We start from the raw sequence: 109,927 nt of genomic DNA on the forward strand, positions 1-109,927 counted from the left end.
CTTCATCGAGCTGCAGCAGGCCAACGGCACCGTCCGCCTCGGTAAGAGCGATACTCCGTACGCCCGCTTCCTCGGCTACGGCTCGCCCTTCGGTCCGTTTGACGCCTCGTACGGCTTCTACAACTCGGGCGAACTGTCCTACACCTACAATGGCGGCAACGGCTTCTCGGCTGTCGCAGCTCTCGTGGAAATCGCCGGCAACAACAAGTTCGACGTCGGCGTCGAAGGTGGCGTGAACTTCGCGCAGGGCTGGGGCAATGTCGGCGCCATCGCTGGCTACGACACGCTGGCTGAAGAGTGGGGCGCAAAGCTGGTTGCCAACGGCAACTTCGGCGCGTTCACCGTCGGCGGTCACCTGTTCTATTCGAGCGGCAATGGTGCTGTCTACAATCCGGCTATTGCCACCAGCCACCAGAACATCTACGCGATCAATAGCGGCATCTTCGGCCGTGTCCTGACCTCGTCGGAGTTCTCGGCCCTCGTTTACGCCAAGGCAAAGGTCACCGACACGCTGGCAATCGCCGGTGCGTTCCAGTGGTTCGACGCCGAGCACGGCGCTATCGGCGTGGATCACGCCTGGGAGCTGACCGGTGGTCTCGACTGGACCCCGGTTGCTGGCCTGCGCATCCGTCCGGAAGTGCAGTACGGCAAGATCGACACCGTGCTGGGCACGGACGATGCATGGCGCGCGACTGTCCGTTTCGACCGCAGCTTCTAATAAGCTGACGGCCTGAACGACGAAGAGCCCGGCAGGAAACTGCCGGGCTCTTTGCTTTTTGAGCTGCGATACTCAAGCGACTGATGATGAGGCCGCCTGCGACACACGCGCCTCATCGTGCGGCAATCAGCTCCTCGCTCGCGGTAGCGCTTTTTGGCCATGCCTCGATCGCCTGTCGATGCGACGTTGACCAGAACAGGCGAGGAGAATGCGCCGGATGGCAGGACGCGCCTATTCTAACAATGTCCTGAAACGCTCAGCGCTGACGACCGCCGGTCAGGTCGGCTGCTATGTCCATGCGGCCGGAAAGCCGCATCTTGTAGACCTGGTAGTTTTCCATCACGCGCTGCACATAGCCGCGCGTCTCGTGAAACGGGATGCGCTCGATCCAGTCTACGATGGTGTCGATGTCCTTGCCGCGCGGGTCGCCATAGCGCTCCACCCACTGCTGCGCGCGGCGCGGGCCGGCATTGTAGCCGGCAAAGGTCAGCACGTAGGAGCCCGAAAAGCGGGCGAGTTGCTCATCCAGATATTGCGCACCCAGCGTCGCATTGTAGCCGGCATCGGTGGTCAGTTTGCCCTGCGAGTAGCCGAGGCCGGCCTTCCGCGCCATCTCCCTAGCCGTACCCGGCAGAAGCTGTAGCAGCCCGAGCGCGCCCGCGCCCGACCTTGCAGACACGTTGAACTCGCTTTCCTGCCGCGCGATCGCGTAGGCGAGGGCCTTGCCCGCGCCGCTGATATTGGCGCTGGCCGGGATCGCGCCGACGGGGTGCGCAAGCGCTCCGACGTCGAGACCGCGCGCGGCCGCCCATTTGCCCACGCGCAGGGCGAGGAAATGATTGTTGTCCTGCCGCTCGGCCATATTGGCCAGCATCGCCAACTCGCCGGTACTGGTCAGTTCCTGCGCCAGCGCGCGATAGAGGCTGTCGGCACGCCGGGCATGGCCGGCCTGTTCCAGCTTGCGAATCGCCTGCACCGCCTGCCGGGCCTCGAATGCGCGGCGGTCGGCATCGCTGGGCGCGGGAAAGCTGGTGGGGATCGTCGTGCGGCCGAGCTTTGCCGCCGCCAACTGGCCGTAGAATGCGGTGCCGTAGCTTGCCGCGCGCTCGAAATGCGCACGCGCTTCGCCTGGCCCACCGGCTTCCGCCGTACGGCCGAGCCAATAGTGTGCGCGCGACAGCGAGATCGGCCCGTCGGCGATCTCGGCAATGCGGGCGAAGTGCTTCGCGCCGTTCTCGACGTCGCCCAGCCCGCGAAACGCGTACCAGCCGGCATGAAACTCGGCGTCCACCGCGTGAACGGGGCTTTCGGCAGCGTGTGCGGCGGCCAGCCTGTAGGCAGTGGCGGGGTCGCCGATGTCGAGCATCTCGCGTGACAGCACGCGCCTTTCGATCCACCAGGCGTCGGGGTCCACCAGCGAGGCGGCGTCGGGGTCCACCAGCGAGGCGGCGTCGGTGGGCGCCTTGAGCATGGTGGCAGCGGCCTGCCGGTATTTTTCGGTACGGCGCAGGTGCCGCGCCTGCGCGAAGGTGAACGCGGCGCTGCGCTGCGCGGCCGGCACGGCATCGAGCAGTTTGGCCGCGTTCTTCTCGTTGCGGGTCACGGCCGCAAAGGCCTTCGCCAACTCGCGTGCGTCCGCCAGCCCCGCAACCCGTTCGGCCGAGGCGATGCGGTCGGCGTAAAGCATGCGCTCCATGCGAAAGCGGTGGTCGGCCTTCGTCAGCGTGCCGCCGAACTCGCGAATGATGGCCTGTTCCTCGGACGCTTCCATCCTCTGCGTGCGCCAGAAGGGAGACAGAGCCGCGCGCGCCTCGGCGACATGGCCGAGCGCAAGGTTGGCGCGGGCAAGCAGGATCGCGCCCTGGACGGTTTCGGGCGCGTTGTCGCTGAATTTTTCGATGACATCGCGCGGGCCGGGATTTTCGCGCAGCAGCGCGCGCTCCGCGTTCGCCTGCAGTGTCGCCATGCCCGGCCAGCCGGTGAGCGCATCGGTGGCAGCGAAAATCTCGTTACTGGACACGTCCCCGCCGCCCGAAACGGCGATCGCCCATGTGAGGATCTGACGATCCAGAGAATTCTTCGACAGGCCGTCGCGCACGCGACGCGCCTCGCGCAGGTCACCGCCGGCAAGCGCATCGAGGCCGTTCTTCAGCTGCGCCACGCTGCCGGTGGCCATGAGGTCGGATGCCATGCGCGGAGCGGTGTAGGCGGAGACAGAACCTGTGGTGGTCAGCTTGTCGATGGCGGCTGCACCCGGCGTCGCGCCGGGACGGCTGAAGGGCAGGGGGCCGATCTCGGGCAAGGCGGTCTGCGCCTGTGCGGAGCCGGCTGCCAGTATCAGGGTGAGGCACGCCAGCGTCGTGTGGGTTCTGCCTGCCATCAAATTGCGATCCCTGTTGTGGACGGGTGGATGATTTTGAACGGGCATCCGACTAGTCTGGAGGGCACGGGTGAAAATGCGGTTAACGAATGGTTAGCGCACCCGCTGCCTATTCGAAGAGCCAGATTCGCGACCATCTTGCCGCCTGCAAGTGTCAAGACTATGGTGCGCCGCTCACATCCGCGCCGGAAGCCGGCGCGGGCCAATCAATCCACGTCGCCTGCAAGGCATCCGGGAGTCCACATCATGTTCAGAGGGTCAATGACCGCGCTCGTCACGCCGTTCACGCGGGATGGCGCGCTGGACAAAGACGCCTTCAGACGCCTTGTGGAATGGCAGATCGAGGAAGGCACGAACGGTCTGGTGCCCGTCGGCACGACAGGCGAGTCCCCGACGCTGTCGCATGCCGAGCACCGCGAGGTCGTCGAACTGTGCGTCGAGGTGGCGGCCGGGCGCGTGCCGGTGGTCGCCGGGGCGGGCTCCAACAACACGGCCGAAGCCGTAGAACTCGCGCGTCATGCCGAGAAGGTCGGCGCGGATGCGGTGCTGGTCGTCACGCCGTACTACAACAAGCCGACGCAGCGCGGCCTCTATGCTCATTTTTCCACAATCGCGCGGGCCATCTCGCTGCCTATCATCATCTACAACATTCCGCCGCGTTCGGTCATCGACATGACGCCGGAGACGATGGGCCGGCTGGCCGGCGAGTTTTCCAACATCGTCGGCGTGAAGGACGCGACCGGCAAGATCGAGCGCGTCTCGGAGCAGCGCATCACCTGCGGCAAGGATTTCATCCAGCTGTCCGGCGAGGACGCATCGGCGCTGGGCTTCAATGCCCATGGCGGCGTTGGCGCAATCTCGGTCACGTCGAACGTCGCTCCCAGGCTCTGCGCGACGTTTCAGGCCGCCACGCTGGCGGGCGACAGGGATGCGGCGCTTGAGTTGCAAGACAGGTTGATGCCGCTGCACAAGGCGCTCTTCATCGAGCCCGGCGTTTCAGGCACCAAATATGCGCTTTCGCGCCTGGGCCGGATCGAGAATCACGTCCGCTCTCCGCTCGTGACTGTCGAGAGTTCGACGGCCGAACGAATCGACGCGGCTCTCATCCACGCCGGACTGCTTAACTGAACAATTCGAAGCGGATAGGACGACGCCTTCAATCGCGAGGCGCGTTGTCCTATATGTGCGTACACCATGGCCAAGGATAGCAAGACAAATAACGGCAAGACCGTCGCCGAGAACCGCAAGGCGCGCTTCGCCTATGAGGTGGTGGACACCTATGAGGCGGGGCTGGTGCTGACCGGCACCGAGGTGAAGTCGCTGCGCGAAGGGCAGGCCAACATCCAGGAATCCTACGCTTCGGCCGAGGGTGGGGAAATCTGGCTGATAAATTCATACCTGCCGGAATATCTTCAGGGAAACCGCTTCAACCACGAGCCCCGCCGCAGGCGCAAGCTGCTTCTCAACAAGAAGGAGATGGCGAGGCTGGCGCAGGCGGTGGACCGCGAGGGCATGACCATGGTGCCTCTCAAGATCTACTTCAACGATCGCGGCCGCGCCAAGCTGTTGCTGGCCGTCGCGCGCGGCAAGAAGCTGCACGACAAGCGCGAGACGGAAAAACAGCGCGACTGGGCCCGCGAAAAGGGCCGGCTGCTCAAGGCGCACGGATAGGCGCGAGGGGGCGGCGGCTGGCCGTCTCGTCACTGTCTTCTTGTCGGGCAAGAAGACGTCGCGATATCTATGCTGGTCGGGTCCGGGCGCCACCGTATGGACGATTGACTCAATTCTGGCACGACCTCACTATCCCTTCGATCATCTGAGGGCCACTGCATGCTGTCGGATGCGATTGGGGCGATGCTGCCCGCAATTCTGGCCGTCGCGCTCACACCTATCCAACTGGTGGGTGTCGTGGTGGTGCTGGGCAGGCGTCACGCCAGCACAGGCGGCTGGGCCTTTCTGACCGGCTGGCTTGCTGGTTTGACCGCGGTGACGGTTGCCGCGATCCTGCTTGTTGACCAGCTTGGAGAAAGCGGCCGAACGCCGACGCCGTTCGTTCACTGGCTGCAAATCGCCTTGGGCCTCGTGCTGGTGTGGATGGCGGTCCGCCTCTACTGGAAGCATCCGGCGCATGAAACCGAGCCGCAGCCGCCGAAATGGCTTGCCGCCATCGGGGAGGCCAGCCATGCTCGGGCGCTGGCAGTGGGCGCGTCGATGGCGCTGGGTAACCCTAAAATTCTTGCGCTGGTCGTCGCCGCTATGACGTCGCTGGCCTATTTGAACCCGTCGGTGCTGCAGATCGCAGTGGTGTCGATCGTGTTTGTGCTGCTGGCTTCGGCCCCGATCATCGCCATTGTCGCGGCCCATGGGGTCGGCGGCGAAAAAGCAGATGCCCGCATCGAAAATCTGAAGGGATTCCTTTTGCGCAACAGCAACCTTATTATGGCGATAGTCTTCGCGATGCTCGGGGTGAGCATTCTCGGCAAGGGAATTGCAGGCATCCGATAGGCTAGGCGAAACGTCTTCCGCTGGCCCGAAAGGGTCTACCGTTCATGGTCCAGAAATTCGCGTATATCCGCGAAAACGCTGACGAACATTTCCTCCGTCAGTCGTCCGGTGTTGGTGTTGTAGCGCGAGCAGTGATAGCTGGAAAACAGCCTTACCGCGCCCGCGTCCTTCGCTGCGCCATGGCCGAACGGATATTCCGCCACGCGCTGGCCAAGCGCGCGAACCGTAGACTGATGTGCGATCGTGCCGAGCGCGAGGATGGCCCGCAGGTTGGGGAAGCGGTTGATCGTCGGCGTGAGGAAGTTGCGACAGGTGGCGATCTCCGCGCCGACCGGCTTGTTTTCGGGCGGCACGCAGCGCACCGCGTTGGTCAGCGCCGTCTCGATCAGTTGGACGCCGTCGTCCGGCCGCGCCTTGAACTCGCCGCTCGAAAAGCCGAAGCGCGAGAGCGTGGAATAGAGGAGGTCGCCTGCATAGTCGCCGGTGAACGGGCGGCCGGTTCGGTTGGCCCCGCGCAGGCCCGGCGCAAGCCCGACGATCAGGAACCGCACGCTCTCGTCGCCGTCACGGGAAGCGAAGGTCGGCACCGGTGCGTTGAACCATTGCGGCTCTTTCGAGCGCCAGAGCGCGATGAAGTCGTGGAGGCGAGGGCACAGCGCGCAGTCGCGCGACGGCTCCGAAAGGCCGGCCAAAGGCAGCGTCATCACAAATCGTCTTCGTCGTATTCCGGTTCGGGATCGACGCGCCGCGCAGGGCGCTCGCTCGGATCGCGCCCGATGTCGTTCCTCAACGACACGAGGTCGATGAAGTGGTCGGCCTGGCGGCGAAGGTCGTCGGAAATCATCGGCGGCTGAGAACTCATGGTCGAGACGATGGAGACCTTGCGGCCCTTGCGCTGCAAGGCTTCGACCAGGGTGCGGAAATCGCCGTCGCCCGAGAATATGACGTAGTGATCGACGACGTCGGCAAGCTCGAGAGCATCGACGGTGAGCTCGATATCCATGTTGCCCTTGATCTTGCGGCGGCCGGTCGAGTCGGTGAATTCCTTGGCCGGCTTGGTCACGACCTTGTAGCCGTTGTAGTCGAGCCAGTCGATAAGCGGACGGATGGACGAGTATTCCTGATCTTCCACCAGCGCCGTGTAGTAATAGGCGCGCAGGAGATAGCCGCGTTTCTGGAAGCTGGCCAGAAGTTTTCGATAGTCGATGTCGAAACCGAGGGAGCGGGAGGTTGCGTAGAGATTGGCTCCGTCGATGAAAAGCGCGATCTTTTCGCGTGGGTCGAACATTCTCAAATATCCCTGTTCGGCAATAAGCGGCGTCGAAAAAACTCTGCAGGCAGCTACGCGATGCGAAATCACCAATGCTGTCCGGCTGCAATAAATTGAGATAACGCTGCGTCGTATCCATTCCAAGGCCGGGCCGGATATTCTCTCGGGGTTTCGTTCACGATTTTGAGAACGATCGCTACTCGCGCATGTCCTGCTTGACCTTTCAGCGGCTGGAAGGTGCACGACATCATCCTTCACGGACCGAAGGAGGTTGCAATGATCCGTTTCCTTTCGCTTGTCGGCGCTGCCGGTCTTACCGCCGGCGTGGCGCTGTTTCCCGCGCAGGCCCAGATGGGCCATGGCGGCCATATGGGAGATGGAGGCGCATCCCACTCCTATATGCAGGCTATGAAGAGCATGCATGACGGCATGGCCGGCATGGAACTCACCGGCAAGCCGGGCGTCGATTTCGCGCTGATGATGATCCCCCACCATCAGAGCGCGATCGACATGGCGAAAGCCTATCTGGAAAGCGGCGAGGACGATGCGGAACTGACCAGGCTGTCCGAGGAGATCATCGCCGCACAGGAAGGTGAGATCGCCTTCCTCAAGGACTGGCTGGCGAAAAACAGGCAGTAGGGCGTTCCCATCGGCGTTTTGGCGGCATCATGCGCGCCCATGCGCATGATGCTTGTTTTTCGGCGCGGTTCGCGATAAGGACCAGCCAAACTCTCCGACAATTCCACCAATGAAAGGGGCAATGAATGGCCCGCGTTACCGTTGAGGATTGCATCGACAAGGTCGAGAACCGCTTCGAGCTGGTTCTGCTTGCCGGACACCGCGCCCGCCAGATCTCGCAGGGCGCGCAGATCACCGTCGACCGCGACAACGACAAGAACCCGGTGGTGGCGCTTCGCGAGATCGCCGACGAGACGCTTGCGCCCGGCGATCTGAAGGAAGACCTGATCCACTCGCTGCAGAAGCATGTAGAGGTCGATGAGCCGGAAGCTGTCGATGCACCCGAGCTTACCGATGCGTCCGCGCCTGCCGTTGCTGCCGAAGCCGAAGGCGACGACGACAACATCGCATTCGACCGGATGACGGAAGAAGACCTGCTCGCCGGCATCGAAGGCTTGGTCGCACCGGAAAAAAGCGACGATTTCTGATTGCTGGACCATCGGCAGCCACTTTATCGGCCGTCGAATCGTGTCTATCTAGAAACATGCGCCCGCGAGCCCGCGCGGCGCATGTCTTCGTTTGAGCGACAGGATTTCCGCCCATGATGCGTCAGTACGAGCTTGTCGAGCGCGTTCAGCGCTACAAGCCTGACGTCAACGAGGCGCTGCTCAACAAGGCCTACGTCTATGCCATGCAGAAGCATGGCCACCAGAAGCGGGCATCGGGCGATCCCTATTTCTCGCATCCGCTGGAAGTCGCCGCCATCCTCACCGACATGCGCATGGACGAGGCGACGATTGCGGTCGCGCTCCTCCACGACACGATAGAGGACACCAGCGCCACGAGGCAGGAGATCGATACGCTTTTCGGCCCCGACATGGGCAAGCTTGTCGAGGGGCTGACCAAGCTCAAGAAGCTCGATCTCGTCTCCAAGAAGGCCGAGCAGGCGGAAAACCTGCGCAAGCTGCTGCTGGCGATCTCCGACGACGTGCGCGTGCTGCTGGTCAAGCTGGCCGACCGCCTCCACAACATGCGAACCCTCGACCACATGCGCCCCGACAAGCGGCTGCGCATCGCCGAGGAGACGATGGACATCTATGCGCCGCTGGCCGGCCGCATGGGCATGCAGGACATGCGCGAGGAACTGGAGGAGCTTGCCTTCCGCTACATCAACCCCGAGGCGCACAAGGCCGTCACGGAGAGGCTGGCCGAGTTTTTCGAGCGCAACAAGGGGGTCGTCGGCGAGATCGAGCAGGCGCTTTCCGAGCTGTTCGTGGAACACGCGCTCTATGCGGAGGTGAAAAGCCGCCGCAAGAAGCCGTGGTCTGTCTTCCGCAAGATGGAAACCAAGGCCATCTCGTTCGAGCAGCTTTCCGACCTCATCGGGTTTCGCGTCATCCTTGCCAATCTCGAAGATTGCTATCGGGCGCTGGGCGCCATCCACGTCAAGTGGTCGATGGTGCCTGGCCGCTTCAAGGATTATATCTCGACGCCGAAGCAGAACGACTACCGGTCGATCCACACCACCATCGTCGGCCCGTCGCGCCAGCGCGTCGAACTGCAGATACGCACGCAGGCCATGGACGCTGTTGCCGAATACGGCGTCGCCGCCCATTCGATCTACAAGGACCATGGCAACAAGCCTAACGGCGCGGGCCATGCCATCTCCAAGGACACCAACGCCTATGCATGGCTGCGCCAGACCATCGAGGCGCTCGCGGAAGGCGACAACCCCGAAGAGTTCCTGGAAAACACCAAGCTGGAGCTGTTCCAGGACCAGGTCTTCGCCTTCACGCCCAAGGGCCGTCTGATCGCGCTGCCGCGCGGGGCTACCCCCATCGACTTCGCCTATGCGGTCCACACGGATGTCGGCGACACCTGCGTGGGCGCCAAGGTCAACGGCCGCATCATGCCGCTGATGACCGAGCTGAAGAACGGCGACGAGGTCGAGATCATCAGGTCGAAGGCGCAGGTGCCGCCTGCTGCCTGGGAATCCATCGTAGTGACCGGCAAGGCGCGCTCCGCGATCCGCCGTGCCACGCGCAACGCGATCCGCAAGCAGTATACCGGGCTAGGCACATGCATTCTCGAACGCGCCTTCGAGCGCGCCGGCAAGACGTTCTCGAAGGAGCAGATCAAGCCCGTGCTGCACCGGCTGGCGCGCAAGGAGGTTGAAGACGTGCTGGCGGCCGTGGGGCGTGGCGAGCTTTCGTCTCCCGACGTACTCAAGGCGGTGTTTCCCGAGCACAAGGAAGATCGCGTCGCCCAGTCGCCCAAGCCGCGCGAGGAGGGGTGGTTCAACCTGCGCAACGCGGCGGGCATGCTGTTCCAGATTCCCGGCATGTCGTCTTCGCGCAAGAGCCGCAAGACCGGGGACACGGGCAAGGGCGGCGCGGTGCCGATCCGCGGCGTGCGCGGCGACCTGCCGGTTTCGTTTGCGCCCGAGGGCGCGGTGCCGGGCGACCGCATCGTCGGCATCATGCAGCCGGGTTCGGGCATCACCATCTATCCGATCCAGTCGCCGTCGCTGACGGCCTTCGACGACCAGCCGGAGCGCTGGATCGACGTGCGCTGGGACATCGACGAAGACATGAAGGAGCGCTTTCCCGCCCGCGTCTCCGTCACCGCCATCAACGAGCCGGGGTCGCTTGCCTCGATCGCGCAGACGATCGCCGCCAACGACGCAAACATCCACACGCTTTCGATGGTGCAGACCGCGCCTGACTTCACCGAGATGGTCTTCGACCTGGAAGTGTGGGACCTCAAGCATCTGAACCGGCTGATCTCGCAGCTCAAGGATAACTCCAGCGTCAGCGACGCCAAGCGCGTCAACGGCTGAGAGGCAGGCTCATGATTATCGGGATCGGCAGCGACCTTATCGACATCAGGCGCATCGAAAAGACGCTGGAGAGGCACCCGGAACGCTTTGTCGCGCGCGTTTTCACCGAGATCGAGCAGCAGAAATCCGAGCGCCGCAAGGAGCGCGCGGCCTCCTACGCAAAGCGCTTCGCCGCCAAGGAGGCATGTTCCAAGGCGCTGGGCACCGGCTTTTCGCGGGGCGTGTTCTGGCGCGACATGGGCGTGGTCAACCTGCCAGGCGGCAAGCCGACCATGGAACTGACGGGCGGCGCGGCAAAAAGGCTGGCCGAAATGCTGCCCGCCGGACACGAGGCCTTCGTGCACGTCACCATTACCGACGACTTCCCGCTGGCGCAGGCCTTCGTCATCATCGAGGCGCGGCCTTTGGCCTGAGCGTCTATGCGTTGCCCGGTGCCGCTCAAGCGGCTATGAGGGGCCAACCGAACAGAGGACTACATGAGCGTGGCCGATAAATCGCAGAAGAAATCCGGCGGACTTGGCGAAACCGTCAGCGTCATCGTGCAGGCGCTGCTGCTTGCGCTGGTGATCCGGACCTTCCTGTTCCAGCCGTTCTCCATCCCGTCGGGTTCGATGCGGCCGACGCTGCTCGAAGGCGACTACCTGTTCGTCACCAAATGGGCCTACGGCTATTCGAAGCACTCGCTGCCGTTTTCGCCCAATGTGTTCGAAGGCCGCCTGTTCGGCAGCGCGCCGGAGCGCGGCGACGTCGCGGTGTTCAAGTTTCCGCCGAACCCCTCGCTCGACTACATCAAGCGCGTGATCGGCCTGCCGGGCGACACGGTGCAGATGCGCAACGGCCAGCTCTACATCAATGGCGAGCCCGTGCAGCGCGACAAGGTGGGCGAGATCGACAATCCCGACATCACCGAGATGAACCGCCCGGTGGAAGTGTGGCGCGAAACGCTGCCCAACGGCGTCTCCTACGACACGCTCGACCTCACGCCCGACGGCATCGGCGACAACACCCGTGAGTTCGTGGTGCCCGCCGGCCACTATTTCATGATGGGCGACAACCGCGACAACTCGACCGACAGCCGCTTCAACGTCGGCTTCGTGCCGGAGGACCATCTGGTCGGTCGCGCCAACATCATCTTCTTCTCCATCGCCGGCGGCGCGAGCCCGCTGGAGGTGTGGCGGTGGCCTAGCGAAATGCGGCCCTCGCGCATCTTCTCGATGGTCAGGTAGAAACGGTCATGGCGTGATGGCCGCGAAACCCAGGAACGGGCCGGAGTTGGTTGCCGCGATTGAGGCGATCACCGGGCACGCATTTGCCGATGTGGGCCTGCTGCGCCGCGCGTTGACCCATGCCAGCGCCAAGGGCGCGCAGGGCAGCGACTACCAGCGCCTCGAGTTCCTCGGCGACCGGGTGCTCGGGCTGGTTGTCGCTCAGATGGTGTTCGAGGCGCACCCGCGCGCACCGGAAGGCGAGCTTTCGCTGCGGCTGAACGCGCTGGTGAACGCCGAGACGCTGGCCGAGATCGCCGACGAGTTGGGCCTTTCCGACCTCATCCTCGCCGGCAGCGAACTGCGCACGCTCACCGGACGGAAGCGCGTCAACCTCCGTGCCGACGTGATGGAGGCCGTCATAGCGGCGGTCTATCTCGAAGGCGGGCTGGAAACGGCACGAAGCTTCATCCGCCGCCACTGGGACGGCCGCTCGAAAGCGCCGACGGCGGCGCGGCGCGACGCCAAGACGGAACTTCAGGAATGGGCACATCAGGTGGCGAAAGCCTCGCCGCTCTATGTGATCGACAAGCGCGAAGGACCGGATCATGATCCCATCTTCGAGGTTTCCGTGCGCATAGCAGGGCTGGCGCCGGCAACCGGCTGCGGCCGCTCCAAGCGCGAGGCCGAGCAGGCAGCGGCCGCGGCCATATTGGCGCGTGAAGGTGTATGGCACGAGGAAGCGGGCGCATGACCGAAGAAACCATGGACACACCGCAGACGCGTTCCGGCTTCGTCGCGCTGATCGGCGCTCCCAATGCGGGCAAATCCACTCTGGTGAACCAGCTTGTAGGCGCGAAGGTCTCCATCGTCACCCACAAGGTGCAGACGACGCGAGCCGTGGTGCGAGGCATCGCCACGCATGACAACGCGCAGATCGTGTTGGTGGACACCCCAGGCATCTTCAAGCCGCGCCGCAGGCTGGACGAGGCGATGGTGACCACCGCGTGGGGCGGAGCGAAGGACGCCGACATCGTCGTGGTGCTGATCGACGCCGAGCGCGGCATAAGGGGCGATGCCGAGGCGATCCTCGAAAACCTGGCGAATGTGCGCCAGCCGAAGCTATTGGTGCTCAACAAGGTGGACCGGGTGAAGCCGGAAAACCTGCTCAAGCTGACGCAGGACGCCAACGGCCGCGCCGAGTTCGAGCGCACCTTCATGATTTCAGCGTTGACCGGCTCCGGCTGCAAGGATTTGCTCGACTTCCTTGCGCAACGCCTGCCCGAAGGGCCTTGGTACTATCCCGAGGACCAGATTTCCGACCTGCCGATGCGCCAGCTGGCGGCGGAGGTGACGCGCGAAAAGCTCTATCTGCGCCTGCATCAGGAACTGCCTTACTCCTCTCACGTCGAAACCGAGAAGTGGGAGGAAAAGAAGGACGGTTCGGTCCGCATCGAACAGGTCATCTATGTCGAGCGCGACAGCCAGAAGAAGATCGTGCTCGGCCACAAGGGCGAGACGATCCGCGCGATAGGGCAGGCCGCCCGCAAGGAAATCGGCGAGATGCTGGAACAGCCGGTCCACCTTTTCCTGTTCGTCAAGGTGCGCGAAAACTGGGTCAACGATCCCGAACGCTACCGCGAGATGGGGCTGGAATTTCCGCGCTAGGTTTTCCGGGTTTCGAGCACTTTCTCGAACCAGAAATCGGCGTAGGGGTTATCGTTGTAGCGCTCAATTGCCTCGTAGCCGGCCTTGCCATAGAGCGCTTGTGCCTCGCCAAGACTGCGGTTGGTATCGAGGCGGATGCGCTGAACATTGCTGCCCGCTGCCAAAGTCTCCAGCGACTCGAGTAGCCGCCGGGCGATGCCGAGCCCGCGTGCATCAGGTGAGACCCACATACGCTTGATCTCGGCGGTCTCGGTGTCGAGCTTCTTCAGCATGCCGCAGCCGACCGCTAAGCCATCCAGCCGCGCGACGAGGAACATGCTTTCGTCGTCCGGCGTAGGCGTACCGGCATAGCCGCCATTGTCAGGGTCAAAGCCTTCTTCGAAACGCTCCGACAGTTCCCGGAAATATGCTTCCACGCAGACGCGAGCGTCTTGGCTGTCGGCGGACTCCGGTGCGATGGAGACCGAGGCGGCTGCCATCAGCGTTTCGACCTCCGCCATCGCGGAAACAAGCCGTTGCCTCTGCGCATCCGATAGTGGTTGCAGGAGGGAATAGGCAAATTCGTCCGACATCCGATCGTAGGCATGCCATTCCTCGAACCCTCGCGGGGTCAGTGTCAAACGCCGGCGGCGGCGGTCCTCCGGATCGTCCTCGATCGCGACGAGACCCTGTGAGGCAAGGGATTTCAGGAGCCGGCTCATATAGCCCGAATCGAGGCTCAGCCGGTCGCGCAGGGCGCTGAGGTCGGCGCCGTGCGGTCCGATTTCAAACAGCAGCCGCGCCTGCCCTAACGGCCGGCCGCGACCCAGATAGCTGCCGTCGAGCAGACCTGTGCGTAGGGTGACGCGGCGGTTGAAGCTGCGAACGCGTTGTGATTGATAGATATCCATTCTCTGACTTTAGTCAGAGAATTTGAGTTGGCAAGAGGATGCGCCATGGCGCTTGAATTCCGCCGCACCTTGGTGGAAGGCTCCGCTGCATGGAATGGCGCGACGAGGGAATCATTCTCGGTACGAGGAAGCACGGCGAAAGCAGCGCCATCCTCGAGGTGATGACGCGCGCCCACGGCCGGCACCTCGGAATGGTGCGCGGCGGCCGCTCGCGGCGGATGCAACCGCTGCTCCAGCCAGGCAACCGCGTCGATCTGATCTGGCGCGCACGGCTGGACGAGCATCTGGGGCTCTATCAGGTCGAGGGGCTGGAGTCGCACGCGGCAAGGCTCTTCGATAGCGCCTGCGCGGTCTATGGCCTCCAGACACTGGCTGCGCATCTGCGCCTGCTGCCCGAGCGCGACCCGCACGCAAACCTTTACGAGACGCTCAATCTGCTACTGGCCCATCTCGAAGATCCCGCTGCCGCGGGCGAACTCATCGTGCGCTTCGAGCTGCTGGTGCTGGACGAACTGGGTTTCGGCCTCGACCTCACACGATGCGCGGCGACCAACGCGCGCGAAGACCTCGTCTATGTGTCGCCCAAATCGGGCCGGGCTGTAAGCCGCGAGGCCGGCGCTCCGTGGGCGGACCGGATGCTCGCGTTACCGGCCTTCCTCAGGCGTGGCTCGGGCCTTCGCGCCGATCTCGCGTCGATGGAAGACGCCTTCCGGCTGACGGGGTTCTTCTTTGCGCGCCACGTCTACGAACCGCGCGGCATGGATGCGCCGGAGGCCCGCGCGGGCTTCCTTGCGGCGCTGCGCAAGCATCTATCATCCCAAGACAATGGAGAGCACGCCGCATGAGCGCAGTCGAACTATTCCCCGGCCACGTCGCAAGGCTTGGATTGGGGGCGATCCCGCACGCGGATATCGGCGAGTTTACCGGACTGGAACTGCTTCAGCGCGTCATCGACGGTGACTATCCGGCTCCCTCCATTGCCGCCCGGATGAACTTCGCGCTGGTCGAGATCGGCGAGGGCAGGGCGGTTTTCAAGGGGCTTGCCAGCGAGCGGCACCTGAACCCTCTGGGCGGTGTGCACGGTGGCTGGGCCGCCACCATCATGGACTCTGCGCTTGGCTGCTGCATCCACACGTTGCTGGGCAAGGGCGAAGCCTATTCGACCGCCGAGATGAAGATCAACTACACCCGGCCGATCACGCCGCAGACAGGCATCGTCGCCTGCGAGGGCAAGGTGGTTCACAAGGGGAGGACGCTGGCCGTCTCCGAAGCGCGTCTGACGGATGCCAACGGGAGGCTGCTGGCCTTCGGCACGGAAACCTGCTCGATCTTTCCCTTGGCAAACCTCGCGCCGCGCTGAGGGCAGCGCGAAGATCTTACTCCGCAGCTGCCAGCGTCGGCCGGTCCACCGGCTTTTCCTGGATCGGCCAGTGCACGATCGCGGCGAACAGGCCCAGCAGCACGCCCAGCCACCACACCGGATCGTAGGTGCCGAAAGCGTCGTAGAGATATCCGCCCAGCCAGACGCCGAGGAACGAGCCGATCTGGTGCGAGAAGAAGACGACCCCGCCCAGCATGCCCAGATGCCTGGTGCCGAACATGATCGCAACAAGCGAATTGGTAGGCGGCACCGTGGAGAGCCACAGCAGCCCCATGATGATCGAGAAGGTGATGACGGTCGCCGGTGTCTGCGGCAGCAGCAGGAAGGCCGTCACCAGCACCGAGCGGCCGAGATAAATCCACACCAGGAACATCGGCTTGGAATAGCGCTGGCCGATATAGCCCGCCGAAAGCGAGCCGATGATGTTGAAGAAGCCGATCAGCGCCAGCGCGATGACCGCGTAGCGGGCCTCAATCCCGATATCCGAGATGTAGGCAGGGAAATGCGCGGTGATGAAGGCGACCTGAAAGCCGCAGACGAAGAAGCCCGAAAACAGCAATATGTAGCTGCGGTGCGCCAGCGCCTCCCGCAGGGCCTCGCCCGCCGTCTGCTGGAACACGGCCTGCTGTGCCGACCCGCTCGACGAGTTGCCGCGCAGCGGGGCCGCAAGCACGGGAATGATGAGCATCATCACGCTCATCACGACCAACGTGTCATACCATCCATAGGCCGAGATCAGGCCCTGGCTCAGCGGTGCGAACAGGAACATGCCGGCCGAGCCGGCCGCCGTGCCGAGCCCGAAGACGAAGCTGCGCTGCTCGGGCGCGACGTTGCGAGCAAAGGCCGCAAGCACGATGCCGAACGAGCCGGAGGCAACGCCGAGGCCCACCAGCAGTCCGCCGCCGATATGCAGCATGGTGGCGGACGTCGCCATCGCCATCATCACGAGGCCGGCGGCATACATGACGCCCGACAGGGCAAGCACGCGCCACGTGCCGTACTTGTCGGCCAGCGCGCCGAAGATCGGTGTGCCGATGCCCCAGGCAAGGTTCTGTATCGCCATGGCAAGGCCGAAAGTCGTGCGGTCCCAGCCCTTTTCGGCCAGCATCGGCAGCTGGAAGAAACCCATCGCCGAACGCGGCCCGAAGGTGAGAGCCGCGATGAGGCAGCCGCATATGATGATGAGCCACGGCAGGCTCGGCGCACCGGACTTGGCGGAAACGGACTGGCTCATGCGAAGAATCCCCGGAAACTGGAGGGGCAAGCTAGTCCAAAACCGGATCGCGCGGAAATAAATAGAAACGATTATCGCTTCAATTCTGTTGAGGCTTGAACAATCGGCGGGCTTGCCGTGTCAGTTGAACGGGCTTTCGTGGCCCGGTGGCAGCGGCAACTGGCCCGGCTTGTCGCCGAAACCGCGCAGGATGTGCTGCTGCGGAACCGGTATCGGCTCCGGCGGCAGGATAACCGTCGACGAGCTGCCACCCACGGACGGGTAGACCAGCGGCGGCACGACTTGCACGCTGGGGCGTCCGACACGAAGCTGCGTAGAGGGCAGGGGCGGACGCGGCACCGCTATGGCTGCGCCAGCCTGCAAGCTGTCGGCGCGCAGGCCGGGGTTGGCGCTGCGCAGCGTCTCGACGCTGATGCCGCAGGCACGCGCGATGGACGAGAGCGTGTCGCCATAGGAAATCGTCACCCGCGCCGGACAGGCGGCGTGCGCCACTGTCAACGTGCCGGACCAAAGACCAAGGCCAAGCGCTGCGGCAACAAAGGCTCTGTTCATGGTCCGACCCTATCACACAACAACCTGCGTCCTAACTCTGCTCGCGCTCCGTCTGCTGCGGCAACGCGGTCCCTTGCGGGATATAGCGGACCTCGCTTTGGGGGTAGGGGATGGTGAGCCCCGCTGCTTCGATGGCCAGCTTGGTAGCCTTGGTCAGTTCCAGTTTGCTGCCCCACCAGTTCGACGTCGCGGTCCAGAAACGGACCTTGAGATTGACAGAGCTGTCGGCCAGCGAATCGACAAATACGGCTGGTGCCGGATCTGCCAGAACGCGCTCGTCGCTTGCAATGAGGTCGCGGATCGTCTTCTGCGCAAGGTCGATGTCGTCTTCATAGGCGATGCCGACGACGAACTCGACCATTCGCATCGTGTTGCGACTGAAATTCTTGACGGGTGTGTTCCAGAGCTGGCTGTTGGGCGACAGCACGTAGATGCCGTCATAGGTTTTCAGCTCGGTAGCAAACAGGCCGATCTCCTGGATGGTGCCTGCGACGTTGCCGGTGTCGATATACTCGCCGACGCGGAATGGGCGCAGCGCCAGAAGCATGATGCCGGCGGCGATGTTCTGCAGTGTGCCCTGCAGGGCGAGGCCGATTGCGAGGCCGACTGCACCCAGTGCCGCGATGATGCTGGCGGTCTGCACGCCGAACTGTGCCAGCACGGTGACGCCAACGAGTACTAGCAATGCGTAGCGCGCGACCTTGGAAAAGAACTTCCGCAGCGTCTCATCGAAGCCGCGGAACCGGCCCAGCCCCGCATAAATCGACCGCTCGACGACGTTGGACACGATATAGCCTGCGACAAGCAGGATGATCGCGCCGATGAATGAGAAGGAATAAGTGACGGCGAGCTGGCTGGCCTGCTGAATGGCGGCCTGTCCGGCGTCCACCATCTCGGCGGTTCTGATCTGAAGTTCGTCCATGCTTTCCTCTGTCCGCTCAGGTATCCCCTGAAAACAAATGGGCGAGGACGGAGGAGGTTGCCCCGTCTCGCGGCAAAGCGATGCCTGCTATCGACCGCGCAGGGTCTCGATGGCCGCGAAGCGCGCGGCAAAGGCATCCTGTACCGTCTTCGCGGCTCCGGGCTCCAGCGTCAACCCGTGGGCGGAAAAACCACGCGGCCGGCCGAAGAACCGCGCCGCTTCCGCTTCGGAAAAGCCGGCAAGACGTGTCGCCTCGAACCATGCGGCGATCTGATCGGCGCGCTTGATGGTCTTCTTCAGCTTTTCCGGCAGGTCGGCCGGCAGCGAGAAGCGCAGATGGATGGCGCGCTGCAGCCGCTTCTCCACCTCCTTGTAGCCTCCGCCCACCACGGATTTGAACGGTGATATCATGTCGCCTATGACGTATTCGGGTGCATCGTGGAGGAGCGCGGCGAGCCGCTCGTCTGGCTCGCAGGCCGGCACGAGGCGCAGGAAAATCTCCTCCACCAGCATCGAATGTTGCGCCACCGAAAAAGCGTGGTCGCCATGGGTCTGACCGTTCCAGCGCGCCACGCGCGCAAGGCCGTGCGCAATGTCGGTGATCTCGACATCCAGCGGCGAGGGATCGAGCAAGTCCAGCCTGCGGCCCGACAGCATGCGCTGCCAAGCACGCGGCGGCGCGGATGCCTTGTCGGCCATCACTCCTGCTCCGTGCCGGACTTGTCTTCAGGCAGCTTGTAGACTGCCCAGCCGGGTATGGAGAGCGTGACGGGAACGTCACCGGCGGTGATTTCCTGCCCGGCGTCCAGCGCATCCTTCACCCTATCGATGCGCACGATGGCGACGCCATCCAGCCCCACCGCGCTTCCGAGCGATCCGATCGCGCGGTCGTTCGCGCGGATGTCGGTGCCGGTGGCGGGAAGGTCTTGCGCACCCTTTACGATCATGACGCGGCGGCGCGCTGTGCCCCGATGCTGCATGCGCGAAACCACTTCCTGCCCGACATAGCAGCCCTTCTTGAACCCGACGCCGCCGGTTTCGTCGAGCAGCACATCGTGCGGGAAGGCGTCGGAGAGCGCGTAGTCGGACCCGCTTTCGGCAATGCCGTGGGCGATGCGCAGGTGCGTCCACGTGTCGGCCGGGAGGTGAGGTCCACTTGCCCCGTACCGCCGACAAACGCCGGCATCGGCAGGGAATCGGCGATCGGCGAGCCAGCCCGAATCGTTTTCGGCGGCAGGTGAATCGGATTGTGAAGAACCGGAATCATCGTCCCACGAAACGGAAACAAGCGCTTGATCTGGCGAGGAAATCTCGACCTTGGCGCGAAGCTTGTAGAGCATCAGCCTACGCCTGAAATCCTCCGCGACATCGGCGCGGCAGTCGAGCCGAAAGTCGGCATTCGCGTCTCGCGAGATCAGGAAGTCGAACAGGATCTTGCCTTGCGGCGTCAGCAGGGCGCCCGGCTTGACCTCGCCCGGTGCAAGCTGGTCGAGGTCAGTAGTCAGGAGATTCTGCAGGAAATGCTCGGCGTCAGCCCCGCTGATCTGGATGACGGTGCGGTCGGCAAGCTGAAGGGTCGGCATGGGAAATCGCGCTCTGGCTGGCTGAAGGTCAGCCATTAGGTAAGCCGCGTCGGCGAGCCGGGCAAGAGCGAACGAGGATGCGACGCCCTCAGTCGCCCGCCACAAAGAACAGCCAGCGCCCCTCGGGCGAGATGCCCGCGCGGTAGAAGATGTAGGCGCCGTAGTTCTTCATGTCCTCATAGTCGCCGGCGGTCACCAGCTTGAAGAGCTCGACCCTTTGCCTGCTGTCGAGCTGTTCGAGCGGAACCGCGAAGAAGTACGGCCAGACATACATCTCGCCCGTCTCGCCGTTCTCGTCGAGATGCACGAAACCCGCAGCCAGTACCTCGTAGAGGATCGCCAGTATCTCTTGGCCTTCGTCGTCGCCGGACAGCCCGCGCAGGAATTCGACAGGATCGCCGGAGATGCTGCCGAGCGAAAGCTGAGTGCCGTCGTCGCCTCCGCTGATGAGCGGGCGCAACTGCTCGATGTCGCCGGTGAGGCACGCTTCCATGATGAGCGCCCGCATGCGCCGCACCGGCTCGGGCAGCTGTTCGACGTCGTAGATGACCTCGGGCGCGGCGTCTTCGGTCGCGTCGGCTGGATCGGTCGCGGAAGACGGATCGCGGGGGATCACAACGGGATCGGGAAGCGGAACGGGTGTGCCGCCTGGGGACGGGGCCGCCTCCGTGCCTTCGACGGGGGGCAGGGTTTCGCGCTGGATTTCGCCGGAGCCGCCACTCTCTTCCTCGGAGATGGGCACATCCTCGCGCGGGATTTCGCTCAGCGCCAGCGCGGGCGAAGCCCACGGCGCGCTCATCAGGGCATAGAGCCCCGCCGCAGCGCCGAGCCGCACCGCATTGCTTTTCCGATATAGATCAAGGCAGGCCGTCATATGCCGTGGTCGCTCCCTCGCAGAGTGCCAGCTTCAGGCCCAATATAGTGCAAAACGCCGGGCCGCGAGTTGCGGCGCAGCAACGCTTCGAAAGAAACGGCTCAGTGGATGCGCAACTCGGGGTCGAATTCGCCGGCGACGAGGCGTTCGCGCATCCGCTCCAGCAGCGCCAGCGCACCAGTTTCACCGCTCGTGCGCATCAGTTCGCCCAGCGCGGTGGCGATGGCCGCGTCCGCCATGATGTCGGGCTCGATACCGGCAGCCCGGCCTTCGGCCCATGCGTCTTCATAGCTTTCGACGGCGGTAAGCCGCTTTTCCTCGCGAATCAGCACGTCGATGTCGCTGAGTCCTCGATCCATTCGATCCACCCGTGTCCGGCGCCTCAAAAGATGTGGGCGCGCAGGTTCCCTTTAATGTCCCGTTAAGGCTTCTAGCACAGGAAATGCGGCGCGCACTGCCCCAATTGTTTAAAAGTTAATGTAATCCTACGCAGGATTGAATCGAGGTTAATTGCCGAACCGCGAGGCCGTGTCACGGGTCAGCGCCTCGCCTTCGCGCATGTAGCGGTTGATCGCGGCGACCGCCGAGGCGGTGCACGTCGTATAGGTGCCCTCGAAGCTGCGGTACCCACGATTGAAGCTGGCGATGAAGCGGTCGCGGCGCGTGTCGTCGGGGTTCTCCGCTTCGAGCAACTGCATCATCCGCCCGCGCCAGTCCTGCCCGGTCTCGCCGCACAGATTTCGCAGATAGTGGAGGGAGCCGAGAATCTCGGCCAGCCGCACGAGTTGGCCCTCGAAAGGCGATTCCGCCGCACGCGCGGGCTGCGCCGTCAGAATGGCGGCGGCAAGAATAACGGGCGCGAAGCGGAAGGTTCGGTGCGACATGGCTGGATGTGTCGCGGAAGATCTTGTCGTCCGCAAGGCACTTTCTACTGTGCGGCCTGCGCAATTTTTCGTGCGATCTCGAGTACGGAGCCGGCAAGCGGCAGACGGTCCATTTCATCGACGCTGAGCCACGCCACCGCTGCGGCGTCGTCGCCGGGCCGGACTTCGCCGCCGGCGAAACCGGCCGAATGCACGCTGAGCACGAACTCGATCCGCTCGGGATGATCCTCAGAGACGATCTCGATATCGACGACATGCTCCACGTTCGAAAGCACGGCGCCGGTTTCCTCCATCACTTCCCGGCTTGCCGCCTCGAGCAACGTTTCGCCGTCTTCCACCCTGCCGCCGGGGAATGCGTAGAGCCCCATCGCTGGCGGCCGGCCGCGGCGCACCAGCAGGAAGCGTCCCTCATGGAAGATTGCGACCGAGACGGCGCTGACGGGATCCGGGAACATGCTGCTTGGCTTCTACTCGTCGGATAAAGTGGAGACGACGCTAAAACTGCGGGAAAGCCGCCGGTAAGGCTTGAACGAGGCAGACTGCACGTCCAGATTGCGCGGCCGGGGAAGTAAGCAGGGGGCTTATGTTGTTGTCAAACCAACTTTCACTGGCGTTGCGCCTTTCAACCGTATCGCTGGCGTTTGCCGCGCTGGCTTCGTGCGCCACACTCAACGAAGACGAGTGCCGCAGCGTGGACTGGACGCAGCTCGGGCAGCAGGATGGCGTTGCCGGGCATCCATCCAGCTATATAGACAATCATCGTAGCGCGTGCGCCGAGCACAAGCTGCCGGTGGACGAGCAGCAGTGGAGTGCAGGCTGGGAGCAGGGCATACGCCTGTTCTGCACCCCGCAGAACGGCCTGATCCATGGTCGCGAAGGGCGTTCCTACGCCAATTCGTGCCCGATGGAGGTGAAGACCGATTTCGAGGGCGCATACTCCGTCTCGAAGGCAGTGTACGATGCGCGCAATTCGCGCGACAGGCTGCAGCGCGAACTGGACTCGCTTCTGGATGCGCGCGACAAGGCCGAAAAGCCGGAGGACCGCCAGCGCATCTCGCGCGAGATCGACACCAAGCGGTCCGCAGTGCGGATGGCGGAGCGCCGGCTGTGGGACGCCGAGGGAGACTACGATATCTATGTTGCTTCGCAGGGCATGATGAGACGGTAGAAAATGTGCGGACGCTACGCCCTGACCCACAGTCCCGAGAGCGTGGAAAATGCTCTCGGGGCGGTCGTGGAGGCGTTTCCGCCCCGCTTCAACATTGCGCCCACCCAGCCGATCCTCGTCGTGACGAGCGGGCCGCGCCGCGACCCCGGTTCCAACCAGCCCGACCGTGCCGCGATGCTCGTCCGCTGGGGCTTCATCCCGGACTGGGCGAGGGATGCGGGCCAGTTTCCGCTGCTCATCAATGCCAGGTCGGAAACGGCGGCTACCAAGGCGTCGTTTCGCGCCGCGATGCGCCATCGCCGCGTGCTGATACCTGCTTCCGGCTTCTACGAATGGAAGCGCGCGGGTCGAAAGATTGCTCAGCCGTACTGGGTGCGGCCGCGTGACGGCGGTGTGGTCGCCTTCGGCGGACTGATGGAAACCCACTCCGAGCCGGGCGGAGCGGAAATCGACACCGCTGCGATCCTGACCTGCCCGGCCAACACGCAGATCGCGCATATCCATGATCGGATGCCAGTGGTGGTCCGCCCCGAGCATTTCCAGCGCTGGCTGGACTGCGTGAACAACGAGCCGCGCGACGTAGCCGACATCATGTACCCCGTCGATCCCGGCTTCTTCGATGTGATCCCCGTGTCGGAGAAGGTCAACAAGGTGGCCAACACCGGACCGGATATTCAGGAAACGGCCGAAGTGCCCGAGCCGGCTGGCAAGACCCCGCCAAAGGACCAACTGGATCTGTTCTAGTCCAGCGAGCCGAATTTCGCGCGCTGGCCCATTGCGGCCCGCAACGACGCAAGGCATAGCGCCGACATGGTCTCGCCGCTTGCGCCCGCTTTCTTCTCAGGGTTTTTTCTCGGCCTGTCGCTCATCATCGCGATCGGCGCACAGAACGCGTTTATCCTGCGGCAGGGGCTGCTGCGCCAGCACGTATTCATCCTGTGCCTGATATGCGCCCTTTCGGATGCTCTGCTGATCGCGGCGGGCGTCGCGGGGCTTGGAACGCTGATCGCGACCTCGCCGCGTCTCATCACGGTTGTGACCATCGGCGGCGCGCTGTTCCTGTTCACCTACGCTGCGATCGCGTTTCGCCGCGCCTGGCGACCCCAGGCGCTGCACGCGGCAAAGACGGGCGAAGGAAGCATGAAGGCGGCGGTGGCGGCGTGCCTGGCCTTCACCTTCCTCAACCCGCATGTCTATCTCGATACGGTCGTGCTTCTGGGATCGCTGTCGGCCCAGTTCGAGGGCCGCGCCCGGCTCGTCTACGGCCTTGGCGCGTGCATCGCTTCGTTCGTCTGGTTCTTCGGCCTCGGGTACGGGGCGAGGCTGTTGCAGCCGGTCTTTGCCAGACCGGCGGCGTGGCGCGTGCTCGATATCCTGATCGGGCTGGTTATGACCGCGATCGGGCTTGGCCTGCTACGCAGCCTTTGACTTCGGCTTTTCTTCCTCGTCGCGCTTCTGCGCGCAAACCAATGCAGCAAGCAGGGCAGCCGGGCCGATCTCGCCATAGTGGGCGGTGAGCGCGGCATACTGTGCGCGCTGCGCGCGTTCGCGTTCGGCTTCGAGGGCTGGATGAGCGGTGCGTTGCATCGTTTTACCTATGTCGCCCGGTGGGGCTCGCGTTGAACATCCCTCCGAGATGGTGTCCGAATGGGTCGAAAAGGTGTCTCAGCGCGGGCAATTCCGTGAGTTCCGCCAATGTCTTTGCAGACATGTTTAATAAAATCCTATCAGTTGGCGCGTGTTGCGTTTCGGCCACGCCGAGCTGCGTGCCCAAGCCCTTGACGCAGGCAGGGCGGAGCGCGATAAAGCAGCCGATGAAAACGCCTTTCGCCATTACCGGCATTTGCATTATCGGCTAGCGCTTCGCTGGTCCGGCCGTTTTCGCTCATCCGACAGATACGAGAAAACGCCCCGGCCAGCAGGCCAGGGGAGAGTTTATGTCTGAAACCGTCGGGCAGCTTCGGCTCTACAACACGCTCACGCGGACGAAGGAGGCGTTTGTCCCCATCGATCCCGACAACGTGCGCATGTATGTCTGCGGGCCGACGGTCTACGACTTCGCCCATATCGGCAACGCGCGGCCGGTCATCGTCTTCGACGTGCTCTACCGGCTGCTGCGGCACGTCTACGGTGACGATCACGTCACCTATGTGCGCAACATCACCGACGTGGACGACAAGATCAACGCACGCGCGCTGCGCGATTTCGGCGGTGAGATTGCTGACGGCCGTCTGTCGCTCAACGACGCGATCCGAAAGGTGACGGAAAAGACGGCCCATCAGTTCCACGCCGACGTGAAGGCGCTGGGCTGCCTGGAGCCGACATTCGAGCCGCGCGCGACCGAGCATATCGAGGGCATGGTCGCGATGGCGCAGGCGCTGATCGACAGGGGCAACGCCTATGTCGCACATGGCGCGGAAGGCCGCGAAGTGCTGTTCGACGTGTCCTCGATGCCCGATTACGGGCGCCTTTCCAATCGCCAACTGGAAGACCAGCAGGCGGGCGCGCGCGTCGAGGTGAAGGACCACAAGAAGAACCCCGGCGACTTCGTGCTGTGGAAGGAGAGCGCAGCCGACCAGCCAGGATGGCCGGCGCATTTCCACTTCGAAGGGCAGGGCTTCGACATCTTCGGCCGCCCCGGCTGGCACATCGAATGCTCGGTCATGAGCAGGCACCATCTGGGCGACGTGTTCGACATTCATGGCGGCGGGCTGGACCTCATCTTTCCGCACCACGAGAACGAACTGGCACAGTCGCGCTGCGCCCATGGCACCGAGGTGATGGCGAAGGTGTGGATGCACAACGGCTTCCTGCAAGTCGAAGGCCGCAAGATGTCGAAGTCCGAGGGCAACTTCGTCACGATCAGCGAGCTTCTGCACACCGAAAAGTTCGGCGGCCGCAAATGGCCGGGTGAGGTGCTGCGTCTGGCGATGCTGATGACGCACTACCGGGAGCCGATCGATTTCAGCGTACGCAAGCTGGAAGAGGCAGAAGCGCTGATCGCGAAGTGGCGCAGGAAGGCTGCCGGGCATAGCAAAGGCCCGCTGGACGCGGAGTTTGTGGAAGCTCTCAGCGACGATATCGACATGTCGCGCTATCTGCGCCTCTTGAACGCCCATGATCTCGACCCCAGCGCGCTGTTGGCGGCGGCGGAGATGATCGGCCTGAACGTCGCGGAGTTGAAGACGGAAGTCGACGTGGCGGAGTTCGTCTCCCGCCGTCTCACCTTCATCCGCGACAAGAACTGGGCGGAGGCCGACCGCATCCGTGATGAGCTTCTTGCGCAGGGTGTGCAGCTGAAGGACGGCAAGGACCCCGCCACGGGCGAACGCGTAACGACGTGGGAGGTGGTGCGGTGAGCCTCGACAACAAGCCCGTCTATACCGGCGGATGCCAGTGTGGCGCGGTGCGGTTCCGCATCGAGGGCGCGCTGGGCGACGCCTCTGTCTGCCACTGCCGCATGTGCCAGAAGGCGTTCGGAAATTTCTATGCGCCGCTGGTTTCGGCGCGTGGCGCGGCGCTCGACTGGACGCGCGGCGAGCCCAAGCGTTTCCGCTCCTCCAACCACGTTCTGCGCGGCTTCTGCGCCGAGTGCGGCACGCCGCTGACCTTCGAGGCGCCCGACGGCGTGGCGCTGGCCATCGGAGCGTTCGACACGCCGGAGGAGATCGCGCCGACGATCCAATGGGGCGTGGAGGCGAAGCTGCCTTATGTGGACGACGTGCCCTCGCTGCCGGGCGAGGCGACCGAGGCCGACACGGAATCGGCGCCCTACCTGCGCGAGCTCGAAAGCTTTCAGCATCCAGACCACGACACCGATACCTGGCCACCGGAGGACAGACGATGAGCGACAGCGTGAGAACAGGCGGCTGCCAGTGCGGAGCAGTGCGCTTCCGCGTACACGGAAAGCTGGGCCGGCCCTCCATCTGTCATTGCCGCATGTGCCAGAAACAGTTCGGTTCGTTCTTTTCAGCTTTGGTGACTGCGCCCGAAGACGGCGTGGAGTGGACCCGCGAAGAGCCGAGATATTTCCAGTCGTCGGTGAACATCGACCGGGGCTTTTGCCCACGCTGCGGCACGCCGCTGACCTACCGCCATCCCGGCGGGCTGGAGATCGCGATCGGCGCCTTTGACGACCGCTCCGATCTCGCCCCCAAGATCCAGGTGAATTGCGCGTCGCGGCTGCCCTGGGTGGAGACCATCTTCGAGGCGCGCGTCCATGAGGACGCGGGCTACTATTCGCGGCAGGAGGCGATCATATCCTTCCAGCATCCCGACCACGAGACCGAGGCATGGCCTGCGCAGGGGCTGCGCCTGTGAGCGGGTTGCGCACGCTCTACCCCGAGATCGAGCCGTACGAGACGGGCTTTCTCGACGTTGGAGATGGTCACACCGTCTACTGGGAGCGCGTCGGCACCAGAGGCGCGAAGCCAGCCGTTTTCCTGCATGGCGGGCCCGGCGGTGGCTTCTCGCCCGTCCATCGCCGGCTGTTCGACCCCGCGCTCTACGACGTGGTGCTTTTCGACCAGCGCGGCTGCGGCAAGTCCACCCCGCATGCGGAGCTCGAAGCGAACACGACATGGCACCTCGTTGCGGATATCGAGCGGCTGCGCGAGATGGTCGGGGCCGAGAAATGGCTGGTCTTCGGCGGCTCGTGGGGCTCTACACTGGCGCTCGCCTATGCGCAGACACACCCGCAACGGGTGAGCGAGCTGGTCGTGCGCGGCATCTACACGCTGACGAAGGCGGAACTCGACTGGTACTACCAGTTCGGCGTGTCCGAGATGTTTCCCGATAAATGGGAGCGCTTCATGGCGCCGATTCCGGAAGCCGAGCGCGGCGACATGATGGCCGCGTACCGCAAGCGGCTGGTCGGCGAAGACCGCAAGGCGCAGATCGAGGCGGCGGTGGCGTGGAGCACATGGGAAGGCCAGACGATCACGCTGCTCCCGGAGCCCGAGACGAGCGATAGGTTCGGGGAAGATCATTTCGCGCTCGCCTTCGCGCGTATCGAGAACCACTTCTTTACCCATGGCGGCTGGCTGGAGGAGGGGCAGTTGCTGCGCGACGCCCACAAGCTCGCGGGCATACCCGGCGTCATCGTCCACGGGCGCTACGACATGCCGTGCCCTGCCAAGTATGCCTGGCAGCTTCACAAGGCGTGGCCGGATGCGGAGTTCTTCCTGATCGAAGGCGCGGGTCACGCCTATTCGGAGCCCGGCATCCTCGACAGACTCATCTACGCGACCGACAAATTCGGGGGGAAGGGGTGAAAAAGGAACGCATCTACCTGTTCGACACCACCCTGCGCGACGGCCAGCAGACGCCGGGCGTGGATTTCTCGGTCGAGGACAAGATCGTCATCGCCAACATGCTGGATGCGTTCGGCATGGACTATGTCGAGGGTGGGTATCCCGGTGCCAACCCTACGGACACCGCCTTCTTCCAGCAGAAGCGTACGGTCCGGTCGAAATTCGTCGCTTTCGGTATGACCAAGCGCGCGGGCGTCTCGGCCTCCAACGATCCCGGCCTAGCGGCGCTGGTTCAATCGAAGGCCGATGCCATCTGCTTCGTGGCCAAGAGCTGGGACTATCATGTGCGCGTTGCACTTGGCTGCACCAACGAAGAGAACCTCGAGGCGATCTCTGCGTCCGTCGAGGCCGCGCGCGCTGCCGGCAAGGAGCCGATGGTCGATTGCGAACATTTCTTCGACGGCTTCAAGGCCAATCCAGGCTATGCGCTGGCCTGTGCGAAGACCGCCTATGGCGCAGGCGCGCGCTGGGTGGTGCTGTGCGACACCAACGGCGGCACGCAGCCGGCCGAGGTGCGCGAGATCGTCGGCAAGGTGATCGCGGCAGGCATTCCAGGTGATCATCTGGGCATCCACGCGCATGACGATACCGGGCAGGCGGTGGCCAATTCGCTGGCGGCGGTCGAGGCTGGCGTGCGGCAGGTGCAGGGCACGCTAAACGGCATCGGCGAGCGCTGCGGCAACGCCAATCTCGTCACCATCCTGCCGACGCTGATGCTCAAGCCTGCCTATGCCGACCGCTTCGAGACCGGCATCACGGAGGATGCTCTGGCCGGCATCTCGCGGCTAAGCCATGCCTTCGACGAACTCCTGAACCGCGCGCCAAACCAGCAGGCGCCGTATGTCGGCGGCTCGGCGTTCGCGACCAAAGCTGGCATCCACGCCTCCGCGCTGCTGAAGGACCCGCAGACATACGAGCATGTGACGCCCGACACGGTCGGCAACACGCGGCGCGTGATGGTGTCGGATCAGGGCGGCAAGTCGAACTTCATCGCCGAGCTCAATCGGCGCGGCATCGCCGTGGCGAAGGACGACCCGCGGCTTGATACGCTGATCTCGCTGGTGAAGGAGCGCGAGGCGCAGGGCTACGCCTACGAGGGCGCGGATGCCAGCTTCGAGCTTCTGGCGCGGCGCACACTGGGCGCGGTGCCTTCGTTCTTCCACGTCGAGTCCTTCCGTTGCATGGTCGAGCGCCGCTACGACGTGACCGGCAACCTCAAGACCGTGTCGGAAGCGATCGTGAAGGTGATCGTGGACGGCGAGGAGAAGATGTCGGTCGCCGAGGGCGACGGCCCCGTCAACGCGCTGGACATCGCCCTGCGCAAGGATCTGGGCAAGTTCCAGCACGAGATCGAAGACCTGTCACTCACGGACTTCAAGGTGCGCATCCTCAACGGCGGCACGGAGGCGATCACGCGCGTGCTGATCGAGTCGCATGACGCAACCGGCGCGCGCTGGTGGACGGTCGGCGTGTCGGAAAACATCATCGATGCATCGTTCCAGGCGCTGATGGATTCGATCGTCTACAAGCTTGTGAAGAACCGCGAGGCGGCGGGCGCGGTGGCAGCAGAATAGCTGCGATCCATCAACGGGATTCGATGGACCATCAGAATTATGCACTGGTCGGGTCGGTCACTCGGGTCTACTACGCGGCTCGACAACAGCAAGGTGTGGCCGCATGCAGGAACGGGTGAGGCCGGAAGCCGTGGAAGCGGGCGAGCCGGCAAGTGCCGAGGCACGGCGCGGCTTCTTCTTCGCGCTGTCGGCCTATGGGCTGTGGGGCTTCCTTCCCTTCTACATGAAGGCGGTGTCGCACATCCCGGCTGTCGAGGTGGTGGCGCATCGGGTTATCTGGTCGGTGCCGCTCGCAGGGCTGGTGCTTCTGGTGCTGGGGCGCACCGGCGACATAAGGATGGCTTTTCGCCAGCCGCGCATGCTGGGAATGGCGGCGCTGACAGCCGCCATCATCTCCGTCAACTGGGGCATCTATGTCTGGGCCATCGCGGTGGACCGCACGGTCGAAACCGCGCTGGGCTACTACATCAATCCGCTCGTCACCGTGCTGCTCGGCTCGCTGCTGCTCGGTGAGAAGCTCAACCGATATCAGGTCGTGGCCGTGGCGCTGGCGGTTGCGGCCGTGGCGGTACTGACGGTGGAAGCGGGCGGCCTGCCGTGGGTCTCGCTGGTGCTGGCCTTGACCTTCGCCGCCTATGGCTATCTGCGCAAGACGCTGCCGGTTGGCCCAAGCCAGGGCTTCTTTCTCGAAGTGCTCATCCTCAGCATTCCCTGCCTCGCCTATGTGGGCTGGCTGGAGACGACGGGGCAGGGGCATTTCTTCGGCGATGGCGGTGAAAACATCGCCATGCTGCTGCTCGCAGGCCCCATCACGGCCATTCCGCTGATCCTCTACGCCTTCGGGGCCAAGCTGCTGCGTATCTCGACCATCGGCATCATGCAGTACGTTTCGCCGACCATGATCGCGCTGATCGCGGTGTTCGCCTTCGGCGAACCGTTCGGGCTGGACCGGATGATCGCCTTCGGCCTGATCTGGAGCGCGCTGGCGCTCTACACCTGGTCGATGTTCTTCGGTGCGAAGAAAAGCTAGAGCCGGTCGATGACCTTGGCGTCGCCCTCGGCTGGAATGCCGGTGGCGGCTGCTTCTGAAAGCACCGCCGGGACGATCGCCTCGGCATGATCCACCACGATGGGCTGCACGAGGTGGCCCGTGTGCACGAAGCCTTCCGTCCGCATATGGTCGAGCAGCGTCAGCATCGGATCCCAGAAGCCGTTGATGTTGGCGAAGACGATGGGCTTGCGATGCCGCCCCAGCTGCGCCCATGTCATGATCTCGACGATCTCTTCCAGCGTTCCGATGCCGCCCGGCAGCGCCACGAATGCGTCGGATTTCTCGAACATGATGTGCTTGCGCTCATGCATGTCCTCGGTGATGATGAGATCGTCCAGCCGGCCGAGCGCGGCTTCGGTGGCTTCCTTGTTCATCAGGAAACGCGGAATGATGCCGGTGACGTTGCCGCCGCCTTCCATGGTGCCCTTGGCGACCGCGCCCATGATGCCCTTGGTGCCGCCGCCATAGACGAGACGAAGTCCTGCGCCGGCTATCGACCTGCCCAGCGCGTAACCGGCATCGCGGTAAATGTCGCCCCGACCGGGGGAAGAACCGCAATAGACGCAGATGGATCGAATCAGATTCATGACCGAGATTGGTGAATGCGTCGATCGTAACGGTCAAGCCATACGGGGCTTTTTGTTGTAGCCATTCATAAAACGCGCTAGACGCTGGAAAACGCGGGCAAAGGGACCGGAATCATGGTGGGTTGGCTAAAGGCGCTTCTGTTCATTGGTGGCGGTGTGACGGCTGCTGCCGGCACGGCCTATGTGACGGGGCTGCTGGATCCTTGGCTGGGGCGCGAGCCGACGGTCATTGCATCTTTGCCGAGCGCTCAGCCGCAGACGCAGACGCCGCAGCCCCAAGCGGCAGCCCCTGCCGCTGAAGACGCCGTGCCGCTGCCGACGGAAACCACGACGACGGATAAGCAGGGCAGGCTGGTCGCCCCCGGTTTCGACCTGTTGCGCGTCGAGCCCGATGGTTCGGTGGTGATCGCCGGCCGCGCTGCGGGCGACGCGACCGTGGAGATCATGCAGGGTGAGACGGTGCTTGGCGCAGGAACGGCCGGGCCGGAAGGCGACTTCGTGATCGTGCTCGACGATCCGCTCGCGCCGGGCGATTACCAGCTTTCGCTGCGGTCGATGTCCGGCGACGTGCTGGCCGTGTCTCCCGAAACGGCTATCGTTTCCGTGCCGGAGACGCCGGACGGCCAGGTGCTTGCGATGGTCGAGGCGCCGGGAGCGCCGGCCGAACTGATAACCGTTCCGGAGGCGCCGGCCGCCGCGCCGTCCGAGGAGCCGGAGGTTGCCGGCGAAGCGCCGGTGGAGGCCGTTGAACAACCGGGTGCCGCCGTTGCCGAAGGCGAAGCCGCAGTGTCCGATGAGCAGGTGGCGTCACAGGCCGAAGAGCCCGCCGCGCAGGAAGAAGCGGCGGAGGCGCCGACCGTTGAGACCGCTGCCGACGAGCAGTTGGCCGCAACGACGAAAGACGCGACGGCTACAGAAGACGCCGCAACTGCCCCGGCCGCCGGCGCGGAGCCGGAAAGCGAGGCTGCCCCGCAGACTGACGTCGCTGCGGCAGCGCCCGAACAGCCGGCCGACGCCGGCGCGCAGCCTGCCGCTGAAGGCAGCGTCGTTGTCGAGGCCGTCGAGATCGAGGGCGACACGGTTTTTGTCGCCGGCCAGGCAAGTCCCGGGCGTACGGTGCGCGTCTATGCCAACGACGTCCTGCTTGGCGATGCGCGCGCTTCTGCCGCCGGCCGCTTCCTGGTCGAGACGCGGCGTGAGCTGCCGGTAGGCCCGTACATGATCCGCGCCGATCTTCTGGAAGCCGACGGAACCGTCGTGGCGCGCGCTGCCGTACCGTTCGAGCGTGAGCCGGGCGAGGCGATCGCAGCCGTTGCGCCGCCCGCTCCCGCGCAAACCCCGCAGCCGGCACAAGAGCCTGCGGAGCAGTCGCCGGCTTCCGCCCCGCAGGGTGGCGAAGCGGAGACGGCCGATACGCAGGACGCCGGCGAGCCGGAGGCCGAGACCGACATCGCCGCCGCGCCTGCCGCCGATGCAACCGCGCCGGCGCTACAGCGGGTCGACGGGTCCGTCATCATCCGCCGTGGCGATTCGCTGTGGCGCATCTCGCGCCGCGTCTACGGCCGCGGTATCCGCTATTCCACCATCTATCTCGCCAACCAGCAGCAAATCCGCAACCCGGACATGATCTGGCCGGGGCAGGTTTTCTCCGTCCCGCAGGAGACGCCGGAAGGCGACGTGGCAGACATGGACGCCATGGGCGACCAGGCGGTTTCGCCGGACGCCGAGACGGCGCCGGTGGCGCAGTAGGCATCGTTCGCTGCAAAGGGGGAGGTCGACTTCCCCTTTTCATTTTCGGTTGCCGTAGAAGAAAAATCTAAGCCGAAGGTTGATCCGGAACACCATTCATCGTATATCGCCGATATACGATGAATGGTGTTCCTCACGAATGACGCGTTCCGCCGACTGCCGCGAATTGAAGGCTATGGCCGGCCGGCTCGGCGCACTGTCGCATCCCGCCCGCATCGCCATCCTCCAGCATCTCGCGGGCGTCGAGGCCTGCTGCTGCAAGGAAGTGGTTCAGCAGCTCGATCTCGCGCAGTCCACCGTTTCGCAGCATCTGAAGGTGCTGGTGGATGCGGGGCTGGTGCGCCACACGCCGGAGAGCAGGCGCTCGCGCTATGAGGTCGACCGAAAGGAGCTTGCCGCGCTGGGCGCGAGCCTGAACGGCCTGCTCGTCACCTGTTGTACCGCGCCGGAAGCTGCCAGCGCGGATTGACCGAACTTTTCAGGACTTTAGCCTTGGCTGACAAGACAGTTTCTGCCGATTCCGGCTCCACCTTCAATACGCTGGCCAATCTGTGGCCCTATATGTGGCCGGCCGACCGTGCCGACCTCAAGTTGCGCGTTGTCTGGGCGACCATCTTCCTCGTTGTCGCGAAGCTCATCCTCGTCCTGGTGCCGTACTTCTTTAAGTGGGCCACCGACGCGCTGACCGGCGAACTGCAGCCCGCAGACTACATTCCCGTTATTCTGGTCGGGCCGGTGATGCTGGTTCTGGCCTACAATGTCGTGCGCATCGTACAGCTCGGCTTCAACCAGCTGCGGGATGCGCTTTTCGCGCAGGTGGGCCAGCACGCGGTGCGCCAGCTCGGCTACCGCACCTTCGTTCACATGCACAAGCTGTCGCTGCGCTTCCATCTGGAGCGGCGCACGGGCGGCCTGTCCCGCATCATCGAACGCGGCGTGAAGGGCATCGAGACGATCGTGCGCTTCACGATCCTCAACACCGCCCCCACCGTGCTGGAGTTCGCGCTGACCGCGATCATTTTCTGGATCGCCTACGGCTGGATCTACGTCGCGATCATAGCGGTCACGGTGTGGCTCTACACTTGGTTCACGGTCAAGGCGAGCGACTGGCGCATCGCCATCCGCCGCGAGATGAACGACAGCGACACCGAGGCCAACACAAAGGCAATCGACTCGCTGCTGAACTACGAGACGGTCAAGTATTTCAGCAACGAGAAGATGGAGGCACAGCGCTTCGACCGCTCAATGGAGCGCTACGAGGATGCTGCGACCCGCACGTGGACGTCGCTCGGCTGGCTCAACTTCGGGCAGGGCGTGATCTTCGGCGTCGGCATGGCGGCCGTGATGGCGCTGTCTGCGTGGGAGGTGTCGCGCGGAACGCACACCATCGGCGATTTCGTGTTCGTCAACGCGATGCTGATGCAGCTTTCCGTCCCGCTCAACTTCATCGGCTTCATCTATCGCGAAATCCGGCAGGCGATGACGGACATCGAGCAGATGTTCGACCTGCTCGACGTGAAGGAGGAGGTGACCGACAGGGAAGGCGCTCAGCCGTTGCTGGTTGCCGACGGCAAGGTGACGTTCGAGGACGTGCATTTCGCCTACGATTCCAACCGGCCGATCCTCAAGGGCGTGTCGTTCGAAGTGCCGGCCGGCAAGACGGTCGCCATCGTAGGGCCTTCGGGTGCGGGCAAGTCGACCATCTCCAGGCTGCTCTTCCGGTTCTACGACATCCAGGAGGGCGCTATCCGCATCGACGGGCAGGACATCCGCGACGTGACGCAGGAGAGCCTGCGGGCCGCAATCGGCATGGTGCCGCAGGATACGGTGCTGTTCAACGATACGATCGCCTACAACATCCGGTACGGCCGGCCGTCGGCCAGTGAGGAGGAGGTGGCGCAGGCCGCCGACCTCGCCCAGATCGGCGATTTCATCGCCCGGTTGCCGGATGGCTACAAGACGATGGTCGGCGAGCGCGGGCTCAAGCTCTCCGGCGGCGAAAAGCAGCGTGTGGCGATCGCCCGTACCATCCTCAAGGCGCCGCCGATCCTGATGCTGGATGAGGCGACCTCGGCGCTAGACACGAGCACGGAACAGGAAATCCAGGCCTCTCTCGACCTCGTCAGCCGTGGACGCACCACGCTCGTCATCGCGCATCGGCTTTCCACGGTCATCTCCGCCGACGAGATCATCGTGCTGCAGGACGGCCGCATTGCCGAACGTGGACGCCATTCCGACCTGCTGGCAGCACGCGGCCTGTACGCTGCGATGTGGGATCGCCAGCGCGAAGCAACCGAGGCGGAGGAAACTCTGCGTCGCGCCCAGCAGGAAGACGAACTCGGCATCGTCGTGCGCCGCCGCACGCCGGAAGTGGAGGCGGGCGAGTAGTTCGCCCGCCGCGCACCGCTGCCTTGGGCAACGCCGCAGCTTGTTTGAGCGCCGCGCGTTGCCCTTTTGCGGTTCATCCGCTAAACCTCGCCCTCATTTCGCTGAAGGAGCGGTCCGGGTCGCATGAGCCTCGCAGACACCATCAAGAACACGTTCGTGCCCATCAACCGAGAGGGCTACCCGTTTATTGCCGGGTTCGCCGTCGTAACTCTGGTGCTCGGCTTCTTCTCGACCAGCCTGTTCTGGATCGGCGCGATCCTGACCGCATGGTGCACCTATTTCTTCCGAGATCCCGAGCGGGTCACGCCTGTCGACGACCGGCTGGTGGTGAGCCCTGCGGATGGGGTCGTTTCGGCGGTGGGGCCGGCCGTGCCGCCTGCCGAGCTCGGCCTAGGGCCGACGGAGATGATGCGCATTTCCGTCTTCATGAACGTGTTTTCGTGTCACGTTAACCGCTCGCCGGTACGCGGCCGCATCACGACCATCGAGCATCGACCGGGCAAGTTCCTCAATGCAGAACTCGACAAGGCGAGCGCTGAAAACGAGCGCAACGGCCTGGTCATCGACAGCCCCAACGGCCGCATCGCCGCTGTGCAGATCGCCGGCCTCGTGGCCCGCCGCATCGTCTGCTGGACTGAACGTGGCAACGACATCGCCGTCGGCGAGCGTTTCGGTCTCATCCGCTTCGGGTCGCGCGTGGATGTCTATCTTCCTCAGGGTGCGGTCACCAAGGTGTCGGTCGGCCAGACGGCGGTGGCGGGCGAGACTGTCATCGCCGAGTTCGGCGCGCAGGCGATTTCGCCGCTGATGCGCGTTTCCTGACCGGCAGATGGCGCCGTTCCCACCCTTCGAGCCCCATGGACCACGCCGCGGGCAGCGCCTGCGCGAGATACCTTTTCGGCTGCTTCTGCCCAACCTGATTACGGTGCTTGCGGTGTGTGCCGGCCTTTCGGGCATCAGGTTGGCATTCGAAGGCCGCTATGAGCTGGCGGTCGCCATGGTGCTGATCGCCGCACTGCTGGATGCCGTTGACGGCCGTATCGCCCGGATGCTCAAGGCGACCTCGAAGTTCGGCGCGCAGATGGATTCCCTGGCCGACATCGTCAATTTCGGCGTCGCGCCCGCACTCGTGCTCTATGCCTACCTGCTCGACAGGGCAGGGGCGTTCGGGTGGATCGCCGCGCTCCTGTTTGCCATCGCCTGCTGCCTGCGCCTCGCGCGCTTCAACGTGATGCTTGAAGACCCCAGCAGGCCGGCCTGGAAGAGCGACTATTTCGTCGGCGTGCCCGCGCCGGCTGGCGCACTGCTGGTACTGCTGCCGATCTATCTGGGCTTCTTGGGCGTGCCTCTGGTTGCCACCACCGCCTTCGTGGCGAGCGGCTTTGCCGTTCTCGTAGCGCTCCTGATGGTCAGCAGGCTGCCGGTCTATTCGGGCAAGAGCAGCGGCATGAAGGTCCGCCGCGATATCGTGATGCCGGTGATGCTTGGCGTCGTTTTCTACGTCGCGCTGCTGTTCAGCTACACTTGGCATACGATGGCTGCCACCGCGATCGGCTACCTCGCCTTTCTCCCGTTCAGCGCTCGCGCCTATGCAAAGCGCGAGACGCGCGAGCAGGCGGCGACTGCCGAGGAGGCGCCTGAGCAGTAGGGTTCAGGCAGCCTTTTTCTCCAGTTCGGCGTTCCGAACCTCCGTAACCCTTCCATAAAGCGCGCCCGAAGACGTGCCGGGCTCGGGCTGGTAGCGCGTTACCAGTTCGCTGATCGTTGCGGGCGGCAGCGCATGAACCGTCAGCGCCGGAAACAGGCGTCGCGGTGCAGCCTCTTTGGGCAGCAGCGAAAACGGCAGGTTGCGCGAACCGGCGACGTGGATGGGCACCACCTTCGCTTCGGCACGAAGCGCGATCCGCGCTACCGCACGGTAAAGCCGGAACTCGCGCGTGTCTGGCTCCACATCCGGCGGCATGTACACGCAGAGCTTGCCGCCTCCGCGCAGGACGCGCACGAGCCTGCGGCTGACGAACACGTGCTCGGGATTGAAGGCGATCGTGCGGGCCAGCGAGCGCCATGGCTCAAGCCAGCCTGCCTTTGCGGATCGCTCGTCGAGGATGTGCAGCGTGTCTTCCGGCAGAAGCGCAAGCATCAGCGCCGGGTCGAGGCGCGACTGGTGCGAGACGACGTAGATGACCGAGGTGGTGTTCCTGACGTTGCGCAAAGAGCGCCCGTCGATACGCCAGACAAGCGCAAGCGGCGCATGCAGGATCGCCTGCCGGAACGAAATCTTCTGGTCGAACACCAGCCATGCCGCAGCCGCGAGCCACAACGTTGCAATACCGGCGACGATCAATCCAGCCAGTATCATGTGATCCTCATTGCAAACAGTTCGATTTCGACTTTTGCCGGCCGCCAAGATGCAAAGGTAGCGGATTGCGTGGGCGCGTCAATTGTCGGTTCAGTCGGCGGCAAGAGTGCTCAACTACCCTTCGGATTCTGGACCTGCTACGCTCGATGGCCAATGGAGGAGCGTGCGATGGATGCAGCAGAACTGAAGCCACTCAGGCGCCCCTCAAGGACGCCTATCGGGAGGCTCCTGAAAAGGCGGTTGTCACCCTACGGGCGAAGGGCTCCATCGACGATCAGTCCGTGGCTTGCAAGGTCGAGACGGGCAGGGCGCTGGCCATTGCGGGGCTGCATCCCGCAACAGGAGGCTCCGGATTGGAGCTTTGCTCGGGCGATATGCTTCTCGAAGCGCTGGTCGCCTGCGCGGGAGTGACGCTCAAGGCGGTCGCGACCGCACTCGAATTCCGTCTCGCAGGTGCGACGATCGCTGCCGAAGGCGATCTTGATTTTCGAGGAACGCTCGGTGTGTCCAAGGAGGCGCCGGTGGGGTTCCGGGCGATCCGCCTGAACTTCGACCTGGAAACGGACGAGCCGCAGGAGCGTATCGATACGTTGCTCAAGCTGACGGAACGCTATTGCGTCGTGTTTCAGACGATAAATACGAAGCCGGAACTGTCCGTCGGCGCATCCAAAATCGATCCGGCATGACCGTTCCGAAAGGCTGGAAACTACTATAGGCCGTCGGGACCGGCCTTACGGACGCCAGCCCTGCATCCACGGCGGCGGGTTGCCGCCATAGGTCGTGTCGTAGTGGCTGCGGGCGTTGGAGCCGGTGGTTGTGATGGAAAAGTTGCCGAAGCTGCAGGTGGTTCCCCGCATCGTGTGGCCGCCACGTGTGGTGTAGGAGGGGACGTCGGCCTCTTCGCAGTTTCCGGCGGTGTTGCCGAAACCGGGCGCGACGTCGAGATTGACGCCGGGCAGGTTGTTAAGCGTAGTCGTCTCGCCGCTGAAGCCCTGCGAGCTGAAGACGTCGGCATGCGCGGCCGAAGCGACCAGCATCGCGCCGGCGGCAAGAAGAGGGAGAAGCTTCTTTCTCATGGTTTCATCCTGCTGGCGCGAAGCGCCGAAAATCGATGCGCACGCTTGTAGCATGCCGCTTCGATCCGGTCGATAGTATGGCAATGCCGCGCGCCGGCGTATGGGCCTATTCGGGCATCCGATAGCTGATGAAGCGCTCACTCGCCGCATCGAAGATCATGCCAGTTTCCGTAAGCGTCGGGCTCGCCAGCGGAGCGATCTTCTTTGCGATCTCGGACGGATGAGGCAGGGTCTGCGGGTCTTCGCCGGGCATCGCCAGCGCGCGCATGGCGGTGCGCGTCGCGCCCGGGTTGACGCTGTTGATGCGCAGCGGAAGGTTCTTCGTCTCGTCCGCCCAGGAACGCGCCATCGCCTCCACCGCAGCCTTGGAAGCGGCATATGGGCCCCAGAAGGCGCGCGCCGAATGGGCGGCCCCCGACGACAGCACAATGGCGCGTCCGGCATCCGAAAGCCTCAGCAGCGGATCGACCGAGCGGATCAGTCGCCAGGTGGCCGTCACGTTGGTGGCGATGACCCTGTCGAACACCTTCGCCTCGACATGGCCGATCGGTGCGATGACGCCGAGGATGCCGGCATTGGCGACGAGGATATCGAGCTTGCCCCAGCGCTCGTGGATTGCGCCGCCAAGGCGGTCGACGCCGGGACCGTCATTGAGATCGAGCGGCACCAGCGTGGCCTCGCCCTTGCCCGTCAGCGCCTTCTCGGCCTTGATCTCGTCGTCCAGTTCCTCAAGCCCGCCGATGGTGCGCGCCACCGCCACAACATGCGCGCCAGCCGCGGCCAGTTCCCTGGCCAGGAAGTAGCCGATGCCGCGCGACGCGCCGGTGACTACGGCCACGCGGCCGGTGAGATTGAGATGAGCAGTCATGAAGTTCCTTCCGGTCGCTGCCTACGTACCGCTGGCCAGCAGCGAAAGCGTGCGCACATTGTCCGCGCCTTCGAAATCCAGCAGGCGGGTGGGGTACTCGCCGGTGAAGCACGCATCGCAGAATTGAGGCTGGTCGCTGTTGCGGCCGGTTTCGCCCACGGCGCGGTAGAGACCCTCGATCGACAGGAAGCCCAGTGAATCAACGCGGATGAAGTCGGCCATCTCGGCGATCGACATGCGCGAAGCCAGCAGCTTCGACTTCTCGGGGGTGTCGACGCCATAGAAGCATGAGGCGCGGGTAGGCGGCGAAGCGATGCGCATGTGCACTTCCTTCGCGCCCGCATCGCGCACCATCTGCACGATCTTCTGGCTGGTCGTGCCGCGCACGATGGAGTCGTCCACCAGCACCACTCGCTTGCCTTCGATCATCTTGCGGTTGGCGTTGTGCTTCAATTTCACGCCCATGTGGCGGATCGAATCGCCCGGCTGGATGAAGGTGCGCCCGACATAGTGGTTGCGGATGATGCCCAGCTCGAACGGCAGGTTTGCCTGCTGCGCGAAGCCGATGGCGGCCGGCGTGCCCGAATCGGGAACCGGCACGACGATGTCGGCATCGACCGGATTTTCGATGGCGAGCTCCGCGCCGATGCGCTTGCGCACGTCATAGACGTTGAGCCCTTCGACGGACGAATCGGGACGGGCGAAGTAGACATACTCGAAGATGCAGAAGCGCGACTTCTGCGGCTCGAACGGGAAGAAGCTCTCGATACCCTTGGTCGTTACCACGACCATCTCGCCGGGCTTGAGATCGCGCACGAAGCGCGCGCCGATGATGTCGAGCGCGCAGGTTTCGGAAGCGAGGATCCACGCTCCGTCAAGGTCGCCCAGCACCAGCGGACGGATGCCCAGCGGGTCGCGGCAGCCGATCATCTTCTTGGCCGTCAATGCAACGAGCGAGAACGCGCCCTCGAGCTGTCGCACCGCTTCGGTGAAGCGTGAGTTGATGTCCTTCTCCTTCGACGTGGCGACGAGATGCAGGATCGTCTCGGTGTCCGACGTGGAGGTGAAGATCGCGCCGAGCTTCTGCAGCGTACGCTGCACCGTCATGGCATTGGTGAGATTGCCGTTGTGCGCGACCGCGATGCCGCCATCTGCAAGCTCGGCAAACAGCGGCTGCACATTGCGCAGGCCGGCGCCGCCGGTGGTGGCATAGCGGGTATGGCCGATTGCCCGCGTGCCCGAAAGCCGGTCGATGACCGACTGCTTGGTGAAGGTGTCGCCGATGAGGCCTACATGGCGCTCGACGTGGAACTGTGAGCCGTCATAGGAGACGATGCCCGCAGCTTCCTGCCCGCGATGCTGAAGCGCATGCAGACCTAGCGTCACGATAGCGGCTGCGTCCTGCCGGCCAAAAATGCCGAAGACGCCGCATTCGTCGTGAAAGCGGTCGTCAGCGCCTGATGAAAACGGGGTATCGTCTGCGTCTGCCATAGGGCACCGCCTCTCGATTTTGTTTTCGGTTTCCGTTTGCGCCCCGGGGGCGATGGGTCAGTTGTCCGGCTGCTCGGTACCCGGTGCTTCCGCTCCGGGGGAAATACGGTTCAGGATCGAGTTCTCCGGATCGTCCGGCAGGATGCCCTCGAGCCAGTTGCCGATGCCTTCCAGAAGCGGCAGTGACTTCGCCTCCGCGATCCAGGCAGGCGGGTTAGAGCCCACCAACCAAGAGAAAAACAGCAGGCCCACGGCGACCACCAGTACGCCGCGCGCAGCCCCGTAGAGAAAGCCCAGCGTACGGTCGAGCGCGCCTACGCGGCTGTCGATGATGAAGTCCGCGATCTTCATCGTGATGACCGTCACCACGATCAGCGCGATGAAGAACACGATGCCTGCCGCCGCCGCGATCTGCAATTGCGCATGGTCTATATAGGGTGCGATGTAGGGAACTACAGCGGGGTAGAAGAAATATGCCGCCACCGCTGCCGCCGCCCACGACGCGATCGACAGGATTTCGCGCGAGAAACCGCGCACCATGGCCAGCATCGCCGATACAAGTGTGAAGCCGACGAGAATTCCGTCCAGCAGGGTAATGGGCATTCAGGCTCCACTCCGGTAGGGCGGCGGCATGCCGCGCGCCTCATTCGTCCCCTCAGTCTTCGGCCTCGCGACGCTTCGACCCCGCGATGCGCACCACCAGGTCGGAGAGCGTAGCCGGCTGAAACGCCCGTCGGCCGTTCCCGCCATTCTGGTCCTCGCCCGATGCCGGCATTGCGGCTTGCGCGAAACCCAGCTTTTCCGCCTCTTTCAGCCGCTGCTGGGCATGTGCGACGGGCCTTATCGCCCCCGAAAGACTGATTTCGCCGAAATAGACGCAATCGGCCGGAAGGGCAAGTCCGGTAAGCGACGAAACGAGGGCGGCCGCGACCGCCAGATCGGCAGCCGGTTCCGAGATGCGATAGCCGCCCGCCACGTTCAGGTAGACGTCGTGCTGGGCGAACCGCACGCCGCAATGCGCCTCCAGCACGGCAAGGATCATTGAGAGCCTTGCGGAGTCCCAGCCCACGACCGCGCGGCGCGGCGTGCCGAGCGGTGAGGGGGCGACCAGCGCCTGTATCTCCACAAGAACCGGCCTCGTGCCCTCCATCCCGGCGAAAACGGCCGCGCCGGGGGCTTTCGTGCTGCGTTCTCCAAGGAAAAGCTCGGACGGATTGGCAACCTCGCGCAGGCCTCGGTCCGACATTTCGAACACGCCGATTTCGTCCGTCGGGCCGAAACGGTTCTTGACCGTGCGCAGGATGCGGTAGTGGTGCCCACCTTCGCCCTCGAAATAGAGAACGCCGTCCACCATGTGCTCCACGACGCGAGGCCCGGCGATCTGCCCTTCCTTGGTGACGTGGCCGACAAGCACGATCGCCGCGCCGGTCGACTTTGCATAGCGGATCATCGCCTGTGCCGAGGCGCGCACCTGCGTCACTGTGCCCGGGGCCGAATCGGCCATGTCCGTCCACAGCGTCTGGATCGAATCGAGGATGACGAGGTCAGGACGTTTCCCTTCCGCGATGGTGGCGAGGATGTCCTCCACGTTCGTCTCGGCGGCGAGCTCAACCGGCGTTTCAGCGGCATTGAGGCGCTGGGCACGCAGGCGTATCTGCGCGACGGCCTCCTCACCCGACACGTAGACGACGCGATGTCCGCGCATGGCGAGCGCGGCGGCCGCCTGGGTAAGCAGCGTCGACTTGCCGATGCCCGGGTCTCCGCCGATGAGCAGGGCGGAACCACGCACAAAGCCGCCGCCGGTCGCGCGGTCCAGCTCGCCGATACCGGAGACGATACGTGGAGCTTCCTCGATCTCGCCTGACAGGGTGGTCAGCGTGACGGGACGACCCTTGCGCGCGCTTCGCATGGCGGCCGGCCCGCTGCCGATGCCGCCGCCGGTGCCTTCTTCGACCAGCGTGTTCCACTCACCGCACGAATCGCACTTGCCAGCCCACCGCGTATGCGCCGTGCCGCAATTCTGGCAGATGAACTGGACGCGGGGTTTAGCCATTGGTCGAGACGCTGGTGATTTCTAGCAGATACGGCATCGCCTACTCCCCACCCACATAGGTTCGGTGATATCGCCGCCCCAGCGAGGTCAGCAACTCGTATGAGATGGTGCCGGCGGCTGCGGCCGCGTCGTCTATGGCGATGTTGGTGCCGAACAGCTCTATCCAGTCGCCGGGGGCAACGGCAGTTCCAAGGTCGGTTACGTCGAACATCGTGAGATCCATCGTGATGCGCCCAAGCACGGGCACGCGGCGACCATGGGTGACCCCACAGGCGCTTTGCTTGACAACACCTCGCAGCGGCACGCCCGCTTGCGAACCGGCCCGATGGTAGCCGTCAGCATAACCTGCCGAAGCGATGGCGATGACGGTGTCGCGGTCGAGCTTCGCGTGCGCGCCGTAGCTGACCGTCTCGCCCGGTCTAGCATGCCGAACCTGCACGATGCGCGCCTCGGCGGTGACGACGGGCAGCATCGGGTTCTCCCGTCCATTGACCGGCGCCCCGCCGTAGAGCGCAATGCCCGGGCGCACCATATCGAACGCGAAGGCCGGGCCCAGAAACGTTGCAGCGGAATTTGAAAGGCTTGAATCTGTTTGGCCAAAAGCGCGCTTAACGGCCTGGAATGACTCGAGTTGTTGCCGGTTCAGCGGATGGCGTGGATCGTCGGCGCACGCCATGTGGCTCATCAGCAGACGCGGCGAGAGTGCGCCGGTGAGCGCGTTCTCCTCGGCGAAGGCGAAGGCTTCGTCAGCCGTCAGCCCCAGCCTGTTCATGCCGGTGTCGACATGGATCGCGCAGGGACGCGGGCGGTCGCCGTCCCATCCGAACGCCTCCCAGCAAGACAGATCGGATTGCGAGCCCAGCACAGGCATCAGCCGATGCGCGGCGTAGGCGGGCGCAGCCTCCGGCCCGAAAAGTCCGTTCAGCACGAAGATTTCGGCATCGCGCAGCACGGCGCGCAAAGCGATGCCTTCCTCCGGCAGGGCGACGAAGAAGGTGCGGCAGCCGGCACGCCACAGCGCGCGGGCGACGGGCTCGATGCCGAGCCCGTAGGCGTCGGCCTTGACCACGCCTGCCACCTTTGCGGGCGCTGCCTGCCGCACCAGCAGGCGATAGTTTTCTGCCAGCGCCGACAGGTCGATCGTCAGCCGCGCGCCCGCAAGCCGCGGGTCCGCGCCGGCATGTGACGCGTCAGGCGCAAAGGGAAGCCAGCCGGACAAGACTACTCGAACCGTTCGGGCAGTCGATCCTCTTCGGCGAGGTCGGAGAAGCGGGTGAACTGGCCCTCGAAGGCAAGCTCGACGGTGCCCGTGGGGCCGTGACGCTGCTTTGCGATGATGAGTTCGGCCTTGCCCCTCACGCGCTCGAACTTTTCCCGCCACGCCTCATACTCGGGCGTACCCTGCTCGGGCTCCTTGTTCTGCATGTAGTATTCGTCGCGATAGACGAAGAGCACGACGTCGGCGTCCTGCTCGATGGAGCCCGATTCGCGAAGGTCGGCCAGCTGGGGGCGCTTGTCCTCGCGGCTTTCCACCTGTCGCGACAGCTGCGAAAGCGCGATGATCGGAACCTGAAGCTCCTTCGCCAGCGCCTTGAGGCCGGTGGTGATCTCGGTGATCTCCTGCACGCGGTTCTGGGACGACTTGGCGCTCGACCCCTGCATCAGCTGCACGTAGTCGATGACGATGACGTCGAGCCCGCGCTGACGCTTGAGGCGCCGTGCACGTGCCGCAAGCTGGGCGATGGAGATGCCGCCGGTCTGGTCGATGAACAGCGGGGTCTTCTGCATCATCTGCGAGCAGCCGACGAGCTTCTCGAAATCGGCCTCGGTTATCTCGCCGCGCCTGATCTTCGACGAGGAGATTTCCGTCTGTTCGGAGATGATACGCGTGGCCAGCTGCTCCGACGACATTTCGAGTGAGAAGAAGCCCACGACGCCGCCATTCTCCGCCTTGAAGGAGCCGTCGGCCTGCTGCGCGGGCACATAGGAGCTGGCTACGTTGAAGGCGATGTTGGTGGCAAGCGACGTCTTGCCCATGGCGGGGCGACCGGCAAGAATGATGAGATCCGACGGCTGAAGACCGCCCAGCTTGCGGTCCACGTCGCGAAAGCCGGTGGAAATGCCCGAGAGGTGGCCGTCACGCATATAGGCCGCGTTGGCCATGTCCACTGCGGTCTTGACCGCATCGTTGAAGCTCTCGAAGCCGCCGTCGTAGCGGCCGGTCTCGGCCAGCTCGAACAGCCGGCGCTCGGCATCCTCGATCTGCTCCGACGGGGACATATCGACTGGCGCATCGTAGGCGATGTTGACCATGTCCTCGCCGACGGTGATGAGCGCGCGGCGGGTGGCGAGGTCGTAGATGGCGCGGCCATAATCCGCCGCGTTGATGACGGTCACGGCCTCCGCGGCCAGACGCGCCAGATAGTGCGAGACGGTCATCTCGCCGATCTTCTCGTCGGCCGGCAGGAAGGTCTTGATGGTGACCGGATTGGCCATCTTGCCCATCCGGATCAACTCGCCCGACACCTCGTAGATCTTGCGGTGCAGCGGCTCGTAGAAGTGGATCGGTTTGAGAAAGTCCGACACGCGGTAGAACGCGTCATTATTGACGAGCACCGCGCCCAGCAGCGCCTGCTCAGCCTCAATGTTGTTGGGCGCTTCGCGATAGAGCGGTGTCTCCGCCGCCGCGAGCTTGCGGACTGCTTCAGCCATGCCGGCTCCGTATCATCTGTCTTGCCGGTACCAGTGAACCAAAGCCCCCTGCGGCCGAACCCCGTAACGTCCTAGTCCGAAGGGTAGGCGGTTCAAAGCGGCTTGCATGTCAAACACCATGATTCACAGCCTGTGGATAGCTGTTTGCAGATCGGGCGAAGATCGCTGTTGACGCGAATCGCGAGCCGCCACCATCGACTCGGAAAACAAGAACAAAACAGGAAAACTCTAGCGTCATGCCGCCCGCGGTGCAAGCAGGATGATGCTCGCACCGACGAGGCATATGGCTGCGCCGACGATGTCGAAACGGTCGGGCCGAAGCCCTTCGGCCAGCCAGAGCCAGAAAAGCGAGGCGCAGATATATATGCCGCCATAGGTCGCATATGCGCGGCCGGCCGCACTTGTCTCGGCGAAGGTGAGCAGCCACGCGAACGCAGCCAAGCATATCACGCCCGGAACCAGCCACAGGGCCGACTTGTCTAGCCGCCACCATGCCCAGAAAGCGAAACATCCGGCGATCTCGAATAGCGCGGCGGCAAGGAAGATGGGAAATGTCATTCGGGCCTCTGGTCGCAGAACCCGTTCCTTGTTCCCGCTCCCGGCGGCGATGGCAAGCCCGCAGGCCCGAATGCGTCAGTGGCGGTCCGACACCTTTTTGGCGCGTTTGCGCACATTGCCGGAAGCAGCGGCCTTATGGCCCATCTCCCGCATCGCCAGCGCCTTCTCACACTTGCCGATGTAGTCGCGCGTGATCGGCACAGCGTCATTGCGCAGCGCGATCTGAAGCTGGAAAACCATCAAATCCTGCCAGCGAAAGGCGGCTTCGGAGCCTGCGAGGTAGAACTCCCACATCCTCGCGAAACGCTCTCCATAGATCTCGACCACCCTGTCGCGGTGTGCCGCGAAGCGCTCGCGCCAGTGCTTCAGCGTTTCGGCGTAGTGCAGTCGCAGTACCTCGACGTCGGTCACGACCAGCCCCGCCTTCTCGATATGCGGCAGCACCTCCGAGAGTGCTGGAATATAGCCGCCGGGGAATATGTGCTTGCGGATAAAGGCGTTGGTTGCGGTCGGCGGCCCTGACCTGCCGATCGAATGCAGCACCATCACGCCGTCGGGCTTCAGCAGGGCTGCGACCCGGTCGAAAAAGGCGCGATAGTGGTTGACGCCGACATGCTCGAACATGCCGACCGAAACGATGCGATCGAAACGCTCCTGTAGGTCGCGGTAGTCGCGGATTTCGAAATGCACGCGGCTTTGGAGGCCTTCGTCGTGTGCCCTGTCGGTCGCAACCGCATGCTGCTCCGTCGAAAGCGTGACGCCCAGCACGTCGACATCGAAGGTGCCGGCCAGATACAGGCCGAGCCCGCCCCATCCCGATCCGATATCCAGCACCTGCTGGCCGGGCTGCAGCCGCAGCTTGGCAGCGAGGTGGCGCTTCTTGGCCAACTGCGCCTCTTCCAGGGTCATGTCGGGGCGCTCGAAATAGGCGCAGGAATATTGCAGGTCGTCGTCGAGGAAGAGACGGTAGAACTCGCGAGACAGGTCGTAGTGGTGGGCGACGTTGCGCCTGGCACGCGCGGCGGTGTTGACCTGCTGGAGCCGGCGGAAGGCGACGCGCACGCTTTCGAGCGCCTTTGTCCATGCGGCCTCGAAGCCGTTCGGCCCCATGTTCTGGTAGACGATCCGCAAGAGCTCGAGCACATCGCCTTCGCGGAAGTCGATCTCACCATTCATGTAGGCTTCCGGCATCGCCAGCATCGGATCGAACGCGATGGCTCGTTCGGCATGATGGGTTTTCAGCAGGACATGAACGGGCGGGCCGCTGCCGTCGCCGAAGGTGTCGACGGTGCCGTCCGGATCGGTCACGGTCAGGTTTCCCGACCGGACCAGCCGTTCAACAATGCCCTGAAGCAGCCTGTTCATCGCATTCACCCACGCAAGTCACCACCCCGCGCAAGAATGAGGTCAATGTATCACAGGGGCAGCCAGCGAAAAAGTTCCTGCAACCCCCGGTTTTCTGGTCCAGCAAGCAAAACGCCCGGCCGTTTCCGGCCGGGCGTCGCAAAAATCGTTCGCGAACGATGGGATCAGGCTTCTTCTTCCTCGTCGAAACCGTCTTCGTTAGGATCGAAGAAGGCGTCGGGGCGGGCGTTCTCGTTGATGTCGTCGCCGTAGATCGCCTCCGCGGAGTCGAGCTTCTCGCCGGCTGCCTGGCGCTCTGCCTCGTCGGCGGAGCGCGCGATGTTCAGCGTGATCGTGACCTCGACTTCCGGATGCAGCGCGATTGCAACGTTGGTCAGGCCGATGGTCTTGATCGGCTGGTTCAGCTCGATCTGGTTGCGATGGACCGAGAAGCCTTCCGCGGTCAGCAGGTCGGCGATGTCGCGGGTCGACACAGAACCGTAAAGCTGCCCGGTCTCGCCGGCCGAGCGCACGGCCACGAAGGTCTTGCCGTCTAGCTTGTCTGCGATCTGCTGGGCTTCCGACTTGCGCTCGAGGTTGCGGGCCTCGAGCTGGGCGCGCTGGCCTTCGAACTTCTTCTTGTTGTTTTCGTTGGCACGCAGGGCCTTGCCCTTGGGCAGCAGGTAGTTGCGGGCGAACCCGTCCTTCACCTTGACGGTCTCGCCCATCTGGCCGAGGCGCGCGATTCTTTCGAGAAGAATGACTTCCATTGTCTTGCTCCTTTGTATGGCAGGACGGGAAGCCTGAGGCAGCGCTAGAGTGCCTTGGGGTCGCTGTCCTGCCTGAGGCAGTTAGGGCCGTTCGGCCCAACTCGGGTTTCGATGTCTCGCGCTCGCGCCGATCGCGGGTGCGAATGCCGGGGCGACGATGCCGCCCCGGCGGAAAGCTTACTTCACCACGTAGGGCAGCAGGCCGAGGAAGCGGGCGCGCTTGATCGCCTTGGCGAGTTCGCGCTGCTTCTTCTGGCTGACGGCGGTGATGCGCGACGGCACGATCTTGCCACGCTCGGAAATGTAGCGCTGCAGCAGACGCACGTCCTTGTAGTCGATCTTCGGGGCGTTCGCGCCGGAGAACGGGCAGGTCTTGCGACGGCGGTGGAACGGCCGGCGGGTCGGGATCTGGTTGATGTCGACCATTATTCTGCTGCTCCTTCAGCCTGTTCGCGCGGGCGGCGCGGGCCACGGTCGCGGTCGCCGCCGCGATCGCCACGGTCACGGTCGCCGAAGCGGGGACGGTCGCCGAAGCGGCCTTCGCGCTCGCGGTCGTCGCGCTTCTGCATCATCGCCGACGGGCCTTCTTCGTGGGCTTCGACGCGAATGGTCATGAAGCGCAGCACGTCTTCCGACAGGCCCATCTGGCGCTCCATCTCCTGGATGGCTGCGGCGGGCGCCGTCAGGTCCATGAGCGTGTAGTGCGCCTTGCGGTTCTTGTTGATGCGGTAGGTGAGGGACTTCAGTCCCCAGTTCTCGACCTTGCCGACGGAACCGCCATTCGCTTCGATCACACCCTTGTACTGTTCCACAAGGGCTTCGACCTGCTGCGAGGATAGGTCCTGACGGGCAAGGAACACATGTTCGTAAAGAGCCATTGTCTTGCCTTTCTTCGTTTCCTCTGTCCGGTCCCGGCGGCTAAGCCTCTGCAACTTCTCTGTCCCGCTGGGCGGGCGAAGAAAGGAGCATGACGAGACGGTCGAGAGCGGAGACACGGGAGGCGGAAGAGCTTTTGCCTTCACGCGCGCCCCTTTCGAGAAAAGAACGCGGCCCTCCGTTCAGCCCCCAGCTGGGACCGGCAGATTGCGCGGGTCTATAGGGGCATTTCGCTGCGATGGCAAGCGCCGCCTTAGAAAACGGCATGTCCGTGAGAATTGCGCAGAACCGGTCAATACAATCTTCATCGGTGTATGTGCACCTGTTGTGCTTGCATCGCGGGGATTATGGTCATGTTTGCACGCAGTTTCTGGCGTTCTACAGGCGGCAACTTTTCGATGATGTTTGCGCTTATGTTTCCCATGCTGCTTGGCGGCGTGGGGCTGGCGCTCGATTTCTCGTCCATGACGAAGGCGCATTCGCGGTTGCAGAATGCGCTGGACGCGGCTGTGCTGGCCGCCTCGCGCATCAACGACAAGACGGTCGATCGCGAGCAGATGTTCCGCAATTTCCTCGCCGCTAATCTGGCAGGCGAGCCGATGCTGGCCAATGTGATAGCCAATATCGATATCGACACGGGCATCAACTATATCGAGACCAGCGGCGTCGCGACCGCCGATGTGGAACTCACCTTCGGCCTGCTCTTCGGCGAGGCGCGCCAGATCAGGGTTACCGCCAGCGCCTACGAATCGCGCAACAACCTCGAAGTCGTCATGGCGCTGGACAACACCGGCTCCATGGGTTCCGCGCGCATGGCGGAACTGCGCAAGGCGGCAACCTCGCTGGTAGACATCCTTGCGCTAGTCCATTCACCGGACAATGAGCCGAAGCGCGTCGTCAGAGCAGCGCTTGTGCCGTTCGTCACGGCGGTCAACGTCAAGGGCGAGGGCTTCAAGTGGGACTGGATCGACGGTGGCTGGAACGCGTCGACCTCGAAATACCGCGAGCCCAAGGCCAAGTATCACGGCGCTTACTTCAAGCCCGTCGGCGGCAAGCCGGTCAACCATTTCGATCTATTCAGCTATCTGCGCGATAACTCCAACAACCAGGTGGAATGGAAGGGCTGCGTGGAAGCGCGTCCTGCGCCCTACAACCTGTCGGATGCCGCGCCCAATGCGGCCACACCCGACACGCTCTTCGTGCCCTATTTCGCTCCCGATAATCCGGGTGCGAAAGGCCAGTCGCCCAACAAGTCGGATCGCTGGAACAACTCCTACCTCACCGACACGTTCACCGCGAACAACAATACCGACAAGGACAAGCTCAGGGATTCCGCCCGCTACAAGAACGTGACGGCGGCGAACCGGTATATCGACCCGACCAACCACCACCAGCCCCGCACCACTGGGCCGAATTATGCGTGCGCGACGCCGATCATGCCGCTGACCTCGGATTTCGCGAAGCTGAAGACCGAGATCGGCAAGATGATCCACTGGGAGGGTTCGGGCACCAACGTCTCGGAAGGCATGGCGTGGTCCTACCGCGTGCTTTCACCCGGCGAGCCGTACACCGATTGAGCGCCGTTCAAGTCGGAAAACACGTCCAAGTTCGTGGTGGTCTTCACCGACGGTGAGAACACCGTGTTCGGCGCCAGCAGCGAAACGCACCTGAAGTCGGACTACGGTGCATACGGCATTCTGGATGGCGACAGCCCGGCCCGGTTCGGCACCACCAACCGCAACAATGCGCTGACACAGGTGAACAACTGGACACTGGAAGCCTGCAACTCGCTCAAGGCGCAGGATGTAGAAATCTTCACGGTGCTTCTTGGGGCGGACACTGCGGCCAACCGCACGCTTTACAGCAAGTGCGCCACAACGCCGGAACACTATTATCCGACGAACGATGTGAGCCAGCTGGACGGCGTGTTCAAGCGTATCGCCTCGCGTATCGCAAAGCTCTACGTCACCAATTGATGCGATTGTTGCGCCCCGCCACCAGCGGGGCGTTCGCCGGCGGGAACAGCCGTTCGGTGCCATGTCGCGAGCCGAACATGGTGTCGTACTGGATAAGCCGGTAGTCTCGCAGCAGCGGATCGAGAAGCGCCCCGCGACCCCACCCCTCGCGGGTGCTGCCATCCTGTCCGACCGCCAGATGACGGTCGATGACGGCCCACCGCTCATGTACCGCATCGAGGAAACCGGTATAGAACGGATGCTTCATGTCGGCCGCGCGCAGCACGTGCAGCGGCAGGAACGCGGGGCTGATCGTGCCGATGTCCTCTATCGTACCCTTGCGGTTCGACCACACTGAAAGGGGAGTCTCGCGTTCGCGCGTCAGCTCCTCAGGCGGCCCGAAACGGTTGCTGACCGTGCGTTCCATGAACCCGGTGGAGACATAGGTCTGGCCCAGCGGCGGCAGATGATCGCCGAAGAAGACGATGACCGTCTCTCGCTTGCGCTTCTGCGCCCATTCGATCAGCCGCTTGAACGCCAGATCGGAATCCATCATGCCTTCGGAGAATGTGTGGATCGCCGCGCGCGCGGCTTCCCCGCCATCGCTTTTCACGTCGATCCGCTCATCGGGATAGCGTCCCGGCTCGTAGGGACCGTGGTTCTGCAGCGATACGGCAAACGCAAAGATCGGATCGTCGGATGCATCTGCTTCGCTGATGAGAAGGTCGGTCAGGGCAGCGTCGGAAGCGAGCCGACCGCGCTTCTCCAGCGGTTCCATATTCTCTTCCGACAGGAACCTGTCGAAGCCGAAGGCCTCATAGACGTTGCCGCGGTTCCAGAACCAGCTCTGGAACGGGTGGATCGCAAGCGTGGCGTAGCCTTCCTCCTTGAGGAAGCTTGCCAGCGAAGGAATCTCGCCACGCACATATTGCTGATAGGGGATGCTGCCATACGGCAGAAACGCGTTGGAAAAGCCGGTCAGAGCCTCGAACTCGGCATTGGCGGTCATGCCGCCGAACTCCGGCGAGAAGGTGTGGCCGGACTGGATCGAGCGCGTGAATGCAATCGGATCGGGCGTGATCTCTACGCCCGGAAGGCGCTTCGGATCCCAGAAGGACTCGCTCATCACCATGATGATGTCGGGGCGTCGTGCAGGGACGAAGGCTGCTCCCGCATCCATCGCAATGGCTTCCATCGACTGTGCGGAATACCCTACGGGCGCAGCCACGTTTGCCATCGGCACGTTGAGGCTGAACGCGAGGATCAGGCCGTTGTGTTGGTAATTCGCCGTCTGGTCCCACATCTTCGGGGAAATTTTCATGCTGGAACGCAGCGGCGAGTGGCTTGCGTAGTCCATGTGTGTCGCGAAGTAGAAGAGCGGAGGAATAGCGATGGCCAGCCGCGCGACACGCCCTACGAGTCCTGTTTTCGGCAGGAAGCGCGAACGTCGCCATAGAAGGAAGAGCAATGCCGCGCCAGCGATGGTCGCCAGCGCGATCAGCAGCCCGGTCATCGGCCGCTCGACGACCATCAGAGGCATCAGTTCCACTATCTGGCGTGCATACAGGAAGTCGGTCGGGTAGGGCGGGTCGCCGAGGTAGAACCGCTTTTCGTGGCCGATCCATGCGAGCAGCAGAAGCACGGGCGCGACGATCAGCACGGATTGTGTCGGCCGGCGCGTCAGCGCGTCCACGCCTATGAGAGTGAGCGCGATAAGCGCCACTGTCGCGGGGGCCGGGCGGCTCGGGTCGATGAGGAATGCAAAGGCTTGCCCGGGCGAGCCGCGCAAAACCGCCTCCACGCCGAAGGTTATGAGAATTGCGGCAAGCAGGATGATTGCGAGATAGCCGAAAAACAGTCCCAGCCCGCGCAGCCAAGCACGCGCCTCGCTCGAAGTCGTGGTGATGTCGGCATCCGGTGCCGCGATCGTGGGTGTTAGAATCCGGCCCAATCGTGAAATCCGCGCTGTGCGTGAGTTTCATCTTGTTGTCATAAAACTGTCATGCAGGCCAGAGGTTGCCTTCGCCGGCAAAAGTTCTCGCACAGCCCGCATCGGCTGCGCCCCTTGACCTGCCGGTCCGCTTGGGCCAAACGCTGGCCGCAACGAGAAGCAGGGAGAAACGCCATGTCGATCGCCTTCACCTTTCCGGGGCAGGGCAGCCAGGCCGTTGGAATGGGCAAGGATCTCGCTGACGCCTTTCCCGAAGCGCGCGCCGTTTTCCAGGAAGTCGACGACGCGCTGGCGCAAAAGCTGTCGAACCTGATGTGGGAAGGCCCGGAAGACGAGCTCACCCTCACGGCAAATGCCCAGCCGGCGCTCATGGCCGTTTCGCTTGCCGCGATCCGGGTGCTTGAGGCGCGCGGTCTTTCGCTTGCCGACAAGGTCTCCTACGTGGCTGGCCATTCGCTCGGCGAATATTCCGCGCTTGCTGCCGCCGGTACGTTTTCCATTGCCGACACGGCTAGGCTGCTGCGCATTCGCGGCAACGCCATGCAGGCGGCCGTGCCGGTGGGCGAGGGCGCGATGGCCGCCATCATCGGGCTCGAGCAGGCCGATGTCGAAGCCGCCTGCTCGGAAGCTGGCAAGGGCGCGGTCTGCCAGATAGCCAATGACAATGGCGGCGGTCAGCTTGTCATCTCCGGCGCAAAGCCCGCCGTCGAGCATGCCGCCCGCATCTGCACCGAGAAGGGCGCCAAGCGGGCACTCATGCTGACCGTCTCCGCCCCCTTCCATTCGGCGCTGATGCAGCCGGCGGCCGAGGCCATGTGCGAGGCGCTGGCCGGCGTGGCGAAGAATGCGCCTGTAGTACCCGTCATCGCCAACGTTGTCGTTCAGCCCATCAGCGATCCGGACGAGATCGCCGCACGATTGGTCGAACAGGTGACCGGTCGCGTCCGCTGGCGCGAAACGGTGGAATGGTTCGGCGCGAACGGTGTCACCACGCTTTACGAAATCGGTGCAGGCAAAGTGCTATCGGGGCTCGCGCGCCGCATCGACAGGAACATTGCCACCGCCAATGTCGGCACCGCAGCCGATGTCGAGGCGGCGCTGGCCGAGCTGGCCTGAGGCACTAGGAAAGGAAACGAGATGTTTGATCTGACCGGCCGCAAGGCGCTTGTTACAGGAGCTACCGGCGGCATCGGCGAGAGTGTTGCGCGTGCGCTTCATGCTGCGGGCGCTACCGTGGGGCTGCACGGTACGCGCATCGAGAAGCTAGAAGCACTGGGCGGCGAACTGGGCGAGCGGGTGAAGCTCTTTCCGGCCAACCTTTCCGACCGTGAAGAGGTGAAGGCGCTGGGCCAGAAGGCCGAGGCCGAGCTGGAAGGCGTCGATATCCTCGTCAATAACGCCGGCATCACCCGTGACGGGCTTTTCGTTCGCATGTCGGACGATGATTGGGACGCCGTTCTGGAAGTGAACCTGACGGCGGTATTTCGTCTGACGCGGGAGCTTACGCATCCTATGATGCGACGTCGCTTTGGCCGCATCGTCAACATAACATCGGTTGTGGGCGTCACCGGCAACCCCGGACAAGCCAACTATTGCGCCTCGAAGGCGGGGCTGATCGGCTTTTCCAAGTCGCTCGCGCAGGAGATCGCGACCCGCAACATCACGGTCAACTGCGTCGCGCCGGGCTTCATCGAATCGGCCATGACCGACAAGCTCAACGACAAGCAGAAGGAGGCGATCATGGGCGCCATCCCGATGCGCAAGATGGGTGCCGGCGAGGACATCGCCGCGTCCGTCGTCTATCTCGCCTCCAATGAGGCGGGCTACGTCACCGGCCAGACGCTGCACGTCAATGGCGGCATGGCGATGATCTGAGGATGCCCGTGCGGAAAGGCGTTTTCGTCTTGGAGCGGCAGGAGTTTTCGTGTAATGCCGCCGCTCCACGGCGAATGAGCGCTGTCCCTGGGAGTTTCAGGACTGGTACATACAGGGCGGAACAAACCGGTTAAAACCGGGTTTATACCCACCCCCTGCTCCTATCTTTCAGCTTGATTACCGGCAATCGTGCCGCTAACGAAGTCCCACCAACTTTTGAAGTCGAGGGTTTGCAAATGAGCGATACCGCAGAACGCGTCAAGAAAATCGTTGTCGAGCATCTGGGCGTCGATGCCGACAAGGTCACCGAGGGCGCGAGCTTCATCGACGACCTCGGCGCAGACAGCCTTGACACGGTCGAACTGGTCATGGCTTTCGAAGAAGAATTCGGCGTTGAGATCCCCGACGATGCCGCCGAGACCATTCTGACGGTCGGCGACGCGGTCAAGTACATCGACAAGGCATCGGCCTGACGCTGAGCCCTCACAGGCCAGGCGTTATCGGCAGATAGCAATGCAAGCGATGAGACGCGTCGTTGTAACCGGCATCGGACTGCTTTCGCCTTTCGGCGTGGGCGCCGAGTACGGCTGGAAGCAAATCCTTTCCGGCAAGAGCGCGGCGCGTCGCGTCGATACGTTCGAGGTGGACGATCTTGCGTGCAAGATCGCCCACGTCATCCCCCGTGATGGCGGGGACCATGCGTTTGACCCCGACCGGTTCATGGAGCCGAAGGAACAGCGCAAGGTCGGCGATTTCATCATCTATGGCGTCGCCGCCGCAGACATGGCTCTGGAGGATGCCGGCTGGCATCCCACCACGCCGGAAGATCAGGCCGCCAGCGGCGTGATGATCGGCTCCGGCATCGGCGGCATCGAAGGTATCGCGGAGAACGCCCTGATTTTGCAGGAGAAGGGTCCGCGGCGCATCAGCCCGTTCTTCATTCCCGGCAACATCATCAATCTCGTTTCCGGTCAGGTGTCGATTCGCCACGGCCTGAAAGGGCCGAACCACGCGGTCGTCACGGCATGCTCGACCGGCGCACACGCGATCGGCGATGCGGCACGGCTCATCCAGTTCGGCGATGCCGACGTCATGGTTGCCGGCGGCGCCGAAGCGCCGGTCACACGCCTGTCGCTGGCCGGTTTCGCCGCCTGCAAGGCGCTGTCCACCGCCCGCAACGACGACCCCCAGAAGGCCTCGCGGCCCTACGATCGCGACCGTGACGGCTTTGTCATGGGCGAGGGCGCCGGCGTCGTGGTGCTCGAGGAACTCGAGCATGCCAAGGCGCGCGGAGCGAAGATTTACGCCGAAGTGGTCGGCTACGGCCTGACGGGCGACGCCTACCACATCACGGCTCCGTCGGAGGACGGCGACGGCGCATTCCGGTGCATGACTGCCGCCCTGAAGCGCGCGGGGCTGACACCCGCAGACGTCGACTACATCAACGCGCACGGCACCTCGACCATGGCCGACACGATCGAGCTCGGCGCGGTCGAACGCCTCGTGGGCGATGCGGCCTCCAAGATTTCGATGTCGTCGACCAAGTCTTCCATCGGTCACCTCTTGGGTGCCGCAGGCTCGGCTGAGGCGATCTTCTCGATCCTCGCCATACGCGACAACATCGCCCCGCCGACCATAAATCTGGATAACCCCGAGCGCGAAACCGCGATCGATCTGGTTCCCAACTCTCCCCGTGAGCGGCAGATCGACGTGGCCCTTTCCAACTCGTTCGGCTTCGGCGGCACCAACGCGTCGCTGGTGTTTCGCAGATATCAAGGCTGACCGGCGCACGCCGCTTTCGCGTCGCCAATTTCGCCATATTCCGGCTTAGGTTCGGTTCGCAGAATCGGACCCAGCCTGCAGTATTAGGGAGAGCCGGGAGGCCCATGAGCAATTCCGCGGACGACAACGCCTTGGCAGCCCAGCAGCCGGGCGGCGCAAAACCTATCGTGCCGAAGAGCGCCAGCGAGGCGCTGCGTCCGCAGGCCGGTACGCCTCCACCTCGCCGCTCTCGCAAGTCTCGCAGCCAGGTCGTGGTATTCCTGAACTTCCTGATGTCGACCATCGTGCTGGTCGCCGTCGTCGCGTTCGCGGCCGTCTGGTTCGGCAAATACACCTTCGAGGGCGAGGGCCCGCTGGCGACGCCGGACACGATCCTGATACGCCCGAATACCGGCGTGACCGAGATCGCCGAGCAGCTCGAACGCCTCAACATGATCAGCGATGCACGCATCTTCCGGCTGGGCCTTCGCGCCTATGGCAATGATGGCAGGCTGCGGGCCGGCGAATATGCGGTGCCCGCGCACGCGTCGATGCACGACATCATGGAACTGCTCGTCAGTGGCCGCTCGATCCTCTATTCGCTCACCATTCCCGAGGGGTTGACCGTTCACCAGGCGTTTGCGCGCATCGCCTCGATGGAAGAGCTTGAAGGCGAAATGCCGTCCGAGCTTCCGCCGGAGGGGTCGCTGGCCGCCGACACCGTGCGTTTCACGCGCGGCATGCAGCGGCAGCAGGTGATCGACCGCCTGTCCGCAGACCAGAAGGCGCTGGTAGAGAGCATCTGGGCGCGACGCTCGCAGGATGTGCCCGTGGCCGACATCAACGAGTTCGTCACGCTGGCGTCCATCGTGGAGAAGGAAACCGGCCGGGCGGATGAGCGCTCGCGCGTCGCATCCGTCTTCATCAACCGCCTCAAGAACGGCATGCGGCTGCAGTCGGACCCCACGATCATCTACGGCATCTTCGGCGGCGAGGGTAAGCCGTCGGACCGGCCGATCTATCGCTCGGACATAGACACGCCGACGGACTACAACACCTACACGATCAACGGCCTGCCGCCCGGCCCGATCGCCATTCCCGGCCGTGCCTCGCTGGAGGCGGTAGCCAATCCGTCCAAGACGGAAGACCTCTATTTCGTGGCGGACGGCACCGGCGGGCACGCCTTTGCACGGACGCTGGAAGAGCATAACCGGAATGTCGCACGCTGGCGGCAGATCGAACGGCAGCGGGCCGAAGCTGCGGCGGCCGCCGGTGAAGAAGCCGGGGAGGCGGAAACCTCGGACGAGTGACGGCGGCATCGGGGGCGGGGGACGCCATGGGTTTGCAAAGTATGACGGGTTTCGGCCGCGCGACAGCCGACCACAAGGGCGCGGCGATAGCGTGGGAGCTGAAGTCGGTAAACGGCAAGGCGCTGGAAGTGCGCCTGCGTCTTCCGCCCGGCTTCGAGCGGCTCGAACAGTCGGCCAGGCAGGCGATCCAGAAGCGGTTTTCCCGTGGCAACATACAGGCCGGACTCTCCATCTCACGGGTGGGCGCTCAGGCACAGCCTGTCGTCAACGAGGAGTTCCTGCGCGATCTTGCGGAACTTGCCAAACGGCTGGAAGAGCAGTTCGGCGCAGCACCCGCCACTGCCGACGGCCTGCTCGCGCTGCGCGGCGTGCTGGATGCACCGGACGCCGTCGAGGACGAGGACGCACGCACAGCGCTCGACGCAACCATCCTGCGGGCGCTGGATGCCGCGCTGGCCAATCTGGAAGAAGCCCGCCGCGATGAGGGCGTCGCGCTGGGCGCACTGTTGCAGGGCCATCTGGGGGCCATCGGCGCGCTGACCGATCGCGCAGAGGCCGACCCGTCGCGAGACGCGGCTGCGATCCGCGCGCGACTGGCCGAGCAAGTGGGCCTCCTGCTGGAAACCGGTGCCCCGCTGGACGAGGCGCGCCTACACATGGAAGCAGCGTTTCTGGCGACCAAGGCCGACATTCGCGAAGAGATCGACAGGCTGCACACGCACGTCGCGTCGGGCCGTGCGCTGCTGGAGGCCGGCGGCCCGGTTGGCCGCAAGCTCGATTTCCTGTCGCAGGAATTCAATCGCGAATCGAATACGCTCTGCTCGAAGTCCAACGCTGCTTCGGTCACCGCTATCGGGCTCGAGTTGAAATCGGTCGTCGACCAGTTTCGCGAGCAGGTCCAAAATCTGGAGTGAGCCATGGCGGACACGCCTCTTACCGCTTCCATCCGCCGCCGTGGCCTCATGCTGGTTTTGTCGTCGCCTTCGGGCGCGGGCAAATCGACGATCGCGCGCAACTTGCTTGAGGACGATCCTGCCTTTGAGCTGTCGATCAGCGTGACGACGCGCGCTCGTCGCGGCAGCGAGATCGACGGGCGGCACTATCATTTTCGCTCGGCGCGCCAGTTCGAGATCATGCGCGACAACGACGAACTACTGGAATGGGCGGAGGTTCACGGCAATTTCTACGCAACGCCTCGCGCACCTGCCGAAAAGGCGCTGGCTGAAGGCCGCGACATGCTGTTCGACATAGACTGGCAGGGAGCGGAGCAATTGCGCGAGAAGATGCGGGCCGACATCGTCTCCATCTTCATCCTGCCGCCTTCGATGGGTGAACTGAAGGACAGGCTGCGCCGCCGCGCGGAGGATCAGGATTCCGTCATCGCCGCCCGGCTGCAAAACGCCCGCGACGAGATCGAACACTGGCGGGACTACGACTACATCGTCATCAACGAGGATCTGGACACCGCATTTTCGGAGGTCAAGGCGATCGTCACTGCAGAACGCCTGCGACGCGACCGCCGCCCCGGACTGTTCGACTTCGTGACCGGCCTGCTCGACGAAAAGCTGGACTGAAATCTACAACGCGTTGGCAAGCGCGACGAACTCGGCGACCGAGAGCGTTTCGGCACGCCGGGTTCCGTCGATGCCCGTCTTTTGCAGCAACGTTTCCCCGCCGATGCTCTTGAGGCTCTGGCGCAGCATCTTGCGGCGCTGTCCAAACGCCGCCTCCGTCACCCGCGCAAGCTTCTTTCCGTCGGCGGGCATCGGTTCGGCTCGCGGAACGATGTGCACGACGGAAGACGTAACCTTCGGCGGCGGGGTGAAAGCCTGCGGGGGCAGGTCGAAGGCGATGCCGGCACGCGTGCGCCAGCCTGCCAGGACGCCGAGCCGGCCATAGGCGTCGTCGTCCGGCCCGGCGACGATGCGTTGGGCGACCTCCTTCTGGAACATCAACGTCATCGAACTGTAGAACGGAGGCCACGTCTCCGCCGTAAGCCAGCGTATCAGCAGTTCAGTGCCGATGTTGTAGGGCAGGTTCGCGACGATCTTCGTGTCCGTCGCGCCGGCTGCGAATGCCGCGAAGTCCGTCTTGAGCGCGTCGCCGTAAATCACTTCCAGCCGGCCGGGATAGTGGACCGAGATTTCCGCCAGCGCTGGCAGGCAGCGCTCGTCGCGTTCTATGGCGACCACGCGCTGCGCCCCATGTGCCAGCAACGCGCGCGTCAGGCCGCCGGGGCCGGGCCCCACCTCGATGACGGTCGTCTGCGACAGGTCTCCCGCCGTGCGGGCGATCTTTCCGGTCAGGTTGAGGTCGAGCAGGAAGTTCTGCCCCAGCGCCTTCCTGGCGCGAAGCTCGTGGCGCTCGATCACCTCGCGCAGCGGCGGCAGCCCGTCGAGACTCATCGCCCGGCTGCCCGGGCGTCCGCCATGCGGCGGGCCAGCTTCAACGCTGCGATGAGGCTGTCTGGACGTGCAATGCCCTTGCCGGCGATGTCGAACGCCGTGCCGTGATCGGGCGATGTTCGGATGAAGGGCAGGCCGAGCGTGACGTTGACGGTCTCGTCGAAAGCCAGCGCCTTGGCGGGAATGAGCGCCTGGTCGTGATACATGCACACCGCCGCGTCGTAGGTTTCGCGGGCCCTTGCGTGAAACATCGTATCGGCGGGCAGGGGGCCGCGTGCGTCGATCCCGCGCCGCACCAGCTCCTCAACCGCGGGTCGAACGAGCTCGTCATCCTCACGCCCCATCGCTCCGCCTTCGCCCGCATGCGGGTTCAGCCCGGAGATCGCAAGCCGCGGTCGCTTGATGCCGAACCGGTCGCGCAGGTCGCAAGCGGTGATTGCCGCCGTCTCCACGATGAGAGCGGTCGTCAGCATGCGCGGGACCTCGCTGAGCGGAATATGGATAGTCACCGGCACTGCGCGCAATTCCGGACCGGCCAGCATCATCACCGGCCTTGTCGGCTTGCCGGTGATCGTCTCGGCCAGATGCCCCAGGAACTCCGTGTGTCCGGGATATGCGAAGCCTGCATCGTAGAGCGGCTTCTTGGCGATGGGGCAGGTGACCACCGCATCCGAGCGGCCAGCCGCGGTGTCGTGCACGGCCCGCTCGATGGCCTCGACGATGCCGGCCGCGTTGCTGCTGGAGGGGGCGCCAGGCGTGTCGGCGAAGGAAGCGTCGAGCGGCAATATGGGCAGGGCGGTCGCGAATGCCTGGTCCGCCTCGCCGGGCACCACCGTGGCAATCTCGACCGACAGCCCGAGCCTGTGGGCGCGTGCGCGAATGAGCTCCGGATCAGACAGGAGATGAAACGCGGGAACCGCGGCCGCATCGCGACGCAGCCACGCCTGCAGGGCGATATCCGGGCCGATGCCGGAAGGATCGCCCGATGTCAGAGCTAGTGAACCCACGCCCCCGGTCCCGGATGATTGGCTGACGGGCTGCCGTCAGCGCCTGATGATCTGTGCCTTGGCGCGAAGTTCGTCCATCAGCTTCTTCGAGGCGCTTTCGGCATCCTCGTCACCGCTGCTCCCGCCCGAGCCCAGTTGCTCCGTCTGGAACACCATCTGCGCGACACGGTCGTCCGATACCTCGCGAGCGCTGCACACACCGATGAACTCGGCACCGCGATCGGTCTCGCGCACCACCGTAGCCGCACCGGCATTCGTGGACTTGACCTGCTCCGCCCAGTCGGCCGGAAGCTCCGGCGCGAGCACGCGGCCCAGATCGCGCACGGTCACGTCGATCAGCCCCTTGGCGAATTCCCGCGTGGAATCGCACCCGCGAAAGCGCTGACGCATGGCTTCTGCCTCGCGCTTGCGCGCGCCGAGCCTGCTGCCGCGCTCTGCAGGCGGCACCACGAAAATCACCTGCTGCAGCATGTATTCGGTAGCTGTCGGCTTGCTGCCGCCCTGCTGAAGCATCCGCTGCACGGCGTCCTGCTCGCTGACTGCCCCGGCGCGCTGGCGCTGCGAGAGAACCTGCGACCAGCCCATCTGGGCGCGGATGAACTCGCGAAAATGAGCCTTGGTGACGCCCGACTGGTTCAGCACCTGGTCCATCTGCGCAGCCGACATGTTGTTGGAGCGCGCGAAGCGCTCGTATGCGCCCGCCACCTGGTCGTCGGTGATGTTGATGTTCATGCGCCGCATCTCGCCGCTGCGCAGGGCCTGGTCGATCATGTCGTCCGCGGCGGCCTGCTGCACGTTTCCGCGCCTGTTCTGCAAGCGCAGGAACGCCGCTCGGCGCTCGATGTCGTAGCTGGTCACAGCCTGGTTGTTGACGACGTACCTGATCTCACTCGCCTGTGCGGGCATCGGCGCCAAAGCCGCGGGCGCGGAGATGCCGACAAGCATGAGGGCGACTGCATATCGCCTTATGGCAGTTGCTGCCTTTCCCATCCTTTATCTCCCTAGAATTCCTGACGCTGCATGCGACGACCTTCCCGTGGCCGTTCTATGGGGCGAAACCGTGGCGCAGCGGCCGAAGGCTGCGCTTTCCCGTCAATTGAACGACGACGTGGTGGTGCCGAAATCGCCGATCGTACGCAGCGAAATCCGGAAGCCGAACGACTTCTCCTTGTCGACTTCCTGCGTATTGTTGTTTCTGGACGCGGTTTCGGTCCCGAAGAACGTGAACGAGAAGCATTCATCGTCGTAGCCGAACCCGATCGACTTTCTGGTCATCAGGTTGTTTTCCAGATCGTAGGTACCGCTGCCGAACACGCGCCAGTATTCGTGCACCTTGACCGAAGCCCCACCGCGAACTTCGTGGCGATCCTCTTCGAAACCGTAGTCCGGCTGCTTTTCCACAAACGTGTAGACGGCCGAAACGCGGGCGACATCGCCACCATAGCTGGCAGTCAGATCCGTGCGCCGCACCTCGAAGTTTTCCTGGTCGAAGCGGGCGCCGGCACCAACCGTCACTCCGATGGGCGTGTTGAGGTTGACCGCTGCGACATAGTCCGACGTGTCGGTCTCCAAGCCGGAGGCTGCTCCCACATTCACAAGGTCCGGGGAGGCGTAGGGGTTTACGCCCGCAAGATGAAAGGACTGGCCGGCAATGGCGTTGGCCGACCAGCCGCCGCCGAACGCGCCCGAGTAGCGCACGCCGAGATTGGCGCGTACACCGCCCTCGATGCGGTCATATCCGCCGAACTTGTCGCGTTCGAACAGATTGGTTGCGTCAAAGACCAGCGCCTGCGCATCCTCGTTCGGAATGCCGAGCGTCTCGCCATAAGGCGCATCCGGCCGCGCGAAAAGCTGGCCCATCGGCTCCAGCACGTGGGTCGAGCTGGACGTCGAGAACAGTACGGGCCAGCGAGCTTCTAGGCCGGCCGTCGCCATCGCACGGTAGTAGGACGAGCGGATGTCGGTGGCGAAGCCGTATTGATCGGCATGCTGTTGGATTGCAGCTTCCGAGTTGCCGCGATAGTTGACGGCGATGCCGTCGCCGCGTCCATGCAGGAGCGATGTCAACATAAGCCCACCGGGCGCCACGTATGACCGCTTCCACTCTGCTTCGGCGGTCAACCGCGTCGAACTGCCGTCGATACCTCGCAAGCGGGATCGGGTAACCTCGGGATCAGCGCAATCCATGCTTACTATACGTCCGCCCCTGGTGCCGGTGCACCCCTCATCAAGCTCGCTGCGGTAAACACTTTGGAGGTTGACGTTCACAGTCAGTTCACCACCCGCGATAGGCTCGTCGGGCGTGTAGGAGTAGTCGAACGACGGCAGCACCCAGGGTTGCTTGGCGTCTCGTGTCCTTACCGTTACCTCACTCCCAGTAATCTGAAAATCTCGATTGAAAGTTTCTTGTGCATTGAACTTGTAGGCGCGCAGGTCAAAGTAGTTCCGATCATTTAAGCCGGTCAGATAGACTTCATTAGTGCGCCTTACCTGATTGTAACCCTCAATCCCGTAGCGGTAAGAGAAGTTCTTGTCGGTTTGGGCCAGAACGTCCCAGCCGAAAGTCCAGCGCGGATTAATCTGGAATCGGCCCTTTGAGCCGATCATGCCACGGAACTTCTCGTTGTCGGAGAAAACTTCCGGCGGCCGCCCAGGCAGTGCGTTACGATAAAACTCTTCGGGGCTGCGCTGCCGGATGCCCGCGATGGTGATCGAGTATTCACCGTTGTTGAAGCGCTGCCGCCATTCGGCCTCGCCCAGAAAGCCCTGCTTGGAATAGACGGTCGGCTTCAGCGTGAGATCGTATGTCGGTGACAGCGCCAGATAATAGGGGACGCGAACGCCGTGGCCGATATCGTCACCCGACCGGTAGCTGGGTACCAGAAAGCCGGAGCGGCGCTTGACCGTCGGATCGGCGATCTCGAAAGCCGGCAGGAAGGCGAGGGGAAGGCCGAACATCTCGAAACGGGCGCGCTCGAAGCGCACTGTCTTGGTCTGTCCGTTCCAGATGATCTTCTGCGCTTTCACGCGCCAGATCGGCGGCTTGTCCGGCTTTTCCTCACACGGCTCGCACGCCGTATAGACGCCGTAGTTGAAGGTCGTGACCGTGCCGTCGGCGCGATCCGCGCTTTCGGCAGCGAAATACGTCTTGTCGGCCGTCTCGACCCGTAGCGTGCGCACGAAGCCGTCGCGGAAATCGTCGGTAATATCGATCTCGTCGGAGAAGATGCGGGTGCCCTGGCTGTCCACGATTTCGACATTGCCGCTGGCGATCAGGCGCGAGGTGCCGCGGTCATAGGTGACGCGCTGCGCGACGAGGCGGCTCCCATCATAATCGATCTGCACGCCGCCAACGGCGGTGATTGTGTTACGGTCGTTGTCGTAGACGATGGTGTCCGCTTCGAGCAGCATATCCGCGTCGCGCGAGGGCGAGCGGCTCTCAAGCCCGATCGACTGTGCGAAAGCCACCTGAGGCATCACGCCGCCCGCCATGACGCAGGCGAGCGCGGTCGCGCAGGCGAAGCGCAGAGTCCGTGCGGACCTGCGTTTTCTCGCGAGCACGCCCCTCAACTAACCGTCCTCCTTGTACAAGAGAAAAGTCACCCCGAAAAAACTCGCGATCAACACCGGGAACCACGCAGCCGCAATGGGCGGCACGAATCCGGCAGTACCGAACGCCTTGACCAGAACCGACACGACATAAAGCAGAAAGCCGGCGACGACGCCACCCAGAATAATCGTAGCCGACTGCCCCATGCGGGCAAATCGCATCGAGACGGTGGCAGCGATCAGCGTCATTGCCACCAGCAGCGCCGGAATGGCCACCAGCGAGTGGAAATGCATCGAAAACGCGTTTGCACCGAGGCCGAACGAGCGTGCTGCGGCTATTTTTCGCGGTAGTTCGTAAACCGGTATGGTCTCGGGCCGCGCAAGCCTTTCCAGCACGAATTCCGGCGTCAGGTCGGTCGCGATTCGCATCGTCGTGGGTGGCTCGGGCATCTCGCCGGTCTGGATGCGAACCGCGCGCGTCAGCTCCCAGTAGCCGTCCCGCAGATAGGCGCGGCGCGCGTCGATCCGCTCGAACAGTTCGCCCTCGTCGATACGCAGGAAAGTCGCGTCCACCAGTTCCAGGCCCCGGTTGAGAATGCGCCGCGCGCCGATGATGGTTTCACCTTCGCTGGTTCGCTGCTTGATCCAGGGTGATTCCGGCTGGCCGATGGAGTTGGGACTGTCGGCGCGCACTTCGACCTCGAGCAGCTGGCTGCGCTCGAAACCGTTGGCTGCGATGGGATTGAGGATGAAAAGGGCTGCAAGGCCGTACACGAATGCGCCGAGGCAGATCGGCATCAGGAACTGCCAAGCGGAGATCCCGGCAGAACGCGCGACGACCAACTCGTATTTTCGGTTCAACGAGATCAGCGTCGTCATGCCGGATATGAGCGCGATGAACGGTATCGCCTGCTGCATGATCATCGGCGTCTGCAAGGTGGCGATCGCGAGCGTAAGGCCAACCGAATAGTTGGGTAGGCCTCCCATGCGCCCGGAGAGCTCGGTGAAGTTGATGATGAACACGATCGCAGCGATGCCTGCGATGAACCAGAACGTGATGGCCACGTAGCGCATGAAGATGTAGCGCCCGAGCGTGAGGCCGATCATGCCGAGCCTCCCGGCGCGGTACGCCTGAAGCCCGAAAGCCTGATCTTCAGCGCCACGATGCGCTGCTGCAGCCTGTTCCACAGCGTCGTGGCGCGCTCCACGATGCTCATCGGCAGTTCCATCACACGGTTGGTCGCGATGAAGAAGATCGCCACCGCACATGCGACGATGGGCACGCCGTAGACCATCGGCGTGAAGGCCGGCACGTTCCACACCTTGTCCGCGGCGAAGAACCCCGCCCAGCGGAACACCAGCGCGATGGTCATGGTCGTGAGAAGCGGGTGGATGCGCGCCTCACGGAATGAGCGCGAATCGCCTGCGACCGCCAGCGCGATCAGCGCGAACACAAGCGGATAGAGCCATTCGGTAAAGCGCTTGTGCAGTTCGGCTCGAAAGCCCTGCGGCGACTTCTTGAAGATCGGGTCGTCGCGGTCGGGGTTCATCAGGTAGCCGAGCGTGCGGTCCTTCGGCAGCAGCGTCGGCCCGGCACCGCTTGCGGCGAACTGGGAAAGGTCGAGCGCATATGAAGTGTACTGCACCACGGAAACGCCGTCACCGGTCTTGCGGTGCACGACGCCGTCCTGCATCACCAGCAGGTGTTCGCCGTTCAGTTCGAGCGTCGCTCCGCTCTTGGCGTAGTAGAGCAACTCGGTGCCTTCCTCGCGCCTGTCGGAGACGAAGATGCCGCCGAAACGGCCATCCGGCAGGCGCTCGCCGATCTGCATGTGCAGACCGTCCTCGATCTCCTGGAACGTCCCTTCCTGGATGACCGTTGTGATCAGTTCGGCGCGCGCTTCGGAGACCAGTACCCGCAACCGCTCGCGCGAGTAGGGCTCTATGAAGTTGTTGACGGTAAACGAGATGATGCAGGCACCGACAGCCAGAAGCAGGATCGGTCTCATCACCGTCATGCGGGGACTGCCGGCCGCGCTGATGACGATCAGCTCGGAATCGGTGTTCATCGTCGTCAGGGTCTGTGCCACCGCAATGCCGACTGCGAAGGGAATCACGACCGGGATGACGGCGGGCAACACGAGCCACGCGATCTCGAAGAAGGTCGCCGCCGACTGGCCGTTCCCGGTCACGACGTTGATGCGGGTGAGTATCTGCGTGGTCCAGACGATCGCCAGCACCCAGAAGAGGGTTGCCGTGAAGATGCCCAGCGTGCGCCGCAATATGTAGAGTTCTACGACTTTCATGCGTCGCGACGTTCCGGTTGCATTTAGGCGAGGGTGCGGCGGGATAGAGACGCTTTTCGGCTCGCCCGGTCGGCGAGGTGCGCTAAAAAGTCTCTGCTCTCCGTCACCCTTGTCGTCCCAGGGCGCTCCCCGGACATGAGTTTGCGGAATTTAGGCGAACAAAGTACCAACAAACAAGGTTAACGATTATCGATCACGCATGATGTGAAGCCAAGCTTGAGCCGGACTTGTGAAAGGTGTCCAATAGGGCACGATCTCGCCGCCTGAAAAGGCATCGACCTTCCCCTGGAATCTGAAAGACGAACAGGAAGCTTATGTCCATTCGACCCGCAATCGCATTCGCCCGTATCGCAACGCCGAAGAAGGGAAGCGTCGTCGTGCTCACGGCGGAAGGAGGGGGGCTGTCGCAGGCAGCCGTAGCCTGCGATTCGCAGGGCATCCTGAAGAAGGCGTTCTCCATAGCCGAGTTCACCGGCAAGCTCGCATCAAGCGTCGAAGTGCTTGCGCCGGGCGGCACGGAATACGACCGACTGGTTGCCGTGGGGACGGGCAAGCCCGACGCTTTGGACGAACGGGCGTGGATGCGTCTGGGCGGCGCGGCATTCGCTGCCGCCAAAAAGACCGGCGAGATTTCCATCGTGGCCGAGATCGAAGGCGCGGACGTGACCGCCGACGATGTCGCTGCGCTGGCTTTCGGGGCGTTGCTGGGAGCTTACGCCTTCGACCGCTACAAGACGAAGAAGGACAACACCAAGGCGACTGCCGCGAAGCCCGCCAAGGTGACAATCCTCTGCGCCAACCCGGCTGCGGCAAAGAAAGCGTTCGCGACCGCCGAAGCGGTCGCCGACGGTGTGGTCCTCGCGCGCGACCTCGTCAACGAGCCGGCGAACATCCTCGGCACGCTCGAGTTCGCCGAAAAGGCGAAGGAACTGGAAAAGCTCGACGTAAAGGTTGAAATCCTGACCGAGAAGGAGATGAAGAAGCTCGGCATGGGCGCGCTTCTGGGCGTGGCGCAGGGTTCGGTTCGGCCGCCGCGCCTTGCGATCATGCAGTGGAACGGGGGCAAGCCCAAGGACAAGCCCATTGCCTTCGTCGGCAAGGGCGTGGTCTTCGATTCGGGTGGTATCTCCATCAAGCCCGCCGGCGGGATGGAGGACATGAAGGGCGACATGGGTGGTGCTGCCGCAGTCACCGGCCTGATGCACGCTCTTGCCGCCCGCAAGGCCAAGGCCAATGTCGTCGGCATCATCGGGCTCGTCGAGAACATGCTCGACGGCAACGCGCAGCGGCCGGGCGACATCGTCACCTCGATGTCCGGCCAGACGATCGAGGTGCTGAACACGGATGCCGAAGGCCGCCTCGTACTCGCCGATGCGCTCTGGTACTGCAACGAGCGCTTCAAGCCCGGCTTCATTGTCAACCTCGCGACGCTGACAGGTGCGATCATCGTTGCGCTGGGTAGCGAGTATGCGGGCCTTTTCTCGAACAACGACGAACTCGCCAACCGGCTGGTCCAGGCTGGCACGGATAGTGGCGAGCGGCTGTGGCGCATGCCGCTCGGGCCGGAATACGACAAGATCATCGATTCCAAGAACGCCGACATGAAGAATACCGGCGGGCGCAATGCGGGCTCGATCACGGCGGCCCAGTTCCTTCAGCGCTTCGTCAAGGATACGCCGTGGGCGCATCTCGACATCGCCGGCACCGCAATGGGGTCACCGTCGAATGAGATCAACCAGTCCTGGGCGTCCGGCTACGGCGTGAGGCTCCTCGATCGACTGGTCCGCGACCACTACGAGGGCTAATTGCCACGCCGTCCATGACCGAAGTCCTCTTCTACCACCTGACCGAATCGACGCTGGAAGAAGCGCTGCCGCCGCTCCTGGAAAAAAGCCTGGAGCGGGGCTGGCGTGCGGTGGTGCAGGTTGGAGGAGAAGAACGCCGCGATGCGCTTGACGCGCATCTGTGGACCTATCGCGACGACTCCTTTCTCGCGCACGGCAGCGAGCATGAGCGTCACCCGCAACACCAGCCGGTTCTGCTGACGACGGGCGAGGGCAACACCAACTCGGCCCAGATAAGATTTGTGGTGGACGGCGCGTCGCCCCCGGACCTTTCTACCTACCAGCGCGCGGTCTTCATGTTCGATGGCCACGACATGACGCAGGTGGAGCAGGCGCGCGAGCATTGGAAGGCGATGAAGGCGGCCGGCCATCAGGCGACCTACTGGCAGCAGACGCCGGAACGCCGCTGGGAGCGCAAGGCCTGATGAGATGGGTCGCGCGGCTGGCGCTGCTGGTGATGCTGGCTCTCGGGCTGGTGCTGGCGTTGGTTCCCGATCTGGTGCTGGACGATCCCGGCGAAACAAGCTCGTGGCGGGTCTATGCGCCCGAGCGCGGCTTCTATCCATTCGAGGTGAATGCCGTGCAGTTGGACGCCCCGGTCAGGGTGTTCGTCTATCTCACCGTAAACGGCCGTTTCCAGCCCGAGAGGCAGCGTCCCGCGCTCACCTTGACGATGTCAGGCGATGGCAGGACCGTCATCGCAGCGCCGCTGGACTTCACGCTTTATCCGCCGCTGATCGAAAGCCCACAGGCGCGCGAGGCGATCTATCGCGACTTCGCTGGCACCATCGACGCGCTGGGGGCTGAAAACTACCTCGGCATCGTCGGAGAGGGTGAACTTGAAGGGCTGGACATCTTGGCCGTCGACGTCACGCTCGAATCGATGGGCGCGCGCACGGACGACACGACCCGCATCGTCGGCTACGGCCTTCTCGGTCTGGCAGTATTCGGCCTCATCCTTTCGTTCCGCCGCAGGCGCGAGAACCCGAATTCGAAGCCTCCACCCAAATGGGGCAGGGGGTGAGGAGCGGTCCGCGCAGCGGATGAAAAGCCAATGATTTGGCTTTTCAAGCGACGAACGCCCTAAGCCATAGCGAAGGGCCAAGCGGTTCGCGCAGCGGCTGAAAAGCCAATGATTTGGCTTTTCAAGCGACGAAAGCCCGCAGCCATAGCGAAGGGCTCAGCGGTGCGCCTGCCGGATGCTCTCGGCCCGGCCCTTAGATGTCGCCGAAATCGCCCGCACGGCCCTTGCCTTGTGAAAACCGGCCAGCGCCCGCCATGCCTTCCTTACGGAAGGTGGCGGCACTCTTCCACTCGTTGGCCAGCGCCTCTTCCGGTCCCAGCGACCACTGGCGTATCGCCGAGATGCGGTCGGCGCGCATGCATGCCTGCGGATAGCGAGTGATGTCGCGCGCTATCGCAAGCGCCGTCTCGAGCGCGGCGCCGTCGTCGCAAAGATAGTTGGCGAGGCCGATTTCCCTGCACTCCTGCGCATCGACCTTGCGGCCGGTGAGTATCAGGTCCATCGCCCGCCCGTGACCCACGATGCGCGGCAGGCGAACGGTGCCTCCGTCGATCAGCGGTACGCCCCAGCGCCGACAGTACACGCCCATATAGGCGGAAGCCTCCATGACGCGCAGGTCGCACCACAACGCCAGTTCCATGCCGCCCGCGACGGCGGGGCCCGAGATCGCGCCGATGACCGGCTTGGAAAGCGTCAGCCTCGTCGGCCCCATCGGCCCCTTGCGTGGCCTGTCGTCATGGCCATCGAAACTGCTGTCCAGCTCGTGCTCGGCGAACCAGGTCTCGTGGACATTGTCGGCCGCCCACTTGAGGTCGAACCCCGCCGAAAAGACGCCGTTGACGCCGGTCAGCACCGCGACCTTTCTGCTGTCGTCGCGATCGAAGGCCGTGAAGGCTCGGAAGAGCGCGTCCGCCATTTCCGGGTTGACCGCATTGCGCGCTTCGGCGCGGTCGATTGTCACCACGGTGATTTCGCCGTCCTGCTCGACACGGATGCTCATTCGGCTATCCCTTCCTCATATTGCGTCGACAGTTCCAGCCATCGGTCCTCGTGGCGGGACAATGCATTGGAAAGGTCCGAACGCTCCTTGGCAAGCTGAGTCGCGGTGGAAGGGTCCTTCTCGTAGAGCGCCGGGTCTGCGAGCTGGTCCTCGATGGCGTCTATACGCTTTCGGGTTCGCTCCATGAGCCCTTCGGTGGCGCGGATTTCCTTTGCCACCGGCTCCATCGCCTGCCTGCGCGCTGCGGCCTCGCGCCGCTTGTCGGCCTTCGACGACTTGTCGGCCTCCTTCTTCTCGCGGCGGTCGCTTTGTCCGCCGGTGACGAGGGTCCGATAGTCCGACAGGTCGCCATCATAAGACGAAACCGTACCGTCCTTGACGAGCCACAGCCGGTCGGCCGTCGCCTCGATCAGGTGCCGGTCGTGGCTGATGAGGATTACCGCGCCCGAATAGTCGTTCAGCGCGACCATGAGCGCCTCGCGGCTGTCGATGTCGAGATGATTGGTCGGTTCGTCGAGGATCAGCAGGTTCGGGCCGTCGAAAGCGGCGAGCCCCATCAGCAGGCGCGCCTTTTCGCCACCCGACAGGTCTTTGGCCTTGGTGTTCATCTTCTCGGTCGTAAGGCCCATCTGGGCGACGCGCGAGCGCACCTTTGCTTCCGGCGCATCGGGCATCAGCCGCCGTACATGATCGACCGCGCTTTCCTCCGGGCGCAGATCGTCAAGCTGGTGCTGCGCGAACATCGCAACCTTCAGTCCCGGCGCGACGGTGATGCCGCCGGTTTCAAGCTTCAGGCGACCGGCCAGCAGCTTGGCGAAGGTGGACTTGCCGTTGCCGTTGGAGCCCAGCAGCGCGATGCGGTCGTCTTCGTCGATCCGTAGCGTCAACTGTCGCAGCACTGGCTTGCCGGGCTGATACCCGACCGCGCCTGCCTGCATGGTCACGATCGGCGACGCGACCGTCTTTACAGGCTCCGGAAACGAGAACGGCCGCACGCTGTCTTCGATGACCGCCGAAATCGGCTTCATCTTCTCCAGCGCCTTGAGACGCGACTGCGCCTGCCGCGCCTTCGATGCCTTGTAGCGGAAGCGCTCGACGAAGCTTTCCATGTGCTTGCGCTGGGTTTCCTGCTTGACCCGGCTCTTTTCCTGCAGCTCGATCTGTTCGCTCCGCTGGCGCTCGAACTGGTCGTAGCCGCCGCGCCAGAAGGTCAGCTTCATCTGGTCGAGATGCACGATCGAGCTGACCGCGCGGTTCAGCAGGTCGCGGTCGTGGCTGATGAGCAGGACGGTGTGGGGATAGCGCGCGACATAGCTTTCCAGCCACATCGTGCCTTCGAGGTCGAGGTAATTGGTCGGCTCGTCGAGAAGGAGCAGGTCCGGCTGCGCGAACAGCACGGAGGCCAGTGCGACGCGCATGCGCCAGCCACCCGAGAAGGACGATGCCGGTCGCTTCTGTGCATCTGCGTCAAAGCCGAGGCCTGCAAGAATGGTGGCCGCGCGCGCTTCAGCCGAGTGGGAGTCGATGTCGGCGAGCCGCATCTGGATTTCGGCGATGCGGTGCGCATCGGTTGCCGTCTCCGCTTCCTGCATCAGCGCCAGCCGTTCCGTATCGGCCTTCAGCACGATCTCGATGAGCGGTTCTTCAGTTCCGGGCGCTTCCTGCGCCACTTGCCCGATGCGCGTATTCTTCGGGAAACCGATAGACCCCGTCTCGGTGGGCAACTCTCCGGTGATGGCCTTGAACAGCGTCGTCTTGCCGGTGCCGTTGCGACCGACGAAACCCGCTTTCGACCCCGCCGGAAGCGTGAGCGAAGCGTGGTCCAGAAGGAGGCGGCCTGCGATCCGCAGCGAAACGTCGTCGATAATAAGCATAGTGGCGCTCTATTGGCTGAGCGCCGCTGCGAAGGCAAGGGGAGGAGCGGCCGCATGGCGGCCGCTCCCATGTCATTCTCGTTTAACGCGTAGCCTGAACCGCGAGGCAGAGGGATACGAGGTCGCTGTCATAAGCAGCAGGGTTGGCCACGATCTCGACGCAACGACGCTGTGCGGTGGCTACTTCTCCACCTTCTATCCCGGGAGCTACCGGAGCAGGACCAGGACCGGGGCCGGGGCCAGGGCCAGGACCCGGGCCAGGGCCAGGGCCAGGACCGGGGCCAGGACCAGGACCAGGACCAGGACCAGCGCTTCCGCCTCCGCCAATGCCGATGCCGATGCCGACGTCGATCCCGTCGCCGATGGAAGCGCCAACTCCGGCGTTCACGCCGCTGTCGCCGCCTATGGTTGCACCAGCGCCGACGTCGACGCCGCTTTCACCGCCGACGGTGGCGCCTGCTCCGGCATTGATGCCGCTGTCGCCGCCGACTGAGGCCCCAAGCCCCGCATCGACGCCGCTCGAGCCACCGACCGTCGCGCCCGCTCCGGCATTGACGCCGTTGTCGCCGCCGATCGAAGCGCCTGCACCGACGTCGATGCCGTTATCGCCGCCAAGGCTGACGCCGAGACCCGCATCGATCCCGCCGAGGCCTACCCCGACGCCAATGTTTTGCGCGTGCGCTGGGCCGCTCAGGGCAAAGGCGACAGCACCCACCGCCAGCGCTTTGCTTAGTATGTTTGAGATTGTCGTCATGTTGACGTTCTCCCTAAGGTTGCTGGTTAGGCAGCCGGCTGGTTACCGACCGCTGACCAAATTACGTAGGGGAACGTGTAACGGTTTCAGCTTTCCACATCCCAAGGTTGAGTAATAATTACGTGAAAGTGATTCATTTATATCAAATGTGCCGCTTTTCCGGTGTTTCAGCTCAACGCGCGCAGATCGTCACGCAACTTTTCCGCGTTCGTGGCGGCCAGCATCGCTTCCATTTCTGTCTCGGTCCGGGACCAGAGCGGCATTGCACGCTGAAGTAGAGCGTGTCCTTCCGGCAGGAGGGTCAGGCGTCTCCCGCGCCGATCGGTCTTGTCCTCCGCAACCTCGAGCAGGCCACGTCTTGCCAGCGGCTTCAGCATCGCCGTCAGCGTGGTGCGATCCATCGCCAGCAGGGAAGCGACGTCGCGCATCAGTGGGGGCTGCGGCCGGTTGAGCGACATGAGCAGCGAGAATTGCCCGTTTGTCAGGCCCACCGGTCGCAAGGCCTCGTCGAACCGCCTTGCCGCCGCCCGCGCCGCGCGCTGCAGATGCAGGCACAGGCATGTGTCGCGCACGTGCAACGTGACGGAAAACGGAAGCAGTTCTCCCTGAACTCGAGAATCGCGATCTTTTGACATGGCCTCATTATGTTGATATCAACATTTTTGTCCAGCGGACCTGTTCGGGAGGCGAATGGGCCGTTGCCTTGGGCGCGGGCCTGAGAGGCAAGGGAGGTCAATCATGCCGCAGCAGGTGCTTGTTCTGATCGGGACGAAGAAGGGCGTGTTCATCGCGCAAAGCGATGCGGAGCGCCGCTCATGGAAACTTGGAGGCCCCTTCTGCGAAACCTGGCCGATGCAGCATGTCGTCGGCGACCCCGCGACAGGCACGATCTACGGCGCTGCCGGCAACGAATGGTTCGGCCCGGCGGTCTGGAAATCGACCGACCTCGGCAAAAGCTGGACCCACTCAAGCGCCGGTCTGAGCTACGGGGCTGGTGACGAACCCATCAAGGCGGTCTGGAGCCTCGCTGCCCGCAACGGACGCCTCTATGCCGGCGTCCAGCCCGCGGGTCTGTTTGCCAGCGACGACCACGGCGAGACGTGGACGCATGTAGAGGGCCTGCAGAAGCATCCCACGCGCCCCGAATGGCAAGCAGGCGGGGCGGGGCTCATCCTCCACTCGCTCGTGCCCGATCAAGACGACGAAAACCGCATTTGGATCGGGATTTCGTCCGCCGGCGTGTTCGCGACGGATGACGGTGGCGAAACATGGGAGCCGCGCAACAGGGGCACGCGCGCCGACTTTCTTCCGGAGGGTCAGAACTACCCGGAATTCGGGCAATGCGTGCATTGTCTCGTACAAGCCCCGGGCGAGCCCGACCTGCTTTACCAGCAGAACCACTGTGGCATGTATCGCAGCGAGGATGGCGGCAAGAGCTGGAAAAGCATCGAAAAGGGCCTGCCTTCCACGTTTGGGTTCCCTGCGGCGGTTCACCCCCGCGATCCCGATACGCTCTATCTGCTTCCGCTCAACGGCGACATTCATGGCCGCTTCGTTCCCGACGCCAAAGCTGCGGTGTATCGTACGCGCGACCGGGGCGAGACTTGGCAGGATCTTCGCAACGGACTGCCGCAGGAAAATGCTTTCTTCGGCGTTCTCCGGCAGGCCATGGCGACCGACAGCCTGGACAAGGCAGGCGTCTATTTCGGCACTTCGGGCGGAGCGCTGTTCGCCTCGAACGACGAAGGCGACACCTGGACCTGCATCGCCGAACATCTGCCGTCGATCTCGTCGGTCGAGACCATGGTCGTCTCGCAGTAGGGGCGGCGAGGTGAACAATCCCGTAGTCGTCAAGCTGACGCCGCTTCTGGTCGAACTGTTTCCCGGGTCGATGAGGCGCGTCGAGATGCAGGCCGGAACCGTCGCCGAGATGGTCGCTGAACTCGACCGATTATGGCCCGGCATGGGCGACCGCATCTGCGATTCCCGCCCCGCGATCCGCAAGCACATGAACGTTTTCGTGGATGGGGAACGCGCGCGTCTCGACACGCAATTGAGGCCCGGCGCCGAGGTATTCGTCTTGACCGCCATCAGCGGCGGCTGAACTCCAATCGAAAGGAACAGTTATGGCCAACGACCTCGCGCCCTACATCCACTTCGACGGAAACTGCAGGGAGGCAATTGATTTTTATGTTGAAACCCTCGGTGCGAGAGTGATCGATAGCATGACGTACGGCGACGCACCCGGCGGGCAGGCCCCGGAGGGTGAGTGTGACTGGATCATTTACGCCAGCCTTCTGATCGGCGACCGGCCGCTGATGATGTCAGACGCACCTGGCCAGTTTCAGGAGAGGCGGCAGGGCTTCAACATTTCCATCGGCCTGGAGAGCGTCGAGGAGATCGAACGCGTCTACGCAGCCTTTCGCGACGGCGGCGTCGTGCGGATGGAATTGCAGGAAACCTTTTTCGCCAAGCGCTTCGCGATGGTAACCGACAGGTTCGGCACGCCCTGGATGCTCACCTGCAACATGGGGCAGACCCCGACATAGTCAGGCGAAGGCGCGGCCTTCTTCGGTGCGCTGGAAATAGATCAGGTCCAGCGTGAGACTTGGTTGCCCAAGAGCGGTCAGGATGGCGTGCGCCTGCCCGCGATGATGGGTCTGGTGGTTGAAGAAATGCGCCAGCGCGGGCGCGAGCCGCTGCGAAACCGTGCGCATGTCGGTGACGGTCAGGTAGGTGAAGCGGCCTGCAAGCTGTTCTTCGGTAAGCGATCCGACCCACTCGACGATGCGCTCGTCTTCCGACATGCGCGCGCCACGTAGACCGACGAGATCGGGATGCAGCGTCGTGTCGAGCGAGGCCGGCGCCGCACCTTCGCCGGTGAAGCGTTTCAGCCATATGCGGTCGGCGACGAGTATGTGGTTCAACGTCCCGATCAGCGAGCCGAAGAATGCGCCTGTATCGCGGTTGAGTTCTGCGTCGGACAGCCTCTCCGCCGCCTCGTAGACTTCTGTGTTGGCCCAACGGTTATAGGCCGCAAACATCTGGAAATGTTGGCGCATGGACTTTCTTTCCCGCCCGGCTCGGTCGATCCTTCGGCACACCTACACAAGCGGGAGCCGCGCGCCAATGACCATTTTGCTTTACGATCTTGTCGGCAGCGATCCCGCGCGCCCATTCAGCCCGCATTGCTGGAAGGCAGCCTTTGCCCTTGCGCACAAGGGGCTTGCATTCGAGAGCGTGCCGACGCCGTTCACTGCTGTGAAGGGCGTGGAAGGCGGCGTCTTTGGCACAGTGCCAGTGATCCGCGACGGCGAGCGGGTCGTCGGCGACAGCTTTGCCATCGCGCTGTATCTGGAGGAAACCTACCCTGATCGCCCGTCGCTGTTTGCAGGAGAGGGCGGCAAGGCTGCCTCACGCTTCATCGAGCGCTGGTCGCAACTCACCGTTCACCCGTTCCTCGGCGCGGCCGCGCTCATGGACATCCACGACCGGCTCGCACCCGAAGATCAGGCGCATTTTCGCACCACGCGGGAAGCGCGGTTCGGGCGGCCGATAGAAGACGTGCCTGCCGATCGCGACAGCCACCTGCAGGGCTTTCGCGCGAAGTTGGAGCCGCTGCGCTCGATGTTGACCTACCAACCCTTCATCGGCGGCGACCGGCCCCTCTTTGCCGACTACATCGTAGCGGGCGCGTTCCAGTGGTTGCGGGTGATCTCGCCCTACAAGGTGCTTGCGGATGACGACCCGGTCGGCGTGTGGTTCGAGCGCTGCCTCGACCTGCATGGCGGGCTTGGAAGGCGCGTTTCGGCCGCAGCCTGATCGCCGCGCTGCCCCTTCACATCGGCGGGACGGGCCTGTATAGACCCGCCACCTTTCCGATTTCACTGACATGAAGGACCGACAATGGCGATCGAACGCACCTTTTCGATGATCAAGCCCGACGCGACCCGCCGCAACCTCACCGGCGCAATCACCAAGATGCTCGAGGATGCCGGCCTGCGCGTCGTCGCATCCCGTCGCGTGTGGATGAGCCGCCGCGATGCCGAGGGCTTCTACGCCGTGCACAAGGAGCGGCCGTTCTTCGACGAGCTGTGCGAGTTCATGTCCTCCGGCCCGACGGTCGTGCAGGTTCTCGAAGGCGACAACGCTATTGCCAAGAACCGCGAAGTGATGGGCGCTACCAACCCGGCCAATGCCGACGAGGGCACGATCCGCAAGGTTCACGCGCTGTCGATCGGCGAAAACTCGGTGCACGGTTCCGACGCTCCGGAAACGGCCGCTCAGGAGATCCGGTACTGGTTCTCCGACACCGAGATTGTCGGCTGAATCTGTTTGCAGGCTTTTGCCGGCAATACATTGGAATTTATGGAAAAGCCGCGGACATCTCCGCGGCTTTTTTCATGCGCTCTGCCGGATTTGCGGCAAGTCGCCCAGAAGGTCTCCCATCTGCCGACGTTCCACGAACTCCACGAAGCAATCCCCTGTGAGCGCGGGGCTATAGAGATAGCCCTGGAAGAAGTCGCAGCCGAACGCCCGCAGGAACGCTTCTTGCCGCACGTTTTCGACATGCTCTGCCACCGCAGTCAGGTTCAGGGTGCGGGCGGTACCGAGTATGGACTTCACCAGCGCCCGGTCGCTCTCACCGGTTTCGATGTCGGCGATGAAGCTGCCGTCGATCTTCAACTCGTCGAAGGGCAGGCGCTTGAGATGCGCAAGTGACGAATAGCCGGAGCCGAAATCGTCAAGCGACAGCCGCACGCCGAGCTGCTTCAGCTCGTTCATGCGCCGCGCTATGAGCTTGCGGTCCTTGGCCATGACGCTTTCGGTCAATTCCAGCGTCAGCAGACGCGCGTCGATGCCGTGATGGCTGATGAGCGCGGTGAGGTTGGGAACGAAGTCCTCGCAAGAGAACGACTGGACGTTGATGTTGAGCGCCAGCCTCAGCCTCGACGTTGCGTTCAGGTTTTGCCAGCGCGCCAGCTCGGCGACGCCCTTGGCCAGAACCACATTGCCGAATTCGCGGATGAGCCCGAACTGCTCTGTCAGCGGCACGAACCGCTCGGGAAGCAGCGTGCCGTGCTCGGGATGATGCCAGCGACAAAGCGCCTCCGCCCCGACGATGCGGCCGTTGTCGTCCATCTGCGGCTGGAAATACAGTTCCAGCGTATCGTTCGAGAGGGCGGCCTTGAAATCGTTGAGCAGCCGGTAGCGCTCCGATTCCGTGCTCATCGACAGGTGGTCGTACAGGGCCATGCCGTTGCGTCCGGCGGCCTTGGCCTGATACATGGCGATATCGGCCTGCTTGAGGATTTCTTCCGGGCGTCCATCCTTCCCGTCGAATACGACCACGCCGAGACTCGCCGACGAACGGTGGCTGAACGAGCCGACCTCGAAATCGTCACGCATCGCCGACAGCACCTTGTTCGCGGTCATGATGGCGACCCGTGAGGCGTGCGCGGCGTCCTCGCTCACCCCTTCGAGGATGATGACGAACTCGTCTCCGCCGATACGCGCCACAGTGTCTTCGGCGCGCACGCAGTTCTTCAGCCTTTTGGCCACCTGGACGAGATAGTCGTCGCCCACATCGTGGCCGTGCGTGTCGTTCAGCGTCTTGAAATTGTCGAGGTCGATGAAGATCAGCGTGCCGCAGCCGGTACGCTCGCGGCATCGCTGGACAGCCTTGCCCATGCGGTCCATGAACATGCGCCGGTTCGGCAGGCCCGTCAGAGGGTCGAAAAAGGCGAGCTTCTCGATCTCCATTTCGTTCTTCTTGCGAACCGAAATATCGTTGACGTAGCCGTGCCACATGACGGCGCCGTCGATTGCTTCCGGCTTGGCGCTCAGGCGCAGCCATTTGGCCTTGCCGAGGCTGTCCACCGCGCGAAACTCTATGTCGAGCGGCTCCATGGTCTCGTGCGAGGTGCGCAGGACGCTGGCGAACGTGGGACGGTCGATCTCCTCGATCATGTCGAGGAAGCGGCGCGGACGCCCCAGCTCTTCATCGTCAAGCAGGCCGAATATGGTTCGGAACCCGCGGCTGGCGTAGGGAATCGAGTAGGAACCGGCCGAACTGCGAACGAACTGGAACAGCCCGCCTGGCACCTGGCTGGAGAGCTTGCTGAGAAGCTCCTCCGCCTTCAGCCGGTCCATCATCTCGGTGATCTCGCGGACCGAGCCTTCGTAGTAGACCGGATTGCCGGTCTTCTTGTCATAGACGAGCCGTGCGGATTCGGTGATCCAGATGCGTTCGCGCGTCTTGTGGCGGTAGATTTCGGACACGAAGTTTTCAACGAAACCGTCGCGCCGCAATATCGCGCGAAACTCGTCGCGTCGGCCAGGCTCGACATACCACTCCTTGCCGATGTCGCTCACGCAGCCCAGCATCTGCTGCTCGCTGTCGTAACCGTTCAGCCTCACGAGCGCCTTGTTCGCGCTGAGTTGGTGCCCGTCCAGAGATGAGCGGTAGATGCCTTCGGAGAGGTTCTCTATGAGATCGCGCTGGTGGGCCTGCTCTTCGCGACTGTTCCTGTAGAGACGCCGGTTGCGCAGCATCCACTGCACCAGAAGCGCCGACAGGATGATATTGGCGATCGCCAGCCATTCGCTGCTGGTCCCAGCGTCCGCCAACGTAGCGAAGAATGATTGCATTTATGCCCGCCAATTACTTGCCCATGGGGAAGATAGACGGGTGGGGTTGCGAATACTCTAATAAAGCTGGAAGTCGCGTCGCATGTTTAACGCTGCGTAAAATCGCTCCAGCGATGGCTCGATTTTTCGTCGGCTTCGGTTGCCTCGACCCAGTTTCCGGCTGTGCCGTCGGCGCCGTGCTCGCGCTTCCAGAATGGCGCGCGCGTCTTGAGAAAGTCCATCAGGAAGGAGGCTGCCTCGAATGCCGCCTGCCGGTGCGATGACGCCGCGATCACCAGTACGATGTTGTCGCCCGGCAAAATCCGGCCATAGCGGTGGATCGCCGTAAGCCCCTTCAGCGGCCAGCGGGCGACGGCCTCATTTGCGATGCGTGTGATCTCGGCTTCCGCCATGCCCGGATAATGCTCGAGCTCCAGCGCCGAAAGCCTTCCGTCTTCGTCCCGGCAAAGACCGGCGAAGGTGACGACTGCGCCGACATCGGATCGCCCGTCGGTCAGCCGTGACACCTCGGCCGCGAGATCGAAATCTTCAGCCTGGATGCGCACATCGGGCACGATCGCGCCGCCCATGGCCGTTCAGCCGCCGGTCATCGGCGGAAACAGCGCGATTTCGCGAGCGCCGGCCACTGGCTCGCGATGGTCGACGTGCGTCTGGTTGATCGCGACGCGGATCGCCTCGGGATGGCGCAGCGCCTCGCTGTAGCCATCGTCACGCGCGCGCAGCCAGACGAGAAGATCGCGTACCGACACGACGCCCTCGGGCAGGTCGATGTCTTCTTCCGCCTTGCCGATACGCTCGCGTACCCATGCGAAATATTTCAGTTTCACCCCACGCCTCCGTTATTCGTCGATGACGTGCTTGAGCCCCGCGCGGAAATAGTCGTAGCCGGTGTAGAGCGTGACGATGGCGGAGACCCACAGCAGCGCCCGGCCAAGCTCGGTAGTATAGGGCAGTATTGCGTCGCCCGCAGGGCCGGCTAGCAGGAAGCCGATGGAAATGAGCTGCAGGGTCGTTTTCCACTTCGCAAGCTGCGTGACCGGCACCGACACCTTCAGCGCGGCTAGATATTCGCGAAGGCCGGATACGAGGATTTCGCGGCACAGGATGATGATCGCCGCCCACAGCGACCATTTGTCGATGGTCCGGTCATAGGCAAGCAGCAACAGCACGGCTGAAACGAGCAGCTTGTCGGCAATGGGATCGAGCATCTTGCCGATATTGGAGGTCTGCTTCCACCGTCGCGCGATATAGCCGTCGAAATAGTCGGTGATGCTGGCGATGATGAAAATCCAGAATGCCGCCCAGCGCCACCAGTCCGTCGGACGGATGCGTCCTTCGAGATAGAAACAAAGCACGATAAGCGGCACCGCGAGGATGCGCGCATAGGTCAGCATGTTCGGCAGGTTGAAGGCGCGTCTGGGCATGGCTTCCACGGGTGATTCCAGGGGCTAGTAATCCAGCAGGCGTCGCCTCCGGTCAACCTCGCATTGCGCCGCAGCATGTCGCTTGCCGGATCGTACTCAGCCGTTCTCGTGAAAATGGCCGTAAATCAGCCGCGCGACGCGTTCCGAGATGCCGTCGACCGCCATCAGGTCCTCTACGCCGGCGCGGCTTACCGCCTTGGCGGTACCGAAATGATGCAGCAGCGCCCGCTTGCGCCCCGGGCCGATGCCGGCGATCTCGTCGAGCGGATTCCTGACCATCTCCTTCTTGCGTCGGGCGCGGTGCGAGCCGATGGCGAAGCGGTGCGCCTCGTCGCGCAGCCTCTGCACGAAATAGAGCACGGGATCGCGCACCGGCAGCGAGAAGGGCTCTCGGCCGGAAACGAAGAACCGTTCGCGGCCGGCGTCCCGGTCGACACCCTTGGCCACGCCGATCGCCGCGACGCGATCAGTGATGCCGAGATCACCGAGGATCTTGCGCACGGCGCTCATCTGTCCTTGCCCGCCGTCGATCAGGATCAGGTCGGGCCATGCGGGCAGGGCGTCGTTGCCGATGTCGTCGTCCGTCTGCGTGTCGACTTCCGGCTCGACCTCGCCGTGCTCCTTCAACAGCCGCGAGAACCGTCTTTCCATGACCTCCCGCATCATGCCGAAATCGTCGCCGGGCGTGATGTCGGTCGAGCGTATGTTGAACTTGCGATACTGGTTCTTCGCAAACCCCTCCGGCCCTGCCACGATCATCGCACCGACCGCGTTGGTGCCCATGATGTGCGAGTTGTCGTAAACTTCGATGCGGCGCGGCGTTTTCTCCAGGCCGAATGTGTCGGCCAGCCCGGCCAGAAGCCGCGCCTGCGAGGACGTTTCGGCCAGCCTGCGGCCCAATGCCTCGCGCGCGTTCTGCAGGGCATGGTCGGTGAGGTCCTTCTTCTCGCCGCGCTGCGGAACCGAAACCGTCACCTTGTGCCCCGCGCGGGTTGCCAGCGCCTCGGCCAGCAACGCCTGCTCCTCCACCTGATGTGACAGCAGCACCGTGCGAGGGCAGGGCTTGTCGTCGTAGAACTGCGCGAGAAACGCGCCCAGCACCTCGGCCGGCTCCAGCGATGGATCGGCCTTGGGGAAATAGGCGCGGTTGCCCCAATTCTGCCCGGTGCGAAAGAAGAAGACTTCGATGCAGCTCTGTCCGCCTTCCTGATGGATGGCGAATACGTCCGCCTCGTCGACGGATTGCGGGTTGATGCCCTGATGGCTCTGGACATGCGACAGCGCGGTAAGGCGGTCGCGATAGATGGCTGCCCGCTCGAAATCGAGCGCTTCGGAGGCCTCCTGCATGGCGGAGGAGATTTCAGCCTTCACCTTGCTGGACCGGCCGGAGAGGAAAGCTTTCGCCTCGCGTACCAGTTCCGCATAGCCCTCCTCGTCGATCTCGCGGGTACACGGAGCCGAGCATCGCTTGATCTGAAAGAGCAGGCACGGGCGCGTGCGGTTCTCGAAGACCGAATCCGTGCACGAGCGCAGCAGGAAGGCGCGCTGAAGCGCGTTGATGGTTCTGTCCACGGCGCCGGCCGATGCGAACGGGCCGAAATAGTCGCCCCCGCGCGAGCGTGCGCCGCGATGCTTGAAAATGCCGGGCGAAGGGTGATCGGTAATCAGGATGTAGGGGAACGACTTGTCGTCGCGCAGCAGCACGTTGAAGCGCGGTCGCAGTCGCTTGATGAGGTTGGCTTCCAGCAGAAGCGCCTCGATCTCCGTGCGGGTGACGACGAATTCCATCGACGCCGTTTCGCGCACCATACGGCCGATGCGATTGGTGTGGCCGCGGCCCTGAGCGTAGTTTGTGACCCGCTTCTTCAGGCTGCGCGCCTTGCCGACATAAAGCACGTCGCCCGCCGCATTCATCATCCGGTAGACGCCCGGCGCGTTTGGCAGGCGCTTCACCAGTCCCTGAATCACCTCTATGCCGGCCTTGCCCACTCCGTCATCGGCGTCCAGATGGTCCCATTCGATGCCGGGAGTGGCAACCGATGTCGTCGCCGGCTCGGCTGTTTCAGCGCCTTCCTCGTCTTCGGCGTCCTCGTCCGGAAGCAGGCCGGCGATGTCGTCGCTCGCTTTGGCGTGGCGGGGGTCGTGTGTGGGGATGGGCGGCTTCATTCAGCGACCCCATACACGTCGGGGGTTTTCCACGCGAGATGCTGCCCGCCGTCGAGCGCGATCATCTGGCCGGTAACCGACCGGGCTTCCCAGAGATAGCGAATCGTCGCGCCGAACTCGGCAAGTTCCGGGCCGCGCCTGAGAAGCAGGGCATCTTGCTGCTGGCGGAAGTCGCCCTCGTCCTGCCGGTCATTTTGCAGGGTCGGGCCGGGGCCGATCGCATTGACCCGCAGGCGGGGGCCGAAACTCTGCGCCATGGTCTGGGTCGCGGTCCACAGCGCCGATTTGGACAGCGTATAGGAAAAGAAACGCGGAGTGAGCCGCCACACCCGCTGGTCTATGATGTTGACCGCGAGACCGGCCGCACCTTCGGGCAGGGCGGAGGCCATCCGGCCCGTCAGGGCGACCGGCGCCCTCAGGTGGACATCGAAATGCCTGTCCCAGACATCCCAATCCGGCTCGGCCGCCGCGTCGTCCTCGAACACCGAGGCGTTGTTGACGAGCAGCCGCACAGGGCCGAGTGCTCCCTGCGCCTCGGGTATGATGGATTGAACCGCTTCCATGTCGGATAGATCGGCCTGCACCACGGCCGCGCTGCCGCCGGCCTCGCGAATTTCCGCCGCAAGCCGATCGGCCGCTTCGCGCGACGCATTGCAGTGGATCGCGACGGCGAATCCGTGGGACGCCAGGTCGCGGACGATCGCCTGCCCGACGCGTCTTGCGCCGCCGGTAACAAGAGCGACTGTCTGCTGATCCATTGACATGAAGTGGTTGTCCTCAACGATTTTGCGCCGATGGAAGTGTTCTCGGAGCCGGGATTCGAAGCCGCAAGCCTTGATATAGGCCAGCTTTTCCCGCTCACCAAGCGCGGGTGTAAACGCCCGCCAATGACCCCTGACAGAGGTGTTGCTAAATCGCAACGTCACGGTTCAGCCTTATTCTGGCCGGGGAATGACCCCTTTTCAGGTGCTGTTCAGCCGTATTCGAAGACGAAATAGGGAACCGCGGACGCCTACAGCCGTTTCCCTCCCATCGCGGTTGGGGCGTCATGACAATAGGGGGAAGCGCGTAACCAGCTTCCTGCGGCAAAGGAGTAGAATACATGCAGACCAAGACCAGATTTGCTCTTTCGGCAGTTGCCGTTCTTGCGATGGCAGCCCCGGCAATGGCCGCGGACGTCGTCTACCAGGAGCCCCCGGCACCTCAGCCGATCATCGAGAGCGCGCCCGTCAGCAGCTGGGCCGGCCCCTACGCGGGTCTCCACCTCGGCTATGGCTTCTCGGGCGACGTGTCGGACGGCACGGGCGGTTCGATCGGCACCGATGGCTGGCTCGGCGGCGCGTTTGGCGGTTTCCAGATGCAGAACGGCCAGTTCGTGTACGGTATCGAAGGTGACGTGAACTACAGCGGTGTCGACGGCACCGACGGTACGTTCACCGCACGTTCGCGCATCGACGGCTCGCTGCGCGGTCGCGCCGGTGTGGCTGTGACCGACGACATCCTGCTCTATGGTACGGCTGGTATCGCTGCCGAGCGTCTCCGCATCACGGAAGACGCAACCGGCAACCGCGACACCAACACCATGATCGGCTACACCGTTGGCGGTGGTGCCGACGTGAAGCTGACCGAGCAGGTCTTCGCTCGCGGCGAGTACCGCTACACCGACTACGGTTCGCAGGACTTCACCCTGCCGGGCGTCGGCACTGCGGACATCGATTCCAGCAACCATCGCGTGACGATGGGTATTGGTATCAAGTTCTAATCATCCACCGGATGATGGGAACGAAAAGGCCCGGAGCGATCCGGGCCTTTTTGCGTCTGCGGTTCATGCACGCGACGTAAGCGCCGCAAGGTCTGGAAAACGCTCGTCAAATCGCTTCGTCCAGCGCGTGAGTTTCGAGCGTCCACGCTCCCACTTTCCCTCGAAACGCAGGTCGAGATAGGCGATCGTGGCGCGCAGGGCGATCTGGCCGCCATGCGGCTTCTTGGTCAGCTTGGGTGGGCTGGCGTTCAGCTCGTCCAGGGCCCGCACCACCTTGCTCCACTGCTTGTCGAGCCAAGGCTGGTAGACCATGTCTTCCGGGCGAAAACGCCGCTCGTAGACATGCGCTAGAAGACAATCGCAGATGCCGTCGGCCAGGGCCTCCAGCCGCTCGGCCTCGAGCCTCTTCTGTGCATTGCGCGGAAACAGCGCGCTGCCGGAGAGCCGGTTCAGATATTGCATGATGACCCGGCTGTCGAAGATGCCTTCTCCGTCGTCGGTCACCATCGCCGGGATCTTACCGAGCGGGTTGGCGGCTAGCAGTTCCGCGGGTTCGGCGTTCGTATCGACGGTCTTGCTCTCCACGGCGATGCCGCAAGCCACCGCCGCCATGCGTACCTTGGCGCTGTAAGGCGAGGCTGGGGAATAGAAGATGACGGCCATTGGCAAGCTCCAGGTTCGATTTTGTCGGGAGACGCATATTGCTTCTCCTTGTGTCCTTCAATGTGCCACGGCTAGGGCAGTGCTGCGGGCATCGCCGCGCGTGGCAGGCGGCAGGCGCGGGCGTCGACTTCTTCGCAGCTCCGAAACGCCATCTCCACACTCAGGCAGATGCGCACCTCGCGCACCAACTGTCCGTCGCATGTGACGGCGATGCCTTCCTGGCTCATGCCGGGATTGGCCGCAACGAAGCTCGCCTCGACTTCGTCCGGCTCGACCGCAACCCTGCTGGATGGCTTCTCAAAGCGGTCGGGTATGCGCACTCGCTCATGCGCGGCCCGCGTCGCCTCAAGATAGTCGCGCTGGCTCAGGCCGGTGCAGGAACCATGCTTGCGCCATTGATGGCCGATCAGCCCCACGGAAGGCAGGATGTCGAGAAACGCGCGGGCGAGCTCTTCCGGCACGCGCCCGGGCTCGTCGCTGTCGCAGAACTCCGGCCAGCCCTTTTCGAATTGCGGCCATAGCCCGTGCACGACGAACGCATGGTCGCGGCTACATTGCTGACGACTGGCGTTTTCGCCTTCCGCCTCGCAGTAGCTTGGCGACCATGAGAGCGACAGGACGTAGAAGTCGAAGCCCTCGCCGCGGGGAAGGGGCTGCTGCGATTCGGACGGGGAGCAGCCAGCCAGAAGGGCAGTGGCTGCCAGTGCTGCCCTAACCCGGCAGGTTACCACGTGGCGGGACGGAGAACCCGGCAGCCGCCGTTATAGACGTACCAGCGGTCGAAACCCGAGACGCAGAATTCCACGTTGCTGCCCATTCCGGCAAAGCCCATAGGCTTCTCGATCAGATACCAGACGTCGCGGTTATGGCCGTCGGAGAGCGCCACGGTCGCCTGGCAGTAGCGGCGATCGATGGGGCGTTCTTCGTGGCTCGGCTGGTAGAGCGTCTCGCGAACGCCGTAAAAGTCTAGAATGTCCACCTGCGGCAGGTGCGGCACATGGCGAACCTGATGGCGGAAGCGGTGGTGTATCCGGTTCAGAACCTTGTCGTTGCCGCAGATGCCCGGCTCGTCGATGCGCACGGCCACGGGGTCGGCGGCCGAGGCGGTGGCGACGGCGCCACCCAGCATCAGCGCGGCTGCCAGCAGCATTCTGGCCAAACGGATCATGAAAGCCTCCGGCAAAAGGATTGAATCGCGCACGATTCCAGATTGTTGAACAATCTGGTCAAACCCATGCGGTCGGTCAAGGGGCGGTAAGCCAGCGCGCGCCAGTATAGGCCTTCCCGTCTTCCGCCAAAACGTCGCGCAAGGCCGGCAACAGTGCCGCCATCTCGTCGGCCAGGATGAAGGGCGGATTGACTACGATCATGCCGGTGCCGTCGAGCCGAGGCTCGCGTGAGGGAAGGCGGATTTCCAGAACCACATCCAGCACCTTGGGGATTTCGCTGTCGCGCAACGCCTGGCGAAACCGCTCGGCTGCGGAAAAATCCTTGATCGGATACCACAGCGCATAGGTGCCGCCCGGCCAGCGGCGGTGTGCCTTGCGCAGCCCTTCAACCAGCCTCTCCAACTCGCCCTCCTTTTCGAAAGGCGGATCGACGATCACCAGTCCGCGCTTTTCCTTCGGCGGCACATGCGCGCCCAGCGCCAGCCAGCCGTCCAGTTCCAGCACCCGCACCTGCCAGTCGCCGGCGAACCGCGTCTTCAGCGCGAAGCTGTCGGCGGGGTGGAGTTCGATGGCGGTCAATCTGTCCGGCCCGCGCAGAAGGTGTTTGGTCAGGACAGGGGAGCCGGGATAGTAGCGGAACGGATGCCCGACGTTGAACGCACGCACTGCCTCCAGATAGGGCGCAATCAGGGTCGCTGCGGGCTCGGGCAGCTTTGCCGACAGCAGCCTGCCGATGCCTTCTCGCCACTCGCCGGTTTTCTGCGCTTCCTCGGAGGACAGGTCGTAGAGACCCACGCCAGCATGGGTGTCGATCACGCGAAACGCGCCGGGCTTGCGCTTCAGATATTCCAGGATGCGCGTCAGCACGACGTGCTTCACCACGTCGGCAAAATTTCCGGCGTGATAGACGTGGCGGTAGTTCATGAATGCTCCGTGTCGCGCGCGTTCGGCAATGCTGGCTCTACTCCGATGAAGCGATTTGGGCTAGGTGTTTGGGCATGAACCAGCACGCCAGCATCCGCATCGGTCATTCGGCCTGCCCGCACGACTGCCCATCCACCTGCGCCCTCGAGGTGGAGGTGATCGACGGCCGCAATATCGGTCGCGTCCATGGCGCGAAGGAAAACGCCTACACGGCGGGCGTCATCTGCGCCAAGGTTGCCCGCTATGCCGAGCGCATCCACCATCCCGAGCGCCTGCTGAAGCCGCTGGTGCGTGCCGGCGCGAAGGGCGAGGGGCAGTGGAAGGAGGCAAGCTGGGACGCCGCGCTCGACCTCGTTGCCGAAAGGCTGCTGAAGGCGGAACAGAAGCACGGCTCGGAGACTGTCTGGCCCTATTTCTACGCCGGGACCATGGGGCTGGTGCAGCGCGACTCCATCGACAGGCTTCGTCACGCCAAGAAATACTCCGGCTTTTTTGGCACGATATGCACGAATCTTGCATGGACAGGCTATGTCATGGGCACCGGCCTGCTAGCCGGCCCCGATCCGCGCGAGATGGCAAAATCCGATTGCGTCGTCATCTGGGGCACCAATGCGGTGGCCACGCAGGTCAACGTGATGACGCATGCCGTGCGCGCCCGCAAGGAGCGCGGCGCGAAGATCGTGGTGGTCGACATCTACGACAACGCCACGATGAAGCAGGCCGACATGGGCCTGATCCTCAAGCCAGGCACAGACGGCGCGTTGGCCTGCTCGGTAATGCACGTGCTCTTCCGCGACGGCTTTGCTGACCGGGATTATCTTGAAAAATACACCGACGATCCGGCCGGTCTCGAAGCGCATCTGGGGTCGAAGACTCCGGAATGGGCGTCCTCGATCACCGGCCTGCCCGTCGAGCAGATCGAGGCGTTCGCGCGGCTCGTCGGCACCACGAAGAAGACCTTCTTCCGCCTCGGCTACGGCTTTTCGCGGCAGCGCAACGGCGCAGTGAACATGCATGCGGCCGCCTCCATCGCCGCCGTAACCGGCTGCTGGCAATATGAAGGCGGCGGCGCGTTCCACAACAACGGCGCGATTTACAAGCTCGACAAGGAGTTGCTCGAGGGAGCCGCCTACGCCGACCCCGGCATCCGCCATCTCGACCAGTCGCAGATAGGCCGCGTCCTGACGGGCGATGCCGAGGCGCTGCGCGGCGGCCCGCCGGTCACGGCCCTGTTCATCCAGAACACAAACCCCGCCAACGTCGCGCCCGAGCAGCGGCTGGTCAAACAGGGCTTCCTGCGCGACGACCTGTTCGCCTGCGTGCACGAGCAGTTCATGACCGACACGGCCGCACTTGCCGATGTGGTTCTGCCGGCCACCATGTTCATGGAGCACGACGACATCTACAAGGGCGGCGGCCACCAATACCTGATGGTCGGCCCCAAGCTGGTCGACCCGCCGGAGGGCCCGCGCACAAACGTCTACGTCATCGAGGAACTGGCGAAGCGGTTGGGCGTGGCGCATATGCCGGGCTTCGGCCTGAGCGAACGGGAGCATGTCGACCATATGCTTGCCCGCCACGGCTACGGCACATTCGAAACGCTGAAGGACAGCCGCTGGCTCGATCTCCAGCCGGATTTCGAGACCGCGCACTACGTGAACGGCTTCGGCCATGCCGACGGCAAGTTCCGTTTCCGCCCCCAATGGAACGGCGGCTTCGCGCCCAACAAGCCGCCGAAGTCCGTCGGCATGCTTGGCCCGTATGAGCAGCTGCCCGCGTTTCCCGATCATGTCGATCTGATCGAGGTAGCGGACGAGGAACACCCCTTCCGGCTGGCGACATCGCCGGCACGATCTTTCCTGAATTCGAGTTTTGCCGAGACGCCCGGCTCACGGAAGAGGGAAGGACGGCCGGAACTGCTGATTCATCCCGACGACGCTGCAGCCGCCGGACTTGCCGATGGCGACCGTGTCGAGATCGGCAACCGGCGCGGCGAGGTCGTGCTTCACGCAAAGCTGTTTGACGGCGTACGGCGCGGCGTGGTCATCGCCGAAGGCATCTGGCCGAACTCGGCGCACGAGCGCGGAGAGGGCATCAACGTGCTGACCGGCGCGGACGCCGCCGCGCCCTATGGCGGCGCGGCCTTCCACGACAACCGCGTCTGGTTGCGCGCCGCGTAGAGCATTTTGCGGTCAGAAGTAGTCGTCTGACGTCCGCAAGCCGGAGCAATGAAGTGGCATTCGCGCAGAATGCCCGTTGCCCTAAGCCAGATCCTTCGGGCGGATGAATGCTTCCAGCCGAGCGCCACCTCGTTCGAGGCGCGCCCACGGGCCGCCGAACGCAAAGCATGCCAGCCCCGCCGTCGGGAACTTGCCAGTCAGCCGCGCAAGCGCGTCTCGGTCGCTCTCGGGGCCGGCGAGCAGCACTGACAAATCTTCAAGTCCCGGATTGTGCCCGATCACCAGCAGTGTCGTCACCGCTTCCGGCGTCTTGCGCACTGCGTCGAGGATACGGCGTGCCGGCGCTTCGTAGATGGTGCGGTCGTAATTGACCGCCACCGAACGCGGCAGTTGCGCCGCCACCAGTTCCCACGTCTGTCTTGTTCGAATAGCCGAAGAAACGAGCGCGGCATCCGGCGCCCAGCCGCGCCGCGCGATCTCTCGCCCCATCAGCGGGGCCGCCAGCCTGCCGCGCTCGGCAATTGGCCGATCGAAATCGTCGAGGGCGGCGTCGGCCCAGTCCGACTTGGCATGGCGCATCAGCAGAAGCGTTTTCGCCGTCATCGCCAAGGCATCCCTGTCAGGGCGTCATCCGCGCAAGGCTTTCGATATCCACGGCTTCACTCGCTGATCCGGGCGAGATGAGCGCGCCTTCCGCGCCCACGCCGGTCAGCACCGCGCGGCCATTCTCCATCCGCGCCTTGCCTTCGGCCACGAGCCGCAGCGCCAGCGGATAGAGCTTGTGTTCCACCTCCAGCACACGACGGGCGAGCTTGCTCTCGTCGTCGCCCGGCGCGATCGGCACCACGCCTTGTGCGATGATCGGCCCGCCATCCATTTCGGCGGTAACGAAATGCACCGAGCAGCCATGAACCCGCATGCCCGCCTCGATCGCGCGGTTGTGGGTGTCGAGCCCCTTGAAGAGCGGAAGCAGGGAAGGGTGGATATTGATGAGCTTGCCCGCCCACTTCTCGGTGAAGGCTGGCGTCAGAAGCCTCATATAGCCGGCCAGGCAGACGATGTCGGCTTGCAGACGCGTCAGTTCCTCGTCCAGCGCACGGTCCAGCGCCGCCTTGTCAGGATAGTCGGCCTTCGTGATGGCCTTCGCCTCGATACCCAGCGCCGAGGCCGCCTTCAGCCCCTTGGCATCCGCATTGTCGGAAATGACGCCGACGATGTTAGCCGGGTAGGACGGGTCGCCCGTCGCCTCGATGAGCGCGCCCATATTGGACCCGCGCCCCGAAATGAGGATGACGACCCGTTTTCTTGTGCTGCTCAAAGTCCGATCTCCCCGCGATAGACGACGCCGGTCTCACGGCGCGGCAGGATGCGCCCGATCGTCGTCACCTCCTCGCCTGCCTGCGCCAGCACGGCGGCAACCTGCGCGGCCTGCCCGGCCGCCACCACCATGACCATGCCGATGCCGCAATTGAACGTGCGCATCATTTCCGCGGGCGCAACGCCGCCGGTCTTCGCCAGCCAGGAGAAAACCTTGGGCACTTCTATGGCGCCGAGGTCGAGCTCGGCCGAAAAATCCTTCGGAAGCACCCGAGGGATGTTTTCGGGGAATCCGCCGCCGGTGATGTGCGCCAGCGCCTTGATGCCGTGCGTGGAGCGGATCGCCGCCAGCACCGATTTCACATAGATGCGCGTTGGCGTCAGCAGTGCTTCGCCAAGCGTGCGATAGCCGTCGAACGGCGCCTTGTCTTTCCAGTCGAGGCCGGATGTCTCCACGATGCGGCGAACCAGCGAGAATCCGTTGGAATGGACGCCGGAAGACGCCAGCCCTAGCACGACGTCACCTTCCACGATGTCGTCGGTCGGCAACAGCTGGCCGCGCTCGGCCGCGCCCACCGCGAAACCCGCAAGGTCGTAGTCGCCCGAGGCGTACATGCCGGGCATTTCGGCGGTTTCGCCGCCTATCAGCGCGCACCCGGCCTGCCGGCAGCCCTCGGCTATTCCCGAAACGATCGCCGCGCCCTGGTCCGGGTCGAGCTTGCCGGTCGCAAAATAATCCAGGAAGAACAGGGGCTCAGCGCCCTGCACGACGAGGTCGTTGACGCACATGGCGACGAGATCGACACCGACCGTGTCATGAATGCCGGCCTCGATGGCGACCTTCAGCTTGGTGCCGACGCCATCATTGGCCGCCACCAGAACCGGGTCGGTGAAACCGGCCGCCTTGAGGTCGAACAGCCCGCCGAAGCCGCCGATCTCGCCGTCGGCCCCCGGCCGGCGGGTCGACCGCACCATCGGCTTGATCTTCTCCACCAGCGCGTTGCCTGCGTCGATGTCCACGCCCGCATCCGCGTAGGTCAGGCCGTTCTTTCCATCGGTCATGGGACGTTTCCCGGTACTGTCTCAGGCCCGGCTCTTCGCATGAAGAGCCTGCTGCCGCAAGCGCAAGCCGCCGCCGCGAGGCTTCCCGGTGCGCAAAACCGTGGACATCGGGCACAGCGGCTCTGGCATCTTGATCGCCGCCGCTTGCCGGGTCATCTATCGTCACGGCCAATGCCGGCGGGCAAATGGCGGGGGAGAGAGTTCACGCGTGACGATACCCAATTTCATCACCATTTTCCGCTTCCTGCTGGTGCCCGCGGTGATTTGGGCGCTGGTCACCGGAAACAAGGAATGGGCACTGGTCTGTTTCGTCGTCGCAGGCGTGTCGGATGGCATCGACGGGTTCATCGCGCGCCATTTCGACCAGCGCTCGGAACTGGGAGCCTATCTGGATCCGATGGCAGACAAGCTGCTGCTGGTCAGCGTCTTCGTCGTGCTGGGCTATATGGGCGAGCTGCCGCTCTGGCTCGTCATCGCGGCCGTCTCGCGCGATGCCCTCATCGTCGCCGCAGTTTTGCTCTCCAATCTGATGGGCCACCCGGTCGCCATGAAGCCGCTCTTCGTTTCCAAGGCGAACACGGCTACCCAGATCGTGCTCGCGATCGTCGTGCTGGGCGAGCTTGCCTTCGCGGTCGCCTTCGGCCCCGCCCGCTTCCTGCTCGTCGTTCTCTGCGGCCTCTTGACCGTGGCTTCCGCCGCGGCCTATCTCGTGCAGTGGCTAAGGCATATGGGCCGTTATGAAGAAGCAGGAAGCTGATCTCCAGGAACAGGCCGCCGAAGCGGTCGCGGGCTCCGCCTTCTGGCGGCAGGTGGCGTTCTGGGTCGTCGTCGCGGCCATCCTGATCGGTTTCCTCTACGTCTTTTCGGCGATCCTGCTGCCGTTCTTTGCCGGCATGATCCTGGCCTACTTCCTCGATCCCGTCGCCGACCGTCTGGAGCGGTGGGGCCTGTCACGCATGGCGGCGACCATCGTCATCCTCGTGATGTTCCTGATCGCTCTGGTGCTGGGCCTGATGCTCATCATTCCCATCCTTGCCAGCCAGCTGGCCGACTTCCTGCGCCGCCTCCCCGAGTATCTCTCCAGTCTGCAGGGGCTCGTCACCAGCTTTGATCCGGAATGGCTGAGCGAGACAGTGGGCGTGGACGCCGGCTCGCTGCGCGAGGGCATCAATTCGCTGCTCACGCAGGGCGCGGGCTTCCTTAGTGGCCTGATGGCGTCGATCTGGAGTTCGGGCAAGACCCTGATCGACATCGCCGGCCTGTTCGTAGTGACCCCGGTCGTGGCGTTCTACATGCTGCTCGACTGGGACCGCATGGTGGCCAAGGTCGACAGCTGGGTTCCGCGTGACCATCTGGGCACCGTTCGCGGCATCGCGCGCGAGATCGACATTTCGGTCGCGGGCTTCGTTCGCGGGCAGGGCACGGTCTGCATCATTCTCGGCGTCTTCTACGCCATCGGCCTCACCGTCGTCGGGCTCAATTTCGGCCTGCTCATCGGCCTCTTCACCGGCCTCATCAGCTTCATCCCCTATGTCGGGTCGATGATCGGCCTCGTACTCTCGGTGGGTGTCGCGGTGGTCCAGTTCTGGCCGGAGTGGCACTGGGTCGTCGTGGTCGCCGTCATCTTCTTCTCCGGCCAGTTTCTTGAAGGCAACATCCTTCAGCCCAATCTTGTCGGCAAGAGCGTCGGCCTGCATCCGGTATGGCTCATGTTTGCGCTGTTTGCCTTCGGCGCGCTGTTCGGCTTCGTCGGGCTTCTGGTCGCCGTGCCTGCCGCGGCCGCAGTCGGGGTGCTGGTGCGTTTCGCGCTGTCGCGCTACCTCGCATCGCCGGTTTATCGCGGCCACGCGGTGGGCGCCGACGTGTCCGCCTCCACCAGAAAATAGATGCGGCACGCACCCGTACGCCCGCGGCAACTGCCGCTCGACCTGGCACACCGGCCTGCCCAGAGCCGCGACGATCTTGTCGTGGGCCCGTCCAACATGGCGGCAGCCGCACTCGTTGACCGTTGGCCGGACTGGCCGTCGCCGGTCGTGGTGCTGGCAGGCCCCGCCGGATCCGGCAAGTCGCATCTTGCCGCGATCTGGTGCGAGGCGAGCGGCGCGGCACGGTTCGCCGGTGGTGGGCTTGGGCGTGCGGCGGTTGATGCCGCCGGCCAGGGGCCGATACTCATCGACGACGTGGATGCCGCGCCGATCGACGAACAGGGCCTGTTCCATCTCATCAATGCGGTGCGCGAGGCCGGCACGTCGTTGCTTCTCACCGCGCGTCGGTTCCCGATGGCCTGGGGCGTACGCCTGCCCGATCTCGAATCGAGGCTAAAGGCCGCCGCCACCGTCGAGATCGACGAGCCCGACGATGTGCTGCTGGCCGCAGTGGTCACCAAGCTCTTTGCCGACCGCCAGGTCGAGGTCGAGCCGCATGTCGTGCAGTTTCTCGTACGTCGAATGGAGCGCTCGCTATCCACCGCGAACGACGTCGTCGCGCGTCTCGACCGCGCGGCGCTGGAGCAGAAGACGCGCATCACCCGCGCGCTCGCATCGCAGATCGTCGATGCGATGGATAGCGGGCAGGGGCGTCTCGACCTGTAGCAAGACGAGCGTCAGCCCTGATTCGTTTTGTCAGAATCGGCTGTTAACTGGCTGAATTGATTGGCGAGTTCCGGCGGGCGATGATGATAACTACATCTGCGCCAAAGCCCTCCAAATAAGACGGCGTCGCCCCCGCATTGTTGATCTCATCAAATTCAGCAGACGTGGACAGTCTTCGACTGGAGTCGAGATATTCCCATGAAATAGCAAACGGTTAGCGGGGCACGGCGACGGCTTTGTCCACCGCCAGCGATCATGCCTGACACTTGTCGCGACGAGGTGAAGGAGGTCGCGGCGCGTGGCACGGCATGAAAGCAGCCTTTCAAGGTTAAGGTGGCAACTGGCAGGCCTGCGGATGCAGATGGCAGTGCTGCGCCTTTCGGTTGTTCTCAAGGCAGGCTTCCGCCCGGACCAACCCCGCGTCCCAGGCGGGGGACCGGATGGCGGACAATGGACGCGCGTGCCCGGCTATGCGCAGGTTCACCCTGTCTCAAGACGAAGAGCCGGCGGCGGGCAGATCAGGATCGGAGGTCGCTGGCATCCGATCACGCCGGCGCAGGAAGCGCGGCTGGCGCAATCTTATGGCGCCATGCGTCGTGCGCTGCGGGACGTGCGCGAACTCGATCCCAACTGGAAACCACCCGCACAGGCCTATTCGACCGTCGAGGGACTCATTTCCGCCAACCGCGGCATCGAGCTGGAGGCGCGATTTCGACTGTTTCAGCTTATGGGAACCCGCGCCGAAGCGGGTCCTTACGCCCGCGAGTGGATTCCCGCGCCGCCGACCAACCGTCGACTGACCCGTTCTGAACGAGGGGAAATCGACCGAATCGGGAGGAGATGGGGTTGCCATCGGTGTGGTACAACGAACCCCGGAACAAGGACCGGCTCTTTCATAGGTGACCACCAAGTGCCAAAATCGATGGGCACCCCAACGAGAATATATCCGCATTGCGTCAAATGTAGTGCGAGCCAAGGCGGATTGCTCAGGCATCATCTCCGGAGGATTGTCGAATGACCGTAAAGAAAGTCTCCGTGGCGCCGGAATACGTCAGCTTCTATATCGCCGGTGTGGACGACATAAGAGTTCCCTTGGACCATGACGGGCGAGGAATCGTTGCTTCCGACCAGTGCATCAATGTCGGCTGTCTCTACGGGCATGATGGCGACACGATGATCACGCTCGGGCCGTTCGAAGAACTGACTGCGCAGGCAAAGCTTCCCAAGTTTGACGGCATGTTGGATACGCCAGGATGTCGAGTGATACTCTCCGATGCGAACATGCCCGAAATCCTGTCTATGGATGTACCCGGCGTGCGAACCCGGGTGCGCATCTGGACCAACCACCCTACGGAACCTGATGACGTGGTCATCGCGTTGGGATGACCGGCGCGATTTCCTCGAACTCGATCGCCCGGATTTATCCGAGATCAGTGCGGCGATCGGCGGCGACGGACTTTCGCAAATCCGGTAGATTTTGTTTCAAATGGCGATCCCGGCAGGATTCGAACCTGCGACCATCGGCTTAGAAGGCCGGTGCTCTATCCGGCTGAGCTACGGGACCGTCGCTTCTCCCCTGAATGCCGAAAACCTTTCCGGCTGTCAGTGCGTCCACGGGATTTTGCGGTCATAGCGGAAATTTTCCGTGTAGGAAATCTGGCGGCGGCGCGCTTCCTTGGGTTCCTGCACGCGGAACTCGAGGCCGTTGCGCTCGGCATAGGCCACCGCTTCCTCGAGCGTGGGGAAGGTGAGGCGGATCTGGCTCTTCATGTCGCCCGACGAGGTATAGCCCATCAGCGGGTCGATCTTGCGCGGCTGCTCGGGCTCGAACTCGAGAACCCAGTGGCCTGTCTTTGCCTTGCCCGACTGCATGGCGGTCTTCGCAGGGCTGTAGATGCGCGCTGACATGGGAACCTCGTTCATTGCCTGTCGGCCGTACGGTGGTCGGAGCGGCAGGATTCGAACCTGCGACCCTCTGGTCCCAAACCAGATGCGCTACCAGGCTGCGCTACGCTCCGTGACCGATCAGGCCGTAGGCTCCATTATGGTTTCGTCACCGCAGAGGCAAGACCTATTTTGCCTGCGGTCACGGCCGCTCAACCTGCGGCAGCCGCTGCCGCCAGCCCCCTTGCGATGTCTGCCTTGATGTCGGCCGCGTTCTCCAGCCCGATTTGAAGGCGGATCACCGGTCCCTCATAGTCACCCTTCGCCACAGTGCGGTCGCCGAGCCATACGTGGACCGCAAGGCTTTCATAGCCGCCCCACGAATAGCCCAGGCCGAAGACCTCCAGCGCGTCGAGAAATGCGTGCGCCTGACGTTGCCCGCCTCCGGAAAGCACGACGGAGAAGATGCCGCTGGCACCAGAGAAGTCGCGCTTCCACAGCGCGTGGCCGGGGTGGCTTTCGAGCCCCGGATGCAGCACGCGCGCAACGCCTTGCTGGCCTTCCAGCCAGCGCGCGACCTCGAGCGCGTTCTGCTCGTGGCGTTCGAGGCGCACGCCCATGGTGCGCAGGCCGCGCAGGACCTGATAGACATCGTCGGGCGCAGCACAGCACCCCATGGCGATGTGGGTGTCTTGCAGCTGCTTCCAGCACGCCTCGTTTGCCGAAACCGTACCCAGAAGCACATCCGAGTGGCCGGCGGGATACTTCGTCGCGGCATGGATCGAGATGTCCACGCCATGCTCCAGCGGCCGGAAATAGAGTGGTGTGGCCCAGGTGTTGTCCATCATCACGACGGCGCCGCGCGCCTTCGCGGCCTTCGCGACGGCGGGGATGTCCTGCATCTCGAACGTGTTGGACCCGGGCGATTCGGTGAACACGACCTTCGTGGCCGGCGTCATCAGCCGGTCGATGCTCGCACCTATGGCCGGATCGTAATATTCGACCTCCACTCCCAGCCGCCGCAGCATCGTGTCGGCGAAGTTGCGGGTAGGGTGGTAGACCGAATCGACGATGAGTACGTGATCGCCGGCCGAAAGGAAGGCGAGCAGCGGGATGGTGACGGCCGCCAGGCCCGAAGGCACGAGGATGGTGCCGGCCGAACCTTCGAGCGCGTCGATCGCCGAAGTAAGCGCGTCGGTCGTCGGTGTTCCTCTGGTGCCGTAGGTGTATTTCTGGCTGCGTGCGGCCATGGTCGCGGCATCGGGAAACAGCACCGTAGAGGCGTGAACCACCGGCGGATTGACGAAGCCGTAAAACTCACGCGGATCGTTGCCGATATGGGCAAGCTTCGTGTTGATGCCCTTGTCGCTGTAGTCGCCCTTGCTCATGAAACCTCGCCTCTGCCGGAAGGCGCAAGGCATACCGGCAGTGCCCGAAGGGCGCAACCGCCACGCTTCTTCCAGCAATGGCACAGCCGCGCAAGCGATTGATTTTGCCGCCGATTGCGGCAATGGCCGCTCACAAAATACGCAACCCTGCCGCCGCGTTCACCAATTAGGCGACCTGCCTCATTCGTACTTGACCAATGTCGAATAATGGCCTTCGATGGCCGGCGTGAGTGGGAGGTGGAGCGCGCGCGTCGGCAACGATGCGAAGTCCGGTCAGGTATCCGGACGAACTGCTGCTTCCGTACAGAACAATCCGGGGCAAAAGCTCCAAACAACAGAAAAGGGTATGTGGGCATGAAAAAGCTAGTAACGGGTATTCTCGGCTCGGCCGCGCTGATGGTATCGGCCTCGGCCGGCTGGGGCGCGACGCTTGACGACGTCAAGCAGCGCGGCACGCTCCGCTGCGGCGTCCATACGGGTCTGGCAGGCTTTGCTGCGCCCAACGACCAGGGCGAGTGGTCGGGCTTCGACTACGACCTGTGCCGCGCCATCGCGGCGGCGGTCTTCGGCGACCCGGAAAAGGTCGAGGCGGTTCCGACCAACGCAACCGAGCGCTTCACCGCGCTGCAGTCGGGCGAGATCGACGTTCTGTCCCGCAACACCACCTGGACGCTCAGCCGCGACACGTCGCTCGGCTTCAACTTCGCCGGCGTCAACTACTATGACGGCCAGGGCTTCATGATCAATGCGTCGAAGCTGCCGGGCATCAACTCGGCGCTGCAGCTTTCGGGCGCTGCCGTCTGCGTGCAGACCGGCACCACGACCGAGCTGAACCTGGCCGACTACTTCGCCGCCAACAACATGGACTACAACCCGGTCGTCTTCCAGGGCTTCGACGAAACCAACGCCGCCTACGAGGCTGGCCGTTGCGACGTCTACACGACCGACCAGTCGGGCCTTTATGCTCTGCGTCTGACGCTCGCCAACCCCGACGAGCACGTCGTTCTGCCGGAGATCATCTCCAAGGAGCCGCTTGGCCCGGCCGTGCGCCATGGCGACGACCAGTGGTTCGACATCGTGAAGTGGACGCTGTTCGCGCTCGTCCAGGCTGAAGAGCTCGGCATCACCCAAGCCAACGTCGAGGAGATGAAGGGTTCCGACAATCCGGAAATCCGCCGTATCCTTGGGCAGGAAGCCGATACCTCGATCGGCACCGTGCTCGGCCTCGAGAACGACTGGATCGTGAACATCATTGCCGGCGTCGGCAATTACGGCGAAGTCTTCGAGCGCAACATCGGCCAGGAAAGCCCGCTGAAGATCGCGCGCGGCCTGAACCAGCTCTGGACCAAGGGCGGCATCCAGTACGCTCCGCCGATCCGCTGATCTGACACAAGTCACCGGGGGGCGCTTGCGCCTCCCGGCCATATACGACGCCACTGTATCGGGAAGGAGAGGGCATGGCTTCCCCGACGAGCGTTCACGACAGTGAGCCCGCACGCGCGTCCTGGTTTTACGATCCCAAGATAAGAGGAATCGTCTACCAGGTTCTGGTCGCAGTCCTGCTGGTGGTCTTTGTCTACTGGATCATCGGCAACACGACCGAGAACCTGCGACGCGCCAACATTTCTTCAGGTTTCGGCTTTCTAAACCGCCGCAGCGGTTTCGACATCAGCCAGACGCTTATCGAGTATTCGGCCAACTCGACCTTCGGCCGTGCCATGATGGTGGGGCTGGTCAACACCATTCTCGTTGCCGTCATCGGCATCTTCACGGCAACCATCATCGGTTTCATCATCGGTGTGGGCCGCCTGTCGGGCAACTGGCTGATCGCAAAGATCTGCGCGGTCTATGTCGAGATTTTCCGCAATATCCCGCCGCTGCTGGTCATCTTCTTCTGGTATCTGGGCGTGCTCGCGGTTCTGCCCGGCGCCAGGGAAAGTATCGACCTTCCGTTCGGCACCTACCTCAACAACCGCGGCTTCTACATGCCCAAGCCGATCTGGAGTGAGGGGGCCTGGCTGGTCGGGGCGGCTCTCGTGCTGGCTCTCGTCATGTCGTTCTTCATCGCCCGCAAGGCGCATCAGCGGCAGATGGCGACGGGACAGCGCTTCCCCGTTTTGTGGACGTCGCTGGCTCTGATCGTGGGCCTGCCGCTTCTGGCTTTCGTCGTCATGGGTTTCCCCATCACCTTCGACGTGCCGCAGCAGGGCGCCTTCAACCTCACCGGCGGCCTCGACGTGAAGCCGGAGTTCATGTCGCTCTATCTGGCGCTGTCGTTCTACACGGCGTCGTTCATCGCGGAGATCGTGCGCGCCGGCATTCTCGGGGTCAGCAAGGGGCAGACGGAAGCGGCACACGCGCTCGGCATCAGGCCGGGGCCGACATTGCGGCTGGTCGTCATCCCGCAGGCCATGCGCATCGTCATCCCGCCGCTGACGAGCCAGTATCTCAACCTGACCAAGAACTCGTCGCTGGCCGTCTTCATCGGCTACCCCGATCTTGTCCAGATCGGCCAGACGACGATGAACCAGACCGGGCAAGCGATCGAGGTGGTGGCCATCTGGATGGTTATCTATCTGGGCCTCAGCCTTGCCACGTCGGCCTTCATGAACTGGTTCAACGCCAAGATGGCGCTGGTGGAGAGGTAAGATGCAGACCAAGGACCTCTCCTTCGTGCGTATCGAACTGGAGCCGGCGCGTCCTGCGCCGGCCGGCGAGCGCGGCATCGGCAAGTGGCTGCGAACCAACCTGTTCGCAACGCCGGTAGACGCAGTGCTCACGATTATGGGCCTGCTGATAATCGCTTATGTCTTGCCGCCGATCATTCGCTGGGCATTCATAGACGCTGTCTGGTCAGGCCCCAACCGCACCGTCTGCGCGACGGTTTCGCAGGGCGGCATCCAGCCAGACGGCTGGTCCGGCGCCTGCTGGGCGTTCGTCAACGCCAAGTTCCAGCAGTTCATGTACGGCCGCTATACATTCTCCGAGCGCTGGCGGGTCAACCTGACAGCCATCATGTTCGTGGCGCTTCTGGTGCCGCTGCTCATGCCGCGCGTGCCGAAGAAGACGCTGAACGCCATCGCTTTCTTCGTCGTGTTCCCCATCGTCGCGTTCTTCCTGCTTGTCGGCGGCGCCTTCGGCCTCGCCTACGTGCCCACCAACCTTTGGGGCGGCCTTCTGGTCACGATGGTCCTTTCCTTCGTGGGCATATCGGTTTCGCTGCCGCTGGGCATCCTTCTGGCGCTCGGGCGGCGATCGAAGCTGCCCGTGGTCAAGATGCTGTGCGTGGCGTTCATCGAGACGGTGCGCGGTGTCCCGCTGGTGACCGTGCTGTTCATGGCCAGCGTCATGCTACCGCTGTTCATGCCGGCAGGCATGAGCTTCGACCGCTTTGCCCGTGCGCTGGTAGGTGTCGCGCTGTTTGCCTCCGCCTACATGGCCGAGGTGGTGCGCGGCGGCCTGCAAGCCATTCCCAAGGGCCAGTACGAAGGGGCCAATTCGCTCGGTCTAAGCTACTGGCAGTCGATGGGACTGATCGTGCTGCCGCAGGCGCTCAAGCTGGTCATTCCGGGCATCGTCAACAACTTCATCGGCCTGTTCAAGGACACGAGCCTGGTCTACATCATCGGCATGTTCGACCTGCTCGGCATCGTCCGCCAGAACTTCGCCGACGCCAACTGGGCGTCTGCGCAGACGCCCATGTCGGGTCTGGTATTTGCAGGCGCGGTCTTCTGGGCGTTCTGCTTCGGCATGTCGCGCTACTCCATCTACATGGAGCGAAGGCTCGACACGGGGCATCGCCGATGACGCCGCAAACCAACAACAAGAGGCCGAAGCGCCAAAAAGGGGAAAGTCATGGCCACTGAAAACGCAGTCGCCGCGGACGAAATCGCAGTCGATCGCTCGAAGATGCAGATTTCGGAGACCGACGTCGCCATCGAGATCGTCGGCATGCACAAGTGGTACGGCGACTTCCACGTGCTCAAGGACATCAATCTGCGCGTCATGCGCGGAGAGCGCATCGTGGTGTGCGGGCCGTCCGGTTCCGGCAAGTCTACGATGATCCGCTGCATCAACCGGCTTGAGGAACACCAGCAGGGCACCATCGTCGTCGATGGCATCGAACTCACCAATGATCTCAAGAAGATCGACGAGGTCCGCCGCGAGGTCGGCATGGTGTTCCAGCACTTCAACCTGTTTCCGCACCTGACAATTCTGGAAAACTGCACGCTCGCGCCCATCTGGGTGCGCAAGGTGCCCAAGAAGCAGGCGGAAGAGACCGCGATGCACTTCCTGGAGCGCGTCAAGATTCCCGAGCAGGCCAACAAATATCCCGGCCAGCTTTCGGGTGGCCAGCAGCAGCGCGTCGCCATCGCCCGCTCGCTGTGCATGAACCCTCGCATCATGCTGTTCGATGAGCCGACGTCCGCGCTCGATCCGGAAATGATCAAGGAAGTGCTGGAAACGATGGTCGGCCTTGCCGAGGAAGGCATGACCATGATCTGCGTCACCCACGAAATGGGTTTCGCGCGTCAGGTCGCCAACCGGGTCATCTTCATGGACCAGGGCCAGATCGTCGAGCAGAACACGCCGACCGAGTTCTTCGACAACCCGCAGCACGAACGCACCAAGCTGTTCCTGTCGCAGATCCTGCACTGACTCAATCGGCGCCGGGCGGTTTCGGGGCGGGCCGCGCAAACCGGCTCGCCCTTTGATTTTATCCGCCCAACGCTGCTTCGGCATCCCAGCCGTAGAGCCAGTCGAAATCCCCTGCCAGCCTTTCGGGGCTGCGCAGAGCCAGCACTTGGTCGCGGACGAATGCTACCGGGCCGGCGGCGTGCCATGTAAAGCGGTTGAACGCCCCGCGCGCGCCCACGCGCTTCACGCGGGGCTTGCGTGCTTCCTCGTAAAGCCCGAGTGCCGAGGCCATATCATCCGGCGTGCGGGCGACTGCGGCCGCAAGCGTCACCGCGTCCTCGATTGCCATTGCCGCGCCTTGCGCCGCATAGGGCGTCATCGCATGCGCCGCGTCGCCGATCAGCGCCAGCGCGTCGCCGTCGGTCCACTTGCCGCTCTGCGGCACTTCGTGAAGCGGCCACGTCGTCCATCCTTTCGCACGGCCCACCAGATCGACAAGCTCTCCGGCCGTGCCGCGCATTGCGGCCTTCAGCCGTGACAGATCGGCATCGTTCGACCAGCCATCGGGGCCAGCCAGTGCCGGCGCGATCGCGACGAGGTTGATGGTCCGCCCCCCGCGTACGGGATAAGCGACGAGATGGAAGCGCCCATGCAGAAACGCCGTCACCCTGTCGGGCGGTACAACCCGGTTGGAACTTTCGTCCGGCTGCACCGCAGCGCGCCACGCCAGATGGCCGGTGTAGCGGCTTGGCCTCTCAGCAGCCCGCAGGGTGGACCACACGCCGTCCGCCGCTATCAGCAGGCCGCAATCGACGTTTTCGCTTTGGCCCTCGCGTTCGATGGACACCGCAAGGCGAGCACCACCGCGCCTTATGCCGCGAATCGCCGCCCCCGTCGTCAGTTCGATGTCGGATGAACGCTTCACCGCGTCCAGCAGCACGCGCTGAAGGTCGGCGCGATGGATTGTGAGATACGGCGCTCCCCAGCGCCGCGTTGCGGCTTCGCCAAGCGGCACCTGCGCCAGCAGGCTCAGGTCGCGGGCTCGTCGCAGCGCGATTGCTTCCGGCTGAACCGCCACCTTTTGCAGATCGGTGAGTAAGCCAAGCCGCTCCAGCAGGCGCGTCGCGTTGGGAGAGAGCTGCAAGCCCGCGCCCACTTCCTGCAGGTGCTGCGAACGCTCGAATATGCGGGTGGAAAAGCCGCGTCCGGCCAGCGCCAATGCGGCTGTCAGGCCAGCGATCCCCGCTCCGGCGATGACGATCGGCCGGGGGCTCATCGCAGGTTGCCGGTCAGGCGGCCTGATGGTGGTAGACAGCGCCCTCGGGCTTCGTCTCGGTCGCCTTCAGCGCCGGGTTGAAGCGGTACAGCGTGGAGCAGTAGGGGCACACCTTCTCCGCATCGTCCCCCATGTCGAGGAACACGTGCGGATGGTCGAAGGGTGGGTTTGCCCCTACGCACATGAATTCCTTCACGCCGATCTCGACTGCGGCATGGCCGGCGTCGTTCTGGAAATGCGGTATCGCGTGGCCGGCCATGAGATGCTCCCGGATGCTGCGCGTTGCGTTCGTTTCTAGGCGTTTGCAGCATAAACCTGGTCTTTGCAAGTCAGTGATATCAAACTGTCGTAAAAGCCTGTCAGGAGGTACAGTGGCGGCATTGCCGCCGCCCACGGGCAGGAGAACGAAGTGGACGCGATGAACGAACTGAGACCGGCGACAAGCGAATTTACGGGTGAGATGCGGGCGCTTTCGGCAGCTCCCGATGGCAACCCCGACCGCTTCGTCAACCGCGAGTTCTCGTGGCTCCAGTTCAACCGCCGCGTTCTCGACGAATCGCAGAACCCCTGCCACCCGCTGCTGGAGAGGGTCCGGTTCCTCTCCATCTCCGCCACCAATCTGGACGAGTTCTTCATGGTGCGCGTTGCCGGTCTGGCGGGGCAGGTGCGCCAAGGCATCGCCATCAAGAGCCCCGACGGCCGCACGCCCGAACAGCAGCTCGAACTGCTGCTTCTGGAAGTGGGCAGCCTACAGGAAGACCAGCAGCGCAGCTATTCGAGCCTCACCGAGCTGATGCGCGGCGAGGGCATCGAGATCGTGCGCGCTGACGCGCTCAACAAGGACGAGAAGCGCTGGCTCGACGAGCATTTCATGGAAGCCATCTTCCCGGTGCTCACACCGCTGTCGATCGATCCGGCGCACCCGTTCCCGTTCATTCCCAATCTCGGCTTCTCCATGGCGCTGCAATTGCGCCACCGCCGCGAGGGCGAGGAGATGACGGCGTTGCTGCGCCTGCCGGTCGCACTCAAGCGCTTCATCCGCCTGCCGGACCGCAAGAAGATCGTGCGCTTCATCGCGCTGGAGGATGCCGTCGAGCTGTTCATCGGCAAGCTGTTCCCGGGCTATGAGGTCAAGGGCTCCGGCACGTTCCGCATCATCCGAGACAGCGATATCGAAGTCGAGGAAGAAGCCGAGGATCTCGTGCGCCTGTTCGAAAGTGCGCTCAAGCGCCGCCGCCGGGGGCAGGTGATCCGCATCGAGTTCGACGACGAGATGCCGGAAGCGCTTCGCGATTTCGTGGCCAGCGAACTGGGCGTCGGCTCCTCGCGCATCAGCGTGCTCAAGGGGCCGCTGGCTGTAAACCAGATTTCCGAGATCGTGGCTCTGCCGCGCGACGACCTCAAGTTCACCCCCTACAACCCACGTTTCCCGGAGCGCATCCGCGAACATGGGGGCGACTGCTTCGCCGCCATCCGCGAGAAGGACCTCGTCGTCCACCATCCCTATGAGAGCTTCGACGTCGTCGTCCAGTTCCTGCGTCAGGCTGCGATGGACCCGGAAGTCGTCGCCATCAAGCAGACGCTCTACCGCACGTCCAACGACAGTCCGATCGTGCGTGCGCTCATCGATGCCGCGGAGGCCGGCAAGTCGGTCACCGCGCTGGTGGAACTCAAGGCCCGTTTCGACGAGGAGGCGAACATCCGCTGGGCGCGCGATCTGGAGCGCGCCGGCGTGCAGGTGGTGTTCGGCTTCATCGAGCTGAAGACCCACGCGAAGATGTCTCTGGTGGTGCGCCGCGAGGACCAGAAGCTGCGCAACTACGTGCATCTGGGCACCGGCAACTATCACCCCATCACGGCGCGCATCTATACCGACCTTTCCTACTTCACCAGCGATCCCGCGATTGCCCGCGACGTGGCGCAGATATTCAACTTCATCACCGGATACGCCGAGCCGGCGCACCAGATGCGGCTTGCCATCTCGCCCTTCACGCTGCGCAACCGCATCCTGGAGAACATCCGTGCGGAGATGGATTTCGCGGCGGCCGGCAAGCCGGCGCAGATCTGGATGAAGATGAACTCGCTGGTCGATCCCATCGTCATCGACGCGCTTTACGACGCCAGCCGCGCGGGCGTGGAGATCGACCTCGTGGTGCGCGGCATCTGCTGCCTGCGTCCGCAGGTGCCCGGCCTGTCTGAAAACATCCGCGTAAAATCCATCGTCGGGCGCTTTCTGGAGCACAGCCGCATATACTGCTTCGGCAACGGCCACGGCCTGCCGTCCGACGAGGCCGTGGTCTATATCGGCTCGGCCGACATGATGCCGCGAAACCTCGACCGGCGTGTCGAAACGCTGGTTCCCATCACCAACGCGACGGTGCATGAGCAGGTTCTGGGGCAGATCATGCTGGGAAACATCATGGACAACCAGCAGAGTTTTGAAGTACTGGCGGACGGTACCTCGCGGCGCGTGACGCCCGAGGAGGGAGAAGAACCGTTCAACGCGCAGGAATACTTCATGACGAATCCGAGCCTGTCCGGTCGGGGCGACGCCCTGAAATCCCATGCTCCGAAGCGTATTGCCCAGCATAAGCGCCGCAAGAAGGCGAACGCAGCCGAAAGCGCATGATTCAAACCTCTCAGGGCCGGTTGCAAGACCGCCGGCCACTGTCGATCATCGACATCGGGTCGAACTCGATCCGACTTGTCATCTATGAGGGCATTGCGCGCTCGCCTACCGTGCTCTTCAACGAGAAGATGCTGGCGGGGCTGGGGCGCGGCATTGTCTCCACCGGACGGCTCGATCCGGAGGCCGTGCGCCGCGCTATCGAGGAATTTCGTCGCTTTCGCGCGCTTTCCGATCAAGCCGGTGCCGATCAGCTCCACGTCATCGCCACCGCTGCGGCCCGCGAGGCGGAAAACGGCAAGGACTTCATCCATCGTGCCGAGGACATTCTGGGCGCGCAGATACGGGTGCTGACGGGCCGCGAGGAAGCGCATTATTCCGCGCTCGGCGTTATCTCCGCCTTCCACACGCCGGATGGCATTGCGGGCGACCTCGGCGGCGGCAGCCTGGAGCTGGTCGATGTCGCGGGCGACACCATCGGCGACGGCATCACGCTGCCGCTTGGCGGCCTGCGCCTTCAGGACATGGCCCGGGGCTCCACTGCAGAGGCTGCCAAGATCGCTCAGCGCGAACTCAAGCGCGCCGCCCTGCTGGCCGGCGGAGAGGGGCGCACCTTCTACAGCGTCGGCGGTACATGGCGTAACCTTGCCCGGCTGCACATGAACCAGATCGGCTACCCGCTCAACGTGATGCATCACTACGAGCTGCCGGTCGACGGCTCCGAAGAGTTTCTGCGGCAGGTGGCCAGCGGCGAAATTTCGAAAATGGCCGGCATCGAAGGCGTATCCAAGTCGCGCCGCGCGCTGCTACCTTATGGCGCCACCGTGATGCGCCAGATCATCGCCGCGATGAAGCCTGGCAGGATCGTCATATCCGCTCTTGGCGTCCGCGAGGGCTATCTCTATTCGCTGCTGAAGGAGGAGGATCGCCGTCGCGACCCGCTTCTTTCGGCGGCGGAAGAGCTTGCCGTGCTGCGCGCGCGCTCCGTCACTCATGCGCGCGAGCTCGCGGCGTGGACAGGCGAGGCGTTCGAGGCTTTCGGGCTGGAAGAGACCGAGGAGGACGCCCGTTACAGGCAGGCGGCATGCCTTCTGGCCGACATCGGCTGGCGCGCGCATCCCGAATATCGCGGCACCCAGTCGCTCAACATCATCGCGCACGCGTCCTTCATCGGTGTCGACCATCCCGGCCGCGCCTTCATCGGGCTGACCAACCTGTTTCGCCATCAGGGCATCTACGAGGACGCCGCGTCGCCCACGATGCGCACGCTCGCCGGCCCGCATTACGTCGAGCGCGCCCGCATCCTCGGCGCGCTGCTGCGCGTGGTGTACCTCTTCTCGGCGTCGATGCCGGGGTTGATGCCAAGGCTCAAATGGCGCGCGGGCGAGGATGGCAAGCTGTCGTTGGTGGTCCCGCGCGAACATGCTGGGCTGATGGGCGAGCGGCCCGACGGTCGCATGGCGCAGCTTGCCAAGGTGCTCGGCCGCCCGATGGAGATCGTCGTCGGCGAATAGTGGCGGCTCCACTCAGTAGGACAGCTTCGGATACCAGTCGGTGCCGCGTCCGCCGGGCGTCAGATCGAGGATCGACCACAACGCGGCGATGTCGGGCGCAGTGCGCGGATCCTGCCCGGGGTCCGCCGCGGCCCGCGGCATCTCGGCGGCCCAGAACAGCCGCACCTCGTCGCCCTTGCGCGAGAACACCACCAGCGCCGGGTTTTCCGTCCCATCCTCGTTGATGAGGGCCAGATCGTTGGCGTAGTCGTCACCGACCGTCTGCACGAAATCGAGGTGCGCCCAGCCGCGCTCCCTGGCAAATGCCTGTTGGCGCTCGACAGGGCTGCGGCCGAAGATTTTGAGCGCGACCCGCTGCTTGATGTCGGCCGCATTGCCGTTCACGGCGCCGAGCCAGTTGGTGCACATGGGGCAGGGACGTTCACGCTGCGGTCCGTACATCCAGAAATAGCTGACCAGCGTGTCGTGCTGCCCAAACAGGTCTGCGAGGCCGATGTCGTTGCCGTCGGCATCCCGGAACCGGTAATCCTTGCTGATGACGGGCCCTGCCGGGAGGGT

The 109,927-nt window shown here is 63.8% G+C and carries 115 protein-coding genes and 2 tRNA genes (2 of these 117 only partly in view); 57 read left to right on the forward strand and 60 right to left on the reverse strand.

All coding sequences use genetic code 11. The features are described 5' to 3' along the window. Positions 1-718, forward strand: partial view of a porin gene (locus FY036_RS09645; protein ID WP_148914519.1) — the 3' portion only. It extends 380 nt beyond the left edge of the window; only the last 718 of its 1,098 coding nucleotides appear in the window; the start codon falls outside the window, past its left edge; the stop codon is at positions 716-718. 256 nt (positions 719-974) lie between these two features. Here the strand turns inward: FY036_RS09645 and FY036_RS09650 are convergent, their stop codons facing one another. Beyond that, on the reverse strand, positions 975-3,098 hold the full coding sequence (locus tag FY036_RS09650) for a lytic transglycosylase domain-containing protein (protein ID WP_148914520.1): 2,124 nt from the start codon (positions 3,096-3,098) through the stop codon (positions 975-977). A 246-nt stretch (positions 3,099-3,344) separates the two neighbouring features. Here FY036_RS09650 and dapA point away from each other — a divergent pair, with 246 nt between their 5' ends. The 3 genes from dapA (at position 3,345) to FY036_RS09665 (ending at position 5,603) form a co-directional block, all read left to right on the forward strand. Then, positions 3,345-4,226: a 4-hydroxy-tetrahydrodipicolinate synthase gene (gene dapA, locus FY036_RS09655; RefSeq protein WP_148914521.1), complete on the forward strand. Its 882-nt coding sequence runs from the start codon at positions 3,345-3,347 to the stop codon at positions 4,224-4,226. Positions 4,227-4,292: 66 nt separating this feature from the next. Continuing rightward, positions 4,293-4,769 (forward strand): SsrA-binding protein SmpB, encoded by a 477-nt coding sequence (gene smpB, locus FY036_RS09660; protein ID WP_148914522.1) that lies wholly within the window; start codon positions 4,293-4,295, stop codon positions 4,767-4,769. 159 nt (positions 4,770-4,928) lie between these two features. Beyond that, positions 4,929-5,603: a GAP family protein gene (locus FY036_RS09665; RefSeq protein WP_148914523.1), complete on the forward strand. Its 675-nt coding sequence runs from the start codon at positions 4,929-4,931 to the stop codon at positions 5,601-5,603. 35 nt (positions 5,604-5,638) lie between these two features. Here FY036_RS09665 and FY036_RS09670 read toward each other — a convergent pair whose 3' ends face one another. Continuing rightward, complete coding sequence (locus tag FY036_RS09670; RefSeq protein WP_148914524.1) at positions 5,639-6,307, reverse strand: uracil-DNA glycosylase; 669 nt, start codon at positions 6,305-6,307, stop codon at positions 5,639-5,641. Continuing rightward, on the reverse strand, positions 6,307-6,891 hold the full coding sequence (locus tag FY036_RS09675; protein WP_148914525.1) for a LabA-like NYN domain-containing protein: 585 nt from the start codon (positions 6,889-6,891) through the stop codon (positions 6,307-6,309). Before FY036_RS09675 ends, FY036_RS09670 begins: the two co-directional genes overlap by 1 nt. 258 nt (positions 6,892-7,149) lie before the next feature. Here FY036_RS09675 and FY036_RS09680 point away from each other — a divergent pair, with 258 nt between their 5' ends. From FY036_RS09680 to era, 7 genes are all read left to right on the forward strand, one after another. Continuing rightward, a complete protein-coding gene (locus FY036_RS09680) occupies positions 7,150-7,512 on the forward strand; it encodes a DUF305 domain-containing protein (protein WP_148914526.1) in 363 nt (120 codons plus the stop codon). Positions 7,513-7,637: 125 nt separating this feature from the next. Further along, entirely contained in the window at positions 7,638-8,039 is a 402-nt protein-coding gene (gene rpoZ / locus FY036_RS09685; protein ID WP_148914527.1) for a DNA-directed RNA polymerase subunit omega, read from the forward strand. Positions 8,040-8,152: 113 nt separating this feature from the next. Next, complete coding sequence (locus FY036_RS09690; protein WP_148914528.1) at positions 8,153-10,390, forward strand: RelA/SpoT family protein; 2,238 nt, start codon at positions 8,153-8,155, stop codon at positions 10,388-10,390. A gap of 11 nt (positions 10,391-10,401) precedes the next feature. After that, positions 10,402-10,803, forward strand: a complete 402-nt coding sequence (gene acpS / locus FY036_RS09695) for a holo-ACP synthase (RefSeq protein ID WP_148914529.1) — start codon at positions 10,402-10,404, stop codon at positions 10,801-10,803. A gap of 63 nt (positions 10,804-10,866) precedes the next feature. Continuing rightward, the gene (lepB, locus tag FY036_RS09700; RefSeq protein ID WP_148914530.1) at positions 10,867-11,616 is read left to right on the forward strand and encodes a signal peptidase I; all 750 of its coding nucleotides are present in this window, start codon (positions 10,867-10,869) and stop codon (positions 11,614-11,616) included. Between the two features lie 16 nt (positions 11,617-11,632). Next, a complete protein-coding gene (gene rnc / locus FY036_RS09705; RefSeq protein WP_148914531.1) occupies positions 11,633-12,349 on the forward strand; it encodes a ribonuclease III in 717 nt (238 codons plus the stop codon). After that, on the forward strand, positions 12,325-13,263 hold the full coding sequence (era, locus tag FY036_RS09710; protein ID WP_148914532.1) for a GTPase Era: 939 nt from the start codon (positions 12,325-12,327) through the stop codon (positions 13,261-13,263). Before rnc ends, era begins: the two co-directional genes overlap by 25 nt. Here the strand turns inward: era and FY036_RS09715 are convergent. Then, positions 13,260-14,153, reverse strand: a complete 894-nt coding sequence (locus FY036_RS09715) for a bifunctional helix-turn-helix transcriptional regulator/GNAT family N-acetyltransferase (protein WP_148914533.1) — start codon at positions 14,151-14,153, stop codon at positions 13,260-13,262. The two genes, era and FY036_RS09715, sit on opposite strands and share 4 nt — an antisense overlap. A gap of 89 nt (positions 14,154-14,242) precedes the next feature. Between FY036_RS09715 and recO the strand changes: the two genes are divergently transcribed. After that, positions 14,243-14,998, forward strand: coding sequence for a DNA repair protein RecO (gene recO / locus FY036_RS09720; RefSeq protein WP_148914534.1), 756 nt, complete (start codon positions 14,243-14,245; stop codon positions 14,996-14,998). After that, positions 14,995-15,513 (forward strand): PaaI family thioesterase, encoded by a 519-nt coding sequence (locus FY036_RS09725; protein ID WP_148914535.1) that lies wholly within the window; start codon positions 14,995-14,997, stop codon positions 15,511-15,513. Before recO ends, FY036_RS09725 begins: the two co-directional genes overlap by 4 nt. A 16-nt stretch (positions 15,514-15,529) precedes the next feature. Here FY036_RS09725 and FY036_RS09730 read toward each other — a convergent pair whose 3' ends face one another. The 9 genes from FY036_RS09730 to FY036_RS09770 all read right to left on the reverse strand — a co-directional run bounded on the left by FY036_RS09730 (position 15,530) and on the right by FY036_RS09770 (position 22,038). Further along, positions 15,530-16,768 carry an MFS transporter gene (locus FY036_RS09730; protein WP_148914536.1) on the reverse strand — a complete coding sequence of 413 codons (1,239 nt, stop codon included), beginning with the start codon at positions 16,766-16,768 and terminating at the stop codon, positions 15,530-15,532. 120 nt (positions 16,769-16,888) lie between these two features. After that, positions 16,889-17,320 (reverse strand): LysM peptidoglycan-binding domain-containing protein, encoded by a 432-nt coding sequence (locus FY036_RS09735; protein WP_148914537.1) that lies wholly within the window; start codon positions 17,318-17,320, stop codon positions 16,889-16,891. Positions 17,321-17,351: 31 nt separating this feature from the next. Continuing rightward, positions 17,352-18,242: a mechanosensitive ion channel family protein gene (locus tag FY036_RS09740; protein WP_148914538.1), complete on the reverse strand. Its 891-nt coding sequence runs from the start codon at positions 18,240-18,242 to the stop codon at positions 17,352-17,354. Between the two features lie 87 nt (positions 18,243-18,329). Beyond that, positions 18,330-18,941, reverse strand: coding sequence for a YfbR-like 5'-deoxynucleotidase (locus tag FY036_RS09745; RefSeq protein WP_407941153.1), 612 nt, complete (start codon positions 18,939-18,941; stop codon positions 18,330-18,332). Continuing rightward, the gene (ygfZ, locus tag FY036_RS09750; protein WP_148914540.1) at positions 18,941-19,825 is read right to left on the reverse strand and encodes a CAF17-like 4Fe-4S cluster assembly/insertion protein YgfZ; all 885 of its coding nucleotides are present in this window, start codon (positions 19,823-19,825) and stop codon (positions 18,941-18,943) included. Before ygfZ ends, FY036_RS09745 begins: the two co-directional genes overlap by 1 nt. An 88-nt stretch (positions 19,826-19,913) precedes the next feature. Next, entirely contained in the window at positions 19,914-20,699 is a 786-nt protein-coding gene (locus FY036_RS09755) for a hypothetical protein (RefSeq protein ID WP_148914541.1), read from the reverse strand. A gap of 101 nt (positions 20,700-20,800) precedes the next feature. After that, complete coding sequence (locus FY036_RS09760) at positions 20,801-21,058, reverse strand: hypothetical protein (protein ID WP_148914542.1); 258 nt, start codon at positions 21,056-21,058, stop codon at positions 20,801-20,803. 147 nt (positions 21,059-21,205) lie between these two features. Continuing rightward, positions 21,206-21,583: a TIGR02301 family protein gene (locus FY036_RS09765; protein WP_148914543.1), complete on the reverse strand. Its 378-nt coding sequence runs from the start codon at positions 21,581-21,583 to the stop codon at positions 21,206-21,208. A 44-nt stretch (positions 21,584-21,627) separates the two neighbouring features. Further along, positions 21,628-22,038 (reverse strand): NUDIX hydrolase, encoded by a 411-nt coding sequence (locus FY036_RS09770; RefSeq protein WP_148914544.1) that lies wholly within the window; start codon positions 22,036-22,038, stop codon positions 21,628-21,630. A gap of 134 nt (positions 22,039-22,172) precedes the next feature. Here FY036_RS09770 and FY036_RS09775 point away from each other — a divergent pair, with 134 nt between their 5' ends. The 3 genes from FY036_RS09775 (at position 22,173) to FY036_RS09785 (ending at position 24,179) form a co-directional block, all read left to right on the forward strand. Next, a complete protein-coding gene (locus FY036_RS09775) occupies positions 22,173-22,751 on the forward strand; it encodes a DUF2799 domain-containing protein (RefSeq protein WP_235897612.1) in 579 nt (192 codons plus the stop codon). Positions 22,752-22,754: 3 nt separating this feature from the next. Beyond that, positions 22,755-23,495 (forward strand): SOS response-associated peptidase, encoded by a 741-nt coding sequence (locus FY036_RS09780; RefSeq protein ID WP_148914546.1) that lies wholly within the window; start codon positions 22,755-22,757, stop codon positions 23,493-23,495. Between the two features lie 66 nt (positions 23,496-23,561). Then, positions 23,562-24,179 carry a LysE/ArgO family amino acid transporter gene (locus FY036_RS09785; protein WP_148914547.1) on the forward strand — a complete coding sequence of 206 codons (618 nt, stop codon included), beginning with the start codon at positions 23,562-23,564 and terminating at the stop codon, positions 24,177-24,179. On the opposite strand, the gene FY036_RS09790 is transcribed toward FY036_RS09785, so the two are convergent. After that, the gene (locus FY036_RS09790) at positions 24,165-24,338 is read right to left on the reverse strand and encodes a transcriptional regulator (protein ID WP_148914548.1); all 174 of its coding nucleotides are present in this window, start codon (positions 24,336-24,338) and stop codon (positions 24,165-24,167) included. The genes FY036_RS09785 and FY036_RS09790 overlap by 15 nt on opposite strands. Before the next feature lie 350 nt (positions 24,339-24,688). Here FY036_RS09790 and cysS point away from each other — a divergent pair, with 350 nt between their 5' ends. The 6 genes from cysS to rarD all read left to right on the forward strand — a co-directional run bounded on the left by cysS (position 24,689) and on the right by rarD (position 30,667). After that, positions 24,689-26,110, forward strand: coding sequence for a cysteine--tRNA ligase (cysS, locus tag FY036_RS09795; protein WP_148914549.1), 1,422 nt, complete (start codon positions 24,689-24,691; stop codon positions 26,108-26,110). Next, positions 26,107-26,598, forward strand: a complete 492-nt coding sequence (locus FY036_RS09800) for a GFA family protein (protein WP_148914550.1) — start codon at positions 26,107-26,109, stop codon at positions 26,596-26,598. The genes cysS and FY036_RS09800 overlap by 4 nt, the downstream gene beginning before the upstream one ends. Beyond that, positions 26,595-27,071 carry a GFA family protein gene (locus FY036_RS09805; RefSeq protein ID WP_148914551.1) on the forward strand — a complete coding sequence of 159 codons (477 nt, stop codon included), beginning with the start codon at positions 26,595-26,597 and terminating at the stop codon, positions 27,069-27,071. The genes FY036_RS09800 and FY036_RS09805 overlap by 4 nt, the downstream gene beginning before the upstream one ends. Beyond that, a complete protein-coding gene (pip, locus tag FY036_RS09810) occupies positions 27,044-28,024 on the forward strand; it encodes a prolyl aminopeptidase (RefSeq protein WP_148914552.1) in 981 nt (326 codons plus the stop codon). Before FY036_RS09805 ends, pip begins: the two co-directional genes overlap by 28 nt. Further along, positions 28,021-29,637: a citramalate synthase gene (cimA, locus tag FY036_RS09815; protein WP_148914553.1), complete on the forward strand. Its 1,617-nt coding sequence runs from the start codon at positions 28,021-28,023 to the stop codon at positions 29,635-29,637. Before pip ends, cimA begins: the two co-directional genes overlap by 4 nt. 103 nt (positions 29,638-29,740) lie before the next feature. Next, positions 29,741-30,667 (forward strand): EamA family transporter RarD, encoded by a 927-nt coding sequence (rarD, locus tag FY036_RS09820; RefSeq protein WP_148914554.1) that lies wholly within the window; start codon positions 29,741-29,743, stop codon positions 30,665-30,667. Here the strand turns inward: rarD and FY036_RS09825 are convergent. Continuing rightward, on the reverse strand, positions 30,664-31,275 hold the full coding sequence (locus FY036_RS09825) for an LOG family protein (RefSeq protein ID WP_148914555.1): 612 nt from the start codon (positions 31,273-31,275) through the stop codon (positions 30,664-30,666). The genes rarD and FY036_RS09825 overlap by 4 nt on opposite strands. A 114-nt stretch (positions 31,276-31,389) precedes the next feature. Here FY036_RS09825 and FY036_RS09830 point away from each other — a divergent pair, with 114 nt between their 5' ends. The 5 genes from FY036_RS09830 (at position 31,390) to FY036_RS09850 (ending at position 37,060) form a co-directional block, all read left to right on the forward strand. Further along, a complete protein-coding gene (locus FY036_RS09830; protein WP_235897613.1) occupies positions 31,390-33,024 on the forward strand; it encodes a LysM peptidoglycan-binding domain-containing protein in 1,635 nt (544 codons plus the stop codon). A 139-nt stretch (positions 33,025-33,163) separates the two neighbouring features. Beyond that, positions 33,164-33,493 carry an ArsR/SmtB family transcription factor gene (locus FY036_RS09835; RefSeq protein WP_235897614.1) on the forward strand — a complete coding sequence of 110 codons (330 nt, stop codon included), beginning with the start codon at positions 33,164-33,166 and terminating at the stop codon, positions 33,491-33,493. A gap of 23 nt (positions 33,494-33,516) precedes the next feature. Continuing rightward, the gene (locus FY036_RS09840) at positions 33,517-35,412 is read left to right on the forward strand and encodes an ABCB family ABC transporter ATP-binding protein/permease (protein WP_148914557.1); all 1,896 of its coding nucleotides are present in this window, start codon (positions 33,517-33,519) and stop codon (positions 35,410-35,412) included. A 123-nt stretch (positions 35,413-35,535) separates the two neighbouring features. Then, the gene (locus FY036_RS09845) at positions 35,536-36,234 is read left to right on the forward strand and encodes a phosphatidylserine decarboxylase (protein WP_148914558.1); all 699 of its coding nucleotides are present in this window, start codon (positions 35,536-35,538) and stop codon (positions 36,232-36,234) included. Positions 36,235-36,241: 7 nt separating this feature from the next. After that, positions 36,242-37,060 carry a CDP-alcohol phosphatidyltransferase family protein gene (locus FY036_RS09850; RefSeq protein WP_148914559.1) on the forward strand — a complete coding sequence of 273 codons (819 nt, stop codon included), beginning with the start codon at positions 36,242-36,244 and terminating at the stop codon, positions 37,058-37,060. 3 nt (positions 37,061-37,063) lie between these two features. Here FY036_RS09850 and FY036_RS09855 read toward each other — a convergent pair whose 3' ends face one another. Further along, positions 37,064-37,771: a 1-acyl-sn-glycerol-3-phosphate acyltransferase gene (locus FY036_RS09855; protein ID WP_148914560.1), complete on the reverse strand. Its 708-nt coding sequence runs from the start codon at positions 37,769-37,771 to the stop codon at positions 37,064-37,066. Between the two features lie 146 nt (positions 37,772-37,917). Between FY036_RS09855 and FY036_RS09860 the strand changes: the two genes are divergently transcribed. Next, on the forward strand, positions 37,918-38,457 hold the full coding sequence (locus FY036_RS09860) for an OsmC family protein (protein WP_148914700.1): 540 nt from the start codon (positions 37,918-37,920) through the stop codon (positions 38,455-38,457). Positions 38,458-38,502: 45 nt separating this feature from the next. Here FY036_RS09860 and FY036_RS09865 read toward each other — a convergent pair whose 3' ends face one another. The 12 genes from FY036_RS09865 to rpsF form a co-directional block, all read right to left on the reverse strand. After that, positions 38,503-38,847 carry a hypothetical protein gene (locus FY036_RS09865; protein ID WP_148914561.1) on the reverse strand — a complete coding sequence of 115 codons (345 nt, stop codon included), beginning with the start codon at positions 38,845-38,847 and terminating at the stop codon, positions 38,503-38,505. A 106-nt stretch (positions 38,848-38,953) separates the two neighbouring features. Beyond that, entirely contained in the window at positions 38,954-39,715 is a 762-nt protein-coding gene (locus tag FY036_RS09870) for an SDR family NAD(P)-dependent oxidoreductase (RefSeq protein ID WP_148914562.1), read from the reverse strand. A 21-nt stretch (positions 39,716-39,736) separates the two neighbouring features. Next, positions 39,737-41,206 carry an amidophosphoribosyltransferase gene (gene purF / locus FY036_RS09875; protein ID WP_148914563.1) on the reverse strand — a complete coding sequence of 490 codons (1,470 nt, stop codon included), beginning with the start codon at positions 41,204-41,206 and terminating at the stop codon, positions 39,737-39,739. Between the two features lie 57 nt (positions 41,207-41,263). Continuing rightward, entirely contained in the window at positions 41,264-41,809 is a 546-nt protein-coding gene (locus tag FY036_RS09880) for a CvpA family protein (protein WP_148914564.1), read from the reverse strand. Between the two features lie 52 nt (positions 41,810-41,861). Beyond that, positions 41,862-43,259 carry a DNA repair protein RadA gene (radA, locus tag FY036_RS09885; RefSeq protein ID WP_148914565.1) on the reverse strand — a complete coding sequence of 466 codons (1,398 nt, stop codon included), beginning with the start codon at positions 43,257-43,259 and terminating at the stop codon, positions 41,862-41,864. 40 nt (positions 43,260-43,299) lie between these two features. Next, positions 43,300-44,478 (reverse strand): alanine racemase, encoded by a 1,179-nt coding sequence (alr, locus tag FY036_RS09890; RefSeq protein ID WP_148914566.1) that lies wholly within the window; start codon positions 44,476-44,478, stop codon positions 43,300-43,302. Between the two features lie 2 nt (positions 44,479-44,480). Beyond that, entirely contained in the window at positions 44,481-45,971 is a 1,491-nt protein-coding gene (locus FY036_RS09895; RefSeq protein ID WP_148914567.1) for a replicative DNA helicase, read from the reverse strand. A gap of 234 nt (positions 45,972-46,205) precedes the next feature. After that, the gene (locus tag FY036_RS09900; protein WP_148914568.1) at positions 46,206-46,529 is read right to left on the reverse strand and encodes a YnfA family protein; all 324 of its coding nucleotides are present in this window, start codon (positions 46,527-46,529) and stop codon (positions 46,206-46,208) included. A 75-nt stretch (positions 46,530-46,604) separates the two neighbouring features. After that, entirely contained in the window at positions 46,605-47,894 is a 1,290-nt protein-coding gene (locus FY036_RS09905) for an SAM-dependent methyltransferase (RefSeq protein WP_148914569.1), read from the reverse strand. A gap of 164 nt (positions 47,895-48,058) precedes the next feature. Then, on the reverse strand, positions 48,059-48,643 hold the full coding sequence (gene rplI / locus FY036_RS09910; RefSeq protein WP_148914570.1) for a 50S ribosomal protein L9: 585 nt from the start codon (positions 48,641-48,643) through the stop codon (positions 48,059-48,061). A 177-nt stretch (positions 48,644-48,820) separates the two neighbouring features. Beyond that, a complete protein-coding gene (gene rpsR / locus FY036_RS09915) occupies positions 48,821-49,069 on the reverse strand; it encodes a 30S ribosomal protein S18 (protein WP_019170551.1) in 249 nt (82 codons plus the stop codon). Beyond that, positions 49,069-49,521 carry a 30S ribosomal protein S6 gene (gene rpsF / locus FY036_RS09920; protein WP_148914571.1) on the reverse strand — a complete coding sequence of 151 codons (453 nt, stop codon included), beginning with the start codon at positions 49,519-49,521 and terminating at the stop codon, positions 49,069-49,071. Before rpsF ends, rpsR begins: the two co-directional genes overlap by 1 nt. 396 nt (positions 49,522-49,917) lie before the next feature. Here rpsF and FY036_RS09925 point away from each other — a divergent pair, with 396 nt between their 5' ends. Together FY036_RS09925 and FY036_RS24135 are read left to right on the forward strand one after the other, a co-directional pair. Continuing rightward, positions 49,918-51,096 (forward strand): Tad domain-containing protein, encoded by a 1,179-nt coding sequence (locus FY036_RS09925; RefSeq protein WP_235897615.1) that lies wholly within the window; start codon positions 49,918-49,920, stop codon positions 51,094-51,096. A 33-nt stretch (positions 51,097-51,129) separates the two neighbouring features. After that, entirely contained in the window at positions 51,130-51,495 is a 366-nt protein-coding gene (locus tag FY036_RS24135; protein WP_235897616.1) for a hypothetical protein, read from the forward strand. Here the strand turns inward: FY036_RS24135 and FY036_RS09930 are convergent. Continuing rightward, positions 51,485-53,425, reverse strand: coding sequence for an LTA synthase family protein (locus FY036_RS09930; RefSeq protein ID WP_235897617.1), 1,941 nt, complete (start codon positions 53,423-53,425; stop codon positions 51,485-51,487). The genes FY036_RS24135 and FY036_RS09930 overlap by 11 nt on opposite strands. Positions 53,426-53,599: 174 nt before the next feature. Between FY036_RS09930 and fabD the strand changes: the two genes are divergently transcribed. The 7 genes from fabD to gmk all read left to right on the forward strand — a co-directional run bounded on the left by fabD (position 53,600) and on the right by gmk (position 59,945). Further along, positions 53,600-54,541 carry an ACP S-malonyltransferase gene (gene fabD, locus FY036_RS09935; RefSeq protein WP_148914572.1) on the forward strand — a complete coding sequence of 314 codons (942 nt, stop codon included), beginning with the start codon at positions 53,600-53,602 and terminating at the stop codon, positions 54,539-54,541. A 21-nt stretch (positions 54,542-54,562) separates the two neighbouring features. Beyond that, the gene (fabG, locus tag FY036_RS09940; RefSeq protein ID WP_148914573.1) at positions 54,563-55,300 is read left to right on the forward strand and encodes a 3-oxoacyl-[acyl-carrier-protein] reductase; all 738 of its coding nucleotides are present in this window, start codon (positions 54,563-54,565) and stop codon (positions 55,298-55,300) included. Positions 55,301-55,536: 236 nt separating this feature from the next. Continuing rightward, entirely contained in the window at positions 55,537-55,773 is a 237-nt protein-coding gene (locus FY036_RS09945) for an acyl carrier protein (RefSeq protein WP_047143752.1), read from the forward strand. A 49-nt stretch (positions 55,774-55,822) separates the two neighbouring features. After that, entirely contained in the window at positions 55,823-57,082 is a 1,260-nt protein-coding gene (fabF, locus tag FY036_RS09950) for a beta-ketoacyl-ACP synthase II (protein ID WP_148914574.1), read from the forward strand. A gap of 104 nt (positions 57,083-57,186) precedes the next feature. Further along, entirely contained in the window at positions 57,187-58,371 is a 1,185-nt protein-coding gene (mltG, locus tag FY036_RS09955) for an endolytic transglycosylase MltG (RefSeq protein WP_148914575.1), read from the forward strand. Positions 58,372-58,397: 26 nt separating this feature from the next. Continuing rightward, positions 58,398-59,285 (forward strand): YicC/YloC family endoribonuclease, encoded by an 888-nt coding sequence (locus FY036_RS09960; protein ID WP_148914576.1) that lies wholly within the window; start codon positions 58,398-58,400, stop codon positions 59,283-59,285. A gap of 3 nt (positions 59,286-59,288) precedes the next feature. Continuing rightward, positions 59,289-59,945, forward strand: coding sequence for a guanylate kinase (gene gmk, locus FY036_RS09965; RefSeq protein ID WP_148914577.1), 657 nt, complete (start codon positions 59,289-59,291; stop codon positions 59,943-59,945). 3 nt (positions 59,946-59,948) lie between these two features. Here the strand turns inward: gmk and rsmA are convergent, their stop codons facing one another. The 6 genes from rsmA to lptF all read right to left on the reverse strand — a co-directional run bounded on the left by rsmA (position 59,949) and on the right by lptF (position 67,638). Then, positions 59,949-60,776 (reverse strand): 16S rRNA (adenine(1518)-N(6)/adenine(1519)-N(6))-dimethyltransferase RsmA, encoded by an 828-nt coding sequence (rsmA, locus tag FY036_RS09970; protein ID WP_148914578.1) that lies wholly within the window; start codon positions 60,774-60,776, stop codon positions 59,949-59,951. Continuing rightward, positions 60,773-61,783, reverse strand: coding sequence for a 4-hydroxythreonine-4-phosphate dehydrogenase PdxA (gene pdxA / locus FY036_RS09975; protein ID WP_148914579.1), 1,011 nt, complete (start codon positions 61,781-61,783; stop codon positions 60,773-60,775). Before pdxA ends, rsmA begins: the two co-directional genes overlap by 4 nt. A gap of 36 nt (positions 61,784-61,819) precedes the next feature. Next, a complete protein-coding gene (locus FY036_RS09980; RefSeq protein WP_201744736.1) occupies positions 61,820-62,773 on the reverse strand; it encodes a SurA N-terminal domain-containing protein in 954 nt (317 codons plus the stop codon). Positions 62,774-62,875: 102 nt separating this feature from the next. After that, positions 62,876-65,353: an LPS-assembly protein LptD gene (locus FY036_RS09985; protein ID WP_407941154.1), complete on the reverse strand. Its 2,478-nt coding sequence runs from the start codon at positions 65,351-65,353 to the stop codon at positions 62,876-62,878. Further along, entirely contained in the window at positions 65,354-66,439 is a 1,086-nt protein-coding gene (gene lptG, locus FY036_RS09990; protein WP_148914580.1) for an LPS export ABC transporter permease LptG, read from the reverse strand. Beyond that, positions 66,436-67,638 carry an LPS export ABC transporter permease LptF gene (lptF, locus tag FY036_RS09995; RefSeq protein ID WP_148914581.1) on the reverse strand — a complete coding sequence of 401 codons (1,203 nt, stop codon included), beginning with the start codon at positions 67,636-67,638 and terminating at the stop codon, positions 66,436-66,438. Before lptF ends, lptG begins: the two co-directional genes overlap by 4 nt. 314 nt (positions 67,639-67,952) lie before the next feature. Between lptF and FY036_RS10000 the strand changes: the two genes are divergently transcribed. The 3 genes from FY036_RS10000 to FY036_RS10010 are packed head-to-tail and all read left to right on the forward strand — an operon-like array spanning position 67,953 to position 70,506. Continuing rightward, positions 67,953-69,443, forward strand: coding sequence for a leucyl aminopeptidase (locus FY036_RS10000; protein WP_148914582.1), 1,491 nt, complete (start codon positions 67,953-67,955; stop codon positions 69,441-69,443). 14 nt (positions 69,444-69,457) lie between these two features. After that, positions 69,458-69,907, forward strand: coding sequence for a DNA polymerase III subunit chi (locus FY036_RS10005; RefSeq protein WP_148914583.1), 450 nt, complete (start codon positions 69,458-69,460; stop codon positions 69,905-69,907). Continuing rightward, a complete protein-coding gene (locus FY036_RS10010) occupies positions 69,907-70,506 on the forward strand; it encodes a hypothetical protein (RefSeq protein ID WP_148914584.1) in 600 nt (199 codons plus the stop codon). Before FY036_RS10005 ends, FY036_RS10010 begins: the two co-directional genes overlap by 1 nt. Before the next feature lie 193 nt (positions 70,507-70,699). On the opposite strand, the gene FY036_RS10015 is transcribed toward FY036_RS10010, so the two are convergent. From FY036_RS10015 to FY036_RS10030, 4 genes are all read right to left on the reverse strand, one after another. Then, complete coding sequence (locus FY036_RS10015) at positions 70,700-71,506, reverse strand: crotonase/enoyl-CoA hydratase family protein (protein ID WP_148914585.1); 807 nt, start codon at positions 71,504-71,506, stop codon at positions 70,700-70,702. Next, positions 71,503-73,380, reverse strand: coding sequence for an ABC-F family ATP-binding cassette domain-containing protein (locus FY036_RS10020; RefSeq protein WP_148914586.1), 1,878 nt, complete (start codon positions 73,378-73,380; stop codon positions 71,503-71,505). The genes FY036_RS10015 and FY036_RS10020 overlap by 4 nt, the downstream gene beginning before the upstream one ends. Before the next feature lie 82 nt (positions 73,381-73,462). After that, positions 73,463-74,134, reverse strand: a complete 672-nt coding sequence (locus tag FY036_RS10025) for a hypothetical protein (protein WP_148914587.1) — start codon at positions 74,132-74,134, stop codon at positions 73,463-73,465. Between the two features lie 167 nt (positions 74,135-74,301). Continuing rightward, the gene (locus FY036_RS10030) at positions 74,302-74,769 is read right to left on the reverse strand and encodes a MarR family winged helix-turn-helix transcriptional regulator (RefSeq protein ID WP_148914588.1); all 468 of its coding nucleotides are present in this window, start codon (positions 74,767-74,769) and stop codon (positions 74,302-74,304) included. 103 nt (positions 74,770-74,872) lie between these two features. Between FY036_RS10030 and FY036_RS10035 the strand changes: the two genes are divergently transcribed. From FY036_RS10035 to FY036_RS10045, 3 genes are read left to right on the forward strand one after another with little or no spacing between them, the layout of a single operon-like run. After that, entirely contained in the window at positions 74,873-75,955 is a 1,083-nt protein-coding gene (locus FY036_RS10035; RefSeq protein ID WP_148914589.1) for a WD40/YVTN/BNR-like repeat-containing protein, read from the forward strand. A 10-nt stretch (positions 75,956-75,965) separates the two neighbouring features. Further along, positions 75,966-76,238 carry a MoaD/ThiS family protein gene (locus FY036_RS10040; protein WP_328593101.1) on the forward strand — a complete coding sequence of 91 codons (273 nt, stop codon included), beginning with the start codon at positions 75,966-75,968 and terminating at the stop codon, positions 76,236-76,238. Positions 76,239-76,260: 22 nt separating this feature from the next. Continuing rightward, positions 76,261-76,683: a VOC family protein gene (locus FY036_RS10045; RefSeq protein WP_148914590.1), complete on the forward strand. Its 423-nt coding sequence runs from the start codon at positions 76,261-76,263 to the stop codon at positions 76,681-76,683. Here the strand turns inward: FY036_RS10045 and FY036_RS10050 are convergent, their stop codons facing one another. Further along, positions 76,684-77,196, reverse strand: coding sequence for a DinB family protein (locus tag FY036_RS10050; RefSeq protein ID WP_148914591.1), 513 nt, complete (start codon positions 77,194-77,196; stop codon positions 76,684-76,686). A 67-nt stretch (positions 77,197-77,263) separates the two neighbouring features. Here FY036_RS10050 and FY036_RS10055 point away from each other — a divergent pair, with 67 nt between their 5' ends. Both FY036_RS10055 and ndk read left to right on the forward strand, forming a co-directional pair. After that, on the forward strand, positions 77,264-77,956 hold the full coding sequence (locus FY036_RS10055) for a glutathione S-transferase family protein (protein WP_148914592.1): 693 nt from the start codon (positions 77,264-77,266) through the stop codon (positions 77,954-77,956). A gap of 84 nt (positions 77,957-78,040) precedes the next feature. Continuing rightward, the gene (gene ndk / locus FY036_RS10060; RefSeq protein WP_148914593.1) at positions 78,041-78,463 is read left to right on the forward strand and encodes a nucleoside-diphosphate kinase; all 423 of its coding nucleotides are present in this window, start codon (positions 78,041-78,043) and stop codon (positions 78,461-78,463) included. 72 nt (positions 78,464-78,535) lie between these two features. On the opposite strand, the gene FY036_RS10065 is transcribed toward ndk, so the two are convergent. The 6 genes from FY036_RS10065 to FY036_RS10090 all read right to left on the reverse strand — a co-directional run bounded on the left by FY036_RS10065 (position 78,536) and on the right by FY036_RS10090 (position 85,133). Beyond that, a complete protein-coding gene (locus FY036_RS10065; protein ID WP_148914594.1) occupies positions 78,536-80,785 on the reverse strand; it encodes an EAL domain-containing protein in 2,250 nt (749 codons plus the stop codon). An 86-nt stretch (positions 80,786-80,871) separates the two neighbouring features. Beyond that, positions 80,872-81,354, reverse strand: coding sequence for a molybdenum cofactor biosynthesis protein MoaE (locus FY036_RS10070; protein WP_148914595.1), 483 nt, complete (start codon positions 81,352-81,354; stop codon positions 80,872-80,874). A gap of 6 nt (positions 81,355-81,360) precedes the next feature. Next, entirely contained in the window at positions 81,361-81,612 is a 252-nt protein-coding gene (moaD, locus tag FY036_RS10075) for a molybdopterin converting factor subunit 1 (RefSeq protein WP_148914596.1), read from the reverse strand. Positions 81,613-81,624: 12 nt separating this feature from the next. Then, complete coding sequence (gene pgsA, locus FY036_RS10080; RefSeq protein ID WP_148914597.1) at positions 81,625-82,209, reverse strand: CDP-diacylglycerol--glycerol-3-phosphate 3-phosphatidyltransferase; 585 nt, start codon at positions 82,207-82,209, stop codon at positions 81,625-81,627. A 96-nt stretch (positions 82,210-82,305) separates the two neighbouring features. Beyond that, complete coding sequence (gene uvrC / locus FY036_RS10085; RefSeq protein WP_148914598.1) at positions 82,306-84,375, reverse strand: excinuclease ABC subunit UvrC; 2,070 nt, start codon at positions 84,373-84,375, stop codon at positions 82,306-82,308. Further along, the gene (locus FY036_RS10090; RefSeq protein ID WP_148914599.1) at positions 84,372-85,133 is read right to left on the reverse strand and encodes an SDR family oxidoreductase; all 762 of its coding nucleotides are present in this window, start codon (positions 85,131-85,133) and stop codon (positions 84,372-84,374) included. The genes uvrC and FY036_RS10090 overlap by 4 nt, the downstream gene beginning before the upstream one ends. A gap of 344 nt (positions 85,134-85,477) precedes the next feature. On the opposite strand from FY036_RS10090, the gene FY036_RS10095 reads away from it, so the two are divergent. Further along, a complete protein-coding gene (locus FY036_RS10095; RefSeq protein WP_148914600.1) occupies positions 85,478-86,137 on the forward strand; it encodes an outer membrane protein in 660 nt (219 codons plus the stop codon). A 63-nt stretch (positions 86,138-86,200) separates the two neighbouring features. Here FY036_RS10095 and FY036_RS10100 read toward each other — a convergent pair whose 3' ends face one another. The 4 genes from FY036_RS10100 to FY036_RS10115 all read right to left on the reverse strand — a co-directional run bounded on the left by FY036_RS10100 (position 86,201) and on the right by FY036_RS10115 (position 88,893). Continuing rightward, positions 86,201-86,800: a glutathione S-transferase gene (locus FY036_RS10100; RefSeq protein ID WP_148914601.1), complete on the reverse strand. Its 600-nt coding sequence runs from the start codon at positions 86,798-86,800 to the stop codon at positions 86,201-86,203. Positions 86,801-86,871: 71 nt separating this feature from the next. Beyond that, positions 86,872-87,531: a ribonuclease T2 family protein gene (locus FY036_RS10105; protein WP_235897618.1), complete on the reverse strand. Its 660-nt coding sequence runs from the start codon at positions 87,529-87,531 to the stop codon at positions 86,872-86,874. Next, positions 87,525-87,968: a hypothetical protein gene (locus FY036_RS10110; protein WP_148914603.1), complete on the reverse strand. Its 444-nt coding sequence runs from the start codon at positions 87,966-87,968 to the stop codon at positions 87,525-87,527. Before FY036_RS10110 ends, FY036_RS10105 begins: the two co-directional genes overlap by 7 nt. Positions 87,969-88,044: 76 nt before the next feature. After that, positions 88,045-88,893, reverse strand: a complete 849-nt coding sequence (locus tag FY036_RS10115; protein WP_148914604.1) for a 23S rRNA (adenine(2030)-N(6))-methyltransferase RlmJ — start codon at positions 88,891-88,893, stop codon at positions 88,045-88,047. 74 nt (positions 88,894-88,967) lie between these two features. Here FY036_RS10115 and FY036_RS10120 point away from each other — a divergent pair, with 74 nt between their 5' ends. Next, positions 88,968-91,073 carry a molybdopterin oxidoreductase family protein gene (locus tag FY036_RS10120; protein ID WP_148914605.1) on the forward strand — a complete coding sequence of 702 codons (2,106 nt, stop codon included), beginning with the start codon at positions 88,968-88,970 and terminating at the stop codon, positions 91,071-91,073. Positions 91,074-91,154: 81 nt separating this feature from the next. Here FY036_RS10120 and FY036_RS10125 read toward each other — a convergent pair whose 3' ends face one another. The 3 genes from FY036_RS10125 to purM are packed head-to-tail and all read right to left on the reverse strand — an operon-like array spanning position 91,155 to position 93,452. Then, positions 91,155-91,676, reverse strand: a complete 522-nt coding sequence (locus FY036_RS10125) for a SixA phosphatase family protein (RefSeq protein ID WP_148914606.1) — start codon at positions 91,674-91,676, stop codon at positions 91,155-91,157. 16 nt (positions 91,677-91,692) lie between these two features. Beyond that, positions 91,693-92,391, reverse strand: a complete 699-nt coding sequence (gene purN / locus FY036_RS10130) for a phosphoribosylglycinamide formyltransferase (RefSeq protein ID WP_148914607.1) — start codon at positions 92,389-92,391, stop codon at positions 91,693-91,695. Continuing rightward, on the reverse strand, positions 92,388-93,452 hold the full coding sequence (gene purM / locus FY036_RS10135; RefSeq protein WP_148914608.1) for a phosphoribosylformylglycinamidine cyclo-ligase: 1,065 nt from the start codon (positions 93,450-93,452) through the stop codon (positions 92,388-92,390). The genes purN and purM overlap by 4 nt, the downstream gene beginning before the upstream one ends. A gap of 208 nt (positions 93,453-93,660) precedes the next feature. Here purM and FY036_RS10140 point away from each other — a divergent pair, with 208 nt between their 5' ends. The 4 genes from FY036_RS10140 to FY036_RS10155 all read left to right on the forward strand — a co-directional run bounded on the left by FY036_RS10140 (position 93,661) and on the right by FY036_RS10155 (position 97,429). Continuing rightward, positions 93,661-94,209 carry a CDP-alcohol phosphatidyltransferase family protein gene (locus FY036_RS10140; RefSeq protein ID WP_148914609.1) on the forward strand — a complete coding sequence of 183 codons (549 nt, stop codon included), beginning with the start codon at positions 93,661-93,663 and terminating at the stop codon, positions 94,207-94,209. Then, on the forward strand, positions 94,190-95,338 hold the full coding sequence (locus tag FY036_RS10145; protein ID WP_148914610.1) for an AI-2E family transporter: 1,149 nt from the start codon (positions 94,190-94,192) through the stop codon (positions 95,336-95,338). Before FY036_RS10140 ends, FY036_RS10145 begins: the two co-directional genes overlap by 20 nt. Then, positions 95,339-96,043, forward strand: coding sequence for a DnaA regulatory inactivator HdaA (gene hdaA, locus FY036_RS10150; protein ID WP_148914611.1), 705 nt, complete (start codon positions 95,339-95,341; stop codon positions 96,041-96,043). A 1,014-nt stretch (positions 96,044-97,057) separates the two neighbouring features. Beyond that, a complete protein-coding gene (locus tag FY036_RS10155; protein WP_148914612.1) occupies positions 97,058-97,429 on the forward strand; it encodes a hypothetical protein in 372 nt (123 codons plus the stop codon). Between the two features lie 101 nt (positions 97,430-97,530). On the opposite strand, the gene FY036_RS10160 is transcribed toward FY036_RS10155, so the two are convergent. The 4 genes from FY036_RS10160 to FY036_RS10175 form a co-directional block, all read right to left on the reverse strand. Next, positions 97,531-97,607, reverse strand: a tRNA-Arg gene (locus FY036_RS10160). A 38-nt stretch (positions 97,608-97,645) separates the two neighbouring features. Then, a complete protein-coding gene (locus FY036_RS10165; RefSeq protein ID WP_148914613.1) occupies positions 97,646-97,951 on the reverse strand; it encodes an ETC complex I subunit in 306 nt (101 codons plus the stop codon). A gap of 33 nt (positions 97,952-97,984) precedes the next feature. Further along, positions 97,985-98,061 (reverse strand) — tRNA-Pro (locus tag FY036_RS10170). A gap of 78 nt (positions 98,062-98,139) precedes the next feature. Further along, positions 98,140-99,315, reverse strand: coding sequence for a cystathionine beta-lyase (locus FY036_RS10175; RefSeq protein ID WP_148914614.1), 1,176 nt, complete (start codon positions 99,313-99,315; stop codon positions 98,140-98,142). Positions 99,316-99,669: 354 nt separating this feature from the next. Between FY036_RS10175 and FY036_RS10180 the strand changes: the two genes are divergently transcribed. From FY036_RS10180 to FY036_RS10195, 4 genes are all read left to right on the forward strand, one after another. Beyond that, positions 99,670-100,698, forward strand: coding sequence for an amino acid ABC transporter substrate-binding protein (locus FY036_RS10180; RefSeq protein WP_148914615.1), 1,029 nt, complete (start codon positions 99,670-99,672; stop codon positions 100,696-100,698). A gap of 74 nt (positions 100,699-100,772) precedes the next feature. Next, positions 100,773-101,963, forward strand: coding sequence for an amino acid ABC transporter permease (locus FY036_RS10185; protein WP_148914616.1), 1,191 nt, complete (start codon positions 100,773-100,775; stop codon positions 101,961-101,963). Between the two features lies 1 nt (position 101,964). Beyond that, on the forward strand, positions 101,965-103,122 hold the full coding sequence (locus FY036_RS10190; protein ID WP_148914617.1) for an amino acid ABC transporter permease: 1,158 nt from the start codon (positions 101,965-101,967) through the stop codon (positions 103,120-103,122). A 48-nt stretch (positions 103,123-103,170) separates the two neighbouring features. Then, positions 103,171-103,974 carry an amino acid ABC transporter ATP-binding protein gene (locus tag FY036_RS10195; protein WP_148914618.1) on the forward strand — a complete coding sequence of 268 codons (804 nt, stop codon included), beginning with the start codon at positions 103,171-103,173 and terminating at the stop codon, positions 103,972-103,974. Positions 103,975-104,032: 58 nt separating this feature from the next. On the opposite strand, the gene FY036_RS10200 is transcribed toward FY036_RS10195, so the two are convergent. Beyond that, positions 104,033-105,229 carry an FAD-dependent monooxygenase gene (locus FY036_RS10200; RefSeq protein ID WP_148914619.1) on the reverse strand — a complete coding sequence of 399 codons (1,197 nt, stop codon included), beginning with the start codon at positions 105,227-105,229 and terminating at the stop codon, positions 104,033-104,035. Positions 105,230-105,242: 13 nt separating this feature from the next. After that, the gene (locus FY036_RS10205) at positions 105,243-105,488 is read right to left on the reverse strand and encodes a zinc-finger domain-containing protein (protein WP_148914620.1); all 246 of its coding nucleotides are present in this window, start codon (positions 105,486-105,488) and stop codon (positions 105,243-105,245) included. Between the two features lie 159 nt (positions 105,489-105,647). On the opposite strand from FY036_RS10205, the gene FY036_RS10210 reads away from it, so the two are divergent. Beyond that, complete coding sequence (locus FY036_RS10210) at positions 105,648-107,858, forward strand: RNA degradosome polyphosphate kinase (protein WP_148914621.1); 2,211 nt, start codon at positions 105,648-105,650, stop codon at positions 107,856-107,858. Further along, positions 107,855-109,369, forward strand: a complete 1,515-nt coding sequence (gene ppx, locus FY036_RS10215) for an exopolyphosphatase (RefSeq protein WP_148914622.1) — start codon at positions 107,855-107,857, stop codon at positions 109,367-109,369. Before FY036_RS10210 ends, ppx begins: the two co-directional genes overlap by 4 nt. Positions 109,370-109,381: 12 nt before the next feature. Here ppx and FY036_RS10220 read toward each other — a convergent pair whose 3' ends face one another. After that, positions 109,382-109,927: the 3' portion of a DUF899 family protein gene (locus tag FY036_RS10220; RefSeq protein ID WP_148914623.1), read on the reverse strand. The gene runs 156 nt beyond the window's last position; the window shows 546 of its 702 coding nt (coding positions 157-702); the start codon falls outside the window, past its right edge — the gene reads right to left on this strand; its stop codon occupies positions 109,382-109,384.

The sequence above is a fragment of the Neoaquamicrobium microcysteis genome, from assembly GCF_008180155.1.
In the GTDB taxonomy this organism is placed as follows: domain Bacteria; phylum Pseudomonadota; class Alphaproteobacteria; order Rhizobiales; family Rhizobiaceae; genus Aerobium; species Aerobium microcysteis.

What these genes read in the sequence shown, in the direction of transcription:
- FY036_RS10110 (WP_148914603.1), bottom strand. Translation starts at nt 87,968, where the DNA reads ATGATCCGTTTGGCCAGAATGCTGCTGGCAGCCGCGCTGATGCTGGGT.
- FY036_RS10195 (WP_148914618.1), top strand. Translation starts at nt 103,171, where the DNA reads ATGGCCACTGAAAACGCAGTCGCCGCGGACGAAATCGCAGTCGATCGC.
- radA (WP_148914565.1), bottom strand. Translation starts at nt 43,259, where the DNA reads ATGGCTAAACCCCGCGTCCAGTTCATCTGCCAGAATTGCGGCACGGCG.
- FY036_RS10180 (WP_148914615.1), top strand. Translation starts at nt 99,670, where the DNA reads ATGAAAAAGCTAGTAACGGGTATTCTCGGCTCGGCCGCGCTGATGGTA.
- lepB (WP_148914530.1), top strand. Translation starts at nt 10,867, where the DNA reads ATGAGCGTGGCCGATAAATCGCAGAAGAAATCCGGCGGACTTGGCGAA.
- lptG (WP_148914580.1), bottom strand. Translation starts at nt 66,439, where the DNA reads ATGATCGGCCTCACGCTCGGGCGCTACATCTTCATGCGCTACGTGGCC.
- FY036_RS09730 (WP_148914536.1), bottom strand. Translation starts at nt 16,768, where the DNA reads ATGAGCCAGTCCGTTTCCGCCAAGTCCGGTGCGCCGAGCCTGCCGTGG.
- era (WP_148914532.1), top strand. Translation starts at nt 12,325, where the DNA reads ATGGCACGAGGAAGCGGGCGCATGACCGAAGAAACCATGGACACACCG.
- rplI (WP_148914570.1), bottom strand. Translation starts at nt 48,643, where the DNA reads ATGGAAGTCATTCTTCTCGAAAGAATCGCGCGCCTCGGCCAGATGGGC.
- FY036_RS10015 (WP_148914585.1), bottom strand. Translation starts at nt 71,506, where the DNA reads ATGAGCATCCGTGTCGAGCAGGACGGCGAAATCACCGTGGTGACAATC.
- acpS (WP_148914529.1), top strand. Translation starts at nt 10,402, where the DNA reads ATGATTATCGGGATCGGCAGCGACCTTATCGACATCAGGCGCATCGAA.
- pip (WP_148914552.1), top strand. Translation starts at nt 27,044, where the DNA reads ATGGCCTGCGCAGGGGCTGCGCCTGTGAGCGGGTTGCGCACGCTCTAC.
- FY036_RS10010 (WP_148914584.1), top strand. Translation starts at nt 69,907, where the DNA reads ATGAGATGGGTCGCGCGGCTGGCGCTGCTGGTGATGCTGGCTCTCGGG.
- FY036_RS09830 (WP_235897613.1), top strand. Translation starts at nt 31,390, where the DNA reads ATGGTGGGTTGGCTAAAGGCGCTTCTGTTCATTGGTGGCGGTGTGACG.
- FY036_RS10030 (WP_148914588.1), bottom strand. Translation starts at nt 74,769, where the DNA reads ATGTCAAAAGATCGCGATTCTCGAGTTCAGGGAGAACTGCTTCCGTTT.
- FY036_RS10035 (WP_148914589.1), top strand. Translation starts at nt 74,873, where the DNA reads ATGCCGCAGCAGGTGCTTGTTCTGATCGGGACGAAGAAGGGCGTGTTC.
- FY036_RS10055 (WP_148914592.1), top strand. Translation starts at nt 77,264, where the DNA reads ATGACCATTTTGCTTTACGATCTTGTCGGCAGCGATCCCGCGCGCCCA.
- FY036_RS10090 (WP_148914599.1), bottom strand. Translation starts at nt 85,133, where the DNA reads ATGGATCAGCAGACAGTCGCTCTTGTTACCGGCGGCGCAAGACGCGTC.
- FY036_RS09680 (WP_148914526.1), top strand. Translation starts at nt 7,150, where the DNA reads ATGATCCGTTTCCTTTCGCTTGTCGGCGCTGCCGGTCTTACCGCCGGC.
- FY036_RS10145 (WP_148914610.1), top strand. Translation starts at nt 94,190, where the DNA reads ATGAAGAAGCAGGAAGCTGATCTCCAGGAACAGGCCGCCGAAGCGGTC.
- FY036_RS09745 (WP_407941153.1), bottom strand. Translation starts at nt 18,941, where the DNA reads ATGGCCGACAAGGCATCCGCGCCGCCGCGTGCTTGGCAGCGCATGCTG.
- FY036_RS09740 (WP_148914538.1), bottom strand. Translation starts at nt 18,242, where the DNA reads ATGGACGAACTTCAGATCAGAACCGCCGAGATGGTGGACGCCGGACAG.
- FY036_RS10210 (WP_148914621.1), top strand. Translation starts at nt 105,648, where the DNA reads ATGAACGAACTGAGACCGGCGACAAGCGAATTTACGGGTGAGATGCGG.
- rarD (WP_148914554.1), top strand. Translation starts at nt 29,741, where the DNA reads ATGCAGGAACGGGTGAGGCCGGAAGCCGTGGAAGCGGGCGAGCCGGCA.
- FY036_RS10000 (WP_148914582.1), top strand. Translation starts at nt 67,953, where the DNA reads ATGTCCATTCGACCCGCAATCGCATTCGCCCGTATCGCAACGCCGAAG.
- recO (WP_148914534.1), top strand. Translation starts at nt 14,243, where the DNA reads ATGGAATGGCGCGACGAGGGAATCATTCTCGGTACGAGGAAGCACGGC.
- FY036_RS10020 (WP_148914586.1), bottom strand. Translation starts at nt 73,380, where the DNA reads ATGCTTATTATCGACGACGTTTCGCTGCGGATCGCAGGCCGCCTCCTT.
- FY036_RS09845 (WP_148914558.1), top strand. Translation starts at nt 35,536, where the DNA reads ATGAGCCTCGCAGACACCATCAAGAACACGTTCGTGCCCATCAACCGA.
- FY036_RS10095 (WP_148914600.1), top strand. Translation starts at nt 85,478, where the DNA reads ATGCAGACCAAGACCAGATTTGCTCTTTCGGCAGTTGCCGTTCTTGCG.
- FY036_RS09670 (WP_148914524.1), bottom strand. Translation starts at nt 6,307, where the DNA reads ATGACGCTGCCTTTGGCCGGCCTTTCGGAGCCGTCGCGCGACTGCGCG.
- FY036_RS09805 (WP_148914551.1), top strand. Translation starts at nt 26,595, where the DNA reads ATGAGCGACAGCGTGAGAACAGGCGGCTGCCAGTGCGGAGCAGTGCGC.
- fabG (WP_148914573.1), top strand. Translation starts at nt 54,563, where the DNA reads ATGTTTGATCTGACCGGCCGCAAGGCGCTTGTTACAGGAGCTACCGGC.
- FY036_RS09770 (WP_148914544.1), bottom strand. Translation starts at nt 22,038, where the DNA reads ATGTTCCCGGATCCCGTCAGCGCCGTCTCGGTCGCAATCTTCCATGAG.
- FY036_RS09765 (WP_148914543.1), bottom strand. Translation starts at nt 21,583, where the DNA reads ATGTCGCACCGAACCTTCCGCTTCGCGCCCGTTATTCTTGCCGCCGCC.
- FY036_RS09790 (WP_148914548.1), bottom strand. Translation starts at nt 24,338, where the DNA reads ATGCAACGCACCGCTCATCCAGCCCTCGAAGCCGAACGCGAACGCGCG.
- FY036_RS09855 (WP_148914560.1), bottom strand. Translation starts at nt 37,771, where the DNA reads ATGATACTGGCTGGATTGATCGTCGCCGGTATTGCAACGTTGTGGCTC.
- ygfZ (WP_148914540.1), bottom strand. Translation starts at nt 19,825, where the DNA reads ATGCCGACCCTTCAGCTTGCCGACCGCACCGTCATCCAGATCAGCGGG.
- cysS (WP_148914549.1), top strand. Translation starts at nt 24,689, where the DNA reads ATGTCTGAAACCGTCGGGCAGCTTCGGCTCTACAACACGCTCACGCGG.
- FY036_RS10205 (WP_148914620.1), bottom strand. Translation starts at nt 105,488, where the DNA reads ATGGCCGGCCACGCGATACCGCATTTCCAGAACGACGCCGGCCATGCC.
- FY036_RS09900 (WP_148914568.1), bottom strand. Translation starts at nt 46,529, where the DNA reads ATGACATTTCCCATCTTCCTTGCCGCCGCGCTATTCGAGATCGCCGGA.
- smpB (WP_148914522.1), top strand. Translation starts at nt 4,293, where the DNA reads ATGGCCAAGGATAGCAAGACAAATAACGGCAAGACCGTCGCCGAGAAC.
- FY036_RS09725 (WP_148914535.1), top strand. Translation starts at nt 14,995, where the DNA reads ATGAGCGCAGTCGAACTATTCCCCGGCCACGTCGCAAGGCTTGGATTG.
- rsmA (WP_148914578.1), bottom strand. Translation starts at nt 60,776, where the DNA reads ATGAGTCTCGACGGGCTGCCGCCGCTGCGCGAGGTGATCGAGCGCCAC.
- rpoZ (WP_148914527.1), top strand. Translation starts at nt 7,638, where the DNA reads ATGGCCCGCGTTACCGTTGAGGATTGCATCGACAAGGTCGAGAACCGC.
- rpsF (WP_148914571.1), bottom strand. Translation starts at nt 49,521, where the DNA reads ATGGCTCTTTACGAACATGTGTTCCTTGCCCGTCAGGACCTATCCTCG.
- FY036_RS10175 (WP_148914614.1), bottom strand. Translation starts at nt 99,315, where the DNA reads ATGAGCAAGGGCGACTACAGCGACAAGGGCATCAACACGAAGCTTGCC.
- FY036_RS10005 (WP_148914583.1), top strand. Translation starts at nt 69,458, where the DNA reads ATGACCGAAGTCCTCTTCTACCACCTGACCGAATCGACGCTGGAAGAA.
- FY036_RS10045 (WP_148914590.1), top strand. Translation starts at nt 76,261, where the DNA reads ATGGCCAACGACCTCGCGCCCTACATCCACTTCGACGGAAACTGCAGG.
- FY036_RS10025 (WP_148914587.1), bottom strand. Translation starts at nt 74,134, where the DNA reads ATGACGACAATCTCAAACATACTAAGCAAAGCGCTGGCGGTGGGTGCT.
- FY036_RS10100 (WP_148914601.1), bottom strand. Translation starts at nt 86,800, where the DNA reads ATGGCCGTCATCTTCTATTCCCCAGCCTCGCCTTACAGCGCCAAGGTA.
- FY036_RS09760 (WP_148914542.1), bottom strand. Translation starts at nt 21,058, where the DNA reads ATGGATCGAGGACTCAGCGACATCGACGTGCTGATTCGCGAGGAAAAG.
- FY036_RS09895 (WP_148914567.1), bottom strand. Translation starts at nt 45,971, where the DNA reads ATGGCTGAAGCAGTCCGCAAGCTCGCGGCGGCGGAGACACCGCTCTAT.
- lptF (WP_148914581.1), bottom strand. Translation starts at nt 67,638, where the DNA reads ATGAAAGTCGTAGAACTCTACATATTGCGGCGCACGCTGGGCATCTTC.
- FY036_RS10070 (WP_148914595.1), bottom strand. Translation starts at nt 81,354, where the DNA reads ATGGGCGGCGCGATCGTGCCCGATGTGCGCATCCAGGCTGAAGATTTC.
- gmk (WP_148914577.1), top strand. Translation starts at nt 59,289, where the DNA reads ATGGCGGACACGCCTCTTACCGCTTCCATCCGCCGCCGTGGCCTCATG.
- FY036_RS09835 (WP_235897614.1), top strand. Translation starts at nt 33,164, where the DNA reads ATGACGCGTTCCGCCGACTGCCGCGAATTGAAGGCTATGGCCGGCCGG.
- FY036_RS09945 (WP_047143752.1), top strand. Translation starts at nt 55,537, where the DNA reads ATGAGCGATACCGCAGAACGCGTCAAGAAAATCGTTGTCGAGCATCTG.
- FY036_RS09850 (WP_148914559.1), top strand. Translation starts at nt 36,242, where the DNA reads ATGGCGCCGTTCCCACCCTTCGAGCCCCATGGACCACGCCGCGGGCAG.
- FY036_RS10190 (WP_148914617.1), top strand. Translation starts at nt 101,965, where the DNA reads ATGCAGACCAAGGACCTCTCCTTCGTGCGTATCGAACTGGAGCCGGCG.
- FY036_RS09960 (WP_148914576.1), top strand. Translation starts at nt 58,398, where the DNA reads ATGGGTTTGCAAAGTATGACGGGTTTCGGCCGCGCGACAGCCGACCAC.
- FY036_RS09665 (WP_148914523.1), top strand. Translation starts at nt 4,929, where the DNA reads ATGCTGTCGGATGCGATTGGGGCGATGCTGCCCGCAATTCTGGCCGTC.
- FY036_RS10155 (WP_148914612.1), top strand. Translation starts at nt 97,058, where the DNA reads ATGACCGTAAAGAAAGTCTCCGTGGCGCCGGAATACGTCAGCTTCTAT.
- FY036_RS09650 (WP_148914520.1), bottom strand. Translation starts at nt 3,098, where the DNA reads ATGGCAGGCAGAACCCACACGACGCTGGCGTGCCTCACCCTGATACTG.
- FY036_RS10115 (WP_148914604.1), bottom strand. Translation starts at nt 88,893, where the DNA reads ATGAACTACCGCCACGTCTATCACGCCGGAAATTTTGCCGACGTGGTG.
- FY036_RS09905 (WP_148914569.1), bottom strand. Translation starts at nt 47,894, where the DNA reads ATGAACAGGCTGCTTCAGGGCATTGTTGAACGGCTGGTCCGGTCGGGA.
- FY036_RS10065 (WP_148914594.1), bottom strand. Translation starts at nt 80,785, where the DNA reads ATGCAATCATTCTTCGCTACGTTGGCGGACGCTGGGACCAGCAGCGAA.
- pgsA (WP_148914597.1), bottom strand. Translation starts at nt 82,209, where the DNA reads ATGCCCAGACGCGCCTTCAACCTGCCGAACATGCTGACCTATGCGCGC.
- rpsR (WP_019170551.1), bottom strand. Translation starts at nt 49,069, where the DNA reads ATGGTCGACATCAACCAGATCCCGACCCGCCGGCCGTTCCACCGCCGT.
- fabD (WP_148914572.1), top strand. Translation starts at nt 53,600, where the DNA reads ATGTCGATCGCCTTCACCTTTCCGGGGCAGGGCAGCCAGGCCGTTGGA.
- FY036_RS10050 (WP_148914591.1), bottom strand. Translation starts at nt 77,196, where the DNA reads ATGCGCCAACATTTCCAGATGTTTGCGGCCTATAACCGTTGGGCCAAC.
- hdaA (WP_148914611.1), top strand. Translation starts at nt 95,339, where the DNA reads ATGCGGCACGCACCCGTACGCCCGCGGCAACTGCCGCTCGACCTGGCA.
- FY036_RS10120 (WP_148914605.1), top strand. Translation starts at nt 88,968, where the DNA reads ATGAACCAGCACGCCAGCATCCGCATCGGTCATTCGGCCTGCCCGCAC.
- FY036_RS10200 (WP_148914619.1), bottom strand. Translation starts at nt 105,229, where the DNA reads ATGAGCCCCCGGCCGATCGTCATCGCCGGAGCGGGGATCGCTGGCCTG.
- FY036_RS09735 (WP_148914537.1), bottom strand. Translation starts at nt 17,320, where the DNA reads ATGAACAGAGCCTTTGTTGCCGCAGCGCTTGGCCTTGGTCTTTGGTCC.
- FY036_RS09925 (WP_235897615.1), top strand. Translation starts at nt 49,918, where the DNA reads ATGATGTTTGCGCTTATGTTTCCCATGCTGCTTGGCGGCGTGGGGCTG.
- purM (WP_148914608.1), bottom strand. Translation starts at nt 93,452, where the DNA reads ATGACCGATGGAAAGAACGGCCTGACCTACGCGGATGCGGGCGTGGAC.
- FY036_RS09715 (WP_148914533.1), bottom strand. Translation starts at nt 14,153, where the DNA reads ATGGATATCTATCAATCACAACGCGTTCGCAGCTTCAACCGCCGCGTC.
- FY036_RS09755 (WP_148914541.1), bottom strand. Translation starts at nt 20,699, where the DNA reads ATGACGGCCTGCCTTGATCTATATCGGAAAAGCAATGCGGTGCGGCTC.
- fabF (WP_148914574.1), top strand. Translation starts at nt 55,823, where the DNA reads ATGAGACGCGTCGTTGTAACCGGCATCGGACTGCTTTCGCCTTTCGGC.
- uvrC (WP_148914598.1), bottom strand. Translation starts at nt 84,375, where the DNA reads ATGAAGCCGCCCATCCCCACACACGACCCCCGCCACGCCAAAGCGAGC.
- ndk (WP_148914593.1), top strand. Translation starts at nt 78,041, where the DNA reads ATGGCGATCGAACGCACCTTTTCGATGATCAAGCCCGACGCGACCCGC.
- FY036_RS09675 (WP_148914525.1), bottom strand. Translation starts at nt 6,891, where the DNA reads ATGTTCGACCCACGCGAAAAGATCGCGCTTTTCATCGACGGAGCCAAT.
- FY036_RS10185 (WP_148914616.1), top strand. Translation starts at nt 100,773, where the DNA reads ATGGCTTCCCCGACGAGCGTTCACGACAGTGAGCCCGCACGCGCGTCC.
- dapA (WP_148914521.1), top strand. Translation starts at nt 3,345, where the DNA reads ATGTTCAGAGGGTCAATGACCGCGCTCGTCACGCCGTTCACGCGGGAT.
- FY036_RS09690 (WP_148914528.1), top strand. Translation starts at nt 8,153, where the DNA reads ATGATGCGTCAGTACGAGCTTGTCGAGCGCGTTCAGCGCTACAAGCCT.
- FY036_RS09980 (WP_201744736.1), bottom strand. Translation starts at nt 62,773, where the DNA reads ATGGGAAAGGCAGCAACTGCCATAAGGCGATATGCAGTCGCCCTCATG.
- mltG (WP_148914575.1), top strand. Translation starts at nt 57,187, where the DNA reads ATGAGCAATTCCGCGGACGACAACGCCTTGGCAGCCCAGCAGCCGGGC.
- ppx (WP_148914622.1), top strand. Translation starts at nt 107,855, where the DNA reads ATGATTCAAACCTCTCAGGGCCGGTTGCAAGACCGCCGGCCACTGTCG.
- FY036_RS09780 (WP_148914546.1), top strand. Translation starts at nt 22,755, where the DNA reads ATGTGCGGACGCTACGCCCTGACCCACAGTCCCGAGAGCGTGGAAAAT.
- FY036_RS10125 (WP_148914606.1), bottom strand. Translation starts at nt 91,676, where the DNA reads ATGACGGCGAAAACGCTTCTGCTGATGCGCCATGCCAAGTCGGACTGG.
- FY036_RS09870 (WP_148914562.1), bottom strand. Translation starts at nt 39,715, where the DNA reads ATGACTGCTCATCTCAATCTCACCGGCCGCGTGGCCGTAGTCACCGGC.
- FY036_RS09825 (WP_148914555.1), bottom strand. Translation starts at nt 31,275, where the DNA reads ATGAATCTGATTCGATCCATCTGCGTCTATTGCGGTTCTTCCCCCGGT.
- FY036_RS09880 (WP_148914564.1), bottom strand. Translation starts at nt 41,809, where the DNA reads ATGCCCATTACCCTGCTGGACGGAATTCTCGTCGGCTTCACACTTGTA.
- FY036_RS09785 (WP_148914547.1), top strand. Translation starts at nt 23,562, where the DNA reads ATGGTCTCGCCGCTTGCGCCCGCTTTCTTCTCAGGGTTTTTTCTCGGC.
- FY036_RS10165 (WP_148914613.1), bottom strand. Translation starts at nt 97,951, where the DNA reads ATGTCAGCGCGCATCTACAGCCCTGCGAAGACCGCCATGCAGTCGGGC.
- rnc (WP_148914531.1), top strand. Translation starts at nt 11,633, where the DNA reads ATGGCCGCGAAACCCAGGAACGGGCCGGAGTTGGTTGCCGCGATTGAG.
- purF (WP_148914563.1), bottom strand. Translation starts at nt 41,206, where the DNA reads ATGGCAGACGCAGACGATACCCCGTTTTCATCAGGCGCTGACGACCGC.
- FY036_RS09865 (WP_148914561.1), bottom strand. Translation starts at nt 38,847, where the DNA reads ATGAGAAAGAAGCTTCTCCCTCTTCTTGCCGCCGGCGCGATGCTGGTC.
- FY036_RS09860 (WP_148914700.1), top strand. Translation starts at nt 37,918, where the DNA reads ATGGCCAATGGAGGAGCGTGCGATGGATGCAGCAGAACTGAAGCCACT.